The organism is Catenibacterium sp. GCM10023432, from assembly GCF_042651925.1.
GTDB lineage: Bacteria > Bacillota_I > Bacilli_A > Erysipelotrichales > Coprobacillaceae > Catenibacterium > Catenibacterium mitsuoka.
This window is the reverse complement of sequence record NZ_JBHSEB010000001.1, coordinates 57,672-146,221: the sequence shown is the minus strand read 5'-3', so window position 1 is coordinate 146,221 and position 88,550 is coordinate 57,672. Positions and strand designations below refer to the sequence as shown.

Genomic DNA, 88,550 nt, shown 5'->3' with positions numbered 1-88,550 from the left:
TTGGACTTGATTCTAATCAGCACTTATTTAAGAAACTAAATGACGAAGTGAAGAAAAAAGAAAAAATGATTATAGCAAAATATAAAGAGCAGTAACTAAAAAAACAGATTTTAGGAGGTGGTGTCAATTGATTGTGACACCTTTTTAATTACACAAAAGTAGGAGGTTAAAGGCACATGTCTAATAAGATAGGCAGACCCACTTATTTTTAGGACTAACTTTAAATAAAGGGGGATAAATAGATGGAATTATTTGGGAATTTCTATGCATTTTAAAAGGTCATTGTAAAAACTGTTCATTAAATTATGATAAAATTATAAAAAGTCCTAAATCAGGCAATAAAGACAGATTGCTTATATTAAGAGTGGATTATGGCGAAGATAAATCAAAAGTATTATTAAATGATGAACCAGCAGAAGTTCTTTTGACTGTATATCATAATGAAGATGGAAGTTTTACAGTTGTAGAAGGCAAGAATGCAAAGAAGTATCTATACGATAGTTAAAGAATAATATAATTAATTAACGAAGTATAACTTATAAAAGTGCTATGACTATTTTCTACATATACAACAAAAACTAAACAAGGACCAGGTTTAAAAACACACTGGTCCTTGTTTCAATATAATTTTTCTTTTTACTAGTTTTGATTTTGTTTAGCTAAAAGATACATACCACTAAGCATTATTAATATTCCTATTAACCAATATTTTTTATATACAGTTAATGCAATTCCTGCAAACATTAATAATATTGTCATTTGTTGTTTCATACACTTTCTATGTCATCTAGAAAAAATTAAAGTTACATCTATGTAAGCAGAGATTATTTAATCATAGGTGATAAATATTAAGTAACTCTTTATCTAGATTACTTCCTTTCTCATTACTCAATGAATATATTATATCATGGGTATTTATAAATGGAAATATTTTATAAAGTGCCCCATATTCGGCGCTCTGAAAAGCAAATTCAATGCATAGTATTTCATTTGGTTTTATAATTATATTAGTAACTGGAAGAGATGATCATATATAAACATTTACAAAGAAGTAATAAAAGTATGTCCATAAAGCGCAAGCGTATAGAAATGCTTACAATAAAAGAAAGGGGTTGAAAATATGACCGGACCTTGTTTTAGATTCCTTTGGCAGGAGCCAGAGTACTCCACTCTTGATAACAATTTAGTTTTCTATTTAAAGGATGATGCCTCTGAAATTGCCAAAAAAAGCTATAAAGAGTATCAAAGATACTATTCAAGAGAAATGGAAGAAAAACGTGCTGAATTTTTCAGAAAAGTTGAAGAAGAAGTTGATTATGGAGACGATGATTGAGTCATACTAACAAAGTAAAAGAAAGAAAATGATTAACTATGCGTAAAATAATTGATGAATGGCAAATCCATCAATATATTGTGCTAGTTCTAGATAAAGATATTTGGGGCATGCATCCATACAATTATTTTGGATAAATGAACGAAAATATAAATCAGTTTATGTACATAATATGCCAAACTGTATTGCGATAGAAGGCGAGCTTAAAGATACTTTCATCGGTCAATATGTAAAATTTGTTTTATAAAATATTTAAGATAATAGAAGTGAACTATGAATTATCAAGAAATGCAAATGAAATTAAAACAATATCTACTCCCTAAGAACACAATCTCCGACAAAAGAGAGTTTGTAGATGGCATTCTCAGCTTAGTAGCACATGAGGATGACTTAAAAGACATGTGTGATTGGATTGATAAACATCCCAATGCTACAGAATCAGAAATAATATGTAAAGCACTAGAATTAAACATTCCAAGAACTGAACCAGAAAGAATAATTCGTTGACGCAAGAAGGACCAAAGCTTATATGCTCTGGTCCTTCTTTGCTTTCTCAATAACTGCTTCCATAGTTTCTCTAAAAACAGCTGACTGCTTAATTCCAAGTTTCTCACATGCTTCTCTGAACTCAGTTACAAACTCAGTCTTGTAACTTACACTTACTGTTTTCATATTGCTTTTCGTCCACTGCTTAACATACTCTTTTTGATCAAACTTTTCTTTTTCCATATTGAATTACCTAAAATACTAATTTCAAAACAATTATAATCAAAAGAATTAATATCATAATTTGAACAATGTCAGTGGTATCTTTTAAAAACTTGCTTAATTTTTTCATTCAAATCATTCCTTCCCTTTCTTGATTATATCATATTAATTATTTTTACAAATCAATCTCTTATCAAATTTCTTGTTTTTTATACACTTCTTTATATTCAGAAATTCATTTAGTTATTTTTAAAGTAAGTAATTTATAGTATAATAGAATCAGAGGTGAGAATATTGGAATATGCTATTGAAATGCTTAATATCACAAAAGAATTCCCTGGTATTAAAGCAAACGACGATATTACTCTTCAAGTAAAAAAAGGCGAAGTTCATGCTTTATTAGGTGAGAATGGTGCTGGTAAATCTACTTTGATGAGTATTTTATTTGGTCTTTATCAGCCTGATATGGGTGAAATAAAGATTAATGGACAAAGCGTTAAAATCAATGACCCAAATGATGCCAATAAATATAACATTGGTATGGTGCATCAGCATTTTAAACTTGTTCATAATTTCACTGTATTGGAAAACATTATTTTAGGTGTCGAAGAGAAAGGGTTATTTGGTAAGCTCAAGACAGATAATGCACGCAAGAAGGTGATGAGCTTATCTGAGAAATATCATTTAAACATTGATCCAGATGCAAAGATTGAAGATATTACTGTTGGTATGCAGCAGCGTGTAGAAATCTTAAAGATGTTATATAGAAATAATGATATCTTGATTTTTGATGAACCTACAGCAGTACTCACTCCACAGGAAATTGATGAGTTAATGAAAATCATGAAGGAACTTATTAAGGAAGGTAAATCCATCATTTTCATTACTCATAAGTTAAACGAAATTAAAGCAGTAGCGGATCGCTGTACAATCATTCGTAAGGGACGTTATGTTGGTACAGTCAATGTAGCTGATGTGACTAAAGAACAGTTATCAGAAATGATGGTTGGTCATAAGGTAAACTTGACAGTCACTAAAGATGATCATGAACCATCTGATGTTGTATTAAAGGTTGACCATTTAAGCTATCAGCCTAAGACTTCAGATAAACTTCTTTTAAATGATGTTTCATTTGAAGTAAGAAAAGGTGAAATTGTTTGTATTGCTGGTATTGATGGCAATGGACAGAGTGAATTGATTTATAACTTAACTGGACTTGAACAGCCTAATATGGGTCATGTTTATTTAAATGATGAAGAAATTACACATAAGAGTATTCGTTATCGTAATGACCATGGGTTATCTCATATCCCAGAAGACCGTCATAAGCATGGGTTAGTTCTTGATTATACTCTTGGTGAAAACTTGATTTTAAAATCATATTATAAGAAAGACTTCCAGAATCATGGCATTATTAATTTTGACGCAATGAATACTTATGCTGATCGTCTTATTGAAGAATATGATGTACGTTCAGGTGAAGGAAGAAATTCTATTGTGCGTGGTATGTCTGGTGGTAACCAGCAGAAAGCCATTATTGCGAGAGAAGTAGAACAGAATGATGACCTACTTATTGCAGTACAGCCTACACGTGGTCTAGATGTTGGGGCTATTGAATTTATTCATAAGCAGATTGTTAAGACAAGAGACAACAATAAAGCAGTATTACTTGTGTCACTTGAACTTGATGAAGTTATGAACTTATCAGATCGTATTTTAGTTATGTATGAAGGGGAAATCGTTGCGGATCTTAATCCAAAAGAGACTACTATTCAGGAATTAGGACTTTATATGGCAGGTTCTAAGAGAGGAGAAGGTTATGAAAAGTAATAAACCCGCTTTAATGGAACGTGCCAGCTTCAAATCAATTGTGTCTTCTTTACTCGCAATTTTAATGGGGCTAGTCGTTGGTTTTATCATTATTTTAATTGCTAATCCTAGTGATGCACTACAGGGATTATCTATTTTATTAACAGGTGGCTTTAGAGAAGGGTTATCTAGTATTGGACAGGTTATTTATTTAGCAGTACCAATCATGATGACTGGTCTATCTGTTTCATTTGCTTATAAATGTGGTGAATTCAATATCGGTGTACCTGGACAGTATTTAGTAGGAAGCTTCACTGCTGTATTTATCGCATTAAGAGCTACTTTTATTCCAGATAATTTAGTATGGATTTTTGCTATTTTAGGAGCTGGAATTGCTGGTGCTTTATGGGCACTTATTCCTGGTATCTTAAAAGCAGCTCGTAACGTAAACGTTGTTATTTCTGGTATCATGTGTAACTATATCGGTATGTTACTTGTTATCCAGGGCATTAAAGCAACTATCTACAACTCTACAGGTGCAGAAAGCTACGCAGTACCTAGTACACGTAGTATTCCTGGCTTTGGTCTCAATCAGATTTTTGGTGATCGTGTTAACTTCGGTATCATTATTGCTATCTTACTTTGCGTACTTGCTTGGTTTATTATGAATAAAACAACTTTTGGTTATGAACTAAAAGCATGTGGTTTCAATAAAGATGCAGCAAGATATGCAGGTATGAACGAAAAGAAATGTATCGTTTTAGCCCTTGTGATTTCAGGATTCTTTGCAGGTGTAGGTGGAGCCTTAACTTACTTATGTGGTACTGGTAAAACATTACCAATCACAGAAACATTACCAAACGAAGGCTGGAACGGTATCCCAGTAGCCTTACTTGGCTTCTCTAATCCAATTGGATGTATCTTCGCTGCCTTATTCATTGGTTATATTAATGTTGGTGGTAACTATATGCAGGCACTTAATATTGCGATTGAAGTTATTGACATTATCGTTGCTGTTATTATCTACTTTGCTTCATTCACATTATTCATTAAAGCCTTATTAGAACGTTATCAAAGAAATAAAAAGAGAAAAACAGAAATACAGAATAAAGGAGGTAAAATAGAATGAGTTTAGTTTATTTCCTTTTTGCTCAGACTTTACTATTTGCCATTCCATTAATGATTGTTGCTTTGGGTGGTATGTTCTCTGAACGAAGTGGTGTTGTTAACTTAGCCCTTGAAGGTATTATGATCATTGGCGGTTTTGCTGGTGTATTCTATTTAAATTATATGCAGTCTAATGATATTCTTCATGGTATGCCACTTCTTTTAACAGGTTTACTTATTTCAGGAATTGTCGGTGTACTATTTAGTATGCTTCATGCCTTTGCAGCCATTCATTTAAGTGCTGACCAGACTATTTCTGGTACTGCATTAAATATGCTTGCTCCAGCACTTGGTATCTTTATCGCAAAAACTGTACAGGATGGTATGCAGAACGTTTCATTCACTAATGAATTCAGAATTTCTGAAGTTCCTGGACTTAGCAGTATTCCAGTACTTGGTGATTTATTCTTCAAGAACTGCTACTTTACTACATTCCTAGGCATTGCGATTCTTATCATTTCTTGGTATTTCCTTATGAAAACTAAGACTGGTTTAAGAATCCGTTCTTGTGGTGAAAACCCTCAGGCAGCAGATGCTGCAGGGATCAGTGTTTATAAGATCAGATATCTAGGTGTAGGTATTTCTGGTTTCTTAGCTGGTATGGGTGGACTTATTTATATCCTACCAATCTCTACAGAATTCACCTGCACTGTTGCTGGTTATGGTTTCTTAGCTTTAGCTGTATTAATCTTTGGTAACTGGACACCATTAAGAATTGCTGGTGCAGCATTCTTCTTCGGTTTCATGAAGACATTATCTTATACATATAACTCAGTTCCATTACTTGCTAAAATGTCTTTACCTGATACAACATATAAATTAATTCCATATGTTGCTACTTTAATTCTATTAGCATTCACATCTAAGAACTCAGCTGCGCCTCGTGCAGATGGTGTGCCTTACGATAAGTCTAAACGTTAATAGACCCGGACTCCTTAGGGAGTCCTTTTTTCTTGCACTACTATACAAAAAAGTTATAATGAATAGAGAAAGAAAAGAGGTATACAATGAACAAGATCTATCAAATGAATGGATATCAACTTCACTTGATTTCATCTAAGAAATTTAAAGATATTACAATCTCTGTTCGTTTTAAAGGACGTTTTACAAGAGAAACAGTCACAAGTAGAAGTGTTCTAGGATTCTTAATGATCACTGGAACTATGAAACATCCAACACAGAAGGACTTATCTAGAACACTAGAAGATTTATATGGTGCAAATCTTTCTGCTAATATTTCTTCAGCAGGTAAAGGTCATATTATTACTTTTAAAAATTCATGTGTTAATCAGGAATTCCTTCCTATCAATGAAAATCTACTCATTAAACAGGTAGATTTATTAAATGAATTAGTGAATCATCCTTATATAGTGGATAACCATTTCGATGAAGAAATGACTGAACTTAAAAAACAAGAAATCACATATCGTATTATGGCTGATATGGACGATAAGATGGGCTATGCCTTTGATCGTATGGTAGATTATATGGGAAGAGGAAGTGTTCTAGGATTACGTTCTACAGGCTATATAGAAGATATGGATAACATCAATGCTTATACTCTTGTGGAGACATATAAAGATATGATTCAAAATGATGATAAGCATGTTTATGTAGTAGGGGATATAGATGAAAGTATCGTTTCTATTTTTGAAGAAAGATTACAGTTCCCACGTACAGTTCATGAGCCTTATCCTACTGCTTATATTTATCAGAATGAGCGTATTAATCTTTTAGATATCATTGAAAAACAGGATATTGTCCAGTCTAAGCTCGTTATGGGGTACAAAGCAAACTGCTGTACCTTAAGCAAAAATACAGTTGCAATGAGCGTATTTTCTAATTTATTAGGAGGTTATTCTCAATCTAGACTATTCCAGGTAGTCAGAGAAAAGAACAGCTTATGTTACTTTATTCATTCAAGTTATGATCCAATGAATGGTATTATGACCATTGCAGCAGGTATTGATATGAATAATTATGATAAGACTAAAGAGTTAATTGGAAAACAAATCAAAGACTTACAGGAAGGTCATATCACTGATGAAGAATTATCAATGGTAAAGACTATGTTAATCAATGCATTATCTAAAGTAGATGATGATCCAGATTCCATTATCTCATTCAATTGGAGAAGAGATATCATTAATAATCAGGATACTATTGAAGATAAACAGAATGCAATTAAAAATGTCACTAAAGAAGATGTTATTAAATGTGCTCAAAGTATAGAATTAGATACAATCTATTTCTTGACTGGAAAGGAGTTCTATGAAGAAAACTTATTATCCAACAATTAAAGAAACTCTATATCATGAAAAGATGAGCAATGGACTTAATGTCTATCTCATGCCTAAGGATGGCTTCACAAAGACATATGGTTTATTTTCAACACGTTTTGGCTCTATTGACCGTAGTTTCATTCCTCTAGGAGAAACAGATTTAATCACAGTACCTGATGGTGTCGCTCATTTTCTAGAACATAAGATGTTTGATATGGAAGAAGGGGATGCCTCAGAAAAGTTTGCCGCACTTGGTGCAAGCAGTAACGCCTTCACTTCTCATAGCCGTACTGCTTATTTATTCAATACAACCACAAATGTTGATGAATGTACTGAATTGTTATTAGACTTTGTTCAGGAATTAAATGTCACTCCTGAAAGTATTGAAAAAGAGAAGGGCATCATTAATCAAGAAATAGGCATGTATAATGATGATCCTGACTGGCGTGGTTATTTTGGTGCTATCAGCAACCTTTATCATAATCATCCTGTTAGAATTGATATTGCAGGTACTGTTGAAACAGTGGCAGAAATTGATTATGACATCTTACAGAAGTGTTATCACACATTCTATCATCCTTCTAATATGATGTTATTTGTATCAGGAAACTTTGATCCTGAACACTTAATGTCTATTATTCGAGACAATCAGGCAAAGAAAAGTTTCAAAGATATGCCACCGATTGTAAGAGGGGATCATCATGAACCTGAAACCATCTATAAGGACTATGAAGAAAACGTAATGGATGTCACCATGCCTAAAGTCAATGTGGCAATCAAGGTGGATCATGTCCCTCAATCACCTGAAGAAAAGCTTAAAAGACAGCTTTCTTTCTATATCTTCATGGATATGTTATTCTCTAAGAGTAGTGATTTAAGAGATGAATGGACTAAGAAGGGATTGATCAATGATTCATTCTTTACTAATTTCTCACAGGAACGTGATTTCTCTCATATTATCTTTGCGGGAGATAGTCCAAAACCGGATGAATTAATGGCTCATATTCATCAATTAATTGCAGATATTCCACATATGACATTAGATGAAGAAGCATTCAATAGAATGAAAAGAAACAATATTGGAACTCTTATTGGTTTCTTCAACTCTATCGAAACAATCGCTTCACTATTTAGTCAATACTATTTAGAGGGAATCAATTTATTTGATTTATTCGAAGCATATCAGGCTCTTACAATCGCTGATATCAAAAATATTTTGCCTTTATTTTGTATGGATTTAACATCTAATTTTATTATCAGACCACTTAAGGCTAACGCCTAGATGTTGACTAAAAAAGCGCTTATGCTATAATGGTGGTGACCTGAGAGTATATGGATTTCCTACATTTTTGATAAGGGAACCTGATTGTTTGAAAGACGGTGTTGAAGACCTGCTACGAGTAGGGATCCTAATGTTTTTCACAAGGTACCCACCTGTATTTAACAGGGATAATCAACTCCTCTTAGGTCTTTTCATTTGTTTAAATTTTACAGGGGGTCATTATGGCTATTGATCAGAAACTCATCGATGAAATTAATGCACTTGCTCATAAAAAGAAGACAGTAGGTCTTACACCTGAAGAACAGGTTCGTCAGCAGAAGCTTAGACAGAAATACCTAAAAGAATTTAGAAGAGGCTTTGAACAGCAGCTTCAGAGCATCAAAGTTGTGGATGCAAATGGTAATGATGTCACTCCTGCAAAAGCAAGAATGCACAAAAAAATAAACTAGACAGTCTTTGTGAAAAGATTGTCTTTTTTATTGCCTTTCACTTTTGTAAAAAATGGTTTACACATCATTAAAATTATGTATAATGAGTGTAATTAGGAGGTACTCGAAATGGATTCGAATTTATCGATCGCTACAATAAGATCGCTTTGTATTGACATGATTAATAAGGCAAATTCTGGTCATCCAGGTATGGTTCTTGATGGCGCACCAGCCTTATATACATTGTTTACTAAGGTGATGAACATAAATCCCTCTTTGTCTAGTTGGCAAAATAGGGATCGCTTTGTTCTTGCAAGTGGTCATGCTAGTTCTTTGCTTTATGCTTTATTACATCTTTCTGGTTATGATTTAAGTCTCGATGATTTAAAACAGTTCAGACAGTGGCAGTCAAAAACACCTGGACATCCAGAAATCACTATCACAGATGGTGTAGATGCATCTTCAGGACCTTTAGGTCAGGGTGTTCCTACAGCAACAGGTATGGCAATTGCTGAAAAGTTCCTTGCCGAAAAATACAACAAGGAAGATTGTTCAATTGTTGACCATTACACATATGTATTATGTGGTGATGGTGATATGCAGGAAGGTGTGACTTATGAAGCATCCTCTCTTGCTGGTCATCTCTCTTTAGGAAAGCTTATTGTTATCTATGATGCCAATGAGGTAACACTTGATGGTCCTCTTTCATATTCATTCAGTGAAAATGTAAAGAAGAGATATGAAGCAATGAATTGGCAGGTTATCGAAGTGGCTGATGGTAATGACATTCAGGCCATCAACCGTGCATTAAAGCGTGCTAAGAAAGAGTTATTTAAACCATCTATTATCATCATGAAGACCGTTATTGGTTATGGTTCTTGCAACCAGGGAACTAATAAAGTTCATGGTGCACCTTTAGGTGAAGAAGACGGTAAGAATGCTAAGTTATCTTATGGATTTGACCATGATCCTTTCTATGTTCCTGAAGAAGTTTATGCTGATTTCAAGAAGAATGTTAAAGACCGTGGTACAAGAGCATATAAGAAATGGTTAAAGACTGTTGAAGAATATGCTGAAAAATATCCAGAAGAATATAAAGAATATAAAAATGCTATTGAAGGTAATTATCATTTAGATATTACAGAACTTCAAAAAGAATTCAAACCTGGCTATACAGAAGCAACTCGTAATATTTCTCATAGAATTATTCAGGAAGTTGCTGCACAGAACCCTACATTCTTATCTGGTACTGCAGATTTATCTTCTTCTACTAAGACATCAATCCAGGGTGAAGGAAGATTTAGCTGTGAAAACTATACTGGAAGAAATGTATATTTTGGTATCAGAGAATTCGCAATGGTGTCTATCATGAATGGTATGACATTACATAAGGGTGTTAAGATCTCAGCAGGAGGCTTCTTGGTATTCAGTGATTACTTTAAAGCAGCCTTAAGAATGGGTTCTTTACAGGAATGTCCAATCATTCTTCCATTATCACATGACTCTATCGCAGTCGGTGAAGATGGTCCTACACATCAGCCTGTTGAACAGCTTGCGATGCTTAGAAGCAGTATTGATGTTGAAGTATTACGTCCAGCTGATGCAAATGAAATGCTTGCATCTTGGAAGATTGCTGTTGAAACAAAGAATATGCCAGTTGCATTAATTCTTACTAGACAGCCAGTAGAAAACCTTACAAATTCTACTTATGAAGATGTATTACATGGTGCTTATATTGCTAGAAAAGAATCTGGTGATTTAGAAGGTATCATTATCGCTTCTGGTTCTGAAGTAGGTCTTGCAATTCATGCACAGGAAGAATTAGAAAAACAGGGACATTCAGTACGTGTTGTTTCTATGCCTTCAATGAATTTATTTGATGCACAGACTGATGAATATAAGGAATCCGTTTTACCAAATAGCTGCAGGAAGCGTCTTTCTGTAGAAATGTTATCTGATTTTGGATGGCATAAATATGTTGGTTTAGATGGTAAAACTATGTGTGTTAATACTTTTGGTGCAAGTGCTCCAGCAAGTAGAGTCATCAAGGAATATGGTTTTACTGTTGAAAACGTTGTAAAAGAATACAACTCATTATAAAAACAATTTAAAAGGGAGGATATCTTAGGATATTCTCTCTTTAAATTAGTACTAAAACACTAAAACAATTTACAAACATAGTCTAGTTTGATATAATTGTTTAATGTTAACGGAGGTATTTACAATGGTAGCAGGATATATTATTACTACAATTATTGGTGCTCTTGTTGGATTCTTCTTTGCAAGATGGATGTTCAAGAGAGAATTAAAGAAAAACCCACCAATCTCAGAAAAAATGATTCGTGCTATGTTTATGGAAATGGGACGTAAACCTAGCGAAACTCAGATCAAGAGAATCATGAAAAGTGTTAATGATCAATATAAATAAGGGATAAAACCCTTATTTTTATTTAACATGAAAATTACAATTACAAGACATTCTAAAACGCTTTGGAATAAAGAAAAAAGACTTCAAGGATGTAAAGATTCTCCTTTAAGTCCTGAAGGCATGGATAATATTCTAGCTTTAAAAGAACATATCAAGAATAATCATTATGATGCTATTTATTCCAGTCCTATTAAGCGTGCATATGATACTGCAAAGCTATTATTTGATAATCAGCCCATCATTACTGATGAACGCATTCGAGAAATGAATTTTGGTCTATTAGAAGGACAAAAAATTGATGAAATTCCTGAGAAATATAAGAAAACTTATCATGATTTATGGTGTCACCCTGAAATATCCAATGGTATTCCAGAAGGGGAAACCTATGATGAAATTGAAGAAAGAGTTAAAGACTTTTTAAATGATCTTGTGAAAAAGCCTTATGACAACGTATTTATTGTCACTCATGGATTCTGTTTTACTATTATTATGGCCACAATCATGAACCTCGATAGAAAAGACTATATCAAGGTCAACAGTCCTGTTGTGGATGGCTGCTCTGAAACAATTGTGGATTATACTAATGGCGCATTTACTGTGGAAGTTTATGGAAATAATGATTTCCTTCCACACCAGTCAAATGAATCATTTTCCAAATAATAAAGTCAAATGGCTAAAACCATTTGACTTTATTTTCTGTTCCGTTTTTTATTCTTATAATATTTGCACGATGTCTATAGACAATAAGTGCAACAACACATATATTAGTAATGATTCCAATTGTAGAATATCCAATAAATGGTGATGCAATAAGTACAGCTGTTGCACCAAGGATACTAGATAAAGATACATACTTAGTTGTCTTTAATGTAATTAAGAATACCGCTACTGCGATAATAAAACCATATATATTAGTCATCAATGTATAGGCGATTGCACTTGATACAGCCTTACCACCCTGGAAATTCGCAAAGATAGGATAACAATGACCAATCATACAGAATAGTGCACATGGATAAATGATATTAGCTGAAATACCAGATACTTTCGCAATCCATCCTGTTAGTAGGATAGTAATGATACATTTTGTTGCATCAAATAAAATAACCGTCATTCCGGCTTTTTTTCCTAGTACTCTTCCTGCATTGGTACCACCTAGATTATGTGATCCATATTGACGAACATCAGTATTATAAAACACTTTACCAATGACTAATGCAAAAGGTATTGAACCATATAGATAACTTATTAATAAACAGATGATTATAATTAAATATTTCATCGACTCACCTCACAAAAAATCATTATACATAAATACTACAAAAAATCAAACTTTCCTATAAATTCCTTTTTGTGTTATACTAGTCAAGTTGAGGAGGTATGCTCATGTCAAATACACATTATGATGAATCTGATATTCAAATCTTAAAAGGTCTAGAAGCCGTTAGAAAAAGACCAGGAATGTACATCGGTTCAACTGATTCTCGTGGTTTACACCACCTTGTATGGGAAATCGTTGATAACTCTATTGATGAAGCTATTGCTGGATATGGTAAGAAAATTACAGTTACATTACATAAAGACAACAGCGTAACGGTCGAAGATGAAGGCCGTGGTATGCCAACGGGTATTAATAAAGAAACAGGAAAGCCAACAACAGAAGTTATCTTAACAGTATTACATGCTGGTGGTAAATTCTCAGAAGATGGTGGTTATAAGACTTCAGGAGGACTACATGGTGTAGGTTCTTCTGTAGTAAATGCCCTCAGTGAATTTTTAGAGGTCACTGTCCATCGTGATGGTGTCATTCATACACAGCGCTTTGAAAAGGGTGCTACAAAAATTGGAAAGTTAAAAAAAGTAGGTAAAACAAATAAGACAGGTACAATTATTCATTTCAAACCTGATGCTTCTATTTTCTCTACCACGACATTTAGTTTCCAGACAATTAGTGAAAGACTACGTGAAGATGCATTCCTATTAAAGGGAATGACAATAGAACTTATTGATGAACGTACTGATAAAGATGAAACATATCAGTATGAGAAGGGCTTGGAAGAATTTATTGACTGGATCAATAATGATAAAGAAGCTGTTTCACCTATTATCTCTTTTGATGATACTAATAATGAAATAGAAGTAGAGATTGCGATGCAGTTTACACAAAGCTATCAAGAGAATATTATTTCTTTTGTTAATTTAGTACGTACTGGAGATGGAGGTACGCATGAAGTAGGATTCCGTTCTGGTTTGACTAAGGTATTTAATGAATATGCGAGAAAGTATGCCTTATTAAAGGCAAAGGATAAGAATCTTGAAGGCAGTGATGTACGTGAAGGATTGAATGCTATTATTTCTGTTAAGATTCCAGAAAAATATCTTCAGTTTGAAGGACAGACTAAATCTAAGCTTGGTTCACCTATTGCCCGTAATACTCTAGAAAATGTTACTTTTGAACGTATTACTTATTTCTTGGAAGAAAATAAAGATATTGCAGAAAAGCTGATTGAAAAGATGATCAAGGCAGCAAATGCAAGACAGGCAGCACGTAAGGCTAAGGAACAGGCAAGAAAAGGTAAAAATAACCGTGAGGCAAAATTCCTCAGTGGTAAACTAGCTCCTGCACAGTCTAAGAACAAGCGTAAGAATGAATTATATCTTGTCGAGGGTGATTCTGCCGGTGGTAGTGCAAAACAGGGAAGAGACCGTAAATTCCAGGCTATTCTTCCACTTCGTGGTAAAGTTATCAATACAGAAAAAGCCACACAGGCAGATATTTTAAAGAATGAAGAAATCAGTACAATGATTAATACAATTAATGCGGGTGTAGGTGCTGATTTTAATGCGGATGATAGTGCTTATGATAAGATTATCATCATGACCGATGCGGATACTGATGGAGCACATATCCAGATCTTGTTGCTTACATTCTTCTATCGTTATATGCGTGATTTGATTAAAGCTGGTAAAGTTTATATCGCTATGCCACCTCTTTATAAAGTTTCTAAGAAATCCGGCAAGAAAGACAACGTCATCTATTGCTGGGATGAAAAGGACCTAGAAGCCGCACGTAAAAAGATGGGAAGAGGCTACGATGTACAGCGTTACAAAGGTCTTGGTGAAATGAATGCTGAACAGTTATGGGAAACAACTATGAATCCTGAAACACGTACACTTATTCAGGTCACTATTGATGATGCAGCAATTGTAGAAAGAAGTGTTTCTGTATTAATGGGCGATAAAGTACAGCCTAGACGTGAATGGATTGAAAACAACGTACAATTCTCATTAGAAGATAGCTTCTTTATGGAAGGATAGGTGATCAAACATGACAGAAAAAAATATTATTATGTCCTTAGAGGATATCATGGGTGACCGCTTTGGACGTTATTCTAAATATATTATCCAGGATCGTGCATTACCTGATGTAAGAGATGGATTAAAGCCAGTACAAAGAAGAATTCTATATGCTATGTGGAAGGAAGGAAATCTTCCTAACAAGCCATATCGTAAGTCAGCTAAGACAGTCGGTACTGTTATTGGTAATTATCATCCTCATGGAGATTCTTCTGTTTATGAAGCAATGGTTCGTTTATCACAGGATTGGAAGATGCGTATGCCTTTAGTAGATATGCAGGGTAATAACGGATCTATTGATAATGACCCAGCTGCTGCCATGCGTTATACTGAAGCACGTCTCGCACCTATTGCACTTGATCTCATTAAGGATATTGATAAAGAAACAGTGCCGATGGCACTTAACTTCGATGATACTGAATATGAACCAACTGTATTTCCTGCAAAGTATCCGAACTTATTAGTTAATGGGGCTACAGGAATCTCAGCTGGTTATGCCACTGATATTCCTCCTCATAACTTAGAGGAAGTCATTGATGCTACTATTTACCGTATTAAGCATCCTCATTGTTCATTTGATGAACTTCATCAATTCATTAAAGGACCTGATTTTCCTACTGGAGCGATTGTTGAAGGAGCCAGCGATATTGCGACTGCCTTAAGAACTGGTCGCGGTAAAGTTGTTGTTCGTTCACGTTATAAAATTGTAGAACAGAAGAATATCAATCAGATTCTTATTACAGAAATTCCTTATGAAGTCAATAAGGCTGAACTTGTAAGAAAGATGGCTGAGATTCAGTTTAATCGTGATATCGATGGAATCATTGAAGTCAGAGATGAATCTGACCGTAATGGATTATGTATTGCAGTTGATTTAAAGAAGGATGTTGATGCAAGAAATACATTGAACTACTTCTTTAAAAATACAGATTTACAGAAGAACTATAACTATAATATGACTGCAATCAAGGATAAGCGTCCAGTATTAATGGGTATTGAAGATATTCTTGACGGCTATATCAAACATGAATGTGAAGTCGTTACTAAGCGTTCTATTTTTGATCTCAATAAAGCACTAGAACGTGAGCATATTGTAGAAGGGCTTATCAAGGCTATTTCTATTCTTGACGAAGTAGTCAAGACAATTAGAGCGTCTAAGGATAAGGCGGATGCAAAAGTGAATTTAATGAACGCTTTTGGCTTCACTGAAAGACAGGCAGAAGCGATTGTTACTTTACAGCTTTATCGTTTAACAAATACTGATATTGTATCCTTAGAAAATGAACAGAAAGAATTACAGGCTCTTATTGAAAGTTTAAATGCGATTTTAACTAGTGAAAAAGTATTAAGAAAAGTAATTATAGATGAGTTAAAAGGGGTTAAGAAGAAATATCCAACACCTCGTTTGACTGAAATTAAAGATGAAATCATGGATACGTCTGTGAACCAGCAGGCAATGATCGTTTCTGAAGATGTTTATGTATCTATTACACGTGATGGCTACTTCAAGAAGATTTCTACACGTTCTTATAAAGCCTCTGATGAGAATACATTTGGGAAGAAAGATACTGATATGCTTGTTGACTTATTTGAAGCCAATACATTGGATGTCATTCTTTCATTCACAAATAAAGGAAACTATTGCTTTGTGCCTGTTTATAAGTTAGAAGACTTCAAGTGGAAGGATCTAGGCAAACATCTAAGTTATTTAATTAAATTAGGTAATGATGAGAAGATTATTGGTAATATTCTTGTTAAATCATTCGATTTAGACCAATATGTTGTCTTATCAAGCAAGAATGGACAAATTAAACGTGTAAGTATTAAGGACTTTAATGTCAGCCGTTTCTCTAAACCATTAAAGTGTATGAACTTAAAGGATAATGATGAACTTATCAGTGTTGATATAAGTGATGGAACAAAGGGTATTATTACTGTCACTAAAGCAGGATATGGTACTTTATATAGTGAAGATGAAATATCTGTATTAGGTGTAAAAGCAGGTGGCGTAAAAGGCATTAGTATGCGTGATGATGAGGTTGCCTTTATGAGTGTCTTTGATCCTTCAATCGCTTCATCTTTATTACTTGTTTTGAATCCTGCCCATTTTAAACGTATTCATATAAGTGATATTCCAGCATGTCATCGTGCAACTAAAGGAACATTGTTATTTAAATCATTAAAGACAAAACCAACTAAGATTTTTACTGGATTTATCTGTAATCCACAGGATGAATTTGCTATTAAGAGTGGTACAGAAACAATGAAGCTTGTATCTAAAGATATCAGCTTTGGTGCACTAAGCGCGAAGGCCAACACTTTAAAACAATGCCCATTTGATTTTATTGATGATGTACATCTCACACGCTCTATGGTTATTAAAGAACATGCAAAAAAGAAAATAGAGGAAAATAAGGTAGATCTCACAATTAAAGATCCAAATCTATTTGATGAGATGGAAGGGGATCCTGATACAGAGTTTGAATTTATTTCAATGGATGATTATCTTAATGAAAAGTAGGAAATATCCTTTCTACCTCTATGTAATTGAATAAAAATAGTGTAAAATGGCCTAAGAAAAGGAAGGTATATATGACAGAAATAAGATGTTATGGATGTGGCGCCATCATTCAAAGCGCTGATACTAAAAAGCCTGGCTACGTGCCAGAGTCTGCTTTAAGCAAAGAAAAGATTCTTTGTCAAAGATGTTATAAATTAATGCATTATCATCAGAAAATGGAATCTCATTTAACTAAAGATGATTTCTTACGTGTTTTACAGACTGTGGGAGAAAAAGATTGCTTAGTTGTTTATATCGTTGACTTATTTGACTTTAATGGTTCACTTGTACCTGGTCTTATGCGTCATATTGGATATAATGATGTACTTGTGCTTGCAAATAAAAGAGATATCTTACCTAAGTCTTTAAAGGAACATCGCCTTAATACATGGGTAAGAAGACAATTCAAGGAATATGGAATCAAGCCTCTTGATGTTGTTGTAACAAGCGGCAAGAAGAATATGAATTTTGATGAAATCTTCGACAAGATTGATGAATATCGTCATGGACGTGATGTTTATGTCGTAGGTATCACAAATGTTGGTAAGTCTACATTTATCAACCGTATGCTGAAGAACTATTCAGATACGACTAATCTTATTACTACAAGTGAATTCCCTGGTACGACACTTGATTTAATCAAGATTCCTCTTGACGATCATTCATCTTTATATGATACTCCAGGTATCTTGAATGAACATCAGTACACATCCGTTGTGGATGAGAAAGATTTAGCTTATATCATGCCTCAGGGAGAAGTAAGACCTATGTCTTTTCAGTTAAATTCTGATCAGTCAATCTTCTTCAGCGGTTTTGCGAGAATTGATTATACAAAAGGAAATAAAGGAAACTTTATCTGCTACTTCTCTAGAAATATGCAGATTCATCGTACAAAGACTGAAAAAGCAGATGAATTGTTTAATAGACATAAGCAGTTACAGGTTTATGGACCTGCTTCATCTATGAAGGAAATGAAAGCTTATGAATTCACTTTACCAGAAGAAAAGCGTGATATTGTGATTTCAGGTTTAGGATTTGTATGTATTCATGCACCTAAAGGTAAGATTAAGGTTTATGTACCTGAAGGTATTGATGTATTTATGAGAGAAAGTTTAATTTAGAGGATAAATGAATGTTAAATAGTAAACAGAAGAAATTTTTAAGAAGTGAAGCACATAACTTAAAGCCAATCTTCCAGGTTGGTAAAGATGGTGTAGGTGAAAAACAGATCAACAGCATCAATGATGCCTTAAAAGCAAAAGAACTTATTAAAGTTAAATTATTAGACACATGCCCTGAAACAGTGAATGAAGTGGCTTTAGAAATCTCAATGGGTACTAAAGCAGATGTTGTTCATATTATTGGACATACAATCATCTTCTTTAAATCAAGTGAAAAAGGAATTTATAAAATATAATGAAGATTGGTTTACTTGGTGGTAGTTTTGATCCTATCCATAAAGGGCATATAGAGATTGCAAGCGAAGCAATTACTTCGCTTTCTCTTGATTCATTTTACTTCATTCCTACTAAAAACAACCCTTGGAAGGATAATCAGAATGCCCCTGGCGCAAGTCGTAAAGAAATGATAGAGATTGCGATTCACCAGGACCCAAAAATGAAAGTATGTACTATTGAACTTGATTCTTTAAGTAATGAAAAGAATTATACAATTGATACAATTCATGCATTAAAGAAGATGTACCCCGATGATACATTGTATTATTTAATGGGTATGGATCAGGCAATGGCTTTTGAAAAATGGAAAAATGCGGAAGATATTTCAAAATTAGTCCAGCTTGTTGCATTTAATAGAGGCGGTTATCCTACAACTCATCCTAATTTAGAGACATATCACTTTATTAAGATGGATAATGTAGAAATCACAGCATCTAGCACAGAGATTAAAGATGGGGCTTTAGATATGCTCGATAAAGATGTACTTAGATATATCTCTCAAAATGGCCTTTATCTAGAAACTATGATTAGAAATAGAATGAAAGAAAAACGTTATAAACATACTCTAAGTGTAGCTTCTCTAACGAGAGATTTCTGTGAAAGCAATGGCATTGATCCTCTCAAGGGCTATATTGCCGGCATGATGCATGATGTTGCAAAAGAAATGCCTCATGATCAGGCTAAAAAACTGATGAAGAAGCATTATGCTTCTCATTTAGATCAGCCTGAACCTATCTGGCATCAATGGCTCTCACGTTATGTATGTGAGAATGAATTTCTTATAAGTGATGAAGAAATCTTAAAAGCAATTGAAGATCATACAACAGCTTCTACATCCATGAGTCTTCTTGGTATGTGCTTATATTGTGCTGATAAGTTGGATCCTTTAAGAGGATATGATTCATCAGAACAGATCACTTTATGTAAGCATGATATTGAAGCAGGATTTAGAAACTGTCTGACTGATTTTTATGAATTTTCAACAAAGAAGCATCGACCTATCGACCCATGTTTCTTTGAGGTTTATGATAAATATGTAGAAGGAGTTAATAATGACTAAAGTAGAATGTATTGTGAAAGCAATGGACGATAAATTAGCCCAGGATATTGTGGCAATCAATATGGAGAACGCCTCTCCTTTATATGACACATTTATTTTATGTACTGCATCTAATAAACGTTTATTAAATGCAATTCAGGATAATGTTGTTGATCAATGTGAAATGAATGGTTTTGAAATTAAAAGCATAGAAGGCCGTGGTAATGCGGAATGGATCCTTATCGATGCAGGAGATGTGATTTGTCATATATTCTCTGAAGAAGCACGTAAAGAATATAATTTAGAAAAATTATGGAGCGATATGCCTACTATTGATATCAAGGAGTATCTTGCATAATGGCTGCCTATAAAGAGTTTTCTTATTATTATGATTCTTTAATGGACCCAGACTTCTATTCAGATTATTTAAAATTCATTCATGAACATGCTGATCTTAAAACAGTATTAGAACTTGGATGCGGAACAGGCTTGACTGCTATTGAACTCGCAAAAGAAGGGCATCAGGTTCTAGCCACTGATTTATCAGAAGATATGGTAAACATCACAGCCTCAAAAGCAAAGGATGAAGGTGTTGAACTTTTAACTGAAACAATCGATATGTGTGATTTTGCACTCTCTCAGCCTGTCGATACTATTCTTTGTTTAACAGATGCTATCAACTATGTTTTAAGTAAGAAAAAGGTACAGGATGTCTTCAATAACGTTTATGAAGGATTGAAATACAATGGTACTTTCATCTTTGATGTCAACAGCCTTTATAAATGCAATGTGATCTTAGATGATTATCATGAAAAAAATGAGGATGAAGATTTCTTCTTCTCATGGGATGTAGAAAGTGACCATAAGGGTAGTATTACACATCATATTATTATTGATGAAGACGGTCATCATGTTGATGAAACACATCATCAAAAAACTCTTCCTGTTGAAGAATATGTCAAAATGCTTAAAAAAGCAGGCTTTAAGTCTATTGCTTATTATAGTGATTTTGGTGAATACCAGGAAGAGTGTGAACGCATTATATTTGTAGTAAAGAAAGTGAGGAATTAACATGTTAGGTATTATTGGTGCAATGGAAGAAGAAGTGAATGAAATTCTTGCGTTGATGAAAGTTGAAAAAGAATACCAAGAATGTAATTATCATTTTTATGAAGGTTTCTTAGGAAAAAAAGAAGTTGTTGTCGTGCAGGGTGGTATTGGTAAAGTCAATGCAGCTACTTCAGCCACTCTTTTATTAAAGAACTTTGATATTGATCATGTAATCAATGTTGGTTCTGCCGGTGGACTTGATTTAAAAGAAAATGTTGGTGACGTCATCATTAGTGAAAAGGTTGTTCATCATGATGTAGATGTCACTGCTTTTGGACGTCCTTACGGACAGATTCCTGATATGCCGCTTTACTATGAAGCAGATCCTGCTCTTATATCTTATGCAAAAGAAATATTTGAACATAATGGCTTAACTGTATACAGTGGTCTTATTGTATCTGGTGATCAGTTTGTTGCAAGAAAAGACCAGGTAGATGCAATTAAAGAACACTTCCCTGATGCATTGTGCTCAGAAATGGAAGCTGCAACAGTAGCTCAAGTATGTACAGTCTTTAATAAACCATTTATTATTGCACGTGGATTAAGTGATATTTTTGATAAAGGCAGCAGTTCTATCCAGTTTGATCAGTATCTTAAGGAAGCTTCAAAGTCATCAGCACATATGTGCTATGATCTAGCTCAGAAGCTCATATAAATGAATAGAATTGAATTATTGGCCCCTGCAGGTGATTTTGAGTCTCTGCAGGGCGCTATTGCGAATGGCGCTAATGCGATTTATCTTGGAACAACTGCCTTTTCAGCACGTGCCTTTGCAAAGAATTTCAGCTTAGAAGAACTCAATCAAGCTGTACAATATGCTCATTTAAGAAATGTTAGAATATTTGTGACTGTTAATACATTATATCAAGATGATGAAATGAAGGATGTTTTATCATTAATTGATAGTTTATACGATTTACAGATTGATGCATTACTTATCCAGGATATCGGCTTATTAAAGCTTGTACATGAAAGATATCCAGATATGGAACTTCATACTTCTACTCAGATGAGTGTCATGTCACTAGAAGCATTACGCTATTTTGAAGAATTAGGCGTCAAGAGAGTTGTTCTTGCAAGAGAAAATACAATTGATGAAATCAAATACATCTGTTCTCATACAGATTTAGAGATTGAAGTATTTGCGCATGGTGCCTTATGTGTAGGCTATTCTGGACAATGTTTGATGTCTAGTATGATTGGTAGAAGAAGCGGTAATAGAGGGGCCTGTGCACAACCATGTCGTTTACCTTATAGTTTGGAAGAAGATGGAAAAATCATTAATACAAGCTATTTAATGTCTACTATGGATCTTTGTACCTCTGATCATATTAATAAGTATATTGAAGCAGGTGTAGCTTCTTTAAAAATAGAAGGGCGTATGAAACGTCCTGAATATGTCGCTGCAGTCACTCAAGTGTATTCTAAAGCTATTAAGCATTATTATGATGGTACACCTAATTATACAAAAGAGAACTTCAATGATATGAAACAGATGTTTAATCGTCATTATACATCTGGTTATCCATTTAAAGACAACAAGATTGTAGATGAGACTTTTTCAGGCAATCAAGGTGTTTTTCTAGGTTATGTCAAAGGATATGACTATCGTAGTAAACGCGTCTCTATTGCCCTAAAAAACGATTTAACACAAGGGGATTCTATTGTTTTTACTGAAATAGATAAAGGAAGACCTGTCAATAAGATCTATTATCAGAATAAACTGATTAATAAAGCAGAAGCAGGAATGAATGTCCAGATTGAATTTGATGATGTAGTAAAGAGTGGTACTGTTAATAAGACAATTAGTGTAGATACTATTAACCGCATGCAGAAGACATATCAGAAAGAGAAGAAATATCGCATGATTGATATGTATTTTAAAGCATCTCTTAATAAGCCATGTTCTCTTATCGTAAAGTGTGATGGAGAAGAGATTACTGTAGTTAGTGAACAGATTATTGAAGCCGCCTCTAAACGTGCAGCAACTAAAGAGAATATTACTGACCATTTAAATAAGCTGGGGCATACTGTATATGAAGCAAATTCTATTGATGTTTCTTTAGATGATGCATTATTTATACCTATCACTATTGTCAATAATATGCGTCGTGAGGCACTTTCTAAGCTCGATGAATTATTTGCCTTTAAGAAGTTACATAAAGCTCCTATAAAGGAATTTCAGCCTCTTAAAGTTATTCCACAGGTTGTATCAGAATATCATGTAGTAGTTTCTAATATAAAACAGTTAGAAATTGCTCTTAAATATTATGATCATGTTTATTATTACTATGATGACCATTTAAAAGAAGCATTATCTTGCTTTAATGAATATGGTAAAGTACCTAATCTTTATCTGCCTCGTATTATGCATGATAAAGATATAGATGAAGTCATTCACAATCCGTTATTGAAAGAATTCAATACCCTTATTGTCAATGACTTTGGTAGTTATAGATTATTAAAAGATCATCCTCTTATTATTGGTCAAGGATTTAATATTTATAACCATTATGATGCTTATGCATTTAAAGAACCTGTTATTGCATCATTTGAATGTACAAGAAAACAGATCAGACAGATGAAGGATTACAATGCAGATCTTATTTTACCTATTTATGGTAAAACTGAGAATATGATTAGTGAACACTGTGTTATTTCACAATCTTATTTCCATAAAAAAGTGCCTCATTGTGGTATGTGTAAAAAGCATAGTTATAAGATTGTAGATAGAAAAGGAATATCTTTTGATATTTTTACAGACTCATCATGTCGTAATCATATTCTTCATAATGAACCGATCTATGTTGAAAATCATCAATCTATGAACATTTCATATTTTATTATGATAACTACAGAAACAGAAAATGAGACTGTAACCGTTTTAGAAGACATCAAAAAACGTACTTCTAAAGGGAAAAAAAGTGATTTAAAACAGTCTTATGTAATAGGATATTTCAAATAACATTTTAGATAAAATCTATATTTTTCATAATTCCTAAATTGCCACCACAATTTTTTTGTGTTATAATAAACCACAGATAGAAATGGGGAGGTAAACTTTATGGCATTAGATATGGATCTCGCTAAACGTCTAAAAACTTATAGAACTTTTAAAAACCTTACACAAAAAGAGGTAGCCGCACATCTTAATGTACCTCATTCTGCAATTTCAGATATTGAAAATGGCAAAAGAGATGTGACAGTTGGAGAATTAAAAGTTCTTTCACGCTTATATGGACGTAGTGTTGAAGAAATCATGAGTGGTAAGAAATATGACTACTATAATATTGCGAATATTGCACGATTATTATCTGAGTTACCAGATGAAGATCTTAAAGAAGTCATGTTCATCATTGAATATAAGAGAAAAAGATTAGAAGAAAAATAGTTTTAAAGGGAGATAGTGTACTATCTCCCTTTATTTCATATTCTTTACAAGCTTCTTAAATTCTTTTAGTAACTGCATACCTTCATCAAGTACTTCCTGATTACAAATATGATGATCTAGATTATCATAAAAAATAATATTAAAAGGTTGAGTATCAACAATTGCATAAGTCCCATAACCATAACTTCCACGATTGATCATAGCACTGCCTGGATTCACAAAAGTAATACCTTCATGAACCTGAATAGTAGGGACATGTGTATGTCCATGAAAGCATATATGACATTTATTTTCTTTACATGCTTCTATTAGTTCATCATAGCCACTATAAACGTGATAATCATTACCATGCGTCACAAATATATCTTCATAGACTACATAGTGAGGAAAAACCTCTTCATCATGATTTCCATGTACAACTATATTATAATCCTTAAGTAATGGATCATTAGGAAGTAATGATGAATCCCCACAATGTACCAATAAATCCACTTTATTTTTCCATCTTTTTGTAATATCATCCAATATATCGTTATACATATGCGAATCACTTACAACTAGTATTCTCATTTTAACCACCTCAAAAATATTATAAATTAAATTTATAGCCTTTTGAATATCCTTTTTTCTATTATGCCGAAAAAAACTTTTGGGTAAGTGTTTACATCATGTCTAAAAATTAGTATAATTAGCATATAGAAATTAGAAAAGGAGTAATGACAATGAAAACAATTTTATTAGTATGTTCTGCAGGTATGTCTACTAGCTTATTAGTAACTAAAATGGAAGCTGCAGCTAAGGAACAGGGAGTAGAAGCAAAGATCTTTGCTTTACCATTCTCTGATGCACCTAGAGTATTAGAAGAAGTTGACTGCATCTTACTTGGCCCACAGGTTAGATTCCAGAAGGCTGCAATCGAAAAGTTAGCTGCTTCAAGAAAAGCTGGTGCTATCCCTGTTGACGTTATCGATATGAGAGATTACGGAACAATGAACGGTAAGGCTGTTCTTGCTACTGCTCTTAAATTATTAGGTGAATAACATAAACACATAAAAGAGAAGGAGATATTCCTTCTCTTTTTTATTTCAAATATTATGTACAATTAAAATTACTTTTAAAGGCTATTATTTAGTCTAAGCATATTTTTTACACTTTTTATTTATCTTTTTACTTAGTTTTGCTATAATGTTTAAAAATTTATGAAAACGGAGGATTCGACTGTGAAAAAAGGGATTATTACTGTAGTTGGAAAGGACCAGGTAGGTATTATTGCAAAGGTATGTACTTATCTTGCTGAAAATGATGTGAATATTTTAGACATATCTCAGACTATTGTACAAGGCTATTTCAATATGATGATGATTGTTAATCATGATGCTTCTACTAAACCTTTTAATGACTTATCAGATGAACTTGCTGCTTTAGGTCAGGAAATTGGTGTTGATATTAAAATTCAGCATGAAGAAATTTTTAATATGATGCATAGATTATAAGGAGATGTGGAGATGATTAATCAATTCGAAGTTATTGAAACAAACAAAATGATTGAAGAGGAAAATCTTGATGTAAGAACAATCACAATCGGTATTAGCTTATTTGAATGTATTGATTCTTCATTAGATGTTCTTTGTGACAATATTTACAACAAAATCATGTCTACTGCAAGAAATCTTGTACCAGTAGGACAGTCTATTGAAAAGAAATATGGTATTCCTATTGTGAATAAGCGTATCTCTGTTACGCCTATTGCAACAATCGGATCTTCAGCCTGCAAGAAGCCAGAAGACTATGTACAAATTGCCAAGACATTGGATAAATGTGCCAAAGAACTTGGTATCAACTTCATTGGTGGTTACACTGCTATCGTTTCTAAGGGTATGACCAAGGCAGAACGTATGCTTATTGAGTCTATTCCACAAGCTATGAAGGAAACTGAATTTGTATGTTCAAGTGTTAATGTTGGTTCTACTAAGACAGGTATTAATATGGATGCTGTCGCATTACTTGGACAGATTGTGAAAAAGACTGCATATGCAACTAAAGAAATTGAATCTATCGGTTGTGCTAAGCTTGTTATTTTCTGTAATGCCCCAGATGATAACCCATTTATGGCTGGTGCCTTCCATGGTATAAGTGAAACTGATGCTATTATTAATGTTGGTGTTAGTGGACCTGGTGTTATGCATAAAGCGATTAAAAATGCGAAAGGTAAAGACTTTGGTGAACTTTGCGAAATCATCAAGAAAACAGCATTTAAGATCACTCGTGTTGGTCAGTTAGTTGCTTTAGAAGCTTCTGAAGCATTAGGTATTCCATTTGGTATTATTGACTTATCTTTAGCACCTACACCAGCTATTGGTGACTCAATCGCAGACTGCTTACAGAGCATGGGTCTTGAAAGAGTAGGGGCTCCAGGTACAACTGCTGCACTTGCAATCTTAAATGACCAGGTTAAGAAGGGTGGCGTTATGGCATCTTCTTATGTAGGTGGCCTTTCAGGTGCCTTTATTCCAGTGAGTGAAGACCAGGGGATGATTGATGCAGTCAATGCAGGATCTTTAACTTTAGAAAAGCTAGAAGCAATGACTTGTGTATGTTCAGTAGGTCTAGATATGATTGCAATTCCTGGTGAAACAAAAGCTGAAACAATCTCTGGCATTATTGCAGATGAAATGGCTATCGGTATGATCAACCAGAAAACAACTGCTGTTAGACTTATTCCAGTAATTGGTAAGGATGTAGGAGATACAGTTGAATTCGGTGGATTATTAGGCTATGCTCCAATCATGCCAGTTAATTCATTCTCATGTGATGAATTCGTGAATCGTGGTGGACGTATTCCAGCACCTATCCATAGTTTCAAGAACTAATGAAAGAAGGTTTTATCCGTGTATTTAAATGATTTAACAGTATATTATCAGCTTACTGATGATGAAGATGTACTTTTCCTTTTAAAGAATGTTGACCAGCTAGATAACAAAGTTATTGAACATGATTTTATTGCAAAATTCCTACAGGTGGCTGAAAAATATGATCTTCATGATAACCTCATGCAGAGTCTTCTTACACATTTGCTTGCTATGCATGAAAATGCATTTTCACTCTCATTAGAACGTGTAGCAGACGTGAATGACACATTAAAGGCACTTGTTATGAGAGATCTTACTTATTTCTTTGATCTTTTTCATTCATCATTTGATGATTTAGAAGGATTAAACAGAGAAATCTTTTTCCACTTCTCTCATTCTAAACCAATTATCAACAAAGAGATTTATGAAGTCTTTAGCAAATTACAAATTAATCTTGCAAAAAGCACATCAGTTGAAGATTTTTATAACATCCTCTATAATCATTATCACAAGTATGGTGTTGGTAAATACGGTTTAAATAAGGCTTTTAGATATGTAGATGGAAATATCGTTTCTATTAATCATATAGAAGATAACACACTTGAACAGCTCATTGGCTATGAACGTCAAAAAGATCGTTTAATTGCAAATACAGAAGCATTCATCAAAGGTAAGAAAGCAAACAATGTCTTATTGTATGGTGATAATGGAACTGGTAAATCATCAAGTATTAAAGCTATTTTAAATCGTTATTATAAAGATGGTTTAAGAATGGTTGAAGTGTATAAGCATCAATTCATTCATCTTCCAGAAATCATTGGAGAATTACAGAATCGTAACTATAAGTTCATTATCTTTATGGATGATCTCTCTTTTGAAGAATATGAAACAGAATATAAGTACCTAAAAGCAGTGATTGAAGGTGGATTAGAGAAAAAGCCTGATAATGTACTTATTTACGCTACAAGTAATCGTAGACATCTGATCAAGGAAACTTGGAGTGAAAGAGATGATTCTGAAATCAATGTGAACGATGCAAAACAGGAAAAGTTATCACTTGTTGCCCGTTTTGGTGTTCAGATTCTTTATGTTCATCCAGATAAGCAGCACTATCTTGATATAGTGGATGGACTTGCAGATCAGTATCACCTAAATATTGATCGTGACGAACTCCATCGTTTAGCTATGGAATGGGAATTAAGAAACGGAGGCTATTCTGGGCGTGTAGCTAAACAATTTATACATATGATGCTTGGAAAATAAGATGAAACCCTTAAAATTATCTGATTTAAATATTATATTACCTTTTCTGGATAAAGCAGATTACGAAGGTTATAACTCAAATTTTGTTACAATGATGATGTGGAATCATGAATATCATATTGAATATGAAATTCATGACCACTTCTGCATCATGCTTCATAACTATAAAGGTCATCGCTTTTTTGCGATGCCTTTTGCGTCTCATGAATACTACAAAGAAGCTATTGAATATATGATTGACTATGCAAAAGAACATCAATTTCCTTTTATGATTGATTGTGCAGTTCCTTCTTTTGTAGAGAAATTAAAAAAGGTATGCCCTGGAAAGTTTGTTTATGAGCATACAAGAGATTTAGATGATTATGTCTATGATAAAGAGAAATTAATTACTTTATCGGGTAAAAAGATGCAGAAAATGAGAAATAACTATCATAACTTCATCTCACAATATCCTGATTATGAATATCGTACACTTAATGCGGATGAGGATATGCCAATGATTTTTACTGATCTTCTCAAATGGGAAAGGGGAGAAAATGAACAGAGTGAATCTTTAACATCTGAAGTGTATGGTATTATGTATCTTCTCTCTACGCAGGATCAGCTGCCCATTAAGATTGGTGGTATATTCATCAATGACGAATTAAAAGCATTTATGATTGGCTCTCCTTTAAAACATGAAACAATACAAATTCATATTGAAAAGGCAGATAAAACAATCAGAGGACTTTATGTCACTTTAAGAAAAGAATTCTTAGAACACGAATGTGCTGATTTTAAATATGTGAATAGAGAAGAAGATATGGGAATAGAAAATCTTCGTATCTCTAAGGAGCGTATGCATCCCTGTAAGATGGTCGAAAAGAGCCGTATCTATATCAATGATGCCATTGTTGAACAGGCGAATGATGAAGACATAGAAGACATTAAAGAAATCTGGATGGACCGCTTTGAAGATGAAGATGAAATCTCTACTGAATTTTACTTTAAATATCGATTCAAGATAGAAAATACTTATGTAGTCCGCTTCAAGAATCAAATCATTTCTGCATTACAGATTGTTCCTTTTAAAGTAAAAGATTACGAAGACAGCTATTTTATTCTAGGTGTGTCTACTAGAAGAGATTATGAAGGACAGGGATTCATGAAATTATTAATGAATCATGTGTTAGAAGTTTATAAAGGCAAGCGTATTTATCTTCAAGCTTATCATCCTGAAATCTATGTGCCTTTTGGCTTTAAAGAATCTCATAGACATATTCTTTATAAACTTGACAAAGCAAAATATGCGCTTCCTAGTAGTATATGGCTATCACAGGATATAAATCATCTCCATGATGCATATAATCTCTATGTGAGAGATTTTAGCCATTATTTAATACGTGATGAAGACTATTTCAACAACTATTTAAGAAAAAGATGTGCTGCATTTAACGATTCTATCTTAACATTTAAAAATGAGTATGGACAACAGGGATATATGATTTATAATGATAGGGGGAAGTTTGTCTATATTTCAGAATTTATATACAATAAAGAATATTTAGATGACATCCTCAAAACAATTTCTGTTTATTTCTATAAAGACATTCGCATCGAAACAGATTGCATGGCGTCTATTCATGGTGAAAAAACAGATATGATCACAATGATGTGTAATCAGGAGGATAATACACCTCTTGAGAAGCGCTATATCAATGAAATCTATTAAACAGGGAGGCTATTATGATCAAGAATCATGATGAATTACATGAAGAGTGTGGAGTAGTTGCTATATGGGGAGATGACAATGCTGCTCAATTAACATATTATGGTCTACATTCTTTACAACATCGTGGACAGGAGGCTGCAGGTATTGTTGTCCGCAATAATAAAAGAAAGCTAAACATCCATAAGGGTGAAGGCTTAGTCAGTGAAGTATTCGATAAAGAAAAGATTAAAAAATTATCTGGTAATGCAGCTATTGGACATGTCCGCTATTCAACTGCAGGTGGGGGAGGAATCATGAATGTTCAGCCATTCTTATTCCGTACTCTCGATGGTATGATGGGTATTGCCCATAATGGTAATATTGTAAATGCTAACTCATTAAAGAAGGAACTTGAAGAAAACGGATCAATCTTTAATTCAACAAGTGATACAGAGGTTCTTGGTCATTTAATTAAGAGAGAAACAGGACGATTTGTAGATCGTATCTGTAAATCATTAGAAAAAATTGATGGAGCATTCGCATTTGTTATTCTTGTAGAGGATGCTCTATATGTTGCAAGAGATAGATATGGTTTAAGACCATTATCTATGGGTAGACTTCCAAGTGGAGGTTATATGTTCTCGTCTGAAACATGTGCTTTAGATATTGCTGGAGCAGAGTTTGTAAGAGATGTAGAACCAGGTGAAATTATCCGTGTTAAAGATGGTATTATTAAATCTAAGAAGTATACTGAAACATTACCAATCTGCAATAAGCTTTGTGCAATGGAATACATTTACTTCTCTAGACCTGATAGTAATCTAGATGGCATTAATGTTCATACAGCACGTAAGACTTGTGGTAAGACTTTATTTGAAGAAGCACCCGTTGAAGCAGATTTAGTAATTGGTGTACCTGATAGTTCTATTTCAGCTGCCATTGGTTATTCTGAAGCATCTGGTATTCCTTATGAAATGGGGCTCATCAAGAATAAATATGTAGGTAGAACATTTATTCAGCCAACACAGGAAATGCGTGAACGTGGCGTAAGAATGAAGCTTTCTGCGGTTTCTTCAATCGTTAAAGGTAAGAGAGTTATCATGATTGATGACTCAATCGTAAGAGGTACAACTTCTAAGCGTATTGTAAAATTATTAAAAGAAGCAGGAGCTACAGAAGTGCATGTAAGAATTGCTTCTCCAGCCATTAAGTTCCCATGTTTCTATGGTGTAGATATTTCTACTTTGGAAGAATTAATCTCACATCGTATGAATGTAGAAGAACTATGTCAATTCATTGAAGCTGATTCTTTAGCATTTATTTCAATGGAAGGATTAAAGAAATCTGTTAAGCATGATATGGATGGCAACTGTGATTTATGTATGTCTTGCTTTAGTGGTAATTATGTCACTAAGTTATATGATTCTATCGATCGTGCAAATAAAGACGAAAAATAGCACTACAAAACTCCCTTTATTGGGAGTTTCTTTCTTATATATATTACTTCGCATAATATGTATTATGTAATTTTTTAGTTATATCTGTTACATTTGAATTGTAAATTGAGTGTGCTATAATAAGAGTAAATAATTAGAGTATCAAAGGAGGATCTCCATTATGAAAAAGACTACAACTGCAGCAACTGAGAAAACAACTACTCAGACTGCTGCTGAAGCAAAGAAAGAAACTACAGCTAAAAAGACTACTACAGTGAAAGCTGCTGAACCTAAAAAAACTACAGTTAAAAAGACTACAGCAAAGGCATCTGAGCCTAAGAAAGCCACAGTTAAGAAAACAACTGTAGCAAAAAAAGAGACAGCACCAAAGAAAACTACTAAGGCTAAAACTACTTATAAGCCTGTCAAAATGAATATTCAGGTGCAATATAACTACCACGATGTATCTTTAACTGAAATTGAGGATATGGTTGTAAACCATCTTGTAGACGCTGGTTATAAAAAGACTTCAATTTTAACTTTGGATATCTATTATAAAGCTGAAACAAGTGAAGTGTTCTATATCGCAAAGACTAAAGATAAGGAAACTATCAAAAACGAAGAACCTTTATATATTTAATAAATGGCTCCCCTTTTTATTGGAAGGGGAGTTTTTTAATGACTTCCCTCCTCTATTAAAAAAAGAAGCAATAAAGCTTCTTTTCTATATGAGCAGTTTACCTATAAATAGTGCTTCTAATAATATGTTTATAATTATCAGATAAATAAATACTACCCTCTTATATTTTTTATAATTTTTGAATAATGATACAGCTGCACAAATGACTAGCAAAGATGCCATTACTAAATATATAGTTTCAATAATTATATTACCTTTTGCTAGTGTCATACCAAATACATAAAGTATGACAGCCATCAGGCTTGCTGCAAGAGATACAATGATTACTTTCTTCTGGTTTTCCATTAAGCATCCCTTTCAAGTTCTTTTAGTAGAGATTTCCCAATACCAGGATTTTCTACATTAAAGTTATCAGCAATAGTAGCACCAATCACAGCATAGCTTTCTAACAATCCAAGATTTTTTGGTTCATGAAGTGATTTGCTGTAAATAAGTAGTGGAACATGTTCTCTTGTATGATCAGTTCCTTTCCATGTAGGATCATTACCATGATCTGCTGTAATCATGATTAAATCATCATCATTGACCACAGCCATTAAATCAGATAATTGCGCATCGAATTCTTCAATAGCATCTCCATAGCCAATCGCATTTCTACGATGTCCATAAACTGCATCAAAGTCTACAAGATTCACAAAGATAAGTCCATGATGTTCTTTTTCTGCAAGTTCAATTGTTTTTTCCATACCATCTTTATTAGATACTGTATGAATGCCTTCAGTAATACCTTCATTTACGAAGATATCAGGAATCTTACCAACACCTACAACATCAAGTCCTGCATCCTTTAAACTATTAAGTACTGTTTTTCCAAATGGCTTTAATGCATAGTCATGTCTATTAGGTGTACGTTTAAATTCACCTTTTTTACGTCCAATAAAAGGTCTTGCTATAACACGTCCAACTTTCCATCTTTCATCCATGAGTAGTTCTCTTGCAATATGACATGCATCGTATAATTCTTCCAATGGAATAATATCTTCATTGGCTGCAATCTGGAATACAGAATCGGCTGATGTATAAACAATCCAGTCTCCTGTTTCTAACTGCTTTTCTCCAAGATCATCTAAAATTTTAGTACCACTTTCAGCATAGTTTCCTAAGCATTTTCTGCCTGTCTTTTCTTCAAAAATTTTGATAAACTCTTCTGGGAAGCCAGTATCTGTAAATGTTTTAAAAGGCTGAGTGACTTTAAGACCCATCATTTCCCAATGTCCTGTCATAGTATCCTTACCGTTAGATACTTCCTTTAGCGTAGCAGTTGTACCTAGAGGATGAGAAATTGGATGAATACCTTTAAAATCACCTAAGTTACCTAAACCTAATCCTTCCATATTAATAATATTCAGACCGTTTTTTGCTTCACAAATATGACCAATTGTATTAGCGCCTTCATCACCGAATAAAGCAGCATCTTCAGCATTTCCAATACCCATTGAATCACATACAATCACAAATATTCTTTTGTATAATTCCTTACTCATCTTTTTTCCTCCTTACATTGCCTGGATGATATTTATTATAGTCATCCAGTATCTGCTTATGTTTAACATGTGTATATATTGTTGTTGTAGAAATATCCTGATGTCCAAGCATTACCTGGATAGATCTTAAATCACAATGGTTTTCCAACAAAGTAGTCGCAAATGTATGTCTCAACATATGTGGTGTAAAATGATTTCTCACCCCTGCTTCTATTACAAGTTTTTGGAGAATGTTATAAAAGTTTTCTCTTGTCATACGACGACCATCATTCATCATAAAAAGCCACTGATTATTCTTTTTATTAAAGAAATAACGGTCATTTTGCATATAGCTATAAACATAAGAACATGTTTCCTCATCTAATGGAATTAATCGTTCTTTGTTTCCTTTTCCTACGACACTAACATTAGAAACAGAGTGATTGATATCATTAATTTCCAGATGAACAAGTTCGCTAATTCTCATACCTGTATTAATAAGAAGAAGCATCATTGCCTTATTTCTTTTGCCTGCTGGATTACTATCATCGATACTCTTAATAACTTTGATGATTTCTTCTAGACTTAATACCTTAGGAAGTTTTTTATCTGTTTTTGGCAGATCATATTGCGTCATGATATCCTGCATACCTCTCGTCCTAGATAAAAATTCATTGTACTGCCTTAAAGAAGCGATTTTTCTTCTTATAGAAGTAACCTTATATCCATCATCCTTTAATTCACAGAAATAAGCGTCTATATGAGACAAATCAAACTTTTTTTTATCATAATCAATATATTCATAAAAAGCCCTTATATCCCTTATATAACCCTGTACAGTATTCTCACTCAAGCCTCTCTCAAATAATAAATAGCTTTTAAAATCTTTTAAATCATATTCTTGCACGTGCTACACCTCTCATTTATTATAACAATTTTTCTTAACTGTTTCCATCATGACGCTTACTATCTGGACGATAGTCTTTGGCCTTAATTAGATGTGCACTTGTCATTTTATTAATATTTTCAATAAGACTATCTATAGGATCTGTCTTATTATTCTTTGTATCAAATATATTCATCTGCTGAATAATAGAATCTTTTCTTTTCACATTATTCAATGTTACACCGATGAGTCTTAATGGTTCATGAGTGTAATGCTTAGTAAAAAGCATCATGACATAACTATATATCTTTTCATAATCATTAATATAATCCTGTACCAGCATTTGTCTTGTCACACTGTGAAAACGCGTGTATTTTAATGTGATTACAATGCAATTAGAATACATATCATGTTTTGAAGCACGCTCAGAAACCGTTAAACAAACTTTTTTAAATTCTTCTTTTAAACTGTCTTCGTCACTTATATCACTCTCAAAAGTTGTAGAGTGCCCAATTGATTTCATATCAGTATCTTCATAAATAACAGGCGAAAGATCCCTGCCATTCGCACGATTGTAATAAATTAGTGTATTCTTTCCTAAAAATTGTCTTATAGTCTGATAATTATCATAATTGGCAATATCTCCAATTGTCTTGATTCCTGCTTCTTCTAGTTTAGGTGCTGTCTTTTTTCCAATGCCATACATATCCCCTACTTTAACAGGCCAAAGAACTTCTTTAAGATTCTTTTGGGTGATAATAGTAATTCCTAAAGGTTTCTTCATATCAGAAGCCATTTTAGAAAGAAACTTATTAGGAGAAATGCCAATAGAGCAAGGAAGAGATAAGGCAGATAAAATCCTATCCTGAATTTCCTTAGCGACAACATAAGGCTGTGCATGCGTCACTATAAAATAATCACTCATATCTACATAACATTCATCAATACTCGCTATCTCGACTTTTTTACTGTAAGTATACACAATATCGAAAAATTTCTGGGATAGTTCATGATAAAGATTAAAATGCGGTTCTACCACAATTAAATCAGAACATTTCTCTTTAGCCATAAATAAAGGCATAGCAGAACTAATACCAAATTGTCTTGCTTCATAAGAAGCAGTAGATACAACACTTCTTTTAGAGTTATGACATATGACAATGGGCTTTCCTCTTAATTCTGGATGCTGTGAAATTTCACAATTGGCATAAAAAGCATTCATATCAATATGAAATATAATACGCATACTCATCCTCCTGAAAAAAGAGCATATAAGTTATATGCTCATCCTTGTAATAGCCTTTTAGCATTTTCAATCGCTTCTGGAGTAATCACATCTCCTGAAAGCATCTTTGCAATTTCTTCTATTCTTTCATCTTCATTTAATACTGCAAGTGATGAATAAGTCTCTTCATCCTGTGTTAGTTTCTTGATTGCATAATGATGATCAGCATGAATAGCCACCTGTGGTAAATGAGTGATACATAATACCTGATTGTTTAAGGCTATAGAATGCATTTTCTGACCAATTGCATCCGCAACTTTACCGCTTACTCCAGTATCAATTTCATCAAATACAAGAGTATTGATATCTGTCTTAGACATTGTAATTGTCTTAATCGCAAGCATTAAACGAGATATTTCACCACCACTTGCAGTTTCATTTAATGGCGTAAATGCCTGTCCTTTATTCATAGAAACCACAAATGTAATATCGTCTTTTCCCATATCATTAAGGTTGCATTCTTGAATGTCCACCTTTAACTTTGCATTTGGTAAATACAAATCCTGTAATTCTTTTTCTAATGCATCAACAAATATAATTCCCTGTTCATTTCTTAATGCAGTCAGCTTTTCCGCAATCATATAAGCGTCCTGATAAGCATGCTCTTTCTGATCATTCAAATCTGCAAGAACATCTTCACGATTAAGTGAGGCATCTAGCTTTTCTTTTAAATCTGCCTGAGCCTGATAGATATCATCACATGAATAGCCATATTTTCTTTGTAGACGATGAATTGTGAATAATTCTTCCTGTAATTCATTAAAGCGATATTCATCAAAATCAATTGAATCATATGCTGTTTCAATACGATCTACAATATCCTGCATACTATAATACTCATTATAGAATTCATCATACAATGAAGAAAATGTTTCATTATCACTCATATGACCAAGAGCACTTAATGCATCATTAATTCGACTTAATGCACCCTGACGCTCTGACATAGCTTCATTAAAAGCAGTCATATAGCCATGCATAGATTCATAATTCTTCATCATCCTGAGTTCATCTTCAAGACTATCAATGATTTCATCTGTGTACTCAAAATCTTTTAGTTCATCATATTGCTTCTGATAATATTCTATTCTTTCATCACTTAAATCTTCCTGTTCAAGTTTCTTGATTTTCTGTGATATTTTCTTATATTCAAAGTAATGCTTTTGATATTCAGCCAAAAGTGCACCATCCTGATGATTCATAAATGACTGCAATATCTTTAAATGATTTTTTACATTAAAAATTTCCTGCGTCTGGTATTGAGAATGAATATCTAATAAGCAGGGCGCAATCTGCTTTAAAGCACTGTTGGTAACAGTACGATAATTGATTTTAATTGTTGAACGTCCATTATCCATTATTTCTTTTGTAACAATTAAATCATCATCACTTTCTATATTGAGTTTATCCAAGATGAGACCAATATGATCATTCATATCAAACACACCTTCAATAACTGCTTTCTTAGCACCTTTCCTTACAAGTGAAGAAGATGCTCTTGCGCCACATAGCTGTTCAAGTGCATTGATAATAATAGATTTACCTGCACCTGTTTCCCCAGTCAAGGCTGTCATGCCTTCTTCAAAGTCTACTTGTGTTTGATCAATAATGACAAAAGAAGAGATAAAAAGACTTTTCAACATTTAAAATCACCTGCTTTCATTAAAGTGTTTATGTGCTTCTGTGACAACATCATCAATACAATAATCGCTATTTTCTTGATGATCGTTCACAAAATAGCCAAGGAATTCAATATTACCTTCCCCTCCAGTTATTGGAGAGAATGTCAAACCTTTTAAAGAAAAACCATTATCATTTGCATAGCCGATAACTTCTTTAATGACTCTTTTATGGACCTTGGGATCCTTTACAATACCATGTTTTCCAACATCATCTTTTCCTGCTTCAAACTGAGGCTTGATTAAAGAAACAATCACACCATCTGGTGCAATCACGTTTTTTAATGCATTGAACATATGTCTTAAAGAAATAAAAGAAACATCAATAGAGGCAAATGTAGGCATACCATATTTGAAATCTTCTAACTGTGCATAACGGAAATTATACTGCTCCATTACTTCTACACGTTCATCATTACGAAGTTTCCATACTAACTGATTCGTTCCTACATCAACTGCATAAACCTTTTGAGCACCATGCTGTAAAGCACAATCTGTAAAACCGCCCGTAGAAGATCCAATATCAATCATAATGACATCTGTAAGATCTAAATGATAAAGATCAATGGCTTTTTCAAGCTTTAAACCACCACGAGATACATATCTTAACTTTTCACCCTTAACAAAAAGTTTTGTATCAACCGGAATCTTTGTTCCTGGTTTATCAATATAATCATTTTCATCTCTTACAATGCCTGCCATAATAGCTCTTTGTGCCTGATTTCTAGACTCAAATAAGCCCTTCTGGACACATAAAATATCAATTCTTTCTTTTTTCATGTTCTATTTCCTCAATTTTATTTTTCAAATCATTCAACGAAATATGTTCCTTTTTATATAAGGACTCGTTATCTCCAAAAGTGACATAATGATCATCAATACCAATAAATGACATATCAACATTAATATGATTTTTTTCATAATATAAACTCATAATACTGCCTAAAGAACCATTCATAAGATCAGTTTCATAAACAATAATTGGTTTATCACTCATTCTTTCCAACATATCTTTATCTATTGGTTTGATGAATCTTGCATTAATAATATTAATAGGAAGATGATCAGTCTCAGTCATCTTTAAAACAGCTAGTACATTATCACCATAAGTAACAACATTTATAGCCGCATCTTCCATTTCTTTAATAAGTTCCCATTGACCTACTTTTATAGTCTCATCAGTATGTTGATGTGTATCGATAACTTTGTTTTTTGAATAACGCATCACATATGGATGGTCTTTATTTTGATATGCAGTATTAATCATTTTTTGTGCTTCTTCTTCATCTTTAGGTGCCATAATAATAACACCTGGAATAGGTGCAATAAGACCAATATCAAAAACACCATGATGTGTTGCACCATCTCCACCTACTAAGCCTGCGCGATCAATACCAATAAGGCATGGAAGATTCATTCTAGCAATATCATGATTAAGCTGATCATATGCACGCTGAAAAAAAGAAGAATAAACACTTAAGAATGGGAATTCTTTTCCCTGAGAAAGACCTGCTGCAAGAGTCATCGCATGTTCTTCTGCAATACCAACATCGAACGAACGATCTGGATAATTTTTAAAGATTCTCTGTAAACAGCTGCCTGTAATCATAGCTGGAGTAATTACACATATATCATCATGCTTATTCATCAAGTATTCTACATGATCACTCACCGATTGACTCCATGAATGTTTTTCTTGATCTAAGACAGGATGAATACCTTTAACTATATCAAAAGCTCCAACACTGTGATAAATACCTGAGCGATCCTTTTCTGCAGGCTCATAGCCTTTTCCTTTCTTTGTTAGAACATGAAGGACAACACTATGATCTAAGTTCTTTACTGTTTCCAAAGCACGTATCAACTCTTCTATATTATGCCCATCAACAGGACCTATATAATCTAAATCAAACTGAGAAAATGGTGTATCCTGTAAGATTTTTCTTTTTACTTTATCTTTTACTCGCTTTGTCACATCAAATATTTTCTGCCCAAAAGCAGATTGTGAAAGTATTTCAGTATAATTACTTTTTGCCTGATTATACTTATATGACATTCTTACATCTGATAAGAAGTTTGACAACCCCCCTACATTGCGAGAAATAGACATATTGTTATCATTCAATATAACAATGACCTTAGTATCAATTCCACCAAGAAAATTCAAGGCTTCTAGAGATTCACCACTCATTAATGCAGCATCTCCAATAATACTAATTACTTCAAAGTTTTCTTTTTTAAGATCACGCGCAATAGCTAAACCTGTCGCACCAGATATAGTAGTAGAAGAATGTCCTGCTTCCCAAGGATCATGAATACTTTCATGACGATTCTGGAAGCCACACATTCCACCATATTTCTTTAGTTTATTAAACATAGATGCACGACCAGTCAAGATTTTATGAACATAAGCCTGATGTCCCACATCAAAAAGGAATTTATCCTTTGGCGAATCAAATACATAATGAAGGGCAACAGTAAGTTCTACTATACCTAAATTACTGGAAAAGTGGCCTCCTGTTTTAGAAATATTTTCGATTAGAAAATCCCTTATATCCTGTGATAACTGATTTAGTTCGTCAATATTCAATTGTTTCAAGAATCGAGGATTCTCAATCTTCTTAATTTCCATTTAATTCACTCTTTTCATAATAATCTGGAATAATTCAATCATCAATCCATGATTAAGTTGTAAATCATAAACATCAGCCAAACATTCTTCAAATAATTCTTCTACACGTTTTTGAGATGTTTCTAAACCAATCAATGATACATATGTAGACTTATGATTTTCAATATCACTGCCCACTTTCTTACCTAATGTTTCAGTTGTACTTGTCACATCTAAAATATCATCCTGAATCTGAAATGCAAGACCTAGCTTAAAGCCGATGTTTTCTAACTTATCAGCATCTTCTTTTTTCGCAATTAATCCTGCAATCTTCATAGGAACTGAAATAAGTGCACCTGTCTTATCGTGATGGATAGCCTGTAATTCATCAAGTGTTACTGTATGTGTTTCAAAATACATATCCTGCTGCTGACCGTAAATCATACCACCTAGTCCAGAAGCATTATATAAAGTACGTAATACTTCCACTTTAAGTGCATCATCAAGATTCATTCTAATGATCACATTCATTGATTCATTTAATAAGGCATCACCTGCTAAAATCGCAGTTGCTTCATCAAATTGTTTGTGACATGTTGGTTTCCCACGTCTTAAATCATCGTTGTCCATTCCAGGAAGATCATCATGAATTAAAGAATATGTATGAATCATTTCAATAGCACATGCAATATCAAGATATTCATGATAATCGACACTATATGCACGTAATGTCTGAATAAATAAAAGAGGTCTTAATCTTTTACCACCTGCCATCACAGAATATATCATGGCTTCCTTTACTAATCCTGGACGATATGAAGATAAGATTTCTTTTAATCTCTCATTTACTTCTTCAATAATTTTATTCATCATCATCACCTAGATAATCTTTTAATTGATTTTCCTCAAATATTTTAGTTACTTCCTGATCAATATCTTTTAACTTCTGATCACAAAAAGCAGCAAGTGACACACCTTCCTTGTAAAGGTCAAGGCTTTCATCTAAAGATGCTTCATTGTTTTCTAATAAATCAATAATCTCATCAAGACGTGTCATTGCTTCTTCATATGTCTTTTCTGCCATCAATATCACCTACTTCACTATTGCTTCTTTTTCACCATCCACATAAACAAGTGTGACTGTATCATTATGTGATAATTCTTTTACACTTTTAATGACATGATCATCTTTTTTAGAGATAATATAACCTCTCTGCATTGTTTTTAGAGGACTAAGTAAATCAAGTTTTTCAACTGAATAAATAAAAGAAGTCTTTTTATTTTTTAAATAATTTATAAACTGAGATTCCAGTAACTCTTGGTTATTACTAATACTTTTTCTCTCAATCAATTGTTTCTGTTTCATCAACGTATTGAGTTGAATTAGTTTTTTGTGCATTTCGTAACGAGATTGCTGTTTAATTCTAATTTTAAAGTTGTTTAGTTTTAATTGAATATTATCTAATTTCATGAATTTCGTTTCGAATATTCTAGAAGGATCAGTAAAAACATAAGATTGCTGATACTTTTCTAATTTCTGTCTTTCCAGATAAATAGTTTTTCTCATCACATTTGATAATCTAACTATTTTATTCTCGAGATGATTCAACAGATCTTTTTGTGAAGGAACTGCAGCCACTGCCGCAGCTGTAGGAGTAGGTGCACGTAAATCACTGACATAATCTACCAGCGTATAATCTGTTTCATGTCCTACACCAGTAATAATAGGTGTCTTCAAATCATAAATACAACGTGCCAAAGCCTCTTCATTAAAGTTCCATAAATCTTCAATAGAACCGCCACCTCTTACAAGAAGAATTGTAGAGTAGCCCATCTCATCCACTTTTTTTAATGTATCAACAATCACCTGATAAGCATCTCTTCCTTGAACAGGAACTGGATAAATATCTCTTGCCACTAAAGGATAACGCTGATGAAGTGTGCGTAACACATCCTGCAAAGCTGCTCCTTGTTTGGCTGAAAGAATAGCCAGACGTTCAGGCATAGATGGAATTTCTTTCTTATGTATAGCATTAAAGAGGCCTTCTCTTTCCAAGGCCTGCTTTAACTCATTAAAACGAAGATAGAGATTTCCTAAGCCATCTTCCTGCATACTTCTGACATAAAGCTGATATCTTCCTGCTCTTTCAAATACAGAAACCTGCGCTGTAATAAATACCTTCATTCCATCTTTTAATCTAAACTTTAAATAACGTGCCTGCGATGCAAACATAATTGCACTAATTGATGATTCCGTTTGATCATCCTTTAGAGTAAAGTACATATGACCTGAAGGATGTGGACGATAATTAGATATCTCGCCACGAATATATACATTCTGAAGCTGCATGTCATTATCTAGTTTTGCTTTAATATAGCGATTTAAAGCATGTACGCTTACGTATTGTCTTTCCATTATTCAATTGCAGTTAAAACACCATTAATGAATTTATAAGAATCTTCATCACAATACTGTTTTGCATTGATAACAGCTTCATTAATAACAATGCTCTTATCTAATTCTGATTCTAGTAACTCACATGTTGCCACAAGAAGAATAGCCTGTTCCATCTTATTTAAACGTTCAAAAGACCATCCTTTTTTTAATTTAGTATTTAATAAAGCTTCATAAGAACCTTTGTTTTCCATAACTGTATCAATCAACCAGTAACAGAACTGTTCTGCTGATCTACCTTCAATTAATGCTTCATCAGCATGAACATATTCTTTAAGTTCTTCTTTAGATGCATCAACTGTTAACCATTGGTATACTGCAATTACTGCTTTTTCTCTAGCGATTTGTCTAATTGTTTTTTCCATTATTAAAGGACCTCCATAATACTCACTTATTTTAACATATCGACTCTTTTTATAAAAGATTTTGCATCTCTTTGCCTGTTCAAAAAAATAAAAGCAAGTCAGACTTGCTTTTAGAAATCAATAGCTTCTACTACAACATCAACACTCTTAACTGTTACAGCAGCCATTTCTTTAATTCCAGAAGCAATCTTCTTCTGTAATTCTTTTGTCTTAGCTGTAATATTTGTACCATATTTAATACGAACATGAACTGTGATATAAACTTCATTATCTTTAATAGTGCAGTTTACAAGATTCTTTGTACCTGTAACAGAAAAACCTTTTGAAGTATCAAGCTTAATATCCTTATCTTCAGCAGCAACCTGCTTAGTAATAATATCAAAAACCTGAACACTCATCATAATATCACCATTAATTGGGCTTCCCTTATATGTATAATATTCATTACGTGCCATAAAATTACCTCTTCTTTCTTTACCTTATATTCTATAAGAAAACAGGGACAATTACAAGTGTTGATATAATAACACCATGTGAACTTCCCCGACTTTCACTTTGCTTAGAAGTCTAAGCTTCCTGCTTCAACCACCGCTGCCTGGCAGGTAACCTTACGGCAGCAGCTGAAGGTCTTCGCAAACATAATTTTCTGATCAGCGTTTGGATACAGTCTGTACCTTATTGCTTTGTTTGCTATCCTTACCTCCCTGGGATTGTATGTACTGCTGGATGATTTCTACCGCTATACCACCTGTAGTCAATAGACAGAAGCTGGGTGACCAGAACATCTCCTTCCAGAGGGATTTGCGTATCTCTGGAAACTCCTTCTTGATGAGCCTGCTGCTTGCAGATTTATAAGCGTTGATGAACTTGCTTATCTCTGAATTAGGCTGTCCTCGAAAAAGAATATGAACATGGTCGGCATCGTGATTCCATTCATCCAATGAGATATTATATTTGACAGATAGATTCTCAAACATCTCCCTGAGACGATTTGAGATCACATCATCTATCACCTTATTACGATGTTTAGTGCACATTATAAGCTGATAATTCAGCAAGAACACTGAATGATTATTATTATCTAATTTCATAGTATTTATGCCCTTTTTTTGATTTATATCTGATTACATATATATTATACTGTTACCAGATAATAAAGGCAAAACAAACGCCGTGTTTACCGCAATTCATCCCGCCTCCTATAAGATAGGGGACTTCTTGCTCACGGCGTGTTAAAAAAGGAAGAGATTAAGCTCTTCCTGAATATTTTCCTTCAACTGTATTAACAACAACAACTTCGCCTTCTTCAATAAATAGAGGCACTTTAATCTGATAACCTGTTTCAATAGTAGCAAACTTAGTTGCACCTGTTGCAGTATCACCTTTAACTGCTGCTTCAGTTTCAATAACCTTAAATGGTACATTGACTGGTAAAGCAACACCAAGGATTTCACCTTCATAGCTTGTTACTTCTACATTATCAGAAGGTTTCATGAAATTGATTTCCCATTCCAAACGATCTGCAGGAATTTCAACCTGGTCATATGTTTCATTATCCATAAATACTAACATACCACCATTGTCATATAAATACTGCATCTTGTTCTTTTCTACCTGAGCCTTCTTTACCTTTGCGTTACTACCAAATGTCATTTCGGTAGTAGTTCCTGTTCTCATGTTCTTCATTTTAACACGAATGTTAGCTGCAGCACGTGCTGTCTTGTTGTGGCTATAATCTAAACAAACATATAGATTGCCATCATATTCAAATGTTACTCCTGGTCTTAAATCAGTTGCATTAATCATAACTTTACTTCATCCTTTCTAATCGGACATCATTATAGCAAAATTCCTCTATAAAGTAAAGTATCCTTGCATTAATGCCCATATGTACACGCATGCATATCTAAACTATCCATATTTATTTTTGCCTGCATTGTATAATGATATGACTTCGTTGTGATCTCACAATCAATAATATAGTCAGTTCCATCATCATCTACATTATAGCTAATTACACTATCTTCCATTTCAAAAGTATCCCCTAATAAAATATCCTGGTCAATAGTAGAACGCCAATAACGCCTTAACAATATTTCTATACGCCTCTGCTGATTCATCATTTTTTGATAACGTGTTAATTCATATTGTCTTGTCATCAGCGCGCAATAGCTAAAGAGACTAGTAAATAATATGAGAAAAATGACTAATACTACCTGTAATACACTTCCTCTATTCTTCGACATAAGTTTCCTGCTTTCTATACAAATCACAAATCATATATGTATATTTCTGGTTTTTTCTTGTAACTGTCATATACATATAGTCATCCTTCTCAAAGAATAGTACATCATCTATATCGGTAATAAGGATTTCATAGCCAGGTGTTTTCACCAGTCTTCTTTTTTCAAAAATGATTGTATTTTCTTCACCTTTATCATCATAATAGCCAATATCTTCACTATATGTCTTGATTTTAGATACAAGAAGATAATCTGCAAGTTGTTTCGCACCTACTGCAATATCCTGATTGTTATTGACTACAGGCACTCTTAACAAGCGCACAAGAGAAGGGACATTCATCACAATCAGCAGACAAATAGATAAAGAAAACAGTATTTCAATTAACGTAAAGCCCTTTTGAGTTTTGATTGGATATCATCTCCTTCTTCTGCAATCTTAAGTTCTTGTTGATTACAATAATCCTGATTATGTTTAAATTGCAGCTGTGCTTTATTTAAAACAGCCCAAGATCCAACAAAATAAACAACAATCATCAAATAAATAGATAAGGCAAACAGTGATTCAATAAGTGTATTTCCCTTTTGGTTAAGCAACATGATAAGCTCCACTTCCTAACTGAAAAATAAATTTCTTAATATGATGTGGTGTTTTTAATACAAGAGTTTTTGCAATCTTAATATGACCATGATCATTAAAAGTAAATGTATGATTCGTAAGAAAAGTATACCCTTGCTCTAAATTCAATGTCTTATTTTCCTTACCAACCAAGTCTACTCTATGATTAGATACAGACACCTTTACTGTATCTTTTTCCACTATAGCCATTGCCCTTGCTTCATCAAACATAGCTTTAATAAGTGCTATTTCTTCCTCTTCTTTAATCGTACGTGTATGAGGTGTCATACATAACGAGGACAAAAAGATAGTAATAGATAAAACAAACAACATTTCAATCACTGTAAATCCCTTTCTATACATATGCCTGTCCATTTGATATATAAATTGATTTTCCATTAGGACATGTTGCTTGTTTTTTAGTGAGATAAGGATTTGAACCAGATGTTAATTGCGAAATGCTGGTAGGCAGTTCATCATGTTCAATCTGATACAAGATAATTTGTGAATTAACAACTTCTACCTGTGCTTCACATCCCTTTCCTTTCACAACATCGTTCTTACGTGTCACATTAGGAATAACGAGTAATAAGATGACTAGAATAACAGAAATACAAAATATCATCTCTATAAGAGTAAAGCCTGCTTTATTATTTTTCATAGAACCTCCTAAATATCTCCAATAACATTCATCATCGGGATAATAACTGCAATATATATTGTGATGACGAAAAATGCGACAAACCCATAAACAATTGGTACAAAAAACTTTGTAAACTTATTAACAGCATATGTAATCTGTTCCTGAGAAATATCTAAATACCCTCTCATTGATCCTATTTCATCAGGATTCTTTAGAAACATCTTATACATAGAGACAAAGAGATGATCAAAATAAGGAAAACCATCTATAATATTTTCTAGCTGCTCACCTTCTTTTAAACGAATATAGATTTCATAAAGTACAATCTTAATATCACTTTGACTCATACTCTCATTCAACATTGTAATAATAGTATTAGAATCAATATGATCTTCTAGCAACTCGTTGAAATAGAGACAGAACTTAAATGTGAAATATTTCTGAATATACTTCTTTAAGAGAGGTACTTTCAGATAACGTTCAATTATCCAGAACTTCTTTTTCTTTAAAGAGATAAGAAAATAAACACAGGATGTAATTAATGCAGATAATAAACCAATAATCAAAATAGGAATTAGGCGAATAATAAAGAATAAGATAGTGAAGCTTAAAGATGGATTCATCCCAAATGAACTGAACAAAGTAGTAACTTTAGGAAAGAGAATAAAAGTTGCAAACAAAGAGAAAAAGAGTAAAAATACAATCAAAATAAGAGGATATGTCATCTGGGCAACTAATTTCTTTTTCATTGAATATATTTCATTATATATTTTTAAGCTATTCTTAATCGCATTTGAAATGGTGGAACGCATAGAAAAGAAAGTAAAAAACTCAATAAATAAAGGTGGAAGATGAGGATCTAGTAATGCATCAGTTAAATTCTCTCCATCATATATTTTCTGCAATATTGTATCAATGCTTGGATGATCATTAATATCTTTACAAATAAGTAATGTTTCTTCTATCCCATAACCTTGTTCGAGAAGATTATATAAGTTTTCAAGAAATAAAAGATCATTGTCCATTCAACTCATCCTTAAACAAATACTGGTCACAGTGCTTTTCTTTAATAAGCATTAAGGCATTGTCTTTGAATGATGGATAACTAACTGTATGATCTACAAAATATTGTTTGATCTGCGTCTTATTCATTATTTCAGGAAGTATGATGACTCTTCTATTCCTTCTATCATATTTAATACGTTGTGTAACTACACCAATCAATACGTCCTCTAAATCCGTTTCATTAATCCCTAAATTCAACATTCTCTTTATTACCAGCAATGAGTTACTAGCATGAATGGTAGATAATACCAGATGCCCTGTTAAAGCACATGTAATCGCAAGTTTTGCAGTCTTTTCGTCTCTAATTTCACCTATCATGATTACATCTGGATCATGTCTTAAAATCTGTTTCAATGAATTATAATAATCAATACCTAAACTTTCATTCATTTCTATCTGCAGACAATGTTCCTTGACTATCTCTATTGGATCCTCTAATGTAACAACATTTCTTCCTCCCATTTCAATAATCTTATCAAGTATGGCATATAAAGTGGTTGATTTACCTGAACCTGTAGCACCTGCTACCAAAAAGAGTCCTGCCTTTTGATAACAGATTTCATTAAGAAAGAAAGTAAAGTCATCAATCTCTGATATCTCATTAATAGTGATATTCTCATGATTATTTAATATTCTTATGACTATACTTTCAAAATCCATTCCAGGTAAATAAGAAACACGAAGGAAATAAATATGTTCATTGATGTAGTAGTGAAAAGCACCTGTCTGAGGAACCATCTTATAATTCACATTAATGAAAGACTTATATTTCAGATAATTCATGATCTTAGCACCTACTGAACTTTCATAATCCTGATAATGTTGTAACTCTCCAAACACTCTAAATTGAATACTCAAATAGTCCGTCAATTTGAAATGGATGTCTGTAGAATCTGCTTTAAGTGCTTTGAAAAAAATAGTTTCAAATAGTTCATCCATAAAATAACCTCCTACTATTACATACAAGATACAAAACCATTTTTCTCATAGAACTTAAAAAAGATTCAGTAAAATTTACTGAACCTTTGTACATATAATACTTTCAATAACTGGCTGATTCTTTTTTAGTACTGTTCCATTGCTGTCTTCTGTCTTTGCATCATTACAGATCTTATCAACAATATCCATTCCTGAATAAGCACTTCCAAATGCTGCATACTCACCATCTAATGAAGGTGCATCTTCATGCATAATGAAGAATTGACTGCTGGCACTATCATTGGACTGACTTCTTGCCATTGAAATAACGCCTCTTGTATGCTTCAAAGGATTATCTACACCATTACTAGAAAATTCACCCTTAATAGTATCTTTAGAACCTCCTGTTCCATCTCCATTAGGATCTCCACCCTGGATCATAAATCCTTTAATAATACGATGGAATGTTAAGCCATTATAGAAACCATCATTTGCAAGTCCGACAAAATTGCTTACGGTAATAGGTGCTGTATTCGCATCAAGCTTTAATTTAATTGAACCATAATTTTTAATCTTGATATCACAATCATAATAACCTGTTAATAAATCTTTTAACCCAGATACCTTGACCTTCTTAGTAGGATTCTTAATAGTAAGCCTTAAATCTTCAGCCTGTGATTTAGAATATTTAGCCTTAATAGTAATTTCATCACCATTAGAGAGTGCACCATTTTCACCGTTTTCTAACGTATATTCTACATTACTTACAAAATCTCTAATGTCAGAATTGGTTTTATCATACTTTGTATTATTATCGACATAAACCTCTCCCTTACCATTATAGCCTTTGATTGTTACTTTGATATTACTTGTCAAGTCAATCGTTCCTCCAGGCTTAGAAGAACATCCTATAAGTGTAGAACTTATAACCATAGCAAGTATTAAACGTATTATCTTTTTCATTTCATAAACCTCCATTTCTCATTATAATTGAAAGCGCATTATTTTCATACACAAAAAAATAAAAAAAGTCCTCTTTTCAGGGGTTAGAGGACAAATTGAAATGGATAATGAGAATGTATAACTCCTATACATAAAGGAAAAACCAAATATAAGTATTAAAATCCACTTCTTTACCATTATATACCTAAAATTATATATCTTTAGATTTTTGCACTAAACAGCAACTTTTTTACTCAAAAGGATAAATACGGGTTATTTCTCTTTTCTACAGAGATTTTGGATTGTGGACCATGTCCTGGATAGACATCGGCATCAAATTTAAATTGTTTTATTTTACTTAAAGACTTCATCATAGCCGACTGACTTCCTGTAGGGAAATCAATTCTTCCACAGCCGCCTCTAAATAATGTGTCACCAGTAAATAATGCATTTTCCTGTTCATAATAATAAAGACAGCTTCCTTTTGCATGACCTGGTGTCTCATAAACTTTGAAGTTCATGCCTTCAAGCATAATTGTATCATTAATGATTTGTACATCTTCTACAATATACTTTTCCCCACTAATCATAACTGAGAGATTTTCATCCCAGTTAAGCATCATATCTTTAGAATCCTTCGTAGCATATACATCTGTATGATAATATGCTTTTAGTTCATTCACAGCACCAATATGATCAAAATGACCATGTGTCACAAGAATGCCTTTTACTTCCAAATGATCAGTCTCTATTTCCTGTATAATATGATTTGCTTCATCTCCTGGATCAATAATAACACAGGTATGACCACAACTCACTATATAACAATTCTCCTGTAAAGGACCTACTACTAATCTTTTAATCATATAAATCCTCCTATAAAAAAAATAAGCCTTAAGGCTTATTTCTTTTCCTTATGAACAGTTTTCTTGTTACATCTTGGACAATATTTTTTAAATTCAACCCTTTCAGGATGACTCTTTTTATTCTTTGTGTTGATATAGTTTTCTTCACCACATTCTGTACACTTTAAGATAATATTATCTCTCATGAATTACACCTCCAAATAAGTTTGCTTCAATATATTATCATATAAATTTATAAATTACTAGTAATTTTTTAATTATTATAGCCATATTTTTCAAAATAGAGACTAAACGCTTTTTTTGCGATAGTAGGCGCATCATTAGAACCCTTTAATCTCTCTTCTAGAACAGCTACAACAACCTGTGGATTTTTACTTGGACCATAAGCAATAAACAAATGGTTAGGATGGTCGATATTACCTGTATGTGTATAGTCTTCGGCAGTACCTGATTTACCTGAAATATCATATGGGAAACCAGAAAATGAACCTGCAGCAGTACCATAAGTAACTACGGCTTTCATACCAGCCTGAATCTGATTGAACGCATCTTCATTACCTTCAGATACATCATCCATAACCTTCTTCTTATGCGTATTAAGAGTTACAATTTCACCGGACGTATCTGTCTTAAACGAACTCTTATAAAGATGAGGCTGTACTTTAACACCTTTATTAGCCAATGTAGAAGCATATACAGCAAGTTGTAATGGTGTATACGTATCATACTGACCAATTGAGAAGTCAAGAAGCTTACCCGCTGTATCTTCTTCCTCACGAGGCCCAGTTGCTGCCTCATAAGGTAAATCAATACCAGTCTTGACACCTAATCCTAATTCACCCGCTGCATTTCTCAATTTAGTAAATGCACTCTTATTGATATGAATTGGTCGATCATACTGATAATGACCACCAGCAAGTTTAATAATAATCTTCATCATATAAATGTTTGAAGAATAAGCCAATGCCTGTACTTCATTAATATTACCGAAACCACTCTTGTTCCAAGAATGCTTTGCTTTTGTACCAGCAATCTTCAAACCTTCAGAAGTATCAGTTTCATAATGGTTCGCTTTAATAATGTTATTCTTGAAGCAGGCGTAAATAACAGCCCCCTTCATAGTAGAACCAATACGATATGCACCCGTATAAGCTAGATAAGTCGCATCTTTCATTTCATAAGGTGTCTTCTCTTTATTAAATTCCTTACCAACTAAGGCAACCACATCACCTGTCTTAGGCTCCATCACAACACAATAAATATGCTGCTGATACCTTTCAGATGTATGACTATAAAGACATTGCTCAACCATCTGAGTCAATTGTGTCTGAATATCCCAGTCAATGGTCAACTGAATGTTTTCACCACTGCTACCCTGTTTCTTTGTTTTGACAATAGGCGTTCCATCACTCATATAGTTCAAAGTCATAACTGACTTATTCCCACTAAGAATGTCTTCATATTGTCTTTCTAATCCAGACGTACCAACACGTGAGTCATTACTATAATCTAACGCAAGAAGTTCATCTTTTAAAGTTGCAGGAAGCCCCTGTTTCTTTGTAGTAACTTTACCAAGTGTACTCTTTAGCATAGACTCATCTGTATAAGCACGCTTCCAGTCACTTGTTACCTGAATACCTCTTAATAAATCATTATTTTCACCAATGATACTTGCTTCCTGATAACTGATATTCTCAAGAAGTACTGCAGAACCACTCTTACAATTCTTGATTGTATAATAGAGCTTATAATAGCGGATATCATCATCAGTTAAATGTTTTTCTAATATTTTCTTTGTAATTCTTTTTAACTGTAAATTATAATACTCCGTATCTCCATCATCATTTGCAGCAAGAGCCTTCTTTTCAGATTCTGTAACGAGAGATTTTGCAAATTTCTTATCCTTCATAAGAAGGTAATCTTTTTTCTCTCTTTCAGTTACACTTGAAATATCAACATTACAATTCTTAGTGATAAAATTAACCATAGATTTAATTTCATCATCCTTAATTCCTCTAACCGCATAATAAGTTGCACAAACAACATTTTCGTTATAAACAAGCTTATTATAATTTCTATCAACTATTTCACCACGTAATGCATCTACTTCAAATGTATTTGTGCTGTATTGTTCTAGCTTAGCTGAATAGAAATCAGACTTATTAATCTGCATATAGAACAATCTCAATGCAAATATTGTTGCTATCACAATAACAACGCCAATAATAATATAAAAACGACGTGCAACTACATTATCTAGCTGGTTACGCTGCTGTTCCTGGGCTTCTTTTCGCCCTATAAACTTTATCGGTCTATTACTAAACAATCAAATCCCACCTTTTTTCTCTCATATTATATATGTATATTCCTATCATTTCAATTAATTAGAGAAAATGAAATGTGTGAAAAAATAAAGAAAGGCAGAAATCATTCTGCCTATTCATCATCCACAGATAAAATAGCCATGAATGCCTCCTGTGGTATTTCAACACTTCCCACAGCCTTCATACGCTTTTTACCTTCTTTCTGTTTTTCAAGAAGCTTCTTCTTACGTGAAATATCCCCACCATAACACTTTGCAAGGACATTCTTTCTAATTGCCTTAATATTAGTACGTGCGATAATACGTCCCTGAATAGCGGCCTGAACAGGAATTTCAAACTGTTGTCTTGGAATGATAGTCTTTAACTTCTCACAGATGATTCTTCCACGATCATATGCAAAATCCTTATGAACAATAGAAGATAACGCATCAACTACTTCTCCATTTAAGAGAATATCCATCTTAGTCAAGTTACTTGTACGATAACCATGTAATTCATAGTCAAATGATGCATAACCACGTGTACATGATTTTAGTTTATCAAAGAAATCGTAAACAATTTCTGATAGAGGAATATAGTAGATAACATTTCTTCTTGTATCATCAAGATATTCAATATCTACATATTCTCCACGCTTATTCTGACATAATTCCATAATAGGCCCAATAAATTCATCAGGTGTCATAATTGCAGCACGTACATAAGGTTCTTCTATACGTGTAATTGTTGTTGGATCTGGCAGTAAAGCTGGGTTATCTATTTCAATCATAGAACCATCACTTAAATAAACGTTATAGATTACAGATGGTGCTGTTGCAATCAGATCAAGGCCAAATTCTCTTTCTAATCTTTCTTCTATAACATCCATATGTAATAAGCCAAGGAAGCCACAACGGAAACCAAATCCTAAAGCCTGAGATGTTTCAGGTTCATAAACAAGTGAAGAGTCACTTAATGCAATCTTTTCAAGTGCTTCACGCAAATCTTTATATTTCGCATTGTCAATTGGATAAAGACCACAATAAACCATTGGATTCATACGACGATAACCTGGTAATGGCTCGGTCGCTTTATTTTCAAGAGTTGTAACTGTATCACCAACATGAACATCAGAAATAGACTTAATACTTGCAGCAATCCATCCTACTTCACCTGTTACTAACTCATCTTTCTTCACTTCACGAGGTGTATGAACACCACATTCCACAACTTCATAATCTGCGTTGCTCGCCATAAAATGAATATGATCACCTACTCTGATCTTACCTTCCTTGACACAAACAAGAATAATAACGCCTCTATAAGCATCATAGAAAGAATCAAAGATTAAAGCCTGAGTCGGTGCATTAATATCACCACTAGGTGCAGGTACTTTATTAACAATCTCCTCTAATACCGCTTCAACATTTAAACCTGTCTTAGCTGAAATTCGAGGTGCATCATCTGCTGGAAGACCAATTAATTCTTCCACTTCTGCAGCAACTCTATCTGGATCAGCGCTAGGTAGATCTATTTTATTAATAACAGGAAGAATTTCCAAATTGTTATCTAATGCAAGATAAACATTTGCAAGAGTCTGCGCTTCAACACCCTGAGCGGCATCTACTACTAAAATAGCGCCTTCACAAGCCGCAAGAGAACGTGAGACTTCATAAGAAAAGTCAACATGGCCCGGTGTATCTATAAGATGTAAAAGATAAGTTTTTCCATCTTTTGCTTTATATGTTAAAGAGACAGCATTTAACTTAATTGTAATACCACGCTCTCTTTCAAGTTCCATATCGTCAAGCAGCTGATCTTTCATATCTCGATCTGCTACAGTACCAGTTAATTGTAAAATTCTATCAGCAAGAGTACTCTTACCATGGTCAATATGTGCAATAATTGAAAAGTTTCTAATAAGTGACTGATCAACCATAAATAAACCTCCTTATTTCTCAATAGTCAGCGGTTTTTGAAGTTCTTTGAGCTTCTCATCAAGAAGTTCGAAAGACTCTGCACGTACAGTCATGACACGATACCCTTTATATTGGGGCTTATCTTCAAGATTACTCAGTCTTCCTCTTATTGCAATGACACTGCCAGCATGACAAGTATCATTAATCATTTCCGCTAAACCTTTCCATAAGATTATAGGAATCAGATCATAATCCCTACATCCTTTTATCTCATCAAAAGGACGATACACCTGAAGATGGATTAAAGCATCCTTTCGATAATTATTGATAATTTCATAATCAGGCATCTGAGCAATTCTGCCCACTAGAAATACATGATTATACATATAAAAATCACCTCCTCCAAAAGACTTGTTTTAAGAAGAAGGTGAATACGGGTTAAATAGAATTATTTCTTATATACAAAAGCGATAGCAATGCCACCATCGTGTGCAATAGAAATGTCTGCATCCTCATCATTCAGATAAGGGCTTCCGTCTTCATGATTCAAAATGACAATATCGTGAAATGAAATACCACCGATGCCTAGATGATTGGCTTTTAAATAAGCTTCCTTTGCCGCAAAGCGACCACCGAGATATTCTCTCTTACGTTTTTCAGTTGGAAATGATTGAAATATTTCATATTCTGCATCTGCTAAAATATGACGTACAAAACGTTCATTGTCAACATCTAAACGAGAAAGTTCAACAATATCAACACCAATTCCCATTAATCTTCAAACTTCTTTTCATAAAGATTCATGAGTTCATCATAGCTCATATCATCATTGATTTCATCAATCAAAGAGTCTTCATTCTCCATGTCATGTTTGAACTTACCTGTTCTCTCTTCAACAATTTTGAGGTTTTCTTGTGATTCAAGTGTCAAAGTAGATAAATTCTTCAAGCGGTTTTCCACAGAATCAATGACTTCACCGCTTTCTTTCTTGACTGTCTTTTCTACTTTCTTTGCCTTTTTCACTACAGGTTTTTCTTCTTCAATTCCCTGAGCACCATAAAAAGGACTTAGTACAGGTACCACATCATCCTCACGTCTTTTTATTTTTTTCTTAATTAATGGCTTTTTTTGTGGTGCAGGATTGTTAGATTCCTGCACTCCGTTCATTGGAGAGATGATCTGACTCATGACATATTCTTGCTTTTTTGGCTTCTTAGGTTCTGCTGTTTTCTTAACAACAGGTGCCTTTTCTTCTACTTTCTTTTCTTCGACTTTCTTTTCTTCGCTATAGATCATAGGCTCACTGAATTTTTCTTTACGACGCTGTTCAATCACAGGATCCACATGAGGTGGTTCCTCTTTCTTTACAGTATCATCAAGATCCATATCCTTGCCCATAAACCAATCTGTAATTTTCATATTCAACCCACACTTTCTTTTTTTAAATTGAATCAATAAAAGACTGAACTTCCTCCTCTGTCTTTCTTAATTTCGATACAAATCGACCTAATTCCTCACCCTTGTCATATGCAACAAAAGAAGGAATACCTAAGATTTTTAATTCAATACATAAATCAAGCATATCATCTCGATTTATATAATAGAATCGATATGTTGAATTATTTTCAACAATATGTTCTATATAAGTTTTCATATAAAGACAATCTGGACACCAATCTGTAGAAAATACGATAATACTTCTATTTTGGATAGCTTCTTCAAATTCCTTTAAAGAATGCAGTTTGATGAGTTTATCCATTCTTTTCTCCAAAATCAATATCAATTCTATAGATTGGTCCAAATGGTGAGAATTTCTTTTCATACTCAGTCATCACGTTGTCCTCATATCCTTCACTATGATGAAGATCTAAACATACATCATGAAAACAAACACCATAATTATTCATAGAAACAAGTGAATATTCAAAGAATGGACGATTGTCTGTCTTAAAGATTAAATGTCCTTTTTCCTTAAGAATATTCTTATAGACATCAAGGAATGAAGCATAAGTTAATCTTCTCTTTAAATGTCTCTTTTTAGGCCAAGGATCACTGAAATTTAAATAAACTGTATCAATTTCATTTTCCGCAAACACTTCACCAAGTACTGCAGCATCTTCCTTCATAAAACGGAGATTTGGCAAAGCCTCCATTTCAAGATATTTCTTAACTGCGATAGTTAAAACTGTAGAATATTTTTCAATACCAATATAGTTGATATCTGGATTTCTTCTCGCATTTTCGATAATGAAATCACCTTTTCCCATTCCAATTTCAATTGCAATAGGATTGTTATTTCCAAACACCTCGTGCCACTTACCTAAGTGATCACGTGGATTAATAAAAACTAAATCTGCCTGCTCTTCTAAAAAAGGCATGGCATCAGGATTATTTCTTAATCTCATAAAACCTCCATATCAATGTTATTATATCATAAAACGTTATAGTATGCTATTAATTTCCTCATCTGTAAGTGGTCTGTAATGACCTAATTTTAAGTTCTCATCTAATTTCAATTCACCCATGCTAATACGTTTCAAATAGACAACTTCTTTACCGCATGCCTGAAACATTCTTTTAACCTGATGGAACTTACCTTCATAAATAGTAACTTCACACTCACTTATTTCATCACTATTGATGATATTTAAATAGGATGGCATACATGTAAAATCTTCTAAAGGAATACCTTTAGTAAATGCATTAACATCTCCTATTCCAAGTCTGCCTTTGACCTTGACATAATAAGTCTTAGGGACATGTGTTCTAGGAGAAAGAAGACGATGTGCCAATTGTCCATCATTAGTAATTAATAACAGACCTTCAGTGTCTACGTCTAATCTTCCTACTGGAAACAATCCTGGATGATATTCTTTAATCAAATCAATAACTGTAGGGTAAACATTATCTTCTGTCGCACTTACATAGCCCTCAGGCTTATTTAGCATATAATAAACATACTTAGAATAATTGATTTTTTCATCACCTACATAGATTTCATCCTTTTCAGGATCTACATGTGCACCTGATGATCTTATTTTTTTACCATTTAAAGTAACCAGGCCATCTTTTAAAAGCTGCTTAACATCTTTTCTTGATCCATATCCACAATGAGCTAGTAATTTATCAATTCTCATTTTTCACCTCAAAACAATAACTATATGACTCACCAGACTGAGATTTTTTTGTATCAAATTCGATTAAAACTTTTAGAGTTTCTTTTTTCTTCACTCTGCCTGATAAAGTAATACCTTTATAAATATTCTTCTTTTTATCAACAATTCCAGGAATCATAGAATATGTTTCCTTATCAAAATAGCCAATAGTCGGCTGATAATCATCTAAACATGATGGACTATATGAAATAGCTTTAATATTATACATATTTTGTTTTGGCTCATCTATAAGCATTTCATAGCGATAGCCTTCATTAATTTCTGTATAATACAATTTTATATTCATTTTATCAGAATAATTATCGATTTTCTTAGTTTTTTTGGTATATATCAAATCTTCTTTGTATTTTTTTAATACATCATCTGAAATATCAGAATCTTTTGTCTTTGTTCCACACGCTGTCATCAACAAACATAGTATAACCAATAACAACTTTTTCATTGCAATACCTCCTATCGTTAAAAAATTATAACATTCTCATCTATATTCCGTAAACAATAAATAAAAAAAAGAAGGCAAATTTTTGCCTTCTTACTGAAATATCTCAACTGCAAATTCGCAAGTGAATGTTTCATCCTTCTTTAATTCTACAGCACTTTCTTTATCCTTGAATTCTCCATCAAAATCAACATAATCTGTATGTCCAACCCATGGTTCAATTGCAAGTAAGCCGCCTACATGAGAACTTGTCCATAATCCTAAATGGTCAAATCCCTTCATATAGAAATTCAAACTCTTATTATTTGTAAGAGATTTTAGAGATACATAATGAGATTTAAAATGAGGGACAACAACAGCATCATTATTAAACATTGCTTGACGTACAAAGAAATGACGTTCATGATCAAATAATGGTCTTGTTTCATGAGACATACCTTTTCTTGCTACATCAATTACTTTCTGTTCCACTGTTTCTGGCTGTTCAAATTCAATGTAATAATCATTTGCATCCTCTCCTTCAATAAACGGACATGCAAAGGCTGGATGTCCACCAATCTGGAAATAGATAACTTCTTCATTATGGTTCTCTACTCTAAATTCTGCTTTAAGCTTATTATCTACTAAAGTATAAGTCACATATAAATCAAACTCATAAGGATACATCTTCTTAATTTCATCACTAGAAGATAAATGGAAAACAACATGTGTTTCATCATGTTCATAAACTTCATATTCTGTGTTTCTAGAGAAGCCATGCTGATTCATATGATATTCTTTACCATCAATACGACAAGTTCCATTCTTTAATGCCCCAACAATTGGAAATAGAACAGGTGCACTATGTCCCCATAAACAAGGATCCTGCTTCCACATATAGTTGATGCCATCCTGCATGCCAATAATTTTTGAAATTTCAGCTCCTTTAGGGTCAAACTGGGCTTCTAAATATTCATTTTTAATTGTAATCATAACTATCCTCCGATTTTAGTTTCACCATTTAAGATAACTCTATGAATATTGATATCATCATCAATAAAGATCATATCAGCAACACATCCTTCTTTAATACGTCCATAATCATTAAGTCCTAAATGATCCGCTGCATTCTTTGTTGCATATCCAACAGCTTCATATAATGGTAAATCAAGATGTTTATATGCATTTCTTACACACTGATTTAAATTTGCTGTAGAACCAGCAAGATTTCCTGACTTTAAGCGCGCTTGACCATCTTTTACATATACTTTCTGATTACCTAATTCATAAGTTCCATCAGGAAGCATTGCAGCTTCTAATGAGTCAGTAATAAGAATCAATTTATCTGCACCCTTCATTTTTGAAAGAATTTTAGCAGCCGGGAATGAAACATGAATACCATCAAGAATTAATTCAGCATATACTTCATCATGAAGCATAACAGCACCTACAACCCCTGGATCTCTATGTTTTAATGGAGTCATCGCATTATATGTATGTGTTCCTGAAGTGGCTCCAGCTTCAATACCTTTTACTGCTTCTTCATAAGTCGCATCAGTATGTCCCATAGAAACAACAACATTCTGCTCTCTTAAATATTTAATCAAATCAAGAGCGCCATCAATTTCAGGTGCTAAAGAAATCTTTTTAATAAAATCAGGATGATCACCTGCAAAAGATAAATAATTTTCTACTGTAGGGGCAATCATACACTCTTCTGGCTGCGCACCTTTATATTTCACACTAAAGAAAGGACCTTCTAGGTGCATACCTAAAATTTTAGCACCTTCTACCTTATCCTTATTATCATATCCTGCCGCAATAGCCTTTTTGATATCCTCTGCTGGCATGGTCATAGTTGTAGGCAGGAAGCTGGTAACACCTGTCTTAAGTTCTGAAACAGAAATATTGTTTAAATCCTTGAAAGTAGCATACATTGTATCACTGCCATTACGTCCATGAGTATGAACATCAATCATACCCGGTGCTACGTATAAACCTTCTGCATCAATCACATTTTCATCAGTAGGTATACGATCACTTACCTCTGTAATCTTTCCGTCTTCAAAAAATACATTTAATTCCTTTATAGAATTTTCTAAAATCACTTTACCATTTATAATTACGTTTTTCATATAGAAATCCTCCTTTACATATTATAGCACAGTTTTATCGTATATTGAAATTATACAGATTTTTATGAGTATATATTATTATATTTCAGTAAAAAAAAGAGAACCTCTTAAAGAGGCTCAATCTTAGTGTAAGTTCTTGATCAATTCTTCAATACGATTACCATATTCAAGAGATTCATCTACCTTGAAAATAAGTTCAGGACATTTTCTGATTTTTAATCTTCTTGCAAGCTGTGAACGAATAAAACCTTTACATCTATCTAATGCCTGTAGACCTTTACCCTGGTTCTTCATGAATGTCACATAAACCTTAGTCACTGACATATCATTAGAGCAGCTTACTGAAGTGACAGTACACATACGTAAAGCTGGATCTTTTACTTCATCACGAAGAATTAATGATAATTCCTTCATGATATAATGATTCATTTTATCAATCTTTAATGAAGCCATAAATTAACCTTCAACTTCCTGCATAACGTATCCTTCGACAATATCGCCTTCTTTGATATCGTTATAGTTTTCAATTGTAAGACCACATTCATAGCCCTGATTGACTTCCTTCGCATCATCCTTGAAACGCTTTAATGAAGCAAGTTTACCTTCATATACAATAATACCTTCACGAATCAATCTGATACCACAATCTCGCTTAATAGAACCATCTGTTACATAACATCCAGCAATATTACCAACCTTAGAAACCTTATAAATTTGTCTTATTTCTGCCTGGCCAGTAACAACTTCTTCCATCTCAGGAGCAAGCATACCTTTCATAGCTGCTTCAATTTCTTCAACCATCTTATAGATAACCTGATGTAAACGGATTTCTACACCTTCTTCATCTGCTTTACGACGAACATTAGCATCTGGTCTAACATTGAAACCATAAATAATAGCCTTTGATGCACTTGCTAGAAGAATATCTGATTCAGAAATAGCACCAACAGTAGAACGGATAACATTTACTCTAGCGCCTTCTACATTAATCTTTTCTAATGAACTCTTAACTGCCTCTGCAGTACCATTTACGTCAGCCTTAACAATAATATTTAAGTCAACAACTTCACCAGATTTCATCTGAGAGAACAAATCATCAAGACTCATAGCTGAAGTAGAATTTCTTTCTTCTTCAATCTTCTTCTGAGCACGTTCTTCACCAACATGTCTTGCTTCTCTTTCAGTTTCAAATACCATGAACTTGTCACCTGCTTCAGGCACATCATTTAAACCAGTAATTTCTACTGGAGTAGCAGGACCTGCCGCCTTGATTTCACGTCCACGATCATCAACTAACTGTCTAACACGACCATAAGTTGCACCAACTACAATTGGGTTACCACTTCTTAAAGTACCATTCTGAATTAATAAAGTCGCAACTGGACCTCTACCTTTATCTAGACGACCTTCAATAACACTACCATAAGCCATACGCTTTGGATTTGCTTTTAATTCAGCAAGTTCAGCTACAACTGTAACAGTTTCTAATAATTCATCAATACCAATACCCTGTTTAGCTGAAATGTTAACGTAAGGAACATCTCCACCCCATTCTTCAGGCATTAATCCAAGTTCAGAAACTTCTGTCATAATACGCTGAGGGTCTGCACCTGGTTTATCAATCTTGTTAATAGCAACAATAATAGGAACACCAGCTGCAAGAGCATGATCCACTGCTTCTCTAGTCTGAGGCATAACACCATCATCTGCAGCAACCACAATAATAACAATATCAGTAATCATTGCACCACGTGCACGCATAGCAGTAAACGCTTCATGACCTGGAGTATCAAGGAAAGTAATCTTCTTACCCTTAACTGACACCTGGTAAGCACCGATATGCTGTGTAATACCACCAAATTCACCTTCAGCAACTCTTGACTTTCTAATGTGGTCAAGTAATGTTGTTTTACCATGGTCAACGTGACCCATGATAGTAATAACTGGAGGTCTTGGCTCAAGATCCTTAGGATCATCAACAACTTCTAAATCTTCAAAATTAACTTCACTTACAGGAACAATCTTTTTACATTCAAGACCATATTCCATACAAATAAGTTCAACCTGTTCATCATCTAGTGATGAATTGATTGTTACCATTGTACCTAACATGAATAAAACCTTGATAACATTTGCTGGTGTCTGTCCGATTTTCTGAGAAAGTTCATCAACAGTGATGCCTTCTTCATATTCAACTACACCATCAACAATGGCCTTTTCTTCTTTCTTGCTAGGAAAGTTTGAGATCATCTTCTTTTTGTTATTCCCCTTGTTTTTTATGTTTTTCTTCTTTTTTGCCATAAATTACCCTCCTAACTTCGATTTCATACTTTTCGCAAAACCAGCATCAAGGACCACAATCGCCATTCTATTGACTTTACCAACAGAATTAGATAACTCTTCACTTGTGCCAGCAATATAATAATCTACTTGATAATATGTACACTTATCAATATATTTCTTCTTCGTATTGTCACTTGCATCACTCGCAATGAGGACAAGATGTGCTTTACCTGACTGAATAGACTTTAAAGCACTCTCGCCAGTTGCAAGTTTTCTTCCACGCATTGCAAGACCTAACAAAGAGGCAACCTGCTTATTGAGCATAAGTCTTTAGTTCCTCATAGATTTCTTCAGGGATTTCAGCCTCAAGCACTCTATTTAAAATCTTTTTCTTTTTTGCTAGTTCAATAGCATCTAAAGAACGCTTTAAATAAGCGCCACGTCCGTTTTTCTTACCTGTTGGATCTACAGAAACTTCTCCTTCTTTATTTCTAACAATACGAATAAGTTCTTTCTTAGGCAGCTGCTCACCAGTTGCCACACATTTTCTTAAAGGCACTTTCTTCATAAAAGTTCACCTCTAGTCTTTATAATATTCATCATACTGATCATAATCAATATCTTCATCATATTTAGGATCATGATCTGGTTCATCAAAATCATCGTCATAATCAAATGATTCATCATCACCTAAGTCTTCTTCTACCTTATCCTCTACTTCATCCTCTTCAAGAGTTAAAGTAATAGTTTCTTTTTCTTCATCTGCTTCATGTTCTTCCATAGATTTCTTCATCTTTTCAAGAAGTTCCATATCTACTTCAGGCGCATCTAAATCAATACCTTCTTCTAAGATTTCAGATACTGACTTGATATCAATCTTCCAGTTAGTCAACTTAACTGCAAGTCTTGCGTTCTGACCACGCTTACCGATTGCTAAAGATAATTGATCATCAGGTACAACAACTAAAGCAGAATTCTTCGCATGATTTAACTTTACTCTTTCAACCTTAGCTGGAGAAAGAGCATGTGAAATAAATGTAACTGGATCATCAGACCATTCAATAATATCAATCATTTCACCATTTAATTCTTCAACAACATTTCTGACACGATTTCCCTTAGGACCAACGCATGCACCAATAGGATCGATATCAGGATTTGCTGTATAAACCGCAATCTTAGAACGTTCACCTGCTTCTCTGGAAACTGATTTGATTTCTACAGTTCCTTCGAAAATTTCAGGTACTTCCATTTCAAATAAACGTTTAACTAATCCTTCATGAGTACGAGATACACTAATATGAGTACCCTTTGTAGTACGTTCTACTTCACTCACATAAACCTTGACATGTTCACCTTCAACTAAAGTTTCACCAGGAATCTGATCTTTAGATGAAAGGAGAGCACCTGTCTTACCAATGTTGATAATCGCAAATCTTTCTTCTACACGATCAACAGTACCATTGATGATTTCATCAAGCTTATTGATATATTCGTTGTATAACGCTTCTTTTTCAGCTTCTCTGATTTTCTGTCTTAACAACTGTTTTGTCTGAATAGCAGCTAAACGACCAAATTCAGAAATATCAGCTTCTTCAACAACTTCATCCCCAACCTGATACTTAGGATCAATTTCCTGTGCTTCTTCAATAGAATATTCATAATCTTCATCATTTACATCATCTACAACATGATGAGTGATAAAAATTCTAATCTGTCCATCACCATCAATTTTACAATCAACGATTGATTCTGTACCACAATAGTTTTTCTTATATGACTTAGCAAGTGCTTCAGTCAATGCTTCAATTACAATAGCGCTATCAAGCCCTTTATCTTCGATAAGATTTTCAAGAGCTGATTTGTAACCTTTTTCCTTTTTCGCCACGTTTTTTACCTCCTAGAACTTTACAGCGAGTCTGATGAATTTAATATCATCATAATTTATAGTCATTTTCTTTTTTACAGCTTTCACCATATACTGGATCAATAATTCTTTGCCATCAATAGAGGCCAATGTTCCTTCTAGAGAATCGATTCCATTCTGTGGATTCTTCAAATCAATGTGAACATATGAGCCAACATGAGCTTCAACCTGCTCAAAAGTTTTTAATGGCTTTTCAATTCCTGGAGAAGATACTTCAAGATAATACTCGTCCTTGATCAAATCAAGTTCATCTAACTTTTCGCTTACAGCTTCACTGACTGCAACACAAGTATCCATGTCCAGATTTCCATCATTCTTTTCAATGAAAACACGCAAATACCATTCTCCTTTTTCCTTTACATATTCCATGGAATCAAGATGACATTCAAATGAAGCAATAATAGGCAATAAGCCTTCTTTAATTTTCTCTAGCATAGAACCTCCTATTCAATAAATAACGAGAGGGTCTCCCCTCTCGTCTTTTGCTAAATCGAGTATAGCACAGTTAAATGTATAAGTCAAATAATGTTGAAAAACACGTAAAAAAATTATAGATCAAAGATTGTTAACTGATCACTTTCAGAAAAACCATTTAATACACCCATCTTCTGTAATGTCTCAATATGCGTTCCTGAAAGACGTGTTCTCTTTTTAATATCTTCAATAGAAGTGAAAGGTCTCTCTTTTCTTGCTTCTACAACTGAATCTCCTACTGCATCACCTAGTCCATCAATAGATGTAAATGGAGGAATAATAGCAGTCGGATCATCAGGATTACAAATAAACTTTCTTGAATCAGATTGTTCAAGAGAAATCTTGCTGAACTTCAATCCTCTTTCAAACATTTCTAGTGCAACTTCAAAGACAGTAATCAAGCCTTCTTCTTTGTTAGATGCTTTATGTTCTGCCTTTAATTTCAGACATTCCTGATATTTATCAAAAACAGATTCTTTTCCTGCAATCAATGTTTCGATATCATAGAAATCACATCGTGTTGTAAAATAAACAGCATAATATTCTCTTGGGTAATACAATTTCCACCATGCCACACGTATGGCACTTAATACATAAGCAACGGCATGGGCTTTAGGGAACATGTACTTGATTTTCAAGCATGAATCAATATACCACTGTGGCACATTATGCTTCTTCATTAATTCAACATAACCCTTTTGAGGGAATACTTTTGGTGATTTCCCTTTACGTACACATTCCATAATATCAAAGGCATCCTTGTTAGGAAGTCCTTTTTCAATTAAATACACCATGATATCATCACGACATCCAATAACTTCCTGTAATGTACAAGTTCCAGACTTGATCAATGTTTCTGCATTACCTAGATAAACATCGGTTCCATGAGACAAGCCTGAAATGATGACAAGTTCATTAAAGCTAGTTGGGTGCGTCTGTTCAAGCATGCCACGGACAAACTTCGTACCAAACTCTGGTAATCCTAAAGCACCTGTCTTGCAGTTAAGGAATGATAAATCACAGCCCAATGCTTTTGAACTATTAAATAAGCTCATAACCTTCTGATCATTTGTAGGAATAGACTTTGGATCTACACCTGTCATATCCTGAAGCATACGAATAACAGTTGGATCGACATGTCCCAAGATATCAAATTTTAATACGTTATCATGAATCTTATGGAAATCGAAGTGAGTTGTACGCCATTCCGCATTCACATCATCAGCTGGATACTGATAAGGTGTAAAGTCAAATACTTCCATATCATTTGGGATAACGATAATACCACCTGGATGCTGACCAGTTGTACGTTTAACACCTGTACATCCGTTGGCTAATCTTTGTAACTCAGCACTACGAATATTATCTTCTAAACCTAAATTTTCCGCATATGCCTTTGCATATCCATAGGCTGTCTTTTCTGCAACAGTAGAGATAGTACCTGCTCTAAAGACATGGTCTTCACCAAAAATCGTCTTTGTATAAGCATGCGCCTTAGGCTGATACTCACCAGAGAAGTTTAAGTCAATATCTGGGACCTTGTCGGCATTGAATCCTAAGAATGTTTCGAATGGAATGTTATGTCCTTCACCCTTCATCTTATGTCCACATACTGGGCAGTTCTTATCAGGTAAATCATAACCATCTGCAATAACACCTTCATCTAAGAATTCATTGTGTTTACAATGTGGACAGATATAATGAGGCGCCAATGGATTAACTTCTGAAATTCCCGCCATAGTGGCCACGAATGATGACCCTACAGAGCCTCGAGACCCTACAAGGTAACCTGCTTCATTAGATACTCTTACAAGTTCTGAAGCGATAAAATAAATAACAGCGAATCCGTGCTTGATGATATTGGACAACTCTTTTTCAAGTCTTGCTGACACAATTTCAGGTAAGACTTCACCATAAGTTGCATGTGCATTCTTATTACATAATTCTCTTAACTTCACATCTACATTTTCAATAGAAGGAGGATATAGTCCTTCTCTAGTGACAATAATATCGTCGCCAATCATATCAGCTACCTTATTAGTATTCGTGACAACATATTCATATGTTTCTTCATCACTTAAATAAGGGAAGCATTCCAACATTTCATCTGTCGTTCTTAAATAAACATCTGGTGTTAAAGCACGTGGATTATTTCTCACAAGAAGCGGATGAGGCTTACCATTAATCTGAATCTTAGAGTTAGTAATGAAAACTTCACGGTAGACCTTATCTCTCTTATCTAGAAAGTGAACATCACCTGTTGCACAGATAAGTTTCTTTTCTTCCTTCGCAATTTTGATAATACGCTTATATATTCTTTCTATATCATCAATGGATTCATATTTACCACGATCGACAAGATACATAGCATCTTCTAAAGGCTGTATTTCAATATAATCATAGAATTTAATTTCTTCTCTTAATTCTTCTTCATCTCTTGTAGAAGCTATTTCAAATACTTTTGAATTGACACAGCCACTACCAAAAAGAAGTCCCTCACGATAAAATTCAAGTTCACTTCTTGGAATACGATCACATTGATGGAAATACTTTGTATTCGCAATAGAAACAAGTCTAAACATGTTTTTTAATCCCTCTGGTGTTTTCGCAAGAACACACATATGATAAGGGAAAGCATGTTTATAGCTTTCTTCAATTTCTATATCATTGATTTCATCTATTGTTTTAAATCCCTTTTTAATCAAATCCTGAAGCATGACATTAAAAGAATGGCTTAATACTTCAGCATCATAGTCCGCACGATGGGCTGCTTCTGTATCATAAGGAATATGATAAAAACGACAGACAGCACCTAGTCGATAAGAACGCTGTAATGGAATCAAACGTCTAGAAAGAGGTAATGTATCAATCCAAGGATTACTAATAGGACTTTTTCCCATACGTTCCAAAGCTTTATCAAGCATACCAATATCAAAACGTCCATTATGTGCAATTAATAGATCATCTCCAAAGAACTCCATCAAACGAGGCATGAACTCTTCAATTGTAGGAGCATTTCTAATATCTTCATTAGTAATAGATGTTAGTTCTGTAATCTTCTTAGAAATAGGTTTAGGAGATTTAATAAATGTCTGTAATCTTCCTACCTCTAAACCATTTTTTATCTTAACAGCACCTATTTCAGTAATATAGTCATCAATCTGAGATAAACCTGTAGTTTCTAAGTCGAAAGAAACATAAGTCAAATCATTGAGCTTTAAACCATTAGCATTGAATACACAATCAAAATGTGTATCAATCATATTCATTTCAACACCATAGATCATCTTTAATTTGTCTCCAGCAGCTGCCTGGGCATCAGGGAATGATTGTACATTACCATGATCAGTAACAGCAATAGCTTTCATACCCCATTCACTGGCTCTTTTTATATAGGAGCCTACACTTGCAATACCATCCATGGTAGACATATTAGAATGACAATGAAGTTCTACACGCTTCTTCTCTGCTTTATCCATGCGTGCTTTAGGAGCTGGAATAATTTCTATCTCAGTCGCAATAATAACCTGTTCTCGTGCAAAGCTATCATATTCAAAAGTACCTTTAGCACGAATCCATTTATCACCTTTTTTCAATTGCTGCATTTCTTCTAGTGTATTACGATTCTTATTTTCAAATCTCTTAATCATAATACTATCAGAATAGTCAGTCACAAGAAGTGTCTGGATGTGTTTACCGCTTTTCACCTGTGTTGTCTCTTCCTGGAAACAATATCCCTGTACAGTCACTTCACGCATGGTGTTATCTAACTGACTGATCTGAGTCATTACATATTCTTTCTTATAACGTTTATAGTTACCTGCTGGCTTAGAATATGAAGGTGCAGGTGCTTCATTCATTGCTTCATTGTATTTTTCTAAAGAACTTGAATCAATATGCACCCCTTTGTTTTCTTCCATCTTTGCAATCGTCTGCTGATAATCATGATTGTCTTTATCTACTTCAGCTCTTAGATCAATATCAATACCAAATCCTGATAGTAAAGAACGCATTTCAGGAAGCTGTGTCTTAATTGAATCACATTGAATATGATTAACAGTATGCAAAGTTAAAACATCACCCTTTAAATCTAAATCTTCTTTAGTCATCCCCTGCATTTCTGGTACATTTCCTAGTAGTGAATGCATAATATACTCACTATATTCAATTACATCTTCCTTTTTAAAATGATTTAATGTTGTTTCAAAGAGAAATTCACATGGATAAGGAAATAAGTGCTGTGCTTCTTTTAAAGCCTTTACATTACTAAGAGGCATTAATTCAGGTGAGCTAATATAAAAGGTATAACGGCTATCATTATGGACTACAACTCTTGTAATATCAGCATGAGAAAAAGCCTGATTCATTTCTATATGTAATTGTTGTAATAAAATACTTAATTTGTTCATAAAATCACCTTTAAAAAAGGAACCGAAGTTCCTTTACTGGAATAATCGCAGCAGATCCTGATAAGTTACTGCAATCATGAGACCAAATACAAGTGCGAGACCAAGCACCTGCAATGCATATTTCACTTTCACAGGAACTTCCCTATGAATAATACCTTCAATAAGTGAAAGAATGGCTTGATATCCATCTAAACCTGGAATAGGCAATAGGTTGAAGATACCAATATTCACAGATAACATAGCCACTAAATAAAGAAGTATCGTAATTGAACCAGATTCTCTCACTTGTGAAGTCACTTTATAAATACCAACTGGCCCAGACATCTGCTTAATAGTAGCTGCAAAGTTAACTACAAGCTGTCCAAGCGCATTGAAAATTGCAGTAGACATCTCACATAATTGTTTAGATGTATAACTTAATGCCTCAGTCACACTCATTCTTCGAGTTACCTGCATGAAGCCAAGTACATAGCGTCCTTGTTCTTCATTATAAGGTGTTACAGTTTTAATAACGATACTATCTTTGCCTCGTCTAACAGTAATATCCAATGTCGCATTTTTAGATTCTATCTTTAATGCCTTCTTAGTCATATCATTATGAAGGTCTTCATAACTTGCCACTGCATAAGAAACACCTGTCTGTTTACATTCAATATTAGTGATGACATCACCTTTTTTAAAGCCATACTTCGTTGCAGAACCATTTTCTACAAGTGAACCTACTTCACAGCGATTTACGTTGATCTGTCCGCCTGTGAGATTTGCAGATAACATGATAACAAGCGCAAGCATAAAGTTCATGAAGACACCTGCAAGCATAATAATAATCTTCTGATAAGTCTTCTTGCCCTTTAATGTACGATCCAATGGAACATCCTTAAATTCTTCATTATCTTCCTGATCTGCTTCTCCTGCCATGGATACAAATCCACCTACTGGCAAAGCACGAATCTGAAATTCTGTTTCTTTTCCTTTTTTACCAAAAATTTTTGGACCCATACCAATGCTAAATGCACCACAATAAACCTTAAAGAATTTAGCTGCAATAAGGTGTCCTAATTCATGTATTACTATAATTCCTGTAAGAATAAGCAGGAATACTAATATATTAATTAAAGTCTGCATCTTATAAACCTACTCTCTTTCTTACAAAAGCTCTTGCATCTGCATCTATCTTAATTAATTCATCAAGAGTTGGATTTTCTACAACATTATGTGCATTCATTGCATCTTCAATCAAATCTACAATTTCTAAGAACTTAATCTTTCCATTGCGGAATAACTGATTGGCTTCTTCGTTGGCACCATTGAATACACAAGGCATACTTCCACCCTCTCTTCCTGCACGATAGGCAAGAGGTAATGCTTTAAATCTTTCAGTATCAGGCTTATAAAAATGAAGTGTTCCTATATCTGACAAAGAAAGTCTTTTACTATTCATTAAAGGTATTCTATGAGGATATGTCAGTGCATATTGAATAGGTAGACGCATATCTGGCGTTCCTAACTGACCAATTACAGCTGTATCTGTACATTCAATCATAGAATGAACCACACTTTCAGGATGAATTAAAACTTCAATATCATCATAATCTACATCAAAAAGCCATTTTGCTTCCATGACTTCTAATCCTTTATTAACTAAAGTCGCACTATCAATGGTGATTTTAGCACCCATACTCCAGTTAGGATGATTTAAAGCCTGTTCAACAGTAGCATCTTTCAGTTCACTTAAAGACTTATCTCTAAAACTTCCACCACTGCATGTTAAAAGAATTTTAGAAATCTCTCTTGGGTATTCTCCATGCATTGACTGGAAAATAGCACTATGTTCACTATCTACTGGTAATAATTGAATATTATATTCTTTTGCAAGAGGAATAATAATATGACCTGCAACAACTAAAGTTTCTTTATTAGCAAGTGCTATATCTTTACCCGCCTTAATTGCCTCAATAGTTGGTAATAGTCCAGCAAATCCAACAATCGCATTAAGAACGATTTCAGTTTCTTCTAATGTGCTGATTTGAATTAATCCTTCCTGTCCTAGATAGAAATGACGGTCTGGATATTTTTCAGTTAGATAATCGAAATCTGCCTGTTCTAGTACGCAGATATGTGCAACAGGAAGCTGACTCATGATTTCTTCTAATTTCTTGATATTATGACCCGCTGACATGGCCACAATCTTGAATTCATCTGGATGTTCCAATACAACATCTATTGTCTGTGTTCCAATAGAACCAGTAACACCAAGTACTGTAATATTTTTCATAAACTGCCTCCTAAATTAGAGTAATGTAAGTAGAAATCCAAGAATCATGGAGTTAAAGATAATTGAATCAAAACGATCCAATACCCCACCATGACCAGGGAAAATCTGGGAATAGTCTTTTACTTCAAAAGTTCTCTTGATAGAGCTGAATGTTAAATCGCCAATCTGCCCAGTTGCTGCAAGCACAAAGCTCATTAAAGCAAGATGAGTCAATGGGTAAGGAATATGCATAAAATAAGCATAAGCAAGAGCTAATAATCCACCACATACAATACCACCAATAGAACCCTCAATAGTTTTCTTAGGTGAAAGACGTGGATTTAATTTATGTTTACCAATCGCACGGCCAACAAAATAAGCAAATGTATCAGCTCCAAGAGTTGCAAGTGCTAAGAAGATAACATATCTTAGATCAAGAGCTGTTCTAAAATAATAAACAGCATGAAGACCAAGGGCAACTAAAGTAGCACTTGTGAAATAATAGGAAATTCTTAAAAAAGGCATACCTGCATCAAAAATTCCACAAGTTAATAAAACAACCATATAGATTACAATAAACATATTAGAAACAAGTAATCCTTTTGAAAAGAATAATGATCCTAAAATATAAGCACCTAATACAATGTATAAATAAAAATGAGGTTTAGGTTCTTTTGTAATAGATAGTAATTCATATGTGGCCATTACTCCAATAAAAGCCATGAGAATTTTAAAAGGTATACCACTTACAATAACGCATGGTAAAAAAAGTACAACTAATACAATCGCTGTTATGATTCTTTGTTTCATTATTTTACGCCTCCATAACGACGGTCTCTATTCTGATACTTCCAGATGCATTCATGTAGTTTTTCCGCATTAAAATCAGGCCAATATGCTTCATCAAAAATAAATTCAGCATAACTAAGCTGCCATAATAAGAAGTTAGATAAACGGCACTCACCACTTGAACGAATCATTAAATCAACAGGTGGTAATTCTTTAGTCATTAAATGTGACTCAAAATAATCTTCTGTAATATTATCCAGGCTCACTTTTCCTTCTTTATATTCTTCACAAATTGTTTTAGTAGCTTCAACAATTTCATCACGACCACCATAGATGAATGCAAAGACAAGTTTTAAACCTGTATTATCTTTAGTCTTTGTGATTGCATCATTAATAATATCCTGCGTTTCCTTTGGAGCTAGTTCTAAATGACCTATTGTCATAATACGAACATTATTATCCATTAATTCCTGAAAATAAAGAGAAAAGAATTCTTTAGGCAACTTAAAGATATAATCTACTTCACTCTGTTCTCTCTTGAAGTTTTCAGTAGAAAAAGCATAAACAGTCATGGCTTTTACACCTAAGTTATTCGCTTCTAAAGCAAGATTTCTTATTGTTTTAGTTCCTTCATGATGGCCATATGTTCTAGGCATTTTTCTCTTTTTAGCCCATCTTCCATTTCCATCCATAATAAATGCGATATGTGCTGGGATGCGATCCATATCTAATGTATATTTTTCTTTTCTTTTAAAAAGCATTATAATCACCTCATAAACCGTATTATAGCATAGTGCACTACATTTTCAAACAATCAAAAAAGGAGGACTTTATGAATCCTCCTTTAAATGGCATTAAACTGTCATTAAATCCTTTTCCTTTTCTTTAGCAATCTGGTCAATCTTCTTAACAAATTCATTTGTTAAATCCTGAACATCTTCCTTACCTGCTTTTACTTCATCTTCAGTTTCGCCAGTTTTTTCAACATCAGTATTTGCATTTCTTCTGATATTTCTTAAAGCAACCTTAGCTTCTTCAGCAAGTTTATTCACCTGCTTAACCATTTCTTTTCTTCTTTCTTCAGTTAGAGGTGGAATAACGATACGAATTACAGTTCCATCGTTCTGTGGAGTTAAACCTAAATCAGACTGATAAATACCATGTTCAATATCCTTCATAGAATTCTTATCATAAGGCTTGATTACTAACTGACGACCTTCTACAACTGAGATACCTGCTACCTGATTTAAAGGAGTTGGTGAACCATAATATTCAACCATAACTCTATCAAGCATGCTTGGGTTAGCACGTCCTGTTCTAATATTAACTAATTCATTAGAGAAAGCTTCTACAGATTTCTCCATCTTTTCTTTTGCTTCTTCAAGTACTAATTCTACCATTATTATTCTCCCTTTGAAATAATTGTACCCGCTACTTCCTGTTTACATGCAAGCGCAATATTTCCTTCTTTCTGCATATTAAATACACTTAAATCAATATTATTGTCTTTACATAAAGTAATAGCTGTCTGATCCATGATTTTTAAATCTTTATTAAGAACATCTAAATAAGTTAACTTATCAAACTTAACAGCATTTGGATCTAACTTAGGGTCAGCTGAATAAACACCATCTACACCATTTTTAGCCATCAAGATAACATCTGCATGAATTTCAGCAGCTCTTAATGCAGCTGTTGTATCAGTTGTGAAATATGGGCTACCAGTTCCAGCTGAGAAAATAACAATACGACCTTTTTCAAGATGACGTACAGCTCTTCTTCTGATATATGGTTCAGCAACTTCCTTCATATCAATTGCAGTCATAACACGTGTTTCAAGACCAATTGATTCTAAGGCATTCTGCAATGCAAGACCATTCATAACAGTTGCAAGCATACCCATGTAATCAGCGCTTGCTCTTTCCATACCCATATCAGCACCAGTCTTACCTCTCCAGATATTACCGCCGCCACAAACAATCGCAATTTCAACACCAAGATCTTTTGCATCCTTGATCTGTTCTGCGATATCTTTAACTACAATAGGATTAATGCCAAAGCCCTGATCACCAGCCAGAGCTTCACCACTTATTTTTAATAAAACTCTTTTATAATTCATATGAATCTCCTTCTGTAAAATCTACAAATTAATTATAAATAGAATTAACTTTATAGTCAACAGTGAACTAATGAGACAAAAAATACTCTTTAAGAAAAAACTTCCTGTTCAAATGTTCAGGAAGTCATTTATATCTATGAATTACTATTCTTTGGTAAGATTAAATTTAATATAATTGCAGTAATAGTCGCAAGTACAACTGGAGATTTACCAAAGATAGTTGTAACCCAAGATGGGAATGTAGCAAGTGCTGCGTTCGCTTGAGTAACACCCATACCTAAAGCAACAGCTAAGCCAACAACTGTTGTGTTTCTGAAATCCATAGGATGAGATGCAATAAGTTTAATACCTGTCATTGCAATAGAAGCGAATACAGATACAGTCGCACCACCAAGTACACAATAAGGAATTGTAGTTAGAAGTGATGAGAACTTAGGAATAAGGCCAGCAACTAAAATAATACCTGCAGCAATTCCAAATACCTTCTTAGAAACAACTTTTGTAGAACCAACGATACCAACGTTCTGACTATAAGTAGCAGTTGGTAACCCACCAAATAAAGCACAGAAGATATTAGTTAAACCATAAGCAACAATACCACCATTTAATTCTTCATCTGTAGGCATACGATCCATACCACCTGTAGTAGTAGCAGAGAAATCACCAATAGCCTGAATAGAGTTAATAGCGAATAATACTCCTATAGCAACACAGGCTGCTGGATTAAATTTAACACCAAAATGCATAAATTGTGGTAAAGCGAACCAAGACGCATTGGTAACAGCTGAGAAATCCACCATATGAAAGCATAAAGCAATAATATAGCCAACAATAATGCCAATTAAGATAGATGCAAGTTTGAAAATCCCTTTACCATAATGGTTCAAGAAAGTAACAACAGCTAATGTTATAAACGCAATAAGCCAGTTCTGCCAAGAACCATAAGATTTAGAAGCTGCACCACCAGCCATATAATTAATAGCTGTAGGATACAATGATAATCCGATTGAGAATACAACTGTACCAGTAATAAGTGGTGGGAAGAATTTTCTAATCTTTTTTACAAATATACCTACAATAACCGCAACAATACCACCAGCAATCTGTGCACCTAAGATAGTGGCAATATCAAATTCACCAGCAATAGCCTGCATAGTAGGCAAATAAGCAAAACTAATTCCCATAATAACAGGTAAACCTGATCCAATAGAAAACTTCTTTTCTCTTAATAGTGGAAAAACCTGAAATAATGTAGAGATTGCAGACATAGTTAATGCAGCCTGAATCAGAATAACTGAATCACTTGCTGAAAGTCCAGCAACTCCTGAAATAATAATAGCAGGTGCAACACATCCGACAACCATTGCCACAACGTGCTGAAGTGCCAAAGGTAAAGCTTGTAATGTAGAAGGCTTTCCATCAATTTTGAAAAGTTCTTCAGACATACTAGTTTGATCTTTACTCATATTTCCTCCTCGTTTGTATACAAAAAATACAATTCAGATGATAACACGTAAATCTCTAATATGCAATGTATTTATCATTATAAGAAAATAGTAAAAAAAGAAGTACATATTGTACTTCTTCTAAAACCCATAATTATTTTTTAGCAGCAGCCATCTGAGCAGCTACTTCAGCGGCGAAGTCTTCTTCTTTGTGTTCCATGCCTTCACCAACCATGAATCTAGCCATTTCAACAATTTTAGCATTTCCTAAGAACTGAGCAACTGTTAAATCAGGGTTCTTAACGAATTCCTGATCAACTAAGCAGATAGCTTTTAATTCTTTATTTAAACGTCCAGCAATCATCTTTTCTACGATGTTTTCTGGTTTAGGTTTAGCTGACTTAGCATTTTCTTCTAAAGCCTGTTTCTTTAATACTTCAGTTTCCTTAGCAATATGTTCTGCTGGGATAGCTGATCTATCGATGAACTGAGGAGCACTTGCAGCTACGTGCATAGCAACGTCTCTAGCCTTTTCTTCATCGCTATCAGCGATCTTAACTAAAGCAGTGATCTTACCACCCATATGAGAGTAAGCACCGAATACTTCGTTATCAGCCTTAGTCATAACAACAAATCTTCTTAAAGATAATTTTTCACCAATCTTACCTGATTTTTCAGCGATTGCAGTAGCAAGGTCTTTACCATCTAATTCAATCTTTAAAGCTGAATCTAAATCAGCTGGTTCATTTGTAACGATAGTCTTTGCAACATTGTTTACTAATTCCTGGAATTCAGCATTCTTAGCTACGAAGTCAGTTTCTGAGTTAACTTCTACTAAAGCCGCCTTATTACCATCAATTACAAATGCAGATAAACCTTCAGCTGCAATTCTATCAGCCTTCTTAGCTGCCTTTGCGATACCTTTTTCTCTTAACCAGTCAAAAGCTTCTTCGATATTACCGTTAGTTGCATCTAAAGCCTTTTTACAGTCCATCATACCTGCACCAGTTTTTTCACGTAATTCTTTTACTAATTTTGCACTAATTGCCATTTGTTTTTCCTCCGTATTTTTATTAAAAAGGAGAAAGCATAATGCTTTCTCCTTTTGATTATGCTTCAGTCTTGTCAGTTCTTGGAGCTTTATTTCTTCTAGGGCCGTTTTTATATCTTGGTCCTTTGTTGTTTTTATTTTCTTCAACGCTTGCAACAGCATCGTTCATTGTTACTTCTTTTTCTTCTTCATCTTTAATGAATGCTACAGTAGTAGGTTCACCCTTAGCTTCGCAGATAGCATCAGCCATAGCAGCAACGATTAACTTAACAGCTCTGATTGCATCATCGTTTGCAGGGATAACATGATCTACTTCATCAGGATCACAGTTAGTATCAACGATACCGAATACTGGGATACCTAAAATCTTAGCTTCAGCAACAGCATTGTGTTCAACCTTTGGATCAACAACGAATAAAGCATTTGGTAACTTCTTCATTTCTTTGATACCGCCAAGATTTCTTTCTAACTTAGCCTTTTCTTTCATAAGAAGAACTGCTTCTTTCTTAGTATACTGTTCTAAGCTTCCGTCTTCTTCCATCTTTTCAAGTTCAATAAGTCTCTTAATTCTCTTCTGGATAGTCTTGAAGTTTGTTAAAGTTCCACCTAACCATCTAGAATTTACGAAATAAGAACCTGATCTTTCAGCTTCAGTCTGAACAGCTTCCTGAGCCTGCTTCTTAGTACCAACAAATAAAACCTTACCGCCCTTTTCAGCGATTTCTTTCATTGCCTGATAAGCTTCATCTAATTTGTCTGAAGACTTCTTTAAGTCAATGATATAGATTCCATTTCTTGATGTAAAGATGTATGGAGCCATTTTTGGGTTCCATCTCTTTGTCTGATGTCCGAAATGAACACCAACTTCTAATAATTTTTTCATTGAAATTACTGGCATGTGTAATTTCCTCCTTTTTGTTTTTTCCTCCACTATTTCTAACATAGCTCACCTGTTAGGCACTCGAACCATGAATCCATAGTGTGTGTATTTCAAACACCATGACATATTACCATAAAATTTAATGAAATACAATAAAAAAAGAGAAGAAATTGAATTCTTCTCTTAAATATCTTTTAAGTCAAAATCATTTGGTTCGATATGGATATCAAATTGTTTATATACGAGATATACTATTGATGCAAATATGAGATTCATAACTAATGTAGGAATAAATCTCATTGTTGTAAACTGAATGATACCAATATAAGTTGAACGCGAAATAAGCATCAACCAATATATTACAAATTCCTTAAACGTAATGATAAGACCTGCATATACTACTGATTCAAAGCATGTAATGTTGTCATTTCTATAAATATATGTTCTTACAAAAGTAATTGCACAATAAATAAGAATATAGACCATTAATGAATTTGAGTAACATACACTATAATAAAGACCGCATGCTGCTCCAAAGAAAAATCTTTCAGATTTATCATGAATCGTAACAGTTAATAATGAAAACATCAACAGCCCAATACAGGGAACAAATGTAAGACCAGAACGATTGATATTAGTTGGAATAAAGAAATTAATCACACTATCAATCAAATAACATACAAACATAATCAGGAAATTCTTGATGATCTGATTATTCTTCATATTAATTAACCCTCTGCACAACTGCTACATAATTTAATGTATCATAGTTAACAGATGGCTTTACAGTAACATATTTACCACTCGCATCATTGCCAGCATTAAATCCTTCCACTTTGCCTACTAAGATACCTCTTGGAGACTTTCCTTTTCCACCCAACCCACTAGTAGTTACATTTAATCCCTTTTGAATCTTATCCACTGTAGATAATAAAGAGACTTTATAAGTTCCAGATTTTACATTATAGCCATTTAATAAACCATAATATATATTATTACCATCCACAATCATCACAGGAAGCTGAACACTGTTATTTTCTGAACAAAGCAATGTCACAGTAGAAGAAATAGTGCCTACTTTAGTAACTGTTCCAATCATTCCTTTAGACGTAATAACAGCCATGCCTTTCTTGATCTGAGAATTAGTTCCCATATCAATCTTCACTTGGTTACTCCATGATTCAGCATCTCTTTCAATAATTGTTGTATATTTTACTTTATAGTCAGTAGGTAAAGATTCAATATTTGTAATTTTCTTCATTTCTGACAATTCATTTGATAATACTTCATTCATCGCAAGTTCACTTGCATAATTATCAAGTGAACGCTTTAATTTCTTATTTTCACGATAAACAAGTTTTAGATCATGATACTCAGTAAAGACATTCTTTACATATTTTACTGGCGCCTTAATAATATAATATTCAGCATTCGCAACTGTATCCTGAAATACACTTGAAAATGGTAGTTCAGTAATACCTGAAACAAGAGCATAAACAGATGTAATAATCAATACTATAGTAATGATAATCATTCTTCTCGTATGCTTGTTTTTCTTCTTTTTATACAATGACATCACCTCGGTGAATACATTATAATATCTCTTTTTGAAAAATGCAATCATAAGGAAAAACAGTTATAAGATTGAAGAATATACCTTCTCTGCTTTAAAACTATAATATTGATTTCTACCTATTATTATATGGTCTACAATATCCACATTCATCATCTTTCCTAAATCTACTAGTTTCTGTGTCATACTAATATCCTCGCTTGATGGATGCGCATCACCTGAAGGATGATTATGAACACAGATGATACTGACACCATTAAAAGCGAGAGCTTCTCTAAAAATTTCTCTTGCTGATACTATGGACATATTGACACTACCGATAAATAATGTTTTTTCAGCAATTAAACGATTATGATTATCTAAAATCATAATCAAAAAATGTTCCTGTGATAAATAAGACATTTTCGTTTCTAAGTGATAAAAGACTTTTGTAGGACTATCATACACTTCATTTATATTTGTATGATTATTAATTCTCTTAGAGAATTCTAATGCTGCCATAATTCCTATAGCCTTAGCTTTATTAATTCCTTTAAAAGATAATAATTTCGCAAACGTAATAGTATGAAACCCATTCATACCATGTATTTCTCTTAGTATCGTAGAAGATAAATCTAAAACCGACTGCTCTTTATTGCCAGTTCTTAATAATAACGCAAGAAGTTCTTCGTCGGTCAATGATTCTATACCATTCAAGAGTGCTTTTTCTCTAGGCTGAGAAGACTGTTCAAGTCCCTTGATCATAAATATCTGCCACTCAAAATATGATAAAATATACTCACATCGAGATAATTTAAGTTCTCACGAACATTACTTACTATTTCTTCGTGTATGCTTTGGATTGACCGAAATCATATCTATTCACAAGTTCTTGCATACTCCATAGTCATAAATTCCCAAAATAGCCTTCGGTACATACCTACGTTTGCGTTTGTTTATGCAACTTCGTAAGTTTTAGCATCTCTCAGGTTAGTAGAAGCATTAAAATCTCTGTTTTCGATATAACCATAGTCACATTTGAAAATTCTGCAAAGCAACTGCCTTTGAAAGATGTCTGTTCTTCATCATTCCTGATACGTTTAGATCTTCAATCGTTATATAAGATGGATAGGTTTTCACTATCTCTGCGATTATCTTATTGATGTAATCAGTACGAATATTGTCAATTCTATGATGAAGCTTCTGTATCTTAAGCCTTTGTTTTTTGTATATTTCTTTTTTGAGTAGACTCTCCTTTCTTTAGATTTTCATACCTTCGAGAAAGACTTCTCTGTTCTCGAATAAGCTGTTTTTCAAGCTTCTTTAATTATGCAGAATTATTGATGTTCTTATAAGTTTTTCCATTAGAGGCACTCATAAAATCCTTTATTTCTAGGTCAATGCCAATTCCTTCACTAGAATTATTGGCTTTCCTGTTATTCTCGATTTCTATAATAAATGAAACATAGTATCTGTCAGCCTTCATTGAGACATGACCGCTCTTAATCACATATCCGTCCTTTGTTGTGGGAATATATCCTTTCTCTTTGGTGCGGACCCAGCCAAGTGATGGAATCTTGATTCTGTGTCTTTCACAAAGGCAATCTTTTGGATTATTCCTTACGAAATACATCTTCACATCAGATCTGCCTTTCTTCTTAAATTTTGGAAAGGCGCTCTTGTGATTAAAGAAGTTTTCAAATGCGGTCTGTCCGTTATTTATTGCCTGTGTTACCGATTTTGAATAAGCTTCCTTGATCCAGGAATATTCTGGATGGCTCGAAAGATACTCATTGTTGAGCCATACTCTAAACTGACTGCTGCTCATATACTTTTTGTCGCTTTCATAAGGTTCCTTATTATGAGCAAGATAGAAGTTATAGATAAATCTGCAAGTACTTATTGTTTTACGAATCTTGACTTTCTGCTCCTCTGTTGGATTTATTTCCGTCTTGAAGCTCTTCAGCAATTCCCTCATCCCTTTCTATAATTAAGAAGCCCATACAGTCTGAAGGAGAATATATGAAGATTGACGCAATATCTTGCACAAGTTCTTTATTGTTTACTACCACTATGGTTGTATTAAACTTCTTACAGAATTTTTTAAAACAGACATAACCAAACTTGATAAATCTATCTTTATGGTTTACTATTATGTTTTTTGATTTTTATTCCATGACTTCATCTAATAATTCATTCCACTTTTTACGGTTTTAATTAATACCATTTCCATAATCTTCAATACACTGGTCTACAATAATTCCTCTTGCGTTACAAAAATGTCTTAAAAAATACAACTTGATTGAGTAAATACTGATCATATGTGGAATAACGCCTATTAGCTGGAGTTCAGTTTGCCTTTAAAGTTTCTTCTCTATCTCAACATTGTAATATATTAACAGATACGCCTAAAAGTTCAGCAAAATCTTTTGGCTTCTAATTTGTGATATTTGATGTGTTTATTTTAAAGCTCTTCTTTGAAAAAATTTGAACACATTCAAACACAATGGTCAATATATTCGGATACTTATATTTTTCTCATCCCTAAGTGATTAACAATTCCTTCTAGATTACTAAACACGTTGCACTCAACTGATTAATATATCATATAAGCTACTAATATGAACTTCTTTACTACAATCTCAGCATAATTCCATAGACTCTACATTTTACCTTTAGTTTCTTTTTGAATTCAACATTCTTTCTAGATATAGTTATATTATTAGATACCTTCAATTCCTCTACTACAACACACCTTGGGCAGCTTTTCACTATTTCCCATATACACTTATTAATATAATCAGAGTAGATATTATCAATCTTATTGAGTATTTTTTCTATCTTTACCTGATTCTATTTACTGTTATTTGAATTCTTTTCCTTTCTTGAAAAACTGATTTTTTCTTTAATCAAACGTCTTTCTAAATAATTAATTGTTACTATTTAATCAGTTTTTTGCGAGCTTGCCCCATTAATTGTAAATGCAAATTTATTTAAATCTAGTTTAACTTTTAATTCATTACAATGATAATGTATTGAACTATCTTCTCTCACAAATTTATTCAACATATTTCACCTTCCTTACAAATAAGGGTGCGAATTGCACCCTTCTCTTCCTAATTTCCCCATTCTAATGTAATAAGACGACCTAATCTGAGACGACCTTTAGCTGATCTAAGCAAATTTAATCCTGCAATACCTAGAAGTGCATATACTATATAAGTCAACGCACTTCCACCACTGATCTGCTCCTGTCTTTCTACGGATAACTCGTACATATTTACTCCTTTCTGCTCCCTCACTATATCTATACGCTATATATCATCTATTTACTCAAAATTTTTTCTATTGCATCATTATTATACGACCAAGTCTAAGGTATCCACGTGATGCTCTCAATAACTTAACTCCTGCAATACCTAAAAGTGCATATACTATATAAGTCAATGCACTCCCACCATTGATCTGCTCTTGTCTTTCTCTAGATAACTCGTACATATTTACCCCTTTCTGCTCCCTCTACTTTATCTATACTCGATAAAATCAATAATTACTAAAAAAATCCCCAAATAAATGGGGATTTTAATTAATTCATCTTTGCAAGTTTTTCTTTTGCTGCAGCATATTTAGAACGATAATCTTCAAGTTTTGCTTTTTCTTCTTCAACTTTTGCAGCAGGTGCTTTAGATGTGAAATTAGGGTTAGATAACATACCTTCACCACGCTTGATTTCACCTTCAAGCTTCTTGATTTCCTTTTCAACCTTTGCTTTTTCAGCTTCCATATCAATATACTGACCTAAGTCAATATTAAGTGTATTACCACCCTTGATAACTTCAGTCGCATTATTCTTGCTAGTTGGTACATTATATCCAACACAATTTGCATTAACTAATTTGCTGACATAAGGCGCAATTTCTTTTAATAATGCTTCAAGATCATCCTGCTTAGTAGTAATAGTATAATCTACTTCAATGCTGTTCTTGATTACATAAGTATGTCTGATTTCTCTTACACCCTTAATAATATCAATTAAGTAAGCAAACTGATCATTAATTGTATCATTATCGTATTCTGGATTTACTTCTGGCCACTTAGAAATAACAATAGATTCTTCGTTATGTGGAATAGCCTGATAGATTTCTTCAGTTACGAATGGCATGATTGGATGTAATAATCTAACAATAGTATTTAACACATATACTAATGTATTTAATGCAGATTTCTTAGCTACTTCATCATCACCAGTTAAATGAAGTTTAGATAATTCAATATACCATGAGCAGAAATCATCCCAGATAAAACGATATAATTCAGTTCCAACATTAATAAATTCAAATTTATCCATGTTTTCATCAACACTTCTAATTACTTCATTTAATCTATTTAAGATCCACTTATCTGCTAAGTTAAGTGTTGCATAATCTAATTCTTCTAACTGCTGATCTTCATCAATATTCATTAATACATAACGTGCACTGTTCCAGATCTTATTAATGAAGTTCCAAGTAGATTTTAATTTAGCTGGTACATAACGCATATCAGCTCCTGGTGAAGAGTTATTTAATAAGAACCATCTTAATGAATCAGCTCCATATTCATCAATAACATCCATTGGGTCAACACCATTGCCTAAAGACTTAGACATCTTACGACCCTGTTCATCTCTAATTAAGCCATGAATTAAAACATTCTTGAAAGGTCTTCTACCAGTAAATTCAATAGACTGGAACATCATACGACTTACCCAGAAGAAGATAATGTCATAGCCTGTTACTAATGTATCAGTCGGGAAGTATCTCTTAAACATTGGATCTTCTGTATTAGGCCAGCCCATAGTTGAGAATGGCCATAAAGCACTTGAGAACCATGTATCAAGAACATCTTCATCCTGAGTCCAATTTTCAATATCTTCAGGTGCTTCTTTTCCTACATATAACTCACCTGTTTCATTATTGTACCATGCAGGAATACGATGTCCCCACCATACCTGACGTGAAATACACCAGTCTTCAATGTTATTCATCCAGTTAGAGAATGTCTTTTCAAATCTTTCTGGAACGAAGTCTACTCTATCATCAGTTTCCTGATTCTTTAATGCATTTTCAGCTAATGGCTTCATCTTTACAAACCACTGCTTAGATAAAAAAGGTTCTACAATTGCATGAGAACGTTCTGAGTGACCGACTGAATGCACAATAGTTTCAATATGGTCGACAACACCAGCTTCTTCGAAATCCTTTAATAAAGCTTCACGGCATTCAAAACGATCCATTCCTTTATATTTACCAGCCAAATCATTCATAGTACCATCTTCATTCATACACTTAGGCATTGGAAGATTGTACTTCTTTGCTAGCTGGAAGTCATTTGGGTCATGTGCTGGTGTACATTTCATAACAGCAGTACCAAAATCAAGATCAATATAGCTATCAGCCATAATTGGTAGTTCATCACCATTAGCAGGGTTGATTGCCTTCATACCAACATATTTCTTATATCTTTCATCATCAGGATGTACAAAAATTGCCTGATCAGCAAACATTGTTTCTGGACGTGTAGTGGCAATGACTAAAATATCATCAGAACCAACAATATGATAATTGAAGTAATACATATGGCCTTCAATATCTTCGTGATATACTTCGATATTTGATAATGCAGTTCTTTGTACTGGGTCCCAGTTGATAATCTTTTCACCCTGGTAGATTAATCCCTTTTCATATAATCTAACAAATACTTCTTTAACAGCATCTGATAAACCTTCATCAAAAGTAAATCTTTCCTTTGAATAATCTAGTGATAATCCTAGTTTAGCCCACTGTGCACGAATAATATCTGCATATTCTTCTTTCCATTCCCAGATCTTATCAACAAGCTTTTCTCTTCCTAGATCATAACGAGAAATTCCCTGTTCTCTAAGTCTTGCTTCTACCTTAGCCTGAGTTGCAAGTCCAGCATGGTCCATACCTGGTAACCATAATGCGTCATAACCCTGCATTCTCTTATAACGGATAATCATATCCTGCATAGTTGTATCCCAAGCATGACCTAAATGTAATTTACCAGTTACATTTGGTGGTGGAATAACAATACTGTAAGGCTTCTTTGTTAAATCTCCAGCTGTAAAATATTCCTTGTCTAGCCAATGCTGATATTTACCTTTTTCTACAGCTAAATGGTCATATTTAGTCGGTAACTCTTTCTTCATTCTGTTCATCCCCCTCGATAAATGATTCTTTATGTTCTCTAATATATTTAGTTAATTTAGGCATGAAATCTGTACCTGCAATCATAGTGATATATTCATGCGTGAAATCCGAGAAATTATAAGAAGAATAATCACCCATATCTTCGTCTTCTTCACCATTTTCCATGATTTCATTTAATCTCTTTGCACTCTTTACTAATTCAGCAATCTGTGGTTCACGTACATTATTGAAATAAGTTTCTAATTCATCCGCATATACTGAATAAGCAGGTGTTTCAAAAAAAGAACGAATTGTTTTAGTAGTACTTACACATTCATTTAACTGACTGATACCATAGACAGTTCTTTCTTCCATATTTAACTTATCTAGGAAGTTTTCATCTTCGTCTTCTAAATCTCCAATGCGTGCAACAATTAGATTCACTAAATCTTGATCACTGCAGGCATCAAACTTTTCCGATGTAAAATGCTTGTTTTTTTCTTTAAAGTCTGCAAAACGTAATGCTTCCTCCATCTGTTTTTCTTTAATGGATTTTCTCTTTTTATAATAGAAATAACCTAATGTTACTGCAAATAGAGTAAAAACCACTAATATCGGTGTTCTGTATTCCATAGTTCCTCCTTAAAAATAAAAAAAGAGAATGTGCATAAGGACGACTGTATCGTGGTACCACCTTATTTCACATACTCTGTATGTCTCTTTACTTTAACGCAGTATTACGTATCTGACTACTTCATTCACCAAATATGCTCCAAGGCTACCTTCCAGTCTTCACTCTCCTCTTTCACACCAACCAAGAGGTCTCTTTAAGAAGAATAACTGTACTCCTCCTCTTCAACGCTTGCTATTATTCTACCAAAGGCATAGTCCAAAGTCAATGAACTTATTTACCTAGATATTCTAAAGCCTGTTCAAGTACTGATTCACCATTCATCATACCGTAGTCCTTCATACCAATCATATAAACTGGAATAGAACCAACAGTTTCCTGAATTTCATCCTTTGCATAGCGAACCTGTGGGCCTAGAAATATAATATCAGCCTCTACATCCTTTAAATCTGTATTTTCAGCATTCACTGCCCAGATTTCTGCTTCCACGCTCTGTTTAGCTGCTGCTCTTTTCATCTTTTCTACAAGCAAGCTTGTACTCATCCCTGATGCACAGCATAATAAAATCTTAATCATCAAAAAACTCCCTTCTTGCGACACATTATATACTAAAATAAGGCATTTGTGAAGAAAGAAAAAAAGAGAGATTTATCATCTCTCTTCGCATAGTTCTAAGATACAATCCCAGACTTCTCTGACGCCTTTTTTCTTTAAACTAGAAAAACGTACAAAGTGGTCATTCGGATCAAAATCCAATGTTTCTTTAATAAGCTTCTCATTCTTGACAAGTTCATTACGTTTAAGCTTATCTTCTTTCGTTGCGACAACAATAACTGGAATACCAAAATGCTTTGCATAGTCATACATTGTCACATCATCATCTTTTGGTTTATGACGATAATCCACAATAAGAATCATCGCTTTAAGATTCTTTCTATTACGTAAGTAATTGTCAATCATTTCTGAGAACTGCTCTAACATCTTCTTTGGCACTTTCGCATAGCCATATCCTGGCACATCGACCAGTCTTAATTCATCGTTAATATTGAAAAAATTAAGAGTACGCGTCCTACCAGGAGTAGAACTCACTTTCGCAAGCCCCTGTACATTGGTTACTGTATTAATAAAACTTGACTTTCCTACATTTGAACGTCCAGCCATGACTACTTCAGGTAATGATTCATCCGGCCACTGACTTGGCCAGGCTGCACATAACATGAATTCGGCTTTTTTAATCATATACATACTACTTTACCAATGCATTTTCTAAAACAGTATCAATATGATCTGCTGTGATGATAGTTAAATCTTTTCTTACTGATTCTGGAATATCGTCAATATCCTTGGCATTATCCTTAGGAATAATGATTGTATGAATACCAGAACGATGAGCGGAAATTGATTTTTCTTTTAAACCACCAATTGGTAATACATTACCAGTTAATGTCACTTCACCTGTCATTGCGACATCATCACGTACAGGTTTTTGTGTAAAGGCTGAATAAATAGCAGTTGTTAAAGTGACACCAGCACTTGGTCCATCCTTCTTCACTGCACCTTCAGGTACATGAATATGAATATCCTGCTTATCAAAATCAATATCCTTCAAGTTATACTTATCAGCATGGGCCTTAAGATAGTCTAATGCAATTGATGCAGATTCCTTCATGACATCACCCAGCTGACCAGTCACGATAAATTTACCGCTACCTTTAAAGTGATTCACTTCAATTGGAAGAATATCGCCACCAAACTGAGTCCATGCTAAACCAGTCACAACACCTACCTGAGGCTTTGGCTGTTTCTTTGTATGATCAAATGGTGCTTTACCTAATAATTCTTCTAAATCTTCAACTTCTACAACAACATGATCAGTTGTCTTTTTAAGAATCTTTAATACTGATTTTCTACAGATTGCCGCAATAAGTCTTTCTAACTGACGGACACCTGCTTCACGTGTATAGTGTCTAATTATATACATGATAGCTTCATCAGTAATAGTTAACTGTTCATCAGTTAAACCATGATTCTTAAGTTCTTTCTTAATCAAATGATCTTTCGCAATCATCTGTTTTTCTTGTTCAGTATATGAAGATAATTCAATGATTTCTAATCTATCGCGTAACGGTTCTGGAATACCTCCTAAATCATTTGCAGTCGCAATAAATAAAACCTGTGATAAATCATATGGTTCTTCAATATAGTTATCTGAGAACATAGAATTCTGTTCAGGGTCTAATACTTCAAGCATCGCACTTGTAGGATCAC

General features: G+C 33.7%; 95 protein-coding genes, 1 other RNA gene, 1 pseudogene and 1 other annotated feature (1 of these 98 only partly in view). Of the genes and pseudogenes, 30 read left to right on the top strand and 67 right to left on the bottom strand.

What is annotated here, in order from left to right:
- Nucleotides 1–349: 349 nt before the first annotated feature.
- From ACFOZZ_RS00775 to ACFOZZ_RS00765, 3 genes are all read left to right on the top strand, one after another.
- Entirely contained in the window at nt 350–505 is a 156-nt protein-coding gene (locus ACFOZZ_RS00775) for a hypothetical protein (protein ID WP_259848466.1), read from the top strand.
- A 615-nt stretch (nt 506–1,120) separates the two neighbouring features.
- Nucleotides 1,121–1,333 (top strand): hypothetical protein, encoded by a 213-nt coding sequence (locus ACFOZZ_RS00770; RefSeq protein WP_329966413.1) that lies wholly within the window; start codon nt 1,121–1,123, stop codon nt 1,331–1,333.
- 273 nt (nt 1,334–1,606) lie between these two features.
- Nucleotides 1,607–1,840 carry a hypothetical protein gene (locus ACFOZZ_RS00765; protein WP_278779978.1) on the top strand — a complete coding sequence of 78 codons (234 nt, stop codon included), beginning with the start codon at nt 1,607–1,609 and terminating at the stop codon, nt 1,838–1,840.
- A gap of 18 nt (nt 1,841–1,858) precedes the next feature.
- On the opposite strand, the gene ACFOZZ_RS00760 is transcribed toward ACFOZZ_RS00765, so the two are convergent.
- Nucleotides 1,859–2,062, bottom strand: coding sequence for a hypothetical protein (locus tag ACFOZZ_RS00760; RefSeq protein WP_278779976.1), 204 nt, complete (start codon nt 2,060–2,062; stop codon nt 1,859–1,861).
- 273 nt (nt 2,063–2,335) lie between these two features.
- On the opposite strand from ACFOZZ_RS00760, the gene ACFOZZ_RS00755 reads away from it, so the two are divergent.
- From ACFOZZ_RS00755 to ACFOZZ_RS00710, 10 genes are all read left to right on the top strand, one after another.
- Nucleotides 2,336–3,871: an ABC transporter ATP-binding protein gene (locus ACFOZZ_RS00755; protein WP_286696500.1), complete on the top strand. Its 1,536-nt coding sequence runs from the start codon at nt 2,336–2,338 to the stop codon at nt 3,869–3,871.
- Nucleotides 3,861–4,979, top strand: a complete 1,119-nt coding sequence (locus ACFOZZ_RS00750; protein ID WP_376814502.1) for an ABC transporter permease — start codon at nt 3,861–3,863, stop codon at nt 4,977–4,979. Before ACFOZZ_RS00755 ends, ACFOZZ_RS00750 begins: the two co-directional genes overlap by 11 nt.
- Nucleotides 4,976–5,938, top strand: coding sequence for an ABC transporter permease (locus ACFOZZ_RS00745; RefSeq protein ID WP_147556469.1), 963 nt, complete (start codon nt 4,976–4,978; stop codon nt 5,936–5,938). The genes ACFOZZ_RS00750 and ACFOZZ_RS00745 overlap by 4 nt, the downstream gene beginning before the upstream one ends.
- An 86-nt stretch (nt 5,939–6,024) precedes the next feature.
- Nucleotides 6,025–7,317, top strand: a complete 1,293-nt coding sequence (gene yfmF / locus ACFOZZ_RS00740) for an EF-P 5-aminopentanol modification-associated protein YfmF (RefSeq protein WP_376814501.1) — start codon at nt 6,025–6,027, stop codon at nt 7,315–7,317.
- The gene (yfmH, locus tag ACFOZZ_RS00735) at nt 7,289–8,581 is read left to right on the top strand and encodes an EF-P 5-aminopentanol modification-associated protein YfmH (protein ID WP_376814500.1); all 1,293 of its coding nucleotides are present in this window, start codon (nt 7,289–7,291) and stop codon (nt 8,579–8,581) included. Before yfmF ends, yfmH begins: the two co-directional genes overlap by 29 nt.
- Before the next feature lie 34 nt (nt 8,582–8,615).
- Nucleotides 8,616–8,773, top strand: a non-coding RNA gene (gene ssrS, locus ACFOZZ_RS00730) — 6S RNA.
- A 29-nt stretch (nt 8,774–8,802) separates the two neighbouring features.
- Nucleotides 8,803–9,030 (top strand): DUF896 domain-containing protein, encoded by a 228-nt coding sequence (locus ACFOZZ_RS00725; protein WP_006506630.1) that lies wholly within the window; start codon nt 8,803–8,805, stop codon nt 9,028–9,030.
- Nucleotides 9,031–9,138: 108 nt separating this feature from the next.
- Nucleotides 9,139–11,109: a transketolase gene (tkt, locus tag ACFOZZ_RS00720; RefSeq protein WP_055234845.1), complete on the top strand. Its 1,971-nt coding sequence runs from the start codon at nt 9,139–9,141 to the stop codon at nt 11,107–11,109.
- A 124-nt stretch (nt 11,110–11,233) separates the two neighbouring features.
- Entirely contained in the window at nt 11,234–11,437 is a 204-nt protein-coding gene (locus ACFOZZ_RS00715) for a YneF family protein (protein WP_006506632.1), read from the top strand.
- A 27-nt stretch (nt 11,438–11,464) separates the two neighbouring features.
- Nucleotides 11,465–12,097, top strand: coding sequence for a histidine phosphatase family protein (locus ACFOZZ_RS00710; RefSeq protein WP_278779969.1), 633 nt, complete (start codon nt 11,465–11,467; stop codon nt 12,095–12,097).
- A gap of 13 nt (nt 12,098–12,110) precedes the next feature.
- On the opposite strand, the gene plsY is transcribed toward ACFOZZ_RS00710, so the two are convergent.
- Entirely contained in the window at nt 12,111–12,719 is a 609-nt protein-coding gene (gene plsY / locus ACFOZZ_RS00705) for a glycerol-3-phosphate 1-O-acyltransferase PlsY (RefSeq protein WP_147556470.1), read from the bottom strand.
- A gap of 104 nt (nt 12,720–12,823) precedes the next feature.
- On the opposite strand from plsY, the gene parE reads away from it, so the two are divergent.
- From parE to ACFOZZ_RS00655, 10 genes are all read left to right on the top strand, one after another.
- Nucleotides 12,824–14,755 (top strand): DNA topoisomerase IV subunit B, encoded by a 1,932-nt coding sequence (parE, locus tag ACFOZZ_RS00700; protein ID WP_147556471.1) that lies wholly within the window; start codon nt 12,824–12,826, stop codon nt 14,753–14,755.
- 10 nt (nt 14,756–14,765) lie between these two features.
- Entirely contained in the window at nt 14,766–17,315 is a 2,550-nt protein-coding gene (gene parC / locus ACFOZZ_RS00695) for a DNA topoisomerase IV subunit A (RefSeq protein WP_376814499.1), read from the top strand.
- Between the two features lie 71 nt (nt 17,316–17,386).
- Nucleotides 17,387–18,475, top strand: coding sequence for a ribosome biogenesis GTPase YqeH (yqeH, locus tag ACFOZZ_RS00690; protein ID WP_278779962.1), 1,089 nt, complete (start codon nt 17,387–17,389; stop codon nt 18,473–18,475).
- Between the two features lie 11 nt (nt 18,476–18,486).
- Nucleotides 18,487–18,771, top strand: a complete 285-nt coding sequence (gene yhbY, locus ACFOZZ_RS00685; protein ID WP_278779960.1) for a ribosome assembly RNA-binding protein YhbY — start codon at nt 18,487–18,489, stop codon at nt 18,769–18,771.
- Nucleotides 18,771–19,871 (top strand): nicotinate-nucleotide adenylyltransferase, encoded by a 1,101-nt coding sequence (locus ACFOZZ_RS00680; protein ID WP_286696497.1) that lies wholly within the window; start codon nt 18,771–18,773, stop codon nt 19,869–19,871. The genes yhbY and ACFOZZ_RS00680 overlap by 1 nt, the downstream gene beginning before the upstream one ends.
- A complete protein-coding gene (gene rsfS, locus ACFOZZ_RS00675; protein WP_006506640.1) occupies nt 19,864–20,208 on the top strand; it encodes a ribosome silencing factor in 345 nt (114 codons plus the stop codon). The genes ACFOZZ_RS00680 and rsfS overlap by 8 nt, the downstream gene beginning before the upstream one ends.
- A complete protein-coding gene (locus ACFOZZ_RS00670; protein ID WP_147556473.1) occupies nt 20,208–20,921 on the top strand; it encodes a class I SAM-dependent DNA methyltransferase in 714 nt (237 codons plus the stop codon). The genes rsfS and ACFOZZ_RS00670 overlap by 1 nt, the downstream gene beginning before the upstream one ends.
- 1 nt (nt 20,922) lies before the next feature.
- Nucleotides 20,923–21,615: a 5'-methylthioadenosine/adenosylhomocysteine nucleosidase gene (locus ACFOZZ_RS00665; protein WP_376814498.1), complete on the top strand. Its 693-nt coding sequence runs from the start codon at nt 20,923–20,925 to the stop codon at nt 21,613–21,615.
- Nucleotides 21,616–23,925, top strand: a complete 2,310-nt coding sequence (locus tag ACFOZZ_RS00660; protein WP_376814497.1) for a U32 family peptidase — start codon at nt 21,616–21,618, stop codon at nt 23,923–23,925.
- Nucleotides 23,926–24,024: 99 nt separating this feature from the next.
- Complete coding sequence (locus ACFOZZ_RS00655) at nt 24,025–24,351, top strand: helix-turn-helix domain-containing protein (protein ID WP_006506644.1); 327 nt, start codon at nt 24,025–24,027, stop codon at nt 24,349–24,351.
- Between the two features lie 30 nt (nt 24,352–24,381).
- Here the strand turns inward: ACFOZZ_RS00655 and ACFOZZ_RS00650 are convergent, their stop codons facing one another.
- Complete coding sequence (locus tag ACFOZZ_RS00650) at nt 24,382–24,921, bottom strand: metallophosphoesterase family protein (protein WP_278779953.1); 540 nt, start codon at nt 24,919–24,921, stop codon at nt 24,382–24,384.
- 152 nt (nt 24,922–25,073) lie between these two features.
- Here ACFOZZ_RS00650 and ACFOZZ_RS00645 point away from each other — a divergent pair, with 152 nt between their 5' ends.
- The 7 genes from ACFOZZ_RS00645 (at nt 25,074) to ACFOZZ_RS00615 (ending at nt 32,229) form a co-directional block, all read left to right on the top strand.
- Nucleotides 25,074–25,391, top strand: a complete 318-nt coding sequence (locus tag ACFOZZ_RS00645; protein ID WP_055234226.1) for a PTS sugar transporter subunit IIB — start codon at nt 25,074–25,076, stop codon at nt 25,389–25,391.
- Between the two features lie 180 nt (nt 25,392–25,571).
- Entirely contained in the window at nt 25,572–25,844 is a 273-nt protein-coding gene (locus tag ACFOZZ_RS00640) for an ACT domain-containing protein (RefSeq protein WP_279147464.1), read from the top strand.
- A 12-nt stretch (nt 25,845–25,856) separates the two neighbouring features.
- A complete protein-coding gene (locus ACFOZZ_RS00635) occupies nt 25,857–27,221 on the top strand; it encodes a PFL family protein (protein WP_055289391.1) in 1,365 nt (454 codons plus the stop codon).
- Between the two features lie 18 nt (nt 27,222–27,239).
- A complete protein-coding gene (locus ACFOZZ_RS00630) occupies nt 27,240–28,463 on the top strand; it encodes an ATP-binding protein (RefSeq protein WP_376814496.1) in 1,224 nt (407 codons plus the stop codon).
- A gap of 1 nt (nt 28,464) precedes the next feature.
- The gene (locus ACFOZZ_RS00625; RefSeq protein ID WP_278779948.1) at nt 28,465–30,174 is read left to right on the top strand and encodes a GNAT family N-acetyltransferase; all 1,710 of its coding nucleotides are present in this window, start codon (nt 28,465–28,467) and stop codon (nt 30,172–30,174) included.
- A gap of 14 nt (nt 30,175–30,188) precedes the next feature.
- Entirely contained in the window at nt 30,189–31,610 is a 1,422-nt protein-coding gene (gene purF, locus ACFOZZ_RS00620) for an amidophosphoribosyltransferase (protein ID WP_244985405.1), read from the top strand.
- Nucleotides 31,611–31,770: 160 nt separating this feature from the next.
- Nucleotides 31,771–32,229 (top strand): hypothetical protein, encoded by a 459-nt coding sequence (locus ACFOZZ_RS00615; RefSeq protein ID WP_376814495.1) that lies wholly within the window; start codon nt 31,771–31,773, stop codon nt 32,227–32,229.
- A gap of 84 nt (nt 32,230–32,313) precedes the next feature.
- Here ACFOZZ_RS00615 and ACFOZZ_RS00610 read toward each other — a convergent pair whose 3' ends face one another.
- The 64 genes and pseudogenes from ACFOZZ_RS00610 to lon form a co-directional block, all read right to left on the bottom strand.
- Nucleotides 32,314–32,574 (bottom strand): hypothetical protein, encoded by a 261-nt coding sequence (locus ACFOZZ_RS00610; protein ID WP_055235145.1) that lies wholly within the window; start codon nt 32,572–32,574, stop codon nt 32,314–32,316.
- Nucleotides 32,574–33,773, bottom strand: coding sequence for a phosphopentomutase (locus ACFOZZ_RS00605; protein WP_279068124.1), 1,200 nt, complete (start codon nt 33,771–33,773; stop codon nt 32,574–32,576). The genes ACFOZZ_RS00610 and ACFOZZ_RS00605 overlap by 1 nt, the downstream gene beginning before the upstream one ends.
- Nucleotides 33,766–34,659, bottom strand: coding sequence for a site-specific tyrosine recombinase/integron integrase (gene xerA, locus ACFOZZ_RS00600; RefSeq protein ID WP_376814494.1), 894 nt, complete (start codon nt 34,657–34,659; stop codon nt 33,766–33,768). Before xerA ends, ACFOZZ_RS00605 begins: the two co-directional genes overlap by 8 nt.
- A gap of 34 nt (nt 34,660–34,693) precedes the next feature.
- Nucleotides 34,694–35,884 carry a DNA polymerase IV gene (locus tag ACFOZZ_RS00595; protein ID WP_376814493.1) on the bottom strand — a complete coding sequence of 397 codons (1,191 nt, stop codon included), beginning with the start codon at nt 35,882–35,884 and terminating at the stop codon, nt 34,694–34,696.
- A 38-nt stretch (nt 35,885–35,922) separates the two neighbouring features.
- Nucleotides 35,923–37,566, bottom strand: coding sequence for a DNA repair protein RecN (gene recN / locus ACFOZZ_RS00590; RefSeq protein ID WP_278779169.1), 1,644 nt, complete (start codon nt 37,564–37,566; stop codon nt 35,923–35,925).
- A 6-nt stretch (nt 37,567–37,572) separates the two neighbouring features.
- Entirely contained in the window at nt 37,573–38,382 is an 810-nt protein-coding gene (locus ACFOZZ_RS00585) for a TlyA family RNA methyltransferase (RefSeq protein WP_055234361.1), read from the bottom strand.
- Nucleotides 38,363–40,234 (bottom strand): 1-deoxy-D-xylulose-5-phosphate synthase, encoded by a 1,872-nt coding sequence (dxs, locus tag ACFOZZ_RS00580; RefSeq protein WP_376814492.1) that lies wholly within the window; start codon nt 40,232–40,234, stop codon nt 38,363–38,365. The genes ACFOZZ_RS00585 and dxs overlap by 20 nt, the downstream gene beginning before the upstream one ends.
- Complete coding sequence (locus ACFOZZ_RS00575) at nt 40,235–41,083, bottom strand: polyprenyl synthetase family protein (RefSeq protein ID WP_376814491.1); 849 nt, start codon at nt 41,081–41,083, stop codon at nt 40,235–40,237.
- Complete coding sequence (xseB, locus tag ACFOZZ_RS00570; protein WP_070101851.1) at nt 41,076–41,297, bottom strand: exodeoxyribonuclease VII small subunit; 222 nt, start codon at nt 41,295–41,297, stop codon at nt 41,076–41,078. Before xseB ends, ACFOZZ_RS00575 begins: the two co-directional genes overlap by 8 nt.
- Nucleotides 41,298–41,306: 9 nt before the next feature.
- The gene (gene xseA / locus ACFOZZ_RS00565) at nt 41,307–42,629 is read right to left on the bottom strand and encodes an exodeoxyribonuclease VII large subunit (RefSeq protein ID WP_278860556.1); all 1,323 of its coding nucleotides are present in this window, start codon (nt 42,627–42,629) and stop codon (nt 41,307–41,309) included.
- Nucleotides 42,629–43,033 carry a transcription antitermination factor NusB gene (nusB, locus tag ACFOZZ_RS00560; RefSeq protein WP_055234356.1) on the bottom strand — a complete coding sequence of 135 codons (405 nt, stop codon included), beginning with the start codon at nt 43,031–43,033 and terminating at the stop codon, nt 42,629–42,631. Before nusB ends, xseA begins: the two co-directional genes overlap by 1 nt.
- Before the next feature lie 110 nt (nt 43,034–43,143).
- A complete protein-coding gene (locus tag ACFOZZ_RS00555; protein ID WP_006506667.1) occupies nt 43,144–43,488 on the bottom strand; it encodes an Asp23/Gls24 family envelope stress response protein in 345 nt (114 codons plus the stop codon).
- A gap of 104 nt (nt 43,489–43,592) precedes the next feature.
- Nucleotides 43,593–43,700: a helix-turn-helix domain-containing protein gene (locus ACFOZZ_RS00550; RefSeq protein ID WP_376814506.1), complete on the bottom strand. Its 108-nt coding sequence runs from the start codon at nt 43,698–43,700 to the stop codon at nt 43,593–43,595.
- Nucleotides 43,684–44,124: an IS200/IS605 family transposase gene (tnpA, locus tag ACFOZZ_RS00545; protein WP_279147471.1), complete on the bottom strand. Its 441-nt coding sequence runs from the start codon at nt 44,122–44,124 to the stop codon at nt 43,684–43,686. Before tnpA ends, ACFOZZ_RS00550 begins: the two co-directional genes overlap by 17 nt.
- Before the next feature lie 157 nt (nt 44,125–44,281).
- Nucleotides 44,282–44,839 (bottom strand): elongation factor P, encoded by a 558-nt coding sequence (efp, locus tag ACFOZZ_RS00540; RefSeq protein ID WP_055289439.1) that lies wholly within the window; start codon nt 44,837–44,839, stop codon nt 44,282–44,284.
- A 71-nt stretch (nt 44,840–44,910) separates the two neighbouring features.
- Nucleotides 44,911–45,279 carry a hypothetical protein gene (locus ACFOZZ_RS00535; protein WP_055289437.1) on the bottom strand — a complete coding sequence of 123 codons (369 nt, stop codon included), beginning with the start codon at nt 45,277–45,279 and terminating at the stop codon, nt 44,911–44,913.
- Complete coding sequence (locus tag ACFOZZ_RS00530; RefSeq protein ID WP_278779160.1) at nt 45,266–45,598, bottom strand: ComGF family competence protein; 333 nt, start codon at nt 45,596–45,598, stop codon at nt 45,266–45,268. Before ACFOZZ_RS00530 ends, ACFOZZ_RS00535 begins: the two co-directional genes overlap by 14 nt.
- Before the next feature lie 59 nt (nt 45,599–45,657).
- Complete coding sequence (locus ACFOZZ_RS00525) at nt 45,658–45,873, bottom strand: hypothetical protein (RefSeq protein ID WP_147556411.1); 216 nt, start codon at nt 45,871–45,873, stop codon at nt 45,658–45,660.
- On the bottom strand, nt 45,863–46,255 hold the full coding sequence (gene comGD, locus ACFOZZ_RS00520; protein WP_055234353.1) for a competence type IV pilus minor pilin ComGD: 393 nt from the start codon (nt 46,253–46,255) through the stop codon (nt 45,863–45,865). The genes ACFOZZ_RS00525 and comGD overlap by 11 nt, the downstream gene beginning before the upstream one ends.
- Complete coding sequence (comGC, locus tag ACFOZZ_RS00515; RefSeq protein WP_055234352.1) at nt 46,248–46,553, bottom strand: competence type IV pilus major pilin ComGC; 306 nt, start codon at nt 46,551–46,553, stop codon at nt 46,248–46,250. The genes comGD and comGC overlap by 8 nt, the downstream gene beginning before the upstream one ends.
- 8 nt (nt 46,554–46,561) lie before the next feature.
- Nucleotides 46,562–47,560 carry a type II secretion system F family protein gene (locus ACFOZZ_RS00510; protein ID WP_376814490.1) on the bottom strand — a complete coding sequence of 333 codons (999 nt, stop codon included), beginning with the start codon at nt 47,558–47,560 and terminating at the stop codon, nt 46,562–46,564.
- Nucleotides 47,550–48,539 (bottom strand): ATPase, T2SS/T4P/T4SS family, encoded by a 990-nt coding sequence (locus ACFOZZ_RS00505; protein WP_055289433.1) that lies wholly within the window; start codon nt 48,537–48,539, stop codon nt 47,550–47,552. Before ACFOZZ_RS00505 ends, ACFOZZ_RS00510 begins: the two co-directional genes overlap by 11 nt.
- A gap of 75 nt (nt 48,540–48,614) precedes the next feature.
- Nucleotides 48,615–49,097, bottom strand: coding sequence for a peptidylprolyl isomerase (locus ACFOZZ_RS00500; protein ID WP_376814505.1), 483 nt, complete (start codon nt 49,095–49,097; stop codon nt 48,615–48,617).
- A 617-nt stretch (nt 49,098–49,714) separates the two neighbouring features.
- Complete coding sequence (locus tag ACFOZZ_RS00495) at nt 49,715–50,326, bottom strand: MBL fold metallo-hydrolase (protein ID WP_376814489.1); 612 nt, start codon at nt 50,324–50,326, stop codon at nt 49,715–49,717.
- Nucleotides 50,327–50,361: 35 nt separating this feature from the next.
- Nucleotides 50,362–50,511, bottom strand: a complete 150-nt coding sequence (gene rpmG / locus ACFOZZ_RS00490; RefSeq protein ID WP_006506678.1) for a 50S ribosomal protein L33 — start codon at nt 50,509–50,511, stop codon at nt 50,362–50,364.
- 68 nt (nt 50,512–50,579) lie between these two features.
- Nucleotides 50,580–52,652, bottom strand: coding sequence for a peptidoglycan D,D-transpeptidase FtsI family protein (locus ACFOZZ_RS00485; protein ID WP_055289431.1), 2,073 nt, complete (start codon nt 52,650–52,652; stop codon nt 50,580–50,582).
- 110 nt (nt 52,653–52,762) lie between these two features.
- Nucleotides 52,763–54,568: a translation elongation factor 4 gene (lepA, locus tag ACFOZZ_RS00480; RefSeq protein WP_055289429.1), complete on the bottom strand. Its 1,806-nt coding sequence runs from the start codon at nt 54,566–54,568 to the stop codon at nt 52,763–52,765.
- A gap of 12 nt (nt 54,569–54,580) precedes the next feature.
- Nucleotides 54,581–54,934: a single-stranded DNA-binding protein gene (locus ACFOZZ_RS00475; RefSeq protein ID WP_055233913.1), complete on the bottom strand. Its 354-nt coding sequence runs from the start codon at nt 54,932–54,934 to the stop codon at nt 54,581–54,583.
- Nucleotides 54,935–54,996: 62 nt separating this feature from the next.
- The gene (gene acpS / locus ACFOZZ_RS00470; RefSeq protein WP_006506682.1) at nt 54,997–55,320 is read right to left on the bottom strand and encodes a holo-ACP synthase; all 324 of its coding nucleotides are present in this window, start codon (nt 55,318–55,320) and stop codon (nt 54,997–54,999) included.
- The gene (locus ACFOZZ_RS00465) at nt 55,320–55,967 is read right to left on the bottom strand and encodes a hypothetical protein (protein ID WP_006506683.1); all 648 of its coding nucleotides are present in this window, start codon (nt 55,965–55,967) and stop codon (nt 55,320–55,322) included. The genes acpS and ACFOZZ_RS00465 overlap by 1 nt, the downstream gene beginning before the upstream one ends.
- Before the next feature lie 22 nt (nt 55,968–55,989).
- Nucleotides 55,990–56,307 carry a thioredoxin family protein gene (locus ACFOZZ_RS00460; RefSeq protein WP_270398133.1) on the bottom strand — a complete coding sequence of 106 codons (318 nt, stop codon included), beginning with the start codon at nt 56,305–56,307 and terminating at the stop codon, nt 55,990–55,992.
- Nucleotides 56,300–56,953, bottom strand: a complete 654-nt coding sequence (gene trmB, locus ACFOZZ_RS00455; protein WP_055233915.1) for a tRNA (guanosine(46)-N7)-methyltransferase TrmB — start codon at nt 56,951–56,953, stop codon at nt 56,300–56,302. The genes ACFOZZ_RS00460 and trmB overlap by 8 nt, the downstream gene beginning before the upstream one ends.
- Nucleotides 56,954–56,989: 36 nt before the next feature.
- Nucleotides 56,990–57,685 carry a pseudouridine synthase gene (locus tag ACFOZZ_RS00450; protein ID WP_376814488.1) on the bottom strand — a complete coding sequence of 232 codons (696 nt, stop codon included), beginning with the start codon at nt 57,683–57,685 and terminating at the stop codon, nt 56,990–56,992.
- Nucleotides 57,675–58,166, bottom strand: a complete 492-nt coding sequence (locus ACFOZZ_RS00445) for a hypothetical protein (RefSeq protein WP_376814487.1) — start codon at nt 58,164–58,166, stop codon at nt 57,675–57,677. The genes ACFOZZ_RS00450 and ACFOZZ_RS00445 overlap by 11 nt, the downstream gene beginning before the upstream one ends.
- Nucleotides 58,167–58,256: 90 nt before the next feature.
- Nucleotides 58,257–59,135, bottom strand: coding sequence for an aldose 1-epimerase family protein (locus ACFOZZ_RS00440; protein ID WP_055289423.1), 879 nt, complete (start codon nt 59,133–59,135; stop codon nt 58,257–58,259).
- A gap of 2 nt (nt 59,136–59,137) precedes the next feature.
- Nucleotides 59,138–60,277: an N-acetylglucosamine-6-phosphate deacetylase gene (gene nagA / locus ACFOZZ_RS00435; protein ID WP_055289422.1), complete on the bottom strand. Its 1,140-nt coding sequence runs from the start codon at nt 60,275–60,277 to the stop codon at nt 59,138–59,140.
- Nucleotides 60,278–60,400: 123 nt separating this feature from the next.
- On the bottom strand, nt 60,401–60,730 hold the full coding sequence (gene rbfA / locus ACFOZZ_RS00430; protein ID WP_376814486.1) for a 30S ribosome-binding factor RbfA: 330 nt from the start codon (nt 60,728–60,730) through the stop codon (nt 60,401–60,403).
- A gap of 3 nt (nt 60,731–60,733) precedes the next feature.
- Nucleotides 60,734–62,578 carry a translation initiation factor IF-2 gene (infB, locus tag ACFOZZ_RS00425; protein WP_055289678.1) on the bottom strand — a complete coding sequence of 615 codons (1,845 nt, stop codon included), beginning with the start codon at nt 62,576–62,578 and terminating at the stop codon, nt 60,734–60,736.
- A 3-nt stretch (nt 62,579–62,581) separates the two neighbouring features.
- Nucleotides 62,582–62,884 (bottom strand): L7Ae/L30e/S12e/Gadd45 family ribosomal protein, encoded by a 303-nt coding sequence (locus ACFOZZ_RS00420; RefSeq protein WP_055233921.1) that lies wholly within the window; start codon nt 62,882–62,884, stop codon nt 62,582–62,584.
- On the bottom strand, nt 62,874–63,128 hold the full coding sequence (rnpM, locus tag ACFOZZ_RS00415) for an RNase P modulator RnpM (protein ID WP_006506693.1): 255 nt from the start codon (nt 63,126–63,128) through the stop codon (nt 62,874–62,876). The genes ACFOZZ_RS00420 and rnpM overlap by 11 nt, the downstream gene beginning before the upstream one ends.
- A gap of 12 nt (nt 63,129–63,140) precedes the next feature.
- The gene (nusA, locus tag ACFOZZ_RS00410; protein WP_278861195.1) at nt 63,141–64,448 is read right to left on the bottom strand and encodes a transcription termination factor NusA; all 1,308 of its coding nucleotides are present in this window, start codon (nt 64,446–64,448) and stop codon (nt 63,141–63,143) included.
- Between the two features lie 12 nt (nt 64,449–64,460).
- Entirely contained in the window at nt 64,461–64,922 is a 462-nt protein-coding gene (gene rimP / locus ACFOZZ_RS00405; protein ID WP_055233922.1) for a ribosome maturation factor RimP, read from the bottom strand.
- Between the two features lie 113 nt (nt 64,923–65,035).
- Complete coding sequence (locus ACFOZZ_RS00400; RefSeq protein WP_376814485.1) at nt 65,036–69,370, bottom strand: PolC-type DNA polymerase III; 4,335 nt, start codon at nt 69,368–69,370, stop codon at nt 65,036–65,038.
- Nucleotides 69,371–69,403: 33 nt separating this feature from the next.
- Entirely contained in the window at nt 69,404–70,495 is a 1,092-nt protein-coding gene (locus ACFOZZ_RS00395) for a M50 family metallopeptidase (protein ID WP_055289672.1), read from the bottom strand.
- 1 nt (nt 70,496) lies between these two features.
- Complete coding sequence (locus tag ACFOZZ_RS00390; protein ID WP_376814484.1) at nt 70,497–71,645, bottom strand: 1-deoxy-D-xylulose-5-phosphate reductoisomerase; 1,149 nt, start codon at nt 71,643–71,645, stop codon at nt 70,497–70,499.
- A 15-nt stretch (nt 71,646–71,660) separates the two neighbouring features.
- The gene (locus ACFOZZ_RS00385) at nt 71,661–72,434 is read right to left on the bottom strand and encodes a phosphatidate cytidylyltransferase (RefSeq protein WP_376814483.1); all 774 of its coding nucleotides are present in this window, start codon (nt 72,432–72,434) and stop codon (nt 71,661–71,663) included.
- Nucleotides 72,434–73,174, bottom strand: coding sequence for an isoprenyl transferase (locus ACFOZZ_RS00380; RefSeq protein WP_278779138.1), 741 nt, complete (start codon nt 73,172–73,174; stop codon nt 72,434–72,436). Before ACFOZZ_RS00380 ends, ACFOZZ_RS00385 begins: the two co-directional genes overlap by 1 nt.
- A 93-nt stretch (nt 73,175–73,267) precedes the next feature.
- Nucleotides 73,268–73,813 carry a ribosome recycling factor gene (frr, locus tag ACFOZZ_RS00375; protein ID WP_055235044.1) on the bottom strand — a complete coding sequence of 182 codons (546 nt, stop codon included), beginning with the start codon at nt 73,811–73,813 and terminating at the stop codon, nt 73,268–73,270.
- Nucleotides 73,814–73,815: 2 nt separating this feature from the next.
- Nucleotides 73,816–74,532 (bottom strand): UMP kinase, encoded by a 717-nt coding sequence (gene pyrH / locus ACFOZZ_RS00370; RefSeq protein WP_006504335.1) that lies wholly within the window; start codon nt 74,530–74,532, stop codon nt 73,816–73,818.
- 134 nt (nt 74,533–74,666) lie between these two features.
- On the bottom strand, nt 74,667–75,998 hold the full coding sequence (locus ACFOZZ_RS00365; protein WP_376814482.1) for a uracil-xanthine permease family protein: 1,332 nt from the start codon (nt 75,996–75,998) through the stop codon (nt 74,667–74,669).
- 133 nt (nt 75,999–76,131) lie between these two features.
- The gene (gene tsf / locus ACFOZZ_RS00360) at nt 76,132–77,028 is read right to left on the bottom strand and encodes a translation elongation factor Ts (protein WP_376814481.1); all 897 of its coding nucleotides are present in this window, start codon (nt 77,026–77,028) and stop codon (nt 76,132–76,134) included.
- Between the two features lie 58 nt (nt 77,029–77,086).
- Entirely contained in the window at nt 77,087–77,926 is an 840-nt protein-coding gene (rpsB, locus tag ACFOZZ_RS00355) for a 30S ribosomal protein S2 (RefSeq protein WP_055289668.1), read from the bottom strand.
- Nucleotides 77,927–78,091: 165 nt separating this feature from the next.
- Nucleotides 78,092–78,631, bottom strand: a complete 540-nt coding sequence (locus tag ACFOZZ_RS00350) for a hypothetical protein (protein WP_055235190.1) — start codon at nt 78,629–78,631, stop codon at nt 78,092–78,094.
- Between the two features lies 1 nt (nt 78,632).
- Complete coding sequence (mreC, locus tag ACFOZZ_RS00345) at nt 78,633–79,484, bottom strand: rod shape-determining protein MreC (RefSeq protein WP_238703639.1); 852 nt, start codon at nt 79,482–79,484, stop codon at nt 78,633–78,635.
- Nucleotides 79,485–79,544: 60 nt separating this feature from the next.
- Nucleotides 79,545–80,225 carry a RadC family protein gene (gene radC, locus ACFOZZ_RS00340; protein WP_055288722.1) on the bottom strand — a complete coding sequence of 227 codons (681 nt, stop codon included), beginning with the start codon at nt 80,223–80,225 and terminating at the stop codon, nt 79,545–79,547.
- Between the two features lie 267 nt (nt 80,226–80,492).
- Nucleotides 80,493–80,648 carry a hypothetical protein gene (locus tag ACFOZZ_RS00335; protein WP_376814504.1) on the bottom strand — a complete coding sequence of 52 codons (156 nt, stop codon included), beginning with the start codon at nt 80,646–80,648 and terminating at the stop codon, nt 80,493–80,495.
- A gap of 139 nt (nt 80,649–80,787) precedes the next feature.
- The gene (locus ACFOZZ_RS00330) at nt 80,788–81,438 is read right to left on the bottom strand and encodes an RNA-guided endonuclease InsQ/TnpB family protein (protein ID WP_376814480.1); all 651 of its coding nucleotides are present in this window, start codon (nt 81,436–81,438) and stop codon (nt 80,788–80,790) included.
- Nucleotides 81,368–81,854: pseudogene (locus tag ACFOZZ_RS00325) on the bottom strand (recombinase family protein). Before ACFOZZ_RS00325 ends, ACFOZZ_RS00330 begins: the two are co-directional and overlap by 71 nt.
- Nucleotides 81,855–82,576: 722 nt before the next feature.
- Complete coding sequence (locus ACFOZZ_RS00320) at nt 82,577–82,738, bottom strand: hypothetical protein (protein ID WP_187114824.1); 162 nt, start codon at nt 82,736–82,738, stop codon at nt 82,577–82,579.
- Between the two features lie 308 nt (nt 82,739–83,046).
- The gene (locus ACFOZZ_RS00315; protein WP_279068119.1) at nt 83,047–85,671 is read right to left on the bottom strand and encodes a valine--tRNA ligase; all 2,625 of its coding nucleotides are present in this window, start codon (nt 85,669–85,671) and stop codon (nt 83,047–83,049) included.
- Nucleotides 85,649–86,284, bottom strand: coding sequence for a hypothetical protein (locus tag ACFOZZ_RS00310; RefSeq protein WP_055233419.1), 636 nt, complete (start codon nt 86,282–86,284; stop codon nt 85,649–85,651). The genes ACFOZZ_RS00315 and ACFOZZ_RS00310 overlap by 23 nt, the downstream gene beginning before the upstream one ends.
- A gap of 33 nt (nt 86,285–86,317) precedes the next feature.
- Nucleotides 86,318–86,519 (bottom strand) — a binding site (T-box leader).
- A gap of 36 nt (nt 86,520–86,555) precedes the next feature.
- Nucleotides 86,556–86,858, bottom strand: a complete 303-nt coding sequence (locus tag ACFOZZ_RS00305) for a PTS sugar transporter subunit IIB (protein ID WP_278779599.1) — start codon at nt 86,856–86,858, stop codon at nt 86,556–86,558.
- Nucleotides 86,859–86,933: 75 nt separating this feature from the next.
- A complete protein-coding gene (gene yihA / locus ACFOZZ_RS00300) occupies nt 86,934–87,527 on the bottom strand; it encodes a ribosome biogenesis GTP-binding protein YihA/YsxC (protein ID WP_376814479.1) in 594 nt (197 codons plus the stop codon).
- A gap of 1 nt (nt 87,528) precedes the next feature.
- Nucleotides 87,529–88,550, bottom strand: the end of a protein-coding gene (gene lon / locus ACFOZZ_RS00295; protein ID WP_329966301.1) for an endopeptidase La. 1,303 nt of this gene lie beyond the right edge of the window; 1,022 of the gene's 2,325 nt are visible here — the last part of the coding sequence; the start codon falls outside the window, past its right edge; its stop codon occupies nt 87,529–87,531.

What these genes read in the sequence shown, in the direction of transcription:
- ACFOZZ_RS00770 (WP_329966413.1), top strand. Translation starts at nt 1,121, where the DNA reads ATGACCGGACCTTGTTTTAGATTCCTTTGGCAGGAGCCAGAGTACTCC.
- ACFOZZ_RS00765 (WP_278779978.1), top strand. Translation starts at nt 1,607, where the DNA reads ATGAATTATCAAGAAATGCAAATGAAATTAAAACAATATCTACTCCCT.
- ACFOZZ_RS00760 (WP_278779976.1), bottom strand. Translation starts at nt 2,062, where the DNA reads ATGGAAAAAGAAAAGTTTGATCAAAAAGAGTATGTTAAGCAGTGGACG.
- ACFOZZ_RS00750 (WP_376814502.1), top strand. Translation starts at nt 3,861, where the DNA reads ATGAAAAGTAATAAACCCGCTTTAATGGAACGTGCCAGCTTCAAATCA.
- ACFOZZ_RS00745 (WP_147556469.1), top strand. Translation starts at nt 4,976, where the DNA reads ATGAGTTTAGTTTATTTCCTTTTTGCTCAGACTTTACTATTTGCCATT.
- yfmF (WP_376814501.1), top strand. Translation starts at nt 6,025, where the DNA reads ATGAACAAGATCTATCAAATGAATGGATATCAACTTCACTTGATTTCA.
- yfmH (WP_376814500.1), top strand. Translation starts at nt 7,289, where the DNA reads ATGAAGAAAACTTATTATCCAACAATTAAAGAAACTCTATATCATGAA.
- ACFOZZ_RS00725 (WP_006506630.1), top strand. Translation starts at nt 8,803, where the DNA reads ATGGCTATTGATCAGAAACTCATCGATGAAATTAATGCACTTGCTCAT.
- tkt (WP_055234845.1), top strand. Translation starts at nt 9,139, where the DNA reads ATGGATTCGAATTTATCGATCGCTACAATAAGATCGCTTTGTATTGAC.
- ACFOZZ_RS00715 (WP_006506632.1), top strand. Translation starts at nt 11,234, where the DNA reads ATGGTAGCAGGATATATTATTACTACAATTATTGGTGCTCTTGTTGGA.
- ACFOZZ_RS00710 (WP_278779969.1), top strand. Translation starts at nt 11,465, where the DNA reads ATGAAAATTACAATTACAAGACATTCTAAAACGCTTTGGAATAAAGAA.
- plsY (WP_147556470.1), bottom strand. Translation starts at nt 12,719, where the DNA reads ATGAAATATTTAATTATAATCATCTGTTTATTAATAAGTTATCTATAT.
- parE (WP_147556471.1), top strand. Translation starts at nt 12,824, where the DNA reads ATGTCAAATACACATTATGATGAATCTGATATTCAAATCTTAAAAGGT.
- parC (WP_376814499.1), top strand. Translation starts at nt 14,766, where the DNA reads ATGACAGAAAAAAATATTATTATGTCCTTAGAGGATATCATGGGTGAC.
- yqeH (WP_278779962.1), top strand. Translation starts at nt 17,387, where the DNA reads ATGACAGAAATAAGATGTTATGGATGTGGCGCCATCATTCAAAGCGCT.
- yhbY (WP_278779960.1), top strand. Translation starts at nt 18,487, where the DNA reads ATGTTAAATAGTAAACAGAAGAAATTTTTAAGAAGTGAAGCACATAAC.
- ACFOZZ_RS00680 (WP_286696497.1), top strand. Translation starts at nt 18,771, where the DNA reads ATGAAGATTGGTTTACTTGGTGGTAGTTTTGATCCTATCCATAAAGGG.
- rsfS (WP_006506640.1), top strand. Translation starts at nt 19,864, where the DNA reads ATGACTAAAGTAGAATGTATTGTGAAAGCAATGGACGATAAATTAGCC.
- ACFOZZ_RS00670 (WP_147556473.1), top strand. Translation starts at nt 20,208, where the DNA reads ATGGCTGCCTATAAAGAGTTTTCTTATTATTATGATTCTTTAATGGAC.
- ACFOZZ_RS00665 (WP_376814498.1), top strand. Translation starts at nt 20,923, where the DNA reads ATGTTAGGTATTATTGGTGCAATGGAAGAAGAAGTGAATGAAATTCTT.
- ACFOZZ_RS00660 (WP_376814497.1), top strand. Translation starts at nt 21,616, where the DNA reads ATGAATAGAATTGAATTATTGGCCCCTGCAGGTGATTTTGAGTCTCTG.
- ACFOZZ_RS00655 (WP_006506644.1), top strand. Translation starts at nt 24,025, where the DNA reads ATGGCATTAGATATGGATCTCGCTAAACGTCTAAAAACTTATAGAACT.
- ACFOZZ_RS00650 (WP_278779953.1), bottom strand. Translation starts at nt 24,921, where the DNA reads ATGAGAATACTAGTTGTAAGTGATTCGCATATGTATAACGATATATTG.
- ACFOZZ_RS00645 (WP_055234226.1), top strand. Translation starts at nt 25,074, where the DNA reads ATGAAAACAATTTTATTAGTATGTTCTGCAGGTATGTCTACTAGCTTA.
- ACFOZZ_RS00635 (WP_055289391.1), top strand. Translation starts at nt 25,857, where the DNA reads ATGATTAATCAATTCGAAGTTATTGAAACAAACAAAATGATTGAAGAG.
- ACFOZZ_RS00625 (WP_278779948.1), top strand. Translation starts at nt 28,465, where the DNA reads ATGAAACCCTTAAAATTATCTGATTTAAATATTATATTACCTTTTCTG.
- purF (WP_244985405.1), top strand. Translation starts at nt 30,189, where the DNA reads ATGATCAAGAATCATGATGAATTACATGAAGAGTGTGGAGTAGTTGCT.
- ACFOZZ_RS00615 (WP_376814495.1), top strand. Translation starts at nt 31,771, where the DNA reads ATGAAAAAGACTACAACTGCAGCAACTGAGAAAACAACTACTCAGACT.
- ACFOZZ_RS00610 (WP_055235145.1), bottom strand. Translation starts at nt 32,574, where the DNA reads ATGGAAAACCAGAAGAAAGTAATCATTGTATCTCTTGCAGCAAGCCTG.
- ACFOZZ_RS00605 (WP_279068124.1), bottom strand. Translation starts at nt 33,773, where the DNA reads ATGAGTAAGGAATTATACAAAAGAATATTTGTGATTGTATGTGATTCA.
- ACFOZZ_RS00595 (WP_376814493.1), bottom strand. Translation starts at nt 35,884, where the DNA reads ATGCGTATTATATTTCATATTGATATGAATGCTTTTTATGCCAATTGT.
- recN (WP_278779169.1), bottom strand. Translation starts at nt 37,566, where the DNA reads ATGTTGAAAAGTCTTTTTATCTCTTCTTTTGTCATTATTGATCAAACA.
- ACFOZZ_RS00585 (WP_055234361.1), bottom strand. Translation starts at nt 38,382, where the DNA reads ATGAAAAAAGAAAGAATTGATATTTTATGTGTCCAGAAGGGCTTATTT.
- dxs (WP_376814492.1), bottom strand. Translation starts at nt 40,234, where the DNA reads ATGGAAATTAAGAAGATTGAGAATCCTCGATTCTTGAAACAATTGAAT.
- ACFOZZ_RS00575 (WP_376814491.1), bottom strand. Translation starts at nt 41,083, where the DNA reads ATGAATAAAATTATTGAAGAAGTAAATGAGAGATTAAAAGAAATCTTA.
- xseB (WP_070101851.1), bottom strand. Translation starts at nt 41,297, where the DNA reads ATGGCAGAAAAGACATATGAAGAAGCAATGACACGTCTTGATGAGATT.
- xseA (WP_278860556.1), bottom strand. Translation starts at nt 42,629, where the DNA reads ATGGAAAGACAATACGTAAGCGTACATGCTTTAAATCGCTATATTAAA.
- nusB (WP_055234356.1), bottom strand. Translation starts at nt 43,033, where the DNA reads ATGGAAAAAACAATTAGACAAATCGCTAGAGAAAAAGCAGTAATTGCA.
- ACFOZZ_RS00555 (WP_006506667.1), bottom strand. Translation starts at nt 43,488, where the DNA reads ATGGCACGTAATGAATATTATACATATAAGGGAAGCCCAATTAATGGT.
- tnpA (WP_279147471.1), bottom strand. Translation starts at nt 44,124, where the DNA reads ATGAAATTAGATAATAATAATCATTCAGTGTTCTTGCTGAATTATCAG.
- efp (WP_055289439.1), bottom strand. Translation starts at nt 44,839, where the DNA reads ATGATTAATGCAACTGATTTAAGACCAGGAGTAACATTTGAATATGAT.
- ACFOZZ_RS00535 (WP_055289437.1), bottom strand. Translation starts at nt 45,279, where the DNA reads ATGTCGAAGAATAGAGGAAGTGTATTACAGGTAGTATTAGTCATTTTT.
- ACFOZZ_RS00525 (WP_147556411.1), bottom strand. Translation starts at nt 45,873, where the DNA reads ATGTTGCTTAACCAAAAGGGAAATACACTTATTGAATCACTGTTTGCC.
- comGD (WP_055234353.1), bottom strand. Translation starts at nt 46,255, where the DNA reads ATGTATAGAAAGGGATTTACAGTGATTGAAATGTTGTTTGTTTTATCT.
- comGC (WP_055234352.1), bottom strand. Translation starts at nt 46,553, where the DNA reads ATGAAAAATAATAAAGCAGGCTTTACTCTTATAGAGATGATATTTTGT.
- ACFOZZ_RS00510 (WP_376814490.1), bottom strand. Translation starts at nt 47,560, where the DNA reads ATGGACAATGATCTTTTATTTCTTGAAAACTTATATAATCTTCTCGAA.
- ACFOZZ_RS00505 (WP_055289433.1), bottom strand. Translation starts at nt 48,539, where the DNA reads ATGGATGAACTATTTGAAACTATTTTTTTCAAAGCACTTAAAGCAGAT.
- ACFOZZ_RS00495 (WP_376814489.1), bottom strand. Translation starts at nt 50,326, where the DNA reads ATGATTAAAAGATTAGTAGTAGGTCCTTTACAGGAGAATTGTTATATA.
- rpmG (WP_006506678.1), bottom strand. Translation starts at nt 50,511, where the DNA reads ATGAGAGATAATATTATCTTAAAGTGTACAGAATGTGGTGAAGAAAAC.
- lepA (WP_055289429.1), bottom strand. Translation starts at nt 54,568, where the DNA reads ATGGTTGATCAGTCACTTATTAGAAACTTTTCAATTATTGCACATATT.
- ACFOZZ_RS00475 (WP_055233913.1), bottom strand. Translation starts at nt 54,934, where the DNA reads ATGTATAATCATGTATTTCTAGTGGGCAGAATTGCTCAGATGCCTGAT.
- acpS (WP_006506682.1), bottom strand. Translation starts at nt 55,320, where the DNA reads ATGGGAATTGGTGTTGATATTGTTGAACTTTCTCGTTTAGATGTTGAC.
- ACFOZZ_RS00465 (WP_006506683.1), bottom strand. Translation starts at nt 55,967, where the DNA reads ATGAAAATTACAGATTGGTTTATGGGCAAGGATATGGATCTTGATGAT.
- ACFOZZ_RS00460 (WP_270398133.1), bottom strand. Translation starts at nt 56,307, where the DNA reads ATGGATAAACTCATCAAACTGCATTCTTTAAAGGAATTTGAAGAAGCT.
- trmB (WP_055233915.1), bottom strand. Translation starts at nt 56,953, where the DNA reads ATGAGATTAAGAAATAATCCTGATGCCATGCCTTTTTTAGAAGAGCAG.
- ACFOZZ_RS00450 (WP_376814488.1), bottom strand. Translation starts at nt 57,685, where the DNA reads ATGAGAATTGATAAATTACTAGCTCATTGTGGATATGGATCAAGAAAA.
- ACFOZZ_RS00445 (WP_376814487.1), bottom strand. Translation starts at nt 58,166, where the DNA reads ATGAAAAAGTTGTTATTGGTTATACTATGTTTGTTGATGACAGCGTGT.
- ACFOZZ_RS00440 (WP_055289423.1), bottom strand. Translation starts at nt 59,135, where the DNA reads ATGATTACAATTAAAAATGAATATTTAGAAGCCCAGTTTGACCCTAAA.
- nagA (WP_055289422.1), bottom strand. Translation starts at nt 60,277, where the DNA reads ATGAAAAACGTAATTATAAATGGTAAAGTGATTTTAGAAAATTCTATA.
- rbfA (WP_376814486.1), bottom strand. Translation starts at nt 60,730, where the DNA reads ATGGCTTCATTAAAGATTGATAAAATGAATCATTATATCATGAAGGAA.
- infB (WP_055289678.1), bottom strand. Translation starts at nt 62,578, where the DNA reads ATGGCAAAAAAGAAGAAAAACATAAAAAACAAGGGGAATAACAAAAAG.
- ACFOZZ_RS00420 (WP_055233921.1), bottom strand. Translation starts at nt 62,884, where the DNA reads ATGCTCAATAAGCAGGTTGCCTCTTTGTTAGGTCTTGCAATGCGTGGA.
- rnpM (WP_006506693.1), bottom strand. Translation starts at nt 63,128, where the DNA reads ATGAAGAAAGTGCCTTTAAGAAAATGTGTGGCAACTGGTGAGCAGCTG.
- rimP (WP_055233922.1), bottom strand. Translation starts at nt 64,922, where the DNA reads ATGCTAGAGAAAATTAAAGAAGGCTTATTGCCTATTATTGCTTCATTT.
- ACFOZZ_RS00400 (WP_376814485.1), bottom strand. Translation starts at nt 69,370, where the DNA reads ATGAACAAATTAAGTATTTTATTACAACAATTACATATAGAAATGAAT.
- ACFOZZ_RS00395 (WP_055289672.1), bottom strand. Translation starts at nt 70,495, where the DNA reads ATGCAGACTTTAATTAATATATTAGTATTCCTGCTTATTCTTACAGGA.
- ACFOZZ_RS00390 (WP_376814484.1), bottom strand. Translation starts at nt 71,645, where the DNA reads ATGAAAAATATTACAGTACTTGGTGTTACTGGTTCTATTGGAACACAG.
- ACFOZZ_RS00385 (WP_376814483.1), bottom strand. Translation starts at nt 72,434, where the DNA reads ATGAAACAAAGAATCATAACAGCGATTGTATTAGTTGTACTTTTTTTA.
- ACFOZZ_RS00380 (WP_278779138.1), bottom strand. Translation starts at nt 73,174, where the DNA reads ATGCTTTTTAAAAGAAAAGAAAAATATACATTAGATATGGATCGCATC.
- frr (WP_055235044.1), bottom strand. Translation starts at nt 73,813, where the DNA reads ATGGTAGAATTAGTACTTGAAGAAGCAAAAGAAAAGATGGAGAAATCT.
- pyrH (WP_006504335.1), bottom strand. Translation starts at nt 74,532, where the DNA reads ATGAATTATAAAAGAGTTTTATTAAAAATAAGTGGTGAAGCTCTGGCT.
- ACFOZZ_RS00365 (WP_376814482.1), bottom strand. Translation starts at nt 75,998, where the DNA reads ATGAGTAAAGATCAAACTAGTATGTCTGAAGAACTTTTCAAAATTGAT.
- tsf (WP_376814481.1), bottom strand. Translation starts at nt 77,028, where the DNA reads ATGGCAATTAGTGCAAAATTAGTAAAAGAATTACGTGAAAAAACTGGT.
- rpsB (WP_055289668.1), bottom strand. Translation starts at nt 77,926, where the DNA reads ATGCCAGTAATTTCAATGAAAAAATTATTAGAAGTTGGTGTTCATTTC.
- ACFOZZ_RS00350 (WP_055235190.1), bottom strand. Translation starts at nt 78,631, where the DNA reads ATGAAGAATAATCAGATCATCAAGAATTTCCTGATTATGTTTGTATGT.
- mreC (WP_238703639.1), bottom strand. Translation starts at nt 79,484, where the DNA reads ATGTCATTGTATAAAAAGAAGAAAAACAAGCATACGAGAAGAATGATT.
- radC (WP_055288722.1), bottom strand. Translation starts at nt 80,225, where the DNA reads ATGATCAAGGGACTTGAACAGTCTTCTCAGCCTAGAGAAAAAGCACTC.
- ACFOZZ_RS00330 (WP_376814480.1), bottom strand. Translation starts at nt 81,438, where the DNA reads ATGAGGGAATTGCTGAAGAGCTTCAAGACGGAAATAAATCCAACAGAG.
- ACFOZZ_RS00320 (WP_187114824.1), bottom strand. Translation starts at nt 82,738, where the DNA reads ATGTACGAGTTATCCGTAGAAAGACAGGAGCAGATCAGTGGTGGAAGT.
- ACFOZZ_RS00315 (WP_279068119.1), bottom strand. Translation starts at nt 85,671, where the DNA reads ATGAAGAAAGAGTTACCGACTAAATATGACCATTTAGCTGTAGAAAAA.
- ACFOZZ_RS00310 (WP_055233419.1), bottom strand. Translation starts at nt 86,284, where the DNA reads ATGGAATACAGAACACCGATATTAGTGGTTTTTACTCTATTTGCAGTA.
- ACFOZZ_RS00305 (WP_278779599.1), bottom strand. Translation starts at nt 86,858, where the DNA reads ATGATTAAGATTTTATTATGCTGTGCATCAGGGATGAGTACAAGCTTG.
- yihA (WP_376814479.1), bottom strand. Translation starts at nt 87,527, where the DNA reads ATGTATATGATTAAAAAAGCCGAATTCATGTTATGTGCAGCCTGGCCA.